Below are 115343 nucleotides of genomic sequence, written 5' to 3'. Positions count from 1 at the left end.
GCCCGGAGCACCCACTTGGCGCCGACCGCGACGACGATGCCGAACAACAGCACCCAGATCTGGTCGTTGACATACGTCAGCATGTTCATCGCGAGGCTGGTGATGTGCGCCGGGTACAGGAACGTCATCAGGCCCTTGAAGCCGCCGCCCTTGAAGCGCGGCGGGCGTCCCTCGACCTTGGCGCCGATGATCTCAAGGCCGATCTCGGTGGCGTACCCGGTGGCCAGGGCGACGAAGGGCCACAGCCACGGCTGCTCGAAGCCCAGCACGGTGTAGCCGAAGATGTTGAAGACCGAAATCGAGATCGCGAAGTTGCGCAGCGCGGTGACCACTTTGGGGTCGTGGCGCGGCGGCGCGGCGGGCTTGGACTCGGCCGCGCTGGGCTTTGACTCAGCCATGTCGATCACTTCTCCTTGGCCTGCTGGCCGAGCTCGAGCGTGTGCCAGCCCGTGGCGAGCTGGAGGTCCTGGGCGTGTACCTGTCCGGTGCGGTCGCGCCACTTGACGTTCACCGTCAGCGGCCCGGTGACGTTCTGGCCGAGGCCGATGTGCACGTCGGTGGAGCGCCGGCCGGAGTGGCCGCTGCTGCCGTCGACGCGGGCGACGTAAGTGCGCCCGTCGGCGGTCTTGACGCAGACCTGCGCGCCGGTGACCGGCGAGCCGGCCGCGGGGAGCGCGCCCGGGGAGGCGGGGGTGTCGCGGAACAGCTTCAGGCCCAGGTAGGCGCCGGTGTCGGGGCTCTGGTTGGAGTAGAACACCGGCTCGTCCCACTGGCGGGCCACGGCGAAGTCCAGGCGGCCGTCGCCGTCGGCGTCACCGGTGGCGATGCCGCGGGTCGGCGTGGGGATCGCCAGGCCGAGTTCCTTGGCCATGTCGACGTAGCGGCCCGAGGGGCCCTTGACGAAGAAGTGCAGCGTCTGGTGCCCGCCGATGTCGTCGCCGGCGCGGGCGTTGGGCCACCAGAAGGGGTTCTGCAGCAGCTGGTCGTTGGCGGTGGCCAGCTCCTGGAGCTGCGGCCAGCGGTCGGTCTGTCCCTTGACGAACCCGGTGGCCTGCGCGATCTGCAGGTCGCCGCTGTTGTTGAAGTCCGCCATCTTGATGTCCCAGCCCCAGCCGGACCACGCGGTGCCCGACGGCGCGCTCACGTCCTTGAAGGGCGCCACGCCCTCGCTCAGCTTCGCGGTCAGGTCCGCCGGGTTCTTGGCGGTGTTCATGTACTGGAAGTTGCTCTCCTCGATGCCCCACGAGGTGGTGATGTTGCTGACGAACATGTCGTACAGGCCGTCGTGGTTGAGGTCGCCGAAGTCGACGCCCATGCCCTTGAAGGAGTCGTTGCCGACCGTCTTGGACTTGGGGATGATCGGCGAGCGGACGCCGGTGACCGGCGAGAGCTTGATGTGCCCGGGCGTGGACCGGTTGTAGAACATCCGGTCGGGGCCGAAGTCGTTGGCCAGGTACAGCTCGGGGAGCTGGTCGCCGTTCAGGTCGGTGGCCGCGGCGCCGAGCTCCCAGCCCTTGGATGCCTCCTTCGACAGCACGTTGTCGACGCACTCGTAGGTGACCGAGGGGGTGGCGCCGGTGCTGGAACCGGTCCAGCGGAAGAAGTAGTCCTCGCCGCCGTTGTGGCCGTCGGACATCGAGTGGTTCATGTGCACGCCGCCGTTGGCGTTCGGGTCCAGGACGGGGCTGTCGGCGAAGTAGTTGCCGATGAAGATGTCGTCGTGGCCGTCGCCGTCGAAGTCGGCGACGGTGGCGGCGTTGGTGTTCCACTGCGGGCCGGTGTACTTGCCGTTGGTGGAGTTGGCGCCGGGCACCAGCTCGACGGCCTGGTAGGCGGAGGCGTCCAGCTTGGTCGCGCCCGGCTTGGCCAGGTACACGATCGGCGTGCGGCCCCACATGTAGACCAGCAGGTCGATGCGGCCGTCCTCGTTGTAGTCACCGGGGACGCAGCCCATCGGCGCCATGGTGTCGTTCATCGGCAGGCCGGCCGGGTTCAGGGCGAACGGCGCGTACCGGTTGCCGCGCGCGCCGGGCGTGGGCGTCACCACGGCCTGGTCGATGCGCGTGTCCACCAGGCACAGGTCGTTGGACAGCCCGTCGCCGTCGAGGTCGTTCATGGCGATGGCCGCGCCGACCGAGGAGATCCAGGCGTCGATGTGCGTGTAGTCCTTGTTCACCTTGCGGATCGTCTGCTGCGTGTAACCGCTGGGCAGCGCGATGGACAACGGCTTGAACGAGAACTTGCTCGCGATGGTCGCGGTCTCGGCCGCGGAGTAGGACGGCAGGCGGGCAATCGAGAAAACGCTCACGATCAGCACGAGAGCGACGATTCCCGGTAGCTGCCTGCGCAGCCAGCCAAGGGTCGCGGTCACCGGCTAACACCTCCAAGAGAGACAAATTGGTCGGCGATGCGCTGCCGCCACACCTCATAGGCCGGCACATCACCCTGAATCGGCTGGTCGGGACGTGACTCGTTGCTGATGCGCGCCGCCTGCTCGGGCGGGACGCCGCAGAACACGCGGGTGGCGATCTCGGTGGCGGGGACCACCAGGCCGGGCCGCACCCGCGCCTCGGCGGCGAACGCCGAGCCCTGCGCGAGCTGGGGACGGTACGGGCCGGCCAGCTCGGCGAACCTGCGCAGCTCGTCCTCCTCGGCGCCGCAGGCGTAGGTCGCGGCCAGGCCGGCGCCGGCGTACAGGTCGCCGCGCCGCCGCTCGGGGAACTTGGCGATCAGCGAGCTGACGACCTCGACGTCGGTTCCGCCGACGAACCACAGCGCCCGGCCGATGCCCTGGTCGATGACGCGGTTCGCGTACCCGGGCGCGCCGTCGGCCGGCCAGGGGAAGCGCGGGTCCTGGTACTGGTCGTGGACGTACTGCTGGGTGCGGAAGTAGGCCTGGTGGAAGCCGTATCCGTCCAGCGCCAGCCACCGCAGCAGCGGGTCGGGAGCGTGGATCTTGGACCACAGCATGCGGGGCAGCCGCGCCATGGCCCAGCCGACGCCGACGTAGATCAGGTAGACCTGGGCGTCGCCCCGGCCGGCCAGGCTGGCGGCGACCTTGCCGCTGGTCGCCAGCGGCGTGGCGTCGAGGATGGCGTAGGCCATGCCGGCGCCCTCGTAGGCGAAGCCGCGGAACCGCCGGGGGATCTGCTCCAGCCGCTCCTCCGCCTCGGCCGGCGTGCGGGCCTCGGCCGCGTAGGCGTAGCCCGTCAGGAACATCTCGCCGACCGTTTCGAGCAGATCGCGGGCTTCGGCGTTCTTCACATGGAAACCACGCGTCGCGAGTTTCGTCTCGGAGATGTTCGGCGTGATAATGCGTCGCCTCAATGATCTCAGAAGGCTGGCCAATTCCCTCTCCCTCCCCCGGGGGTTTCCCTGCTCCGCGGGATAATCTGTGGTTAAATGTAGCCATATCGGGCTACTTCGGGTCCACTTCAAACGTGCTCACTCGGCGTAGCGCCATTTCCGTTTCCCGGGCACGCGGAAATGACCTCCGCACCCTTATGGGGTCTGATCCCGCGCATGCGAGAATGACCTTTTCCGCCGGCCGGCGCCGGCGGAAAAGGAGACGACGGCGGCGGTCAGCCCGGGATGCGCTCGCCGGCGGTGGCGAAGTGCGCGCGCACCGCGCGCCGCCACAGCTCGTAGGCCGGCACGGCGCCGGGGCCCGCCTTCACCGAGGTGGCGTCGGCCAGCGCGACGGCGGCCTCCATCGACAGCTCGGCCAGCACCGAGGTGGCCGCCTCGGTGTGCTCGGGTACGAAGCCGGAGAAGTCACGCGCCTTGGCGGCGAAGACCACGCCCTGGGCCAGCTCGGGCCGGTACTCCCCCGCGGCGTGGCGCAGCGCGGCCAGTCCCTCGGGCGTCGAGCCGCCGGCGAAGGTCGCGGCCAGTCCGACGCCGCTCCACAGGTCGGCCCGCCGGTGGGCCGCGAAGCCCTCGACGCGGGACGCGATGCCGGGGACGTTGCCGCCGTGGATGAACCACAGGGCGCGGCCGATGCCCTGGTCGACGGCCCGCAGGAAGTACTCGGGGGCGCCCTCCCAGGCGTACGGCGCGGGCACCCGCTGCTGGTCCACCCAGCGGGGGGTCTCGAAGTAGGCGCGGTCGAAGCCGTAGCCGTCGACGGCCAGCCAGCTCATCGTGGGGTAGTACGCCGAGCCGCTGAGGTCGGGCATGACCTTCTTCCAAAGCGGCCGGGGCAGGCGGGCCATGGCGAAGCCGATGCCGATGTAGGTGAGGAAGATGTGCGGCTGCCCGGGGCCGAGCAGCAGGTCGCGGGTGCGGTGGCCGCGCCCGCCGGCCATGGCGTCCAGCACGGTGAAGGCCATCGTCGCGCCCTCGTAGGCGAACCCCCGGTGCTCCTGGTCGACCAGTTCGAGACGGCGCTCGACCTCCCACTGGTCGCGCGCGTCGATCCCCCATTCGAAACCGCAGATCACCGCCCGCGGGATGGCCTCCAGCCGTCGCGTCGCCTCCGACGGGGTGGCGGGAAAGCCGCGCACGCCGAATGTCACGTCGGCCAGCGACGGAGTCAGCACGAGCCTGCGCAATGAACCGAACAGGGTAGGCATAATGCTCCTCGTCTTCGCCGTCAGCCGATGACGGTTCCGCAGCCTCAGCTGGACCATTTAATGGTGATATGCGAAGGAGTTTCGCGACATCTCCCGTATTGCGAAGCTAAGTCATGATCTGTAATGACCTGTCTTACGGGCGCGGACGAAGATCCTCCGGCAGGCCCTCCCGGCGGCCCGGGTAAGCGGTGCAAGGCACCGGAAAAGCGGCGAGCCCCCGCGAATGCGGGGGCTCGCCAGCGAGTATGTGGAAAACGGTCAGCCGGCCCAGCCGCTGACCCGCCAGGCCGCGGCACTGGCGCTCGGGGCCGACGGCTTGCGCACCGTGCGCGATCCGTCCAGCCACGCCGAGACGGTCTCCGGCGCGTGGCCGGCGTCGGCGGCGCCGCCCTGGGCCGGGTGTGCGCCGGAGTCCCCGCCGGTCCGCGAGGCGGCGCGCGCGCTGAGCACCGTGATCAGCGCGGCCAGCTCCTCGGCCGTCGGGTTGCCGCGTACCACCTTCAGGTAGAAGCCCTGCGTCACAGTCGCCGCCCTCCCGGCTCGGATGACCCGCTCTCCCAGCCTCACTCCCACCCCCGCCCGGCGCATCTCCTGCCGTGCTGACCTGCTCGCGCCGGGGACGTCAAGGGGGGGCGGCCTGCAGGAAACGGAAGTCCCCCGGCAGCTTGCTGACCTCCGAACCTCTGTCTACGGGGACGGGGCGGCGCGCACAGTGGAACGTGCGAGCTCAGTTGGCTGCCGAAAGGATCCGCAATGTCGAACGCATTGGCCCTACCTGTCCGCTCGAACGTGTCCGTCGACCTTGAGTCCCTGCCCCAGACGGCCGGATTGTCCTGTGGGCTGGAATGGCCCGCCCGGCCTCCCCTGGTGCCGCTGGGCGCGCCGAGCCCCGAGGAGCCGCACATCGCGCTGAACTCCGACGAACCGGGGATCCGCGGCCTGTTCCGGTACCGCCCGGACGCGGCGCTCCCTTTGAACGCCCTGTCGGAGGTGCTGCTGTGCGGTGACAGCACGCTGACCCGCGGGGAACGCGAACTGATCGCGGCCTATGTCTCGGCGCTCAACCAGTGCCGGTTCTGCTTCTACACCCATGCCGCCTTCGCCGCCGTGCGCTCCCCCGACGGCATGATGCTGGTGGAGCACGTGTGCGCCGACCTGTCGACCGCCCCGGTCTCCGAGAAGCTCAGAGCGCTGCTGGCCATCGCCGCGTCGGTGCAGGAGAGCGGGAAGAAGGTCACCCGGCGGCAGGTGGCCGACGCGCGCGCGGCGGGCGCGACCGACGTCGAGATCCACGACACGGTGCTCATCGCGGCGGCCTTCTGCATGTACAACCGCTACGTCGACGGCCTGGCCACGTTCGCGCCGGACGATCCGGAGGTCTACGCGGCGCGGGCGAAGATGGCCAACGGCTATCTCGCCGTGTTCGCCGAGTCGCAGGCATCGCAGGCCGAGAACTGACGGCGGCGACGCGACCGCCCGGCCCGCGCCGGCGAGGAGCCGGGCGGACCGGGCGGTCAGAAGAAGGCGCCGGCCCGCATGGCGCCGGGCCGGTGCTCCGGGCGCCTCGGGCGCCCCGGACGCCTACGCGAAGAACTCGTCGATGACGTGGGTGTCGTAGGGGAAGCTCCACCGCTCGGTGATCTTGCCGTCCGTGACGTGGAAGACATGGACGCCGCGCTCGTCCAGCTCCTTGCCGTCGCGGTCGCCCCTGATGCGCAGCAGGGCGGCGACGTGGCCGTCGTCGGCGAGGAAGGTGTCGGGGTCGTAACGCAGTGAGTTGCCGGTGTGCGTCGCGAGTTTGGACAGGTAGCCGAGCACCTCGTCCTTGCCGCTGTAGGTGCCGGCGAGCGGGCCGCGGCCCGGCACGTGGAAGGAGACGCCGTCGGCGAGCAGACTGTCGCGGATGTAATCCAGTTCGCCCTTGGCGATGGCGTCGTAGATCTCGCGGACCGGGTTGACGTTGGGGTGTTCGGACATGGACGGCCTCCTCATGATGGTGCGGATCGTTTGGGGGCGACGTGGTGACGCTACGCCGGGCCTTTACCCGCAAACAAGAGAGTGAGGACATACTTACCGTATAGCCATACCGGTGTGGATAACGGGATTTACGGGATGCAGTGACCGGATTTAGGGGTGTCCGAAAAGAACCATTGACAGCCGGGTGGTGGAATGGCGAGCATGAACGTTTGTCGGACGGATCGCGCACGCGAGGCTGCGGGAATGGCCTCGTTCATTGACGGCGAGGGAACGGACCATGCCCCACATCACCCTTGATGACGACCAGCCCGGCATCCGCGGCCTGTTCGGGTTCCGTCCGGAAACCGCGCGCCCCCTCAACGAACTGGTGGAGGTGCTGCTGCGCGCCGACTCCACCCTCACCCGCGGCGAACGCGAGCTGATCGCCGCGTACGTCTCCTCGCTCAACCAGTGCCGCTACTGCTACAACTCGCACGCCCACTACGCCGCCGCCCAGCTCCCCGAGGGCATGGAGCTGGTCGAGGAGGTGCGCGACGACCTGTCCTCCGCTCCCGTCTCCGGCAAGCTACGGGCCCTGCTCGGCATCGCCGCCGCCGTCCAGCGCGGCGGGCGCGAGGTCACCGAGGAGCACGTGGCCGCCGCCCGCGCCGCCGGGGCGACCGATCTGGAGATCCACGACACCGTGCTGATCGCCGCGGCGTTCTGCATGTACAACCGCTACGTCGACGGCCTGGCGACGATCGCCCCCGACGACCCGGCCTCCTACGCGGCCCGGGCCGAGCGCATCGTCGCCGACGGCTACCTGGCCCTGCTCGCCGAGGCGCAGCGCCGCTCCTGACGGCCGCGCCGGCCCGCCGGCGGGCCGGCCGCCCACGCATGCCCCCGCCGCGCGGGGCACGGAGCGCGACGGCCGCGCCCGGCGGCGACCGACCCGACGACCGCGGAGGAACCATGGCCAGCCACTCCAGCGCCTTACCGCACAGGCACGACCTGCTCACCTCGCTGAACACCGACCAGCACCGGCTCGGCCTGAACGTGTTCCTGTTCATCGTGCTCGCCCACTGGGCCGAGCACGTGGCGCAGGCCGTCCAGATCTACGTCATGGGCTGGCCGGTCCCCGAGGCGCGCGGCGTGCTCGGCCTGCCGTTCCCGTGGCTGGTGACCTCCGAGTGGATGCACTACGGCTACGCGCTGCTGATGCTGGTGGGCCTGATCGTGCTGCGCAAGGGCTTCACCGGGCGGGCGCTCACCTGGTGGACCATCTCGCTGGGCATCCAGGTGTGGCACCACTTCGAGCACCTGCTCCTGCTGCTGCAGGCGCTGACCGGCGTCCACCTGCTCGGCCGGCCGGTGCCGACCAGCATCATCCAGCTGCTGGTGCCCCGCGTGGAGCTGCACCTGTTCTACAACGCCGTCGTGTTCGTGCCCATGGTGGTGGCCATGGTGCTGCACCGCCGTCCCCGTCCCGACGAGCGGGCGCGGATGAACTGCTCCTGCGCCACCGTTCCGGCCTGAGCCCATGACGGACATGGGACAGGACGGGCGAGTCCGCTATCTGATCATCGGGGCCGGACCGGCGGGGCTGCAGCTCAGCTACTACCTCAAGCGCGCCGGCGCCGACTACCTCACCCTGGAGCGCGAGCAGAACCCCGGCGGGTTCTTCCGGAGATTTCCGCGCCACCGCAGGCTCATCTCGCTGAACAAGGTGCACACCACCGAGAAGGACCCGGAGATCCTGCTGCGCTGGGACTGGAACTCCCTGCTCAGCGACTCCTCCGAGCTGACCTTCCCCCGCTACTCGCAGGAGTACCTGCCCTGCGCCGACGACCTGGTGCGCTACCTGGCCGACTTCCAGCGCGAGCACGCGCTGAACGTCCGCTACGGGACGCCGGTCGAGCGCGTCGAGAAGACCGGCGGAGTCTTCCTGGCGCACCTGACCGGCGGCGAGGTGGTCCGCGCCGAGTGCCTGATCGTCGCCACCGGCTGGGGCGGGCCGAACATCCCCGACATCCCGGGCATCGAGCTGGCCATGGGCTACGAGGACGTCCCGACGTCGGGAGAGCACTTCACCGACAAGCGCGTCCTCATCATCGGCAAGGGCAACTCGGCGTTCGAGACCGCCCATTCGATGCTCGGCGACGCCGCCATCATCCACCTCGCCAGCCCCAGCCCGGTCACCCTGGCGTGGAACACCAAGCACCCGGGCAACGTGCGCGGCCAGTACGGCGCCCTGCTCGACAGCTACTGGTTCAAGACCCTGCACGGCGTCCTGGAATGCACGGTCGACCGCATCTGGCGCGAGGGCGACGCCTACAAGGCCGCCATCACCTACACCCTCGCCGAGGGCGAGCAGGCGCTGCTGGAGTACGACGCGGTGATCCGCTGCACCGGGTTCACCATGGACACCTCCCTGTTCGGCGAGTCCTGCCGTCCCGAGCTCACGCCCAGCGGGCGCATGCCCGCCATCCGTCCCGACTTCCAGTCGGCCAACGTGGACGGCCTGTACTTCGCCGGCACGCTCATGCAGGCCCGCGACTTCAAGCGCGCCTCCTCGGCGTTCATCGACGGGTTCCGCTACAACCTGCGCACCATGGCCGCCCTGCTCGCCGAGCGGTACGAGTCGGTCCCGCTCGACCGGCGGGCGCTGCCGCCCGACCCCGGCCGGCTGACCGCCACCATGCTCGACCGGGTCAACTGGAGCTCGGCGCTGTGGACCCAGTTCGAGTACCTGTGCGACGCCTACGTCGTCGACCCGGACGCCGGGACCGTCACGCACTACCAGGACCTGCCCGAGGACTACGCCGCCGAGCGGTTCGCCGGCCACCCGCTGTGCTTCACCGTCACCCTGCGCTGGGGCCGCGACCGCCACGACGACGTGTTCGCCATCAAGCGGCACCCCACCCCCGAGCGGGCCCACGAGAGCGCCTTCCTGCATCCCGTCGTCCGCGTCTGGCGGCACGGCGAGCAGGTGGCCGAACGCCACCTGCTGGAAGACCTCCTGGCCCAGTGGCGCGACCCCGTCCGGCACGTCGCCCCTCTGAAGGAGTTCCTCACCGGCTATCTGTGACCCCGCTCACCGGCGTCCTCGGCCGGGACCAGATGGCCGATGAGGTGGTCGACGACGTCGGTGAAGCTGCCGTGGCGGGCGTGGGCGGCGCGCTGGCGCGCGGCGCCCGTCCCGGTGGCGGCCAGCCGTCCGAGCCGCCGGGTGACCAGGTCCAGGTCGCCGGTGGCCGCGAGCGCGTGGCGCAGGTGCTCCAGCAGGACGCCGGGTAGCTCCGCCGCCGGGCGCAGCCGCCCGGTGACCGGGTCGACGCCGTGTCCGTCCAGCCCGTCGCGGGCCGCCCGCCAGTACGCCACGCGCAGCCGCTCGGCGGGCAGCGGCGGCCCCGGATCGCCCCGCTCGACCCGCTCCAGCGAGACCACGACCAGGGCCCGCACGAGCGCCGCGAGCAGCGCCGACTCCTCCGCGGTCGCCGGGACGTCGGTCACCCTGACCTCCAGGGTCGGCAGCCGGGCCGACGGCCGGACGTCCCAGAAGATCGTCCCGGGGTCGACCAGCGCGCCCATCTCGGTGAGCGCGGCGATGGTCTCGTCGAACTCGCGCAGGGAGCCGAAGTACGGCGGCGGCCCGGCCACCGGCCACTTGCCCCACGACAGCGTCCGCCAGCTCGCGTACCCGGTGTCGCGGCCGGCCCAGAACGGGGAGTTGGCCATCAGCGCGATCAGCACGGGCAGCCAGGGCCGCAGGTGGTTGCCCACCAGCACGGCCCGCTCGCGGTCGGGCAGGTGCACGTGGACGTGGCCCGCGCAGATGCTCAGCTCGTCGTGCAGCGCCCGGTAGGTCGCCACGCCGACCCCGTAGCGCGGGTCGTCGTTGATCGGCGGCGGCACGACCTGGCCCAGCACCGCGGTGCCGGAGGCGACCAGCGCGAGGCCCTCGTCGCGGGCCGCCGCGGCCACCGCCGCCCGCATGCGGCGCAGCTGGCCCTCCAGCTCGGCCACGCCCGCGCAGGGAGCGGTCTTCGCCTCCACCTGGAACTTGGTGATCTCGGTGCAGACCCGGTCTCCCATCGTGACGGCGGCGCGCTCGACGATGCGCGCGCCCCACGGGCTGACCTCGCGCGTCGCCGGGTCGACGACCAGGTACTCCTCCTCCACCCCCATCAGCGGGCAGACCGCGTCGAAAGGCACGGGCGGCGGTGCGTCGAGGGTGGCCGTCATCACTACTCCAGGAAAGCTCGGCCCGTCCTGCGGGCTCGTCTGCCGACTCCCGACACGCTACCCATACAGATCTTCTTCCCGCAGACTCAATGGGGTGACCCGGCCCCCCGATCGGGGTGGGGCGACCGGCGGCGGCGCCGTCGCGGGGGGACGCGAAGCCCTCAGGGCCCGGCGGCCACCGGTCAGGACACCACGGCCGTGCCGCCGGAGGCCAGTTCGCGCACGACCTGCGCGAACCCCCGCACGAGGGGCGCGTCCGCGCCGTCCGCCCAGGCCAGGGCCACCCGCAGCGGCTCGACGTCGGTGAGCGGCACCCACGACAGGTCGGGACGGGCGTAGTAGATGGCCATGCTGGCCGGGGCGAAGCAGATGGCGGCGCCCTCGGCCACCTGCTCCAGCATCTCCTCCACGTTGTCGTTGGTCGGCCCCCAGCGCGGGGCCGACCCGTCCGGCCGGGGGTTGACCGCCCACCAGTCCACCCAGGCGCGCGGCGCCCGTTCGGTCCACATGAGCGGCTCGTCGTTCACCTCCAGGACCGACACGCCGTCCCGCCCGGCGAGCCGGTGCCCGGACGGCAGCCCGACGACCCGTCCCTCGGTGTGCACGACCTCGGCGCGCAGGCCGGCGAGGTCGGCGGGCAGCCAGACGAAGGCCACGTCCACCCGGCCCTCGCGCAGGGCGGCGGCCTCCTGGCCCCAGTCGAACCGCTTGGGCTCCACCCGGACGCCGGGATTGCGGCGGGCGAACTCGGCCCTGGCGCGGGTGGTGAGCCGCCCCGCGCCGCTGGCCTCGAAGCCGACCCGCAGCACGCCGGTCTCGCCGCGCCGGTGCCGCTCGGCGGCGGCCGTCACCCGCCCGGCCTGGGCGACCGTGCGCCGCGCCTCGGCCACGACCTCCCTCCCGGCGTCGGTCGCGGTCACCCCGCCGGAGTGCCGGTCGAACAGCCGCACGCCGAGCTCGGACTCCAGGGTGCGCAAGGAGTAGGACAGCGCGGGCTGGCTCACGTACAGCGCCTCGGCGGCCCGCCTGAGGTTCCCCGCCTCGTCGATCGCGACCAGGTAGCGCAACTGCCGTAGCTCCATCCTGCGATGATAAGCGGTGTTTATCGGGCCGCCGATCTTCTGTCTTGGACGGCCGGCCACGGCTCACGGCATAACGGAGACCTCAACGGACCCCTGAGCGTGGAGATGGACGAATGACCGTGGACAACGGAGCCCCCGCCCGCCCGGCGGCGGGCAGGGTATGGCTGATCACCGGAGCCTCCTCGGGCTTCGGGCGGGCGATCGCCGAGGCGGCGCTGGCGGCCGGCGACACCGTGGTGGCCACGGCGCGCAGGCCGGAGGCGATCGACGACCTGGTGGCCGCGCACCCCGGCCGCGCCGCGGCCCTCCGGCTGGACGTCACCGACCCCGCGCGCGTCGCGGCCGTGGTCGCCGAGGTCATCCTCTGGTACGGCCGCGTCGACGTCCTGGTGAACAACGCCGGGCGCAGCCAGATCGGCGCGGTCGAGGAGACCACCGACGAAGAGTTGCGCGACCTGATGGAACTGCACCTGTTCGGGCCGGTCGCGCTCGTGCGGGCGGTGCTGCCGCACATGCGCCGCCAGGGCTCGGGCGCCATCGTGCAGATGAGCAGCATGGGCGGCCAACTGTCCTTCGCCGGGTTCGGCGCGTACTCGGCGACCAAGTGCGCGCTGGAAGGGCTGTCGGAGGCGCTCGCCGAGGAGGTCGCGCCCTTCGGCGTCAAGGTGCTGATCGTCGAGCCGGGGGCGTTCAGGACCGGCCTGTTCGGTGACGCCCTGTACCGGTCGGATGCCATGGAGGCCTACCGGGAGACCGTCGGCCCCACCCGGTCCATGGCCTCGGGGGCGGACGGCAAACAGCCCGGCGACCCCGCCAAGGCCGCCGCGGCCATCCTCGCCGCCCTCCAGGCGGATCCGGTGCCGCTTCGGCTGCCCTTGGGCGACGACGCGGTGGACGCGCTGGTGTCCCACGCCGACCGCGTGCGCGCGGAGTTGCTGGCATGGGAGCCGGTCGCCCGCGACACCGCGTTCGGCTGACCATGGGAGCCGGTCACTCGCGACACGCGTTCGGCTGACCGCCGTCCCGGCCAGGCCGTTTCCGTGATGCGCCGATCCCGGACGCACCCTCTTGCACGTATGCCCATATAGGCATACGATGGGGCCATGGCACGAGCGGCGACGACGACGGACGCGTTCAACGCGGTGGCCGAGCCCCGGCGGCGGGAGATCCTGGACGCCCTGGTCGGCGGCGAGCGATCGGTCGGCGACCTGGTCGGGCTGCTCGGCCTTCCCCAACCCCTGGTGTCCAAGCACCTGCGGGTGCTCAGAGAGGTCGGGCTGGTCGACGTGCGCGACGAGGGACGGCAACGCCTCTACCGGCTCAACGGCCGGCCGCTCAAGTCCATTCACGACTGGGTGCGGGGCTACGAGCACACCTGGTCGCAGCGCTTCGACCTGATGGACGTCGTGCTGGAGGAACTCAAGGAAACGGAGCGACGCGATGGCGACGAAGGCGAGTAGCGGTACGGCGGTGGTCACTCTCCCGGCGGACACCCAGATCCTGATCACGCGCGAGTTCAACGCCCCCAGGCACCTGGTCTACCGGGCCTGGACCACGCCCGAGCTCATCAGGCGCTGGTGGGGCGGCGAACGGGGCGAGGTGACGCTCGCCGAGGTCGACCTGCGCGTCGGCGGCGCCTGGCGCTACGTGCTGACGGCGCACGGCGGGTTCGAGGTCGGGTTCCACGGCGAGTACCGCGAGATCGTCCCGCACGAGCGCATCGTGGCGACGGAGGTCTACGAGGGCATGCCCGACAAGGCGGCCCTGGTCACCACCGTGTTCAGCGAGAAGGACGGGCGCACGACGCTCACCTCGCTCATCGAGCACGACAGCCGCGAGTCGCGCGACGCGCACATCGGCTCGGGCATGGAGGGCGGCATGCAGGAGGCCATGGACCACCTGGAACTGGTCGCCCAGTCCCTGGCCTGACCCACCCAGGGGAGGACACCGGTCGGGGCCGCTCTCGTCACATTCGTGCCGATGAGACCGCCGGTTGGAGCAGAGTGCGCCCGGCCGGGGTCCTGGTGACTCTCCGCGTGGCCGGGTTCATTCAGGGTGGGCAGCCATGGCTAGCCACCCCGACTGCTTGCGGGGTGGGCCCTTTCCTGTCTCTCGTCCGGCCCGGAGCGGTCGACCGGGTTCGCCGCCGTAATGGGCGCCGATGCCAGGGGTTGATCGGGTTTGTCGCCGTAGTGGAGCCGATGAGGGCATCCCCCACGGCATGGGGAACCTCGCGCGGCAGGACGGGCCGGTCCCTGAGCCGGCGGCACCGGGTGGCCTAGACTGATCCCATGCATCGTCCGCAGTGCGTGAGCTGGTGGCGCTCCTCATAGGAGCGGCCACCTCTCTCGCACGCGCAGGGCCGTTCTGACGGACGGCCCTTTCTGTGTTCTCCCTGAACCACCCGGCAAGGGGGCCGCCCCGGCGGCCGGCGGGCCATCCCACCCACCTCGCCCACCAGGGAGCCACACCATGACCGGCACCACCGACCCGATCCGTTCGCCCCGGCCCTTCATCGCGCCCACGTCCGGGGCCGCGTCAGAAGGGCGTGCGCCCTCGGATGTCCTCGGCGTGCGGGCCGCCCGGCTGCGCAGCGCCGAGTTGGAGGAGCTGATCCGGCGGGACCCGCGCGGGTTCCGGATCTCGACCGGCGACCGTCCGACCGGCCGGCTGCACCTCGGCCACTACTTCGGCACCCTCCACAACCGCGTCCGCCTGCAGAACCTCGGCGTCGAGCTGTTCGTCGTCGTCGCCGACTACCAGGTGCTGACCGACCGCGACGTCGCCGACCGGCTCGCCGAGCACGTGGAGGAGCTCGTGCTGGACTACCTGGCCGTCGGCGTCGACCCGGCCCGCAGCACGATCTTCGCCCACAGCGCGGTGCCCGCGCTCAACCAGTTGCTCCTGCCGTTCCTGAGCCTGGTCTCGGTCGCGGAGCTCAGCCGCAACCCGACGGTCAAGGACGAGATCGCCCATTCACGCCGGTCGGCGGTCAGCGGGCTGATGTTCACCTACCCCGCCCACCAGGCCGCCGACATCCTGTTCTGCAAGGCCAATCTCGTGCCGGTCGGCCAGGACCAGCTTCCGCACCTCGAGCTGAGCCGGGTCGTCGCCCGGCGGCTGAACAACCGCTACGGCGGCGGCAGTGCGGTGCTTCCCGAGCCGGAGGCCCTGCTCTCGGCGGCTCCGCTGCTGCTCGGCACCGACGGCGCCAAGATGAGCAAGAGCCGTGGCAACGCCATCGCGCTGGCGGCCGGCGCCGACGAGACCGCGCGGCTGATCCGGGGCGCGAGGACCGACGCGGAGCGGCACATCACCTACGATCCCGAGACGCGGCCCGAGGTCTCCAGCCTCCTGTTGCTGACAGCGCTGTGCCTGGGCCGCGACCCGCGCCAGGTGGCCGACGACATCGGCGGCGCCGGCGCATCGGCGCTCAAGGCGGCGGCCACCGAAGCGGTCAACGAGCACTTGGCGCCGATGCGCGCCCGCCGCGCGATGTACGCCGAGGACCGCGGCCACGTCCGCCGGGTGCTGCGCGAAGGCGGCGAGCGGGCGAGCGCCATCGCCGAGACGACCTTGAGGGAGGTGCGCGCCGCCATGGGGACCCTGTACTGAACGGCCCTCCCGAGCAGCCCCGAACGAGCCGCCGGCCCCCGAACGACGGACCCGGCCTCAGCAACGACGGGCCAGCGGCCTCCGCGCGACAGGCCCGCGACGTCCAGGCGACAGGCCCGCGGCCTCTGCAACGACAGGCCCGCGGCGTCCGGGCGACGAGCGCCGGCGTGCGGGGGGACGCGCCCGCGGCGCGGGGCAGCGGACGGAGAGGGCTCGGTCGTGGGGAGTTGTCAGCCGCCTTCGCGGCGCGCTCCCCGGCCCTCGCCCACGGGGTGCAGGGATGCGAGCAGGGCGAGCGACCCGGCGTCCGGGGTGCCCGGCTCGGCGGTGCCGACCAGGAGCTGCTGGCCGGGGGCGCCGCGCACGTCGAAGGTCTGGTAGCCGAGCCGGAAGCGGCCCACGTCCGGATGGTGGAAGAGCTTGGAGGTGCCGGCGAGGCCGCTGACGGCGTGCTCGCGCCACGTCTGCGCGAAGTCCTCGCTCGCGGCGGTCAGCTCCTCCACCGTCGCGGCGAGCCGGGTGTCGTCCGGGTCGAGTCCCGCGGCCAGCCGCAGCGCCCCCACCGTGTCCCGCGCGACGGCCGGCCATTCCGCGAACAGCCGCCGCGCCGCCGGGTCGAGGAACAGCGCGCGCACCATGTCGCGCGGTTCGCCGAGGGGGGCGGTCAGGGCACGGGCCGGCGCGTTGGCGGCCAGGACCTCAAGGCGCCGGTTGACCACGTACGCGACGGCGGTGGGAAAACCGTCCATCAGGCGGAGCAGCGCCGGGTCGACCTGGTCGGCCTGCTCTGAGCGGAGGTCTCTGGGCACCAGGCCGGCCAGCCGGTAGGCGTGCCAGCGGGCGTCGGCGTGCAGGCGCAGGGCCTGGGCGAGCGCGTCCACGACCTGCGCCGAGGGGTTGCGCTCCCGGCCCTGTTCGAGGCGGGTGTAGTAGTCGGCGCTGACCCCGGCGAGGACGGCGACCTCCTCGCGCCGCAGCCCGGCGACCCGGCGCGGCCCCGCGCCCGGCATGCCCACGTCGGCGGGGTTCAGCCGTGCGCGGCGCGCCCGCAGGAACTCCCCCAGTTCGTAACCGCTCACCAGCGGACTATACGTCGTCCCAGGTCGTGACCTCCCGCCTCCTCGTCGCGCGGCCGGCCTCCCGCCGCGTCCGCGCCTGATCGGTGGCCGCAGGGCGCGCCGGATCAGTCCCGCGCGGGTGCCGGAAGGGCGGCGAGGGCCAGGTGCCAGGGATAGGCGCCGGTGTGGACGGCGCTCGGGTCGTGCGGCACGAACGCTCCGGCTCCGATGAGGACCTGGACGCCCTCGGCGCGCAGACGCCCGACGCTGTCGCGGAAGGGGGCCCGGCCGGCCAGCGCGCTGTTCACGAACGGCAGCACGACGACCGGGATGCCGAGGCCGGGCGCCTCGGCCAGCAGGCCGAGGGCGTAGGTGTCGGCGATGCCCTGGGCGAACTTGTTGATCGTGTTGTAGGTGGCGGGGGCCACGATGATCGCGTCGGCCCGTGGCGGCTTGGGCTCGTACGGCTTGCGGTATCGGCTGCGGACCGGCCGCCCGGTCCGCCTCTCCAGGGCCGGCACGTCGATGAAGTCGAGCGCGGACGGAGTGGCGACGACCTGGACGACCCAGCCGGCGGCCTGGCCCAGGGAGACCAGCTCGCCGGCGTCCGCGGCCGGACCGGCGGCGCACACGATGAGGTAGAGGACCTTGCTCACACGCCTACTCTGCCCCGGCGCGACCGGTGGCGCACCCGCCGGAGCCGCGCACCTCCTCCACGGGCGCGGGCGCCGTCGAGCGGGTGAGCGGGTGGTGAGCGGTGAGCGGGTGGTGAGCGGTGAGCGGCATTCGGTTTGATGGGCCAGGCTCCGCCGCTATCACGTTATGCCGGTAAATCGCGGCGGTCGTTTCCCCGCCGGCCTCGCGGGGCCGCGGTGACGGACGCCTCGTCCGCCATTCGCACGACGGCGGACCCCGGAATGGACCGGGACCGAAACCCCGATTCGGTGAACCGGAATCCGCAAGCGCGCCGTCGCGGCGTGCTCCACGCCGCCTTCACGAGCGGCGACGCGGATCGGCTCGCCCGCTCATCCCCGAAGGTCAACCCGGACATCCACCCCGTGATTACGGATATGTCACCTTTCTCGCAAATCGGGATACCATACATTGACGTCAAAGTGGAACCTCTGCCACATATCTCCTGATTATGGGATCTGCGGCATGCCGCTCATCGCGGATTTCCGGCTATTCATCGACGACAGATACAACAGATCGCCTATATCATCACCGATCGTGGTTGATGGTGACTTTTCCCGCCCATCGTTGGCGCACGATCTGTTCTTCGTCATGCACGACGACGTGACGGGCCGTCCGCGGCTGCATCCTCGCCTCGCGAGCCTGGCGCTCGCGGGCGCCGTGGTCGGCGAGTTGATGCTGGCCGAGCGGGTCACCCTGGACCTGGCGTCCGGCCAGGACCGCCTCTACGCGACCGCGCGGCACGCCACCAGCGATCCGCTCACGCACAAGGTGCTGCGCCACATCATCGAAGAGCCGCAGCATCCGGTGACCACCTGGCTCGTCTTCTTCGCCTCCACCATCTACACCGACGTCACCAACCGGATGATCGCCGCGAAGCTCCTCAACCCGCCGGCGCGGCACCTGCTGAAGAAGCAGCCCCCGGCGCCCGCGGACGTGAACGCCGCCGCGTGGCCGCTCGCCCGGCTCAACCTCGCCGTCCAGCGGCGCGAACCGCCCTCCGTCAGGGACCGCGTCCTCTACGGGCTCTTCTCCGCCACCGGCGGCGCCAAGCGGGCGCTGTGGGACCACGACCCCGCGTTCGTCACCGCCATGCTCGCCACGCTCTCCCCACCGCTGCAGAGGCTCATCGTCCAGACCGAGGTCGTCGTCGGCCAGGCCGTCATCAGCCGCCGTTGACCCCCTTCCCCATCTCACGGAGTCGCGAATGTCCCTCACAGAGCAACGCCCCAGCGTCGTGTCCGCCGCGCTGGCCAAGGACCGGCTCGGCGTCCCGTCGGTCGTGTTCTTCGTCATCTCCGCGGCCGCGCCGCTGATGGTGGTCGCGGGCTCGGTCCCGACGGCCTACGCGGTGACGGGCGTCCTCGGCGTGCCGTTCGCGTTCCTGCTGCTGGGCGCGGTCTTCGCGCTCTTCGCCGTCGGGTACGTGACCATGGCCAGGCACGTGGTGAACGCGGGCGCCTTCTACGCCTACGCCGCGCAGGGGCTCGGCCGCACGCAGGGGGTGGCCACCGCGTGGGTGGCGCTGCTGGCCTATAACGCGCTGCAGCTCGGCCTGTACGGCATCATCGGCTCGGCCGCCGAGCCGCTGCTGCGCGACTGGTTCGGCGCCTCGCCCGCGTGGTGGGTGATCGGACTGGTGGCGTGGGCGCTGACGGGGCTGGCCGGCCTGCTCCGCGTGGAGGTCAACGGCAAGATCCTGTCGGTCCTGCTGATCAGCGAGATCACCGTCGTCCTGGTATTCGACGTCGCCGACCTGTTGCACGCGGGGCCGGCGGGCGTCACCTTCGACGGGTTCACCCCCGGCTCGCTGTTCGTGCCCGGCGTGGGCGCCGCGCTGGCCACCGTCGTCGCCGGGTTCGCCGGCATCGAGTCCTCGGTGGTCTTCGCCGAGGAGTCCAAGGACCGCGACAGGACCGTGCCCCTCGCCACCTACCTCGGCATCGGGATCATCGCGGTGCTGTACTCGGTCTCCGCCTGGGCACAGACGGTGCCGACCGGGCCGGACGGGATCGTCAAGGCGGCGACCGAGCAGGGGCCCACGCTGATCTTCGGCCAGGCGGCCGCGCACATGGGCGGGACCGTCGCGACGATCGGCTCGGTGCTGTTCGTGACCAGCAGCCTCGCGTGCATGATCGCCTTCCACAACACCACGGCCCGCTACATCTTCGCCCTGGGCCGCGAGAACGTCATCCCCTCGGTGTTCGGGCGCACCTCGGCCCGCACCGCCGCCCCGCTGGCCGGGTCGATCCTGCAGACGGTGCTCGGGCTGATCGTGATCACCGTCTACGCGGTCAGCGGCCTGGACCCGGTCACGAAGCTGTTCTTCACCTTCGGCGCGTTCGGCGGCCTCGGGCTGCTGACCCTGCTGACCGTCACCTCGATCGCGGTGATCGTCTTCTTCGCCAAAAACCCCTCGCGGGAGACGGCGTGGCGCACGCGGATCGCCCCGGCCCTGGCCACGTTGGCACTGTGCGTGATCATCGGGATGACGCTGATCAACTTCGACACGGTGCTCGGGGTGGCGCCGGACTCGGTCATCCGCTGGATCCTGCCCGGCATCTTCGTCGTCGCCATCGTCTTCGGCCTGGTGTGGGGCCGCGTGCTGAAGGCCACCCGGCCAGGGGTGTACGCCAACATCGGCCTGGGCGCCCAGGCGGTCGGCGGGAGCGGCAAATGACGGCCGAGATCACCCGCCTGACGGACGCGGCGCGGGCCGGCGAGATCATCGCCGGCACGTTCAGCGGCGACGCGATCTCCCGCTGGCTCATCCCCTCGCCGCCCGACCGGCTGCCGATCCAGCGGCGGTTCTTCACCATGCACGCCGAGCACGCGCTCGCCCACGGCCGCATCTACGGGGTCCACGAGTCGGGCGAGCTCGCCGGGGTCGCGGTCTGGTTCACCGCGCCGTTCCCCGACATCCCCGGCCAGGACGAGGCCATCGCCTCCTTCGCCGGGGAGCACGCCGGGCGGTTCGGCGTCCTCGGCGAGCTGATGGACAAGCTCCATCCGCACGAGCCGCACCACTACCTGGCGTTCATCGCGCTGGTCCCGGGACGTACCGGCCGCGGCCTCGGCAGCCTGCTGCTGCGCGAGCACCACCGGCTGCTCGACGCCGACGGGATGCCGGCCTACCTGGAGGCCAGCAGCGAGGCGAGCCGCCGGCTCTACCTGCGCCACGGCTACGCGGACCTGCCCGAACCCCTGCGCCTTCCGGACGGCCCGCTCATGTACCCCATGTGGCGCGCCCCCTCCCCCGGCGTCCCGGACGCCCCGGCGTGACGGGCCGGCCGTAGCGGAGTGGAGGCCGGCGGCCCGGCCTCCACCCGCGTCCCTCCCCCACCCGTACCCGTCCACCACCCCGTGCCGTCACCACGCGTGACCGACCGCTCATCCCCGTGCCCGTCCTCCACCCCGCTCACCCCGTCCTTCGTCCGGTCGCGTCCGGCCGCCCCTGTGCCGGCTCAGTCCACGTCGACGTCGTCGAGATGCCGGAGCAGGCGCGACAGCACGCGGACGCAGGCGTCGACGTCGGCGCCGGTCACGTCGCCCGCGACCTGGCGCAGCACCGCCTGCTCGCGGCCGGTCACCGCGGCGATGGCGGCCCGGCCATCATCGGTCAGCCGGATGAGGGAGGACCTCCTGTGCGCCGGGTTGGGGATCGGCTCGGCGAGATCCCGCGCGGCCGCATCGTTGATCGTCCGCTGGACGAACTGGCGGCTCAGCGCAAGCGCCCGGCCCATCTGCGGAACCGTCATGGGCCCGTGCTCATGGAGCAGGGTGAGCACGGCCCGCACGCCGACCGGCAGGCCTTCGATGGACGCATCCTGCTCCACCTTGCGATAGGCCCGCCGGTACAGCGGTCCGATCAGGTCGAACACCTCGACGAGCCGCCCGGCCAGCCCGTCCGCCGACTCATCGGCCGCCGGGTCGCGACCTGTTTCGCTCACCCCACCATCATGACGCCTTGGGTGTCATCCTTCCGCACCACAATGACACCTAGGTTGTCATGGCGCGACAAAGATGACACCCTAGGTGTCATGAAAGACGTGTTCTGGCTCGACACCGGCACCGGCCGACCCCTCGTCCTGCTCCACGGCGGCTACGTGGACCACGGCATGTGGGACGACCAGATTCCGGTCCTCGCCTCCCGGTACCGCGTCATCGCTCCCGACGCACGGGGCCATGGCCGCTCCGCCAACGCCACCGAGCCGTACCGGCCCACCGACGACCTCGCCGCGCTGCTGCGCCACCTGGGCACCGGCCCGGCGGTCCTGGTGGGCGTCTCCATGGGGGCGGGGCTCGCCGTCGACACCGCGCTGGAGCACCCGGACCTGGTCGGCGCCGTGGTCGTCACCGGAGCCGGGACCAGCGAGCCGTACTTCACCGACCCCTGGACCGTCCAGGCCATGACCGCGTGGCACGCGGCGATGGCCGCCGGCGACCTGGACGCCTCGGTCGAGGGGTTCATGGCCTTCGCCGCGGGCCCGCACCGCACGCTCGCCGATCTCGATCCGCGGGTCGTGAGCCGGCTGCGCCGGATGGCCAGGAGCACCATGTCCAAGCACGCCGCCGGCGAACCCCACCTGCTCGTGCCGGTGCGCGACACCTGGCAGCGGGTCGCCGAGATCGACGTGCCGGTGCTGGCGATCAACGGCGCCGCCGACTCCCCCGACCACATCGCCATGGCCGTACGCCTGGCCGGCGCCGTCGCCGACGGCCGCGCCGTCTCCATCGACGGAGCCGCCCACTACCCCAACATGGAACGCCCCGCCACCTACCACCAGGCCCTCGAGGACTTCCTCCGCACCGTGTGACACCCCCGGCCACCCCTGCCCGGCGGAGGATCACGCGGCGCCCCCCGGGGCAACGTGGCAGGGCGGCACCCCGAACGTTTCGGGCCGCGCCCAGCGGCGGAGAGCCGTGGGCTGCGGGGACCGCGTGCCCCGTAGCGGTTACGTTCGATAGGCCGGGCATCCCCTCCTCCGTCGGGACGGGGGAGCTGAAAGTTTCAGTACGGTGCAGGTGAGGCGGTGCTTCCTCGCCCAGCCAGACGGCCATGGACCGCGCCCGGCGGCCCGAGGCCCCGGACCCGCGGCTTGACGACCCCGGACGGCGTCGTATTTGCTCCGCCGCATCACCGTAAGCACCGTCGACAGAGAAGGATCAGCGCGGCGACTGCGCTGTTAACGCTCACAAGATGGTTCTTCGAGCATCGCCGTGCGCCCGGCGGCCGCACCTTCCTCCCAGGCCGCGTGGCGTCGTCGCTCGCATGTGAACGCTAACAGCCACCCTTTCTCGTAGAACGCATCCTTGGGAGCACGCATGAAGATTCCCCGCGTACGGCTCTGGCTGGCAGCCGGGGTCGCCCTGGCGATCAGCGCCGTCGGCGCGCTGACCGCGCCCGCCGTCCAAGCCGCGGCGGGATGCCGCGTGGACTACGCGGTGACCAACCAGTGGCAGGACGGTTTCGGGGCGAACGTCACCATCACCAACCTCGGCGACCCGATCAACGGCTGGCGCCTGACCTGGTCGTTCGGGGCGGGGCAGACCATCAGCCAGCTGTGGAACGGCTCGGTCGCGCAGTCGGGCGCCCAGGTCACCGTGACCAACGCCTCCTACAACGGGTCGCTGGGCACCGGCGCGAACACGAGCTTCGGCTTCAACGGCACCTGGAGCGGCAGCAACCCGGTGCCGACGAGCTTCGCGCTCAACGGCACGACCTGCACCGGCGGCGTGACCGGCTCGCCGACGCCCACCCCGACGCCCACTCCCACGCCGACGGTGACGCCCACGCCCAACCCGACCCCGACCCCGACGCCCACTCCCACGCCCACTCCGACGCCGCAGGCTTCGGATCTGCCGTGTGACATCTACGCCGCGGGCGGTACGCCGTGTGTGGCCGCGCACAGCATGACGCGGGCGCTCTACCGGTCCTACAGCGGGAGCCTGTACCAGGTCAGGCGCTCGTCGGACAACACCACCCGCAACATCGGCGTGCTGAGCACGGGCGGCGTCGCCAACGCCGCGTCCCAGGACTCCTTCTGCGCGGGCACCTCGTGCGTCGTCACCATCATCTTCGACCAGTCCGGACGCGGGAACAACCTCGGCTACCAGGGGTCCGGCGGCGTCGGCGGCGCCGTCTCCCCCGCGAGCGCGACCAGGGAGTCGCTGACGGTCGGCAACAGCAAGGCCTACTCGCTCTTCATCCCCGGGTCGAGCAGCTACTGGCGGGACGGCCACACCACCGGCATCCCCACCGGCAGCGCGCCCGAGGGCATGTACATGGTGACCAGCGGCACGCACGTCAACAGCGGATGCTGCTTCGACTACGGCAACAGCGAGACGACCAGGAGGGCCGACGGCGCCGGCGCCATGGACGCGATCTACTTCGGCACCAGTTGCTGGTTCGGCGGCTGCTCCGGCTCGGGCCCCTGGGTGCAGGCCGACCTCGAATATGGGCTCTACCCCGGGGGAAGCAGCTCCTGGAACCCCAACCAGCGGGCCTTCACCAGCAAGTTCGTCACCGCGACGCTGAAGAACAACGGCACCTCCCGCTTCGCCATCAAGGGCGGCAACGCGCAGTCCGGCGGCCTGACCACCCTGTGGGACGGCTCGCTGCCCAGGGGATACAGCCCGATGAAGAAGCAGGGGGCGATCATCCTCGGCAGCGGCGGTGACTGCTGCATCGACAACAGGAACCAGAGCGTGGGGACGTTCTACGAGGGGGCGATGGTCGCGGGCTATCCCTCCGACGCAGCCGAGAACGCCGTGCACGCCAACATCGTCGCCGCCGGCTACCGCTGAGCGCGGCACGGCCCGCCACCACCGGACACCCGGGGGGCGGGCCGTGGCCGGCGGCCGCGCCCGACCGGGCACCCCCGGTCGGGCTTTTCCGTATATGTACGGACGTAGCTACGTATGTACGGCTCGGTGGCGGGGTTCTACCGTCGCGCACAAGGAGAACCGCCCCTCGGAGGTCAGGAGCGTCGTGCAACGTCGTAGCCGTACCGGCGGTACAACCTCACTCCGCGCCCGGGGAGTGCCGGCGCCGCGGGAGTCTCGGCCACCGACCGGCGTGTCCGGCGCAACCGGCCCATCCGGCGTGTGAGCATTCCTTTTCCCACCCCCAGTCCCACCTCCGCGCCGTTTCCGCTGTTCGTGACGGCGCGATGAGCGCTGCCCGCCTCCACGGCGCGGGCGCGGCCGTGGGACGCCGAGAAAGGAAGATCCGCATGAGGCGCACCGCTGCGCTCACGGCGACCGTCGCCATGGCCCTGATCGGCCTGCTGTCGTCCACGACCCCCGCGACCGCCCAGGCGCCACCGGGAAGCACCCGGAACGGCGCACCCGCGAGCGCCCCCGTCACCGCCCTGGCGCCTCCCGACGTCAGCCTGCAGAACATCAAGGCCCACCTGAGCCAGTTGCAGAGCATCGCCGACGCCAACGGCGGCACCCGCAGGTCGACAGGCTCGGGCTACACCGCGTCGGTCGCCTACGTCGAGCAGCGACTGCAGGCCGCCGGCTACACGACCCGGCGCGTGACCTGCACCCCGGGCTGTACCAGCGGCGCGGGGCCCGACCTGATCGCCGACTGGCCCGGCGGGGACGAGAGCCAGGTCATCATGTCCGGCGCCCACCTGGACAGCGTCTCGGCCGGTCCCGGCATCAACGACAACGGCTCGGGGTCGTCGATGCTCCTGGAGGTCGCGCTGACCCTGGCCGCGCAGCGCCCGTCGATGAGCAAGCATGTGCGGTTCGGCTGGTGGAGCGACGAGGAGCAGGGCCTGCTCGGCTCGCGCGCCTACGTCACCTCGCTGAGCTCGGCCGATCGCTCGAAGATCAAGCAGTACCTCAACTTCGACATGGTCGGCTCGCCCAACGGCGGGTACTTCATCAACAACATCACCACCGCGGCCGCCGCCGACCTGCGCGCGTTCTACACCAACCTGGGCCTCGCGCCGGAGGAGAACACCGAGGGCGCCAACCGCTCCGACGACGCCTCCTTCCGCAACGCGGGCATCGCCACCTCCGGCGTCGCGGCCGGCGCGAGCGCCACCAAGACCTCGTCGCAGGCGGCCAAGTGGGGCGGCACATCCGGACGGGCGTACGACTCCTGCTACCACCGTTCGTGCGACACCACGGCCAACATCAACGACACCATCCTGGACCGGGCCGGCGACGCCCTGGCGTACGCGATCTGGACCCAGGCCGTGGGCACCTCCACCGGCAGGGACTTCTCGATCGGCGCCGCCCCCGCCTCGGGTTCGGTGCAGGCGGGCCAGACGGCCACGACCACGATCAGCACCACGACTACGTCGGGCACCGCGCAGACGGTGAACCTGGCGGCGTCCGGGCTGCCGGGCGGCGCCACGGCCACCTTCGGCCCGGCCTCGGTGACCTCCGGCGGCTCCTCGACGCTCACGCTCGCCACCTCGTCCTCGACGCCGAGCGGCACCTACGCCATCACCGTCACCGGCACCGGTGAGACCGCGACCCGCACCACGACGTGGACGCTCACGGTCAGCGGCACGGGCGGGAGCCGGACCTTCACCAACGACGCCGACTACACCATCAACGACCTGTCGACGATCAACAGCCCGGTCACCTCGACCGCGACCGGCGGTGCCGTCTCGCCGGTCCAGGTCAGGGTGACGATCTCGCACACCTGCGCCGAGGACCTGCGGATCCGCCTGCGCGGCCCGAACGGGACGTACTACACCATCGACAGCAGCGGCGGCACGTCCTGCACCTCCTACGGCACCCGGACCTACTCGGTCCCGGTCAGCCAGACGGCCGCGGGGACCTGGACGCTGCAGGTGACCGACGACTACCGGCTCGACACCGGCTACCTCGACACGTGGAGCATCACCGTCTGAGGCGGGCCGGGACGCCGCGAACCGAGCGGAACGAGCGGCACCGGCACGGCCGGGGATCGGCATCCCGCGGCCGGCGGCTCCGCCGGAGGATCTCCGGCGGAGCCGCGCCGGCCGTGCCCCGCCGTCCGGCGGCGGGCGCCGGTGTGAACGTTTCATCACCGCGCCCCGGGCGCGCGGTGCGGCCGTGCGTCGTCCGCGCAGATGACGCGCGACGGCCGGCGGACGGCGCCGGAAACGGCCGGGACCGGGGTGTTGACGAGATCGGGCCCCGTCGTATTTGCTCGCGCAGCCGCCACCACCTCCACCGCGAGGCTCCCCACCCCCATCTCGCCCGGAGATCCGGCGGCGGAATTGTTAGCGCTAACAGCGTCGGCCGGCCCCCGGCGGAGCCTGGTACCCGAAGGAGCTACGGATGCGACTACGCAGAGCCGCACGGCCACCGTCCCGCGCCGCCATCACGAGCGTCCGGTTCCGCCCGGCCCGCCTCGGGCTGCGGCTGCTGGTCGCCGCGCATCTGGCGATCCTCACGGTGGCATCGGCCGGATGGGCGCTCGCCGACACGGCGCACACCACGGGAAGGGCGGACACCACGGACGCAGCGCAGGCGGGAGCGGCCGCCGCCGCGTCCCCGGTGACGACGCCGCCGATGGGCTGGGCGTCCTGGAACACCTTCGCGGCCCAGATCAACTACAACGTGATCAAGGCGCAGACGGACGCCATGGTGTCCTCGGGGATGAAGGACGCCGGCTACCAGTACGTCAACATCGACGAGGGCTGGTGGCAGGGCACCCGGGACGGCTCGGGCAACATCACCGTGGACACCAATGAGTGGCCCGGCGGGATGAAGGCGATCGCCGACTACATCCACAGCAAGGGTCTCAAGGCCGGCATCTACACCGACGCCGGCCGCGACGGGTGCGGCTACTACTACCCCACCGGGCGTCCGGCGGCGCCGGGCAGCGGCAGCGAGGGCCATTACGACCAGGACTTCCTGGCGTTCTCCCAGTGGGGCTTCGACTTCGTCAAGGTCGACTGGTGCGGCGGCAACGCCGAGGGCCTGGACTCCCAGCGCACCTACCAGGCCATCAGCGACGCGATCGGCAGGGCCACCGCGCAGACCGGCCGGCCGATGGTGCTGTCGGTCTGCAACTGGGGCAACCAGAGCCCGTGGAACTGGGCGCCCGCCATGTCCACGATGTGGCGCACCAGCGGCGACATCATCTACTGGGGGCAGAGCGCGTCGATGGACCGCGTGCTGGCCAACTTCGACTCCGCCCAGCACCCGAGCGCCCAGAGCCCCGGCCGCTACAACGACCCCGACATGCTCATCGTCGGCATGCCGAGCTTCACGGCCGCCCAGAACCGCACCCACATGGGGCTGTGGGCGATCTCGGGCGCGCCGCTGCTGGCCGGCAACAACCTCGCCACGATGAGCGCCGAGACCAGGGCCATCCTGACCAACCGGGAGGTGCTGGCCGTCGACCAGGACGCGCTCGGCCGGCAGGGCGTGAAGGTGGCCGAGGACCAGACCGGGCGCCAGGTGTACAGCAAGGTCCTGTCGGGCACCGGACGGCGGGCGGTGCTGCTGCTCAACCGCACCACCTCCGCCGCCTCCATCACCGCCCGCTGGTCCGATCTCGGCCTCACCGGCGCGGCCACCGTGCGCAACCTGTGGACGGCGACCGACGCGGGCACCTTCACCGGTTCCTACACCGTCACCGTCCCCGCGCGTGAGGCGGTCCTGATCACCGTCACCGGCGGCGGGAGCACGCCCTCCCCGACCCCGAGCGCGACGCCGACCGCGACGCCGACGCCGACGCCGACCACCGGCGCGGGGGCGATCAAGAGCGTGAGCTCGGGCCGGTGCCTCGACGTTTCGGGCGCGTCCCAGACCAACGGGTCCGCGGCCCAGATCTGGGACTGCAACGGGCAGGCCAACCAGCAGTGGACGCCGACCGCCTCCGGTGAGCTGCGGGTGTACGGCGGCAAGTGCCTGGATGTGTCCAACCGGGCCACGGCCAACCGCTCCCCGGTGGTCATCTGGGACTGCAACGGGCAGAACAACCAGCAGTGGCGGTTCAACTCCGACGGCACCATCACCGCCGTCGGCGCGAACAAGTGCCTGGACGTGCCCGACAACGCGTCCGCCAACGGCACGAAACTCGTGATCTGGGACTGCAACGGCGGCGCCAACCAACGCTGGACCCGCACCTGAGCCCACCCCGCGTCCCGCCTCGCCCCCGCCCCCACCGGCGCGGGGGCGGGCGCGGGCCCCGCGGCGCGAAACCATCGACCGGCCGCCGGCCGTCCTCGCGGCGACGCCGGCCATGCCACCGGTCGCTCCATGCTCCGGGCGCCGGAGGCCCCGCGCCCCTCCGGCGGCTGACGGCCGGGAGGGCGGAGGCTATAGAGTCTGGCCGGAGTCAGCGCGACGCCGGGCCGAAGGAGCGGGAATGCCTATCACGCCGCTGTCACTGCCGCAGCCGCCCGCGCGCGCGCCGGAGTACGGGCAGGACGCGCTGATCGTCTGCGAGAGCCTGGTGCGCATCTACCAGTCGGGGTCGGTCGAGGTGCAGGCGCTGCAGGGGCTCGACCTGGCCGTGGAGGAGGGCGAGATGATCGCCGTCGTCGGGGCGTCCGGGTCGGGCAAGTCGACGTTGCTGTCCATCCTCGCCGGCATCGACGCCCCCACCGCCGGCCGGGCGCGCGTCGACCGGTGGAATCTGCTGGCGATGTCCCGTGCCGACCGCGTGCGCTACCGGCGGCACACCGTGGGATTCGTCCGGCAGCAGACGGCCGCCAACCTCATCCCCTACCTGACCGCGCGGCAGATGGTCGACCTGCCGATGACCGCGGCCCGCACGCCGGCCCGGGTCCGGCGCGCCCGCGCCGCCGAACTGCTGGAAGCCCTCGGCGTCGCCGGCTGCGCCGACCGGCGTCCCGCGCAGCTGTCCGGCGGGCAGCAGATGCGGGTCGCCATCGCGGTGGCCCTCGCCAACCGGCCCCGCGTCCTGCTGGCCGACGAACCGACCGGCGAGCTGGACACCGCCACCTCCGCCGAGGTCTTCGCGACGCTGCGGGACGTCAACCGGCGGCTCGGGGTCACCGTCGTCATCGTGACCCACGATCCCGAGGTCAGCGGCCAGGTCGAGCGCACCGTGGCGATCCGCGACGGGCGCACCAGCAGCGAGGTGCTGCGCCGCACGGCCACCGGCACCGACGGCGGCACGCGGGTGATCGCCGAGGAGTACGCGGTGATGGACCGCGCCGGGCGGGTGCAGGTGCCGCGCGACTACCGCGAGGCGCTGGCGCTGACCAGACGGGTCCGGCTCGCGCTGGAGGCCGACCACGTCGCCATCCACCCCGACCTCGGCGCGGACGCGTGAGCGCCGTTCCCGGCGCCGGGCCGCTGCTGTCGGTGCGCGGCGTCCACCGGCGCTTCGGCACCGGGCCGGCCGCCGTCCACGCCCTGCGCGAGGTGTCGTTCGACCTGGCCGCCGGCACCATGGCCGCCCTCATCGGCCGCTCGGGCAGCGGCAAGACCACCCTGCTCAACGTCATCGGCGGCCTGGACCGCCCGGACGCCGGCACCGTCCTGGTCGACGGCGCCGAGGTCACCGCCCTGGACGAGGACGGCCTGTCGCTGTTACGGCGCGAGAAGGTCGCCTACGTGTTCCAGACGTTCGGCCTGATCCCGGTGCTGTCGGCCGCGGAGAACATCGGCGCCCCGTTGCGGCTGGCCCGCGTCGCCCCGGCGGAGCGCGAGCGCCGCGTCGAGCTGTTGCTGGAGCTGGTGGGCCTGGCCGGCCACGCCCAGCAGCGTCCGGACGAGCTGTCCGGCGGCCAGCGGCAACGGGTGGCGATCGCCCGCGCCCTGGCCGCCTCGCCGCGGCTGCTGATCGCCGACGAGCCGACCGGGCAGCTGGACGCCGAGACCGGCCTGTCGGTGATGGCGCTCCTGCGCGGGGTCGTGGAGTCCGAGGGCGTCACGGCGCTGGTGTCCACCCACGACCCGACGATGATCGCGCTCGCGGACAAAGTGATGCGGATCAACGACGGCCGCCTCGACGAGCGGGAGGCCTCGTGACCGCCATCGCGCGGGCCGTCGCGATGGAGCCCTCCACGGCCGGGGACGCGGCGGGGTCGCCGGCCGCCCGGCTCGGCGCGGGCGAGATCATCGGCTGTACCGGCGCGGTGGTCGTGAGCCGCCCGTGTTGAGGATGCTCCTCCCGCGGGCCCGCGCGCAGTGGCCCCTGCTGGCGGCGCTGCTGGCGGTCGTCATGATCGGCCCCACCGTGCTCGGCACGTGCGCCCTGCTGGTCACCCGCACCGCCGAACAGGCGCTGGAGGTCGCCGCCTCCCGCGCCGCCCCCGGCGACGTCCAGGTCACCGCCTTCGCCGTCACCGTCCGCGGTCCGGACGCGCGGTCGGTCGCCGACGACACCCGGGGCGTGCTCACCTCGGCGCTCGCCCCGTTCGCCGCGACGACGGCCGCGCGCGCGTCCTCGGTGATGCGCTCGCTCGCGCCGGCGGGCGGCGGGGGGAACGGCGTGCCGGCCGAGGGCTATCTGTCGGGTGTGGAGCGCCTGCCGGCCCAGGCCGAATTGGTCGACGGACGCTGGCCGCGGCCCGCGGCCGGCGCCGCGGCTCCGGCGGCGCCTCTTGAGGCCGTGGTGTTCGAGCCGACCGCGCGGCTGCTCGGCCTCGCCCTCGGCAGCCGCGTCCGCCTCGGCGCCGAGCTGTCCAGCGACTCCGCCCCGCCGGTCGAGGTGAGCGTCGTCGGCGTCGTGCGCCCGCGGCCGGGCGCCGGCTGGGACCGCGACCCGCTCGCCGCCTCCGGCTACGACCTCGCCTACAACGACGGCCGCTCCCAGCAGCCGGTCCACGCCTACGGGCCGTTCGTCGTCGACCTGGCCGACCTGCTCGCCGGCGGCTCCACGATCGACCGGCTGGAGATCGCCGCCCACCCCGACCTGTCCGCGCCCACCAGCCGCGACCTGGACACCGTCGCCGCGTCCGTGCTGGGGGCCGACCGCCGGCTGGGGCGCGTCCTCGGTGACCGGGTGCAGATCGAGCGCGTCGCCTCCCGGCTGCCGTTGACCCTGCGGGCGGCGCGGGAGCAGCAGCAGGTCACCGCGGCCACCGTGCTCGCCGTCGCCGTCCTCGCCATCGCCCTGACCGCGGCCGCCCTCGCCCTGGCCGGCCGGCTCACCGCCGGCGTGCGCGCCGGCGAGACCGCCCTGCTGTCCGCCCTGGGCGCCGGTCGCGGCCGGCTCGCCGCCGTCGCGGCCGCCGAGGCCGGCGTGCTGACCGTCCTCGCCGTCGCGCTCGCGGTCCCCGCCTCCTCCGCGCTGCACGCCGGCCTGACCCACCTGCCGCCGATGGCGGGCGCGGGGCTCGCCGCTTCCGTGGGCGTGACCGGCGCACAGGTGCTCGCCGTCGCGGGCGGCACGCTGGCGCTCGCGGTGATGCTCGTCGTCCCCGCGCTCCGGCCCGCCGCCGCGGCCGGCGAGGGCCGCCACCGGCGGGAGCTGCTGGCCCGCTCCGGCGCCGACCTGGCGCTCGTGGCGTTCGCCGCCGCGGGCTGGTGGCAGCTGCACTCCCAGCCGGCCGGCTCCGATCCCCGCGCCGACGCGGTCCGCGTGCTCGCTCCGGCGCTGCTTCTCACCGCGGGCGCCGCGCTGGCGCTGCGCCTGGCGCTGCCCGCCCTGCGGGTCGCCGACCGGCTGGCGCGGCGGGCCCGCGGGCTGGTGGTCCCGCTGGCCGCCTTCGAGGCCGCCAGGCGGCCGCAGGCGGTGGCCGCGGGCCTGCTGGTCGGCCTGGCCTGCGCGGCCGGCACCTTCGGCACGGCCTTCGAGGCCACCTGGCAGCGCTCGCAGCACGACCAGGCCGACCTGTCCGTCGGCACGGACCTCGCCGTCGCGCTCACCGCCCCGCCGGCGGCCGGGCAGGGCGCGGCCGTCGCCGCGGTCACCGCGGGAGCGGTGAGCCCGGTCACCGACCGTGGTGTGGCGGTCGGGCAGTGGCTGGGCAACGCCGGGGACGCCTTGCGGCTGGTCGCCGTGGACACCACCCGCGCCGAGGCCCTGCTGCGCGGCCGGCTCGACGACGGCCGGAGCTGGCGGGAGGTGGGCGCCGCCCTCGCGCCGCGGGAGCGGGCCGCCGGCGTCCCCGTCCCGGTCGGCGCGCGGTTCACCCTCACCGGGACGGCGAGCGGCGGAGCCCGGCTGAGCGTGACCCCCTGGGTGCTGTTGCAGGACGCCACGGGGCTGCGCACTCCCTGCACCGGCGCCCCTGTACCGCTCGACGGCCGTGCGCACCCGCTGCCCTCCTGCGCGACGGTCGCAGGGCAGCGGCTGGTCGCGGTGTCCCTTCCGTTCACGCCCGGCCAGGACGCGCCGGGCGGTATCAGCTCCTTCGGTACCACGGTCGAGCCCCCGCCCGGCGAGAGCCGCGTCGCCGTCACGCTCACGATGCCGGGGGACGCGTCATCCGCCGGCGCGGCTGCCGGGTCGTCCTGGACCGCCGTCTCCGCCGAGCCCATCCCCGGGCAGCTCGGCAACCCGGCCGCCGCCCTCACCGGCACCTCCGAGGGCGCCCGGCTGACGATGACGACGACCGTCACCTTCCGGGGGCCGCCGGAGGCGGCCCGGACCCTGGTGGCCACCGCCTTCCCGGCCCCTGGGCCGGTGCCGGTGGCCGTCTCGGGCCGCTTCGCCGGGGAGGCCGGCGCCCGGCCCGGCTCACGGCTCAGCCTCACCATCGGCACCACGGCCGTCCCGATCCGCGTCACCGAGGTGCTGCCCACCGTTCCTTCCGCCCCAGGGGCCGCCGCCATCCTGGCCGACCTGGACGCCCTCTCCCGCGCCCTGGTGGTCGGCGGCGACCTGGAATCCCCGGTGGACGCCTGGTGGGTGGGCCGCCCCACCCGCGGCGACGCCGCCGCGCGCGCCACCGCCCTGAACCTCGGCACCGTCACCACCCGCGCCGCCGAGACCGCCCGCCTGGCCGGCGGCCCGCTGCGCGCCGGAGTGCCGGCCGCGCTCCGGCTGCTGGTCCTGGCCTCGGGCCTGCTGCTGCTCGTCGGCGTCGTCCTGCACGTCACCTGCGACCTGCAGGTCCGCGCCGTGGAGGTGGCGCGGCTGCGGGGCATCGGCATGGTGCGGCGCGAGATCCGCACCATGCTGCTCGGCCAGCACGTCGGCGTCCTGCTGCCCCTGCTCGCGGCGGGCGGGGTCGTCGGCGCGCTCGCCACCCACGCCGTCGCGCCTCTGCTCATCCGCTCCGACACCGGCGCCGCGCCCGTCCCTGACGCCCTGCCGAGTTGGCCGTGGCCCGCCGAGGCGGCCCTGCTCGCCCTGCTGCCGGCCCTGTGCGCGCTCGCGGTGACCGTCGTGGTCACCGTGCAGGCCCGCCGCGCCGACGCCGCCCACCTGCGGGTGGCGTCGTGACCGGCCGCACCGCGCAGCGGCCGCCGGACGCGCCGCCCGCGCGGCGGCGCGCCGCCCGCTGGTGGCCGCCGGGCCTGCACTGGCCCAGCGTCCGCGGCCGTGCCCTCGCCGACGCCGGGCCCCTGCTGCTGGCCGCCGCCGTCGTGGTGGTCGTCACCCTGCTCGCCGGCGCCGTGCCGCCGCTGTTGCGCGCCACCGCCGACGACGCCGTCCGGGACGCGGTCGGCCGCGACGCCGACGACGACCTGGTGGTGCGGGCCCGCTGGGAGGACGACGGCGGCCAGAACGGCGGCCGCGTCCGCCTCCCCCGGCTCGCCGAGGACGTCGGCGACTTCCGCGACCGGGCCGCCGAGGCGCTGACTCCTCGCCTGCGCGCCGCGCTGCGCCCGCCCCTGGCGACCGTCACCAGCACGCCACTGAAGATCACTGATGGCAGCGTGCTGCGCACCTTCCAGCTCGCCTACCTCGCCACGGGCGACGGCGAGGACGGCAGGCCGCGCGTGACCTGGATCGCGGGCCGCGCGCCCGAGCCGTCCACCCCTTCGGGCGACTACACCGAGGTGGGCTACGACTCGCCGCCGTGGCCGGTGCAGGTCGGTCTGTCGGAGGCCGACGCCGCGGCGCTCAAGGCGCGGCCCGGCACGCGCATCCCGCTCGCGGACGAGGACGGCCGGGTCAAGGACGTGCGGGTCAGCGGCGTCTTCCGCCCGGCCGACGCCGCCGATCCCGCCTGGGCGCACTTTCCGTGGCTGCTGCGCCCCGTGGCCGGCGCGGACGGCATCGGCACGACCCGGCTCGCCGGCCTGCTGTCCCCCACCTCGCTGCCCGACGCCCGCCTTGCCCTGGACCAAGACCAGTTGCAGCGCGCCGTCCGGTTCGCCCCGGACGCGCCGAAGTTCTCCTGGGACTCCACCGAGCCGATCGCGGCCTCCGTGGTCGCCCTGAAGGCCGCCTCCGGCTCCTCAGGGGCCCGCGACGTCTCGCTGAAATGGGAGACGCGGCTCGACGCCGTGCTGCGGAAGGTCCAGACCCAGGTGAACGCCGCGTTCGCGCAGGCGTCGGTCCTGCTCACCGGCGTCCTGGCCGCCGCGGTCCTGGTCCTGCTGCTCGCCGCCGACCTGCTGGCCCGCCGCCGCGCCCCGGCGCTGGCCGCCGCGCGGACACGGGGGGCGGCCCTGCCCGTCCTCTGCGCCGAACTGCTGCTGGAGTCCGCGGTCGTGGCGCTGACGGCCGCCGCGGCCGGGCTCTCTCTGGCGCGGGCGATCGCCCACGACGCCTCCTGGGGATGGGCGGTCCCCGTCGTCCTGGCCGCTGCCGCCGCCGGCCCGGCGTTCGGCACACTCGCCGCCGCCCGGGCCACCCGCGACCGGCGCGTCCCGGCCAACCGGGCCGCGCGCCTCTGGATCCGCCGCACCGGCCTGCTGCGCCGCGCCACCTTCGAGGCCGCGGTGGCGATCGCCGCGGCCGCCGCCTTCGTCGCGCTGTACCAGCGCGGAATCGTCCCTGCCGGTGACGCGGCCGGCGCCCAGCCGGCCTCAGACGGCGGGGTCGCGCTGCCCGCGAGCGCGCCCGCCCTCGGGATCATCGCCGTCACACTTCTGCTGCTGCGGCTGCTGCCCGCCGGGACGCGCTTCGCGCTGAACCGGGCGCTGCGCTCGCGCCGCCCGCTGGCGGTGTTCGGCGCCGCGCGGGCCGCCGCGGCGTCCGCGCGCCTGCTGCCGCTGCTGGTCCTGGTGACCTCCACGGCCCTGGCGTCGTTCGCGCTCATTCTGGAGGCCACCGCCTCCCAGAGCCTGACGGACGGGGCGTGGCGCACCGTGGGCGCCGACGCCCGCCTCGACGTCTCTTCCGCCGCCGCGGTCTCCACGCCCGCGCTGGTCCGGCGCGTCGCCGCCGCGCCGGGGGTGCGGCAGGCCGTCGCCGGGCGGGTGGACGACACGACGCGCGTCTCCGCCGACTCCGAGATCGTCCTGCCGCGCCTGGTCGTCGTGGACGCCTCCGCCTTCCGGCGGCTGCTGGCCGCGACCCCGCTGCGGGACGACGCTCCGCGGCTCTCCCGGCTCACGGCGCCGGGTCACGCGGGCGTCCCCGCGCTGGTGCGCTCGAGCGACGGCGGCCTGCGTCCCGGAATGCGGCTGGACCTGCTCAGGGACGCCGCCCCGGCCGTCCGGCTCACCGCGGTCGGCACGGCGCCCCCCGCCGGCGACGCCGACGACGTGGTCATCGTGGACGCCGGGGCGCTCGCCGCCGCGGGGATGCCGTCGGTGCCGAACACGATCTGGGTGAACGGCCCCGGGGCGGCGCGTGCGGTGGCCACCGGCGCCGTCGCCGCCAAGCCCGTGGTGCGCGCGGAGGTGGAGCGCGCGCGCCGCGCGGCGCCGCTGACCTCGGGCCTGCTGTGGTCGGCGTGGGCCTCGGCCGCGACCCTGCTCGCCCTCGGGTTGCTGGCGCTGGCCCTCGGCGCCGCCGCGAGCGCGCCTGATCGGTGGCAGACCCTGACCCGGTTGCGGACGCTCGGTCTGCGGCCGCGGGACGCCCGCTGGGTCGCCGCGGGCGAACTGCTGCCGCCGGTGGTGGTCGCCGCCGTGACCGGCCCGTTGCTCGGGCTGCTGGTCGCGCGTCTCGCGGCCGGCCCGCTGGCGCTGCGGCTGGTCACCGGCCAGGCCACCGACCCGGCCCCGGCGCCGCCCTGGTGGCGGCTCGGCCTGCTGGCCCTCGCGCTGACGGCGGCGGTCGCCGCGGTGGTGCCGATCGAGTCGGCGCTGCGACGCCGCCGGCGGCTGGGCGAGGTCCTGCGCGCGGGCGAGGGATAGCCGCCGGCGTCCTCCGCGCGGGCGACGGACGGCCGCGGGCAGGCGGGCGGGGCGCGGCGTCCGGCGGGTTACTTCAGCCAGTCGGTGTAGTGGGTGGGGGCGATGCGGGCGCCGGGCCCCGTGGTGAGGACGTCGCCGTGGACGGCGGCGAACATGCCCGCGGTGTCGTCGGTGGTCACCGACCGCTCGTCGCCCTTGATGCGCAGGGTGAGGCGGCCCAGTTCGTCCAGCGAATAGGTGTCGGGCCCGCCGACGTCCAGGGTGCCGTTCAGCGGGGTTCCGGCGGCCACGTCGGCGACGGCCGCGGCGACCTCGGCCGCGGCGATCGGCTGGATGGGGGTGCGGGGAAGGCGGACGGTCTTCTCGTCGGCGGTCCAGGACAGGACGGCGTCGACGAACTCCATGAACTGTGTGGCGCGGACGATGGAGTACGGGACGGGCCCGGCCTTGAGGAGGTCCTCCTGCAGGACCTTGGCCCGGTAGTAGTCCAGGTCGGGCACCTGGTCGACGCCGACGATGGACAGGATGACGAAGTGCCCGGCGCCCGCCTTCGCGGCCGCGGCCAGGAGGTTGTCCATCGAGGTCTGGAAGAAGGCGAGGGAGGCCTCGTCGAAGGTCGGGGAGTTGGTCAGGTTGACCACCACGTCGGCGCCGGCCAGCGCCTCGTCCACGCCCTGGCCGGTGAGGATGTCGACCCCGGTGGACAGCGAGTGCGGCACCGCCTGGTGCCCGGCCGCGTTCAGGTCCTGGACGACCTGCGAGCCGATCAGCCCGGTTCCGCCGATGACTGCGAACTTCATGATATTTACTACCTTCCTAGATGGTGATCCGCTGATCCGGGGCGTGGGCGCTCAGTCGCGTCCCTCCAGCGCCTCGACGGCGCCGAGCAGCCCGCGCAGGCCGATCTCCTCACGCTCGGCCTCGGCCGGGTCGAACAGCCAGTCGGTGACCGGCAGGTCCAGGGCCTCCTCGGAGTGGCTCTCCTCGACCAGCGTCACCTCCTCCTCGATCTCGATCCGAAGCTCGTACAGGGATCGGTTCTCGCCGCTCGAAGTGCTCATCTCGGCTCCATGCGTGGGTTGCCGTCCGGTCGGCAGCTAAGACCGGCCGGCCCCGGGCCCTGTGACAGCCTCACCGGTATTTCTTCCCCGGGCCCCGCCGCGGGTGACGGTGACGGCGACCAGCAGGACGCAGGTGCCGGCGATCGCGGCGATCACCGCGGCCACGCCGATCAGGGACGTCGCGAGCGGCAGCGCCAGGATGACGATGACGCAGCCCGCGACCGCGACGGGGTTCATGACGGGTCGCGCCATGACCAGCGCGTGCACCGCCCACAGCAGCACCAGGCACACCCCGACCGGGACGGCGACGGCGTAGCCGGAGGTCAGCGGCGAGACGGCCGCCTCGTGGCCGGTGCGCTCCACCGCCACCTCCAGCCCGGCGCCGAGGGCGGCCAGGGCCGCGAAGATGCCGTAGTGGCCGTAGCCCCACAGGTAGGACCGGTGACGGCGGTCGCTGAGCCCTTCTCCCGCCTGGACGAGGAAGTACAGCCACCAGAGCGCGAACAGCAGCACCAGGCCGGAGAAGGCGATGACCACGAAAGGAGTGCCGATCGCCCCCGCCTCGAGCGCCCCTCCGACTCCCCGGCTGGCGGCCAGGACGCTCTCGCCGAGCAGGATGATGGTGAACAGTCCGTAGCGCTCGGCGATGTGGTGCGGGTGCCAGGTGGTGGCGCCGCTCCGCTCGGCCCATCGCGGCACCGCCAACTCCACCAGGGCCAGGGCGGCGAAGAACGGCAGGCCGAACGACGAGGGCAGGACGCCGGTGTCCATGAGGAGGTAGCGCAGTATCCACCCCACCTGCGCCAGGCCGATGCCCGCGGCGTAGCGCAGCCCGGTGCGGCGGCGCGCCGGGTCCTCCAGGCCCACCCGCAGCCACTGGCCGACGAGCGCCGTGCGCATGATGAGGTACCCCAGCGTGACGACACCGTAGTCGGCGTGGTCGGCCGCCGCCGGCACACCGGCGGCCAGCACCAGCACGCCGGCCATCTGCACCATGGTCAGCAGCCGGTAGGCGACGTCGTCGGTGTCGTAGGACGAGGCGAACCAGGTGAAGTTCATCCACGCCCACCAGATCGCGAAGAACACCTGGAGGAACGGGATCACCCCGGCCAGGGCATGGCCGTCCGCGACGCCGTGCGCGAACTGGGCGGTGAGGGCGGCGACCGCGACCACGAAGGTGAGGTCGAACAGCAGCTCGAGCTGGCTGGACACGCGGTGCGGCTCGTCGATCGGACGAGCGCTCATCCGGACCCGGATCCGCATGGTGGTGCCGGTCGGTGGCAAGGTCTGGCTCCCGTCGCTCCGTACGTCCCTGGCGTCTGAGACCGGACGGCCCGCCGATCTGTGACACCGTGCCGCCGCAAGCGCCGTTCCCCAGCATTGTCACAGGTCGCGGCGGTGTCCTGTCCTAGCTGGCGACCGCACCGCGGCGAAGGCCGATTCGCCGCGACGCCTCAGACGAACGGAGCCCCACGTGACCGTCCCGCCCACCGGCCGCCTTCAGGACCGCGTCGCGATCGTGACCGGAGCGGGGTCCGGGATCGGCCGCGCCACCGCGGTCGCCCTCGCCCGAGCCGGCGCGCACGTGCTCGGCGTCGGACGCCGGGCCGAGGCCCTGCGCCGGACCGCCGGCGAGCACCCCGGCATCGTCCCGCTGCCCGCCGACATCACCGCCGACGGCACGCCGAACGCGGTCGTCGAGGCGGCCATCGGACGATGGGGCCGCCTGGACGTCCTGGTCAACAACGCCGGAGCCACCGAGGTCATGCCGCTGGCCGACACCGACGCCCGGCGCGTCGCCGCACTGCTGGCCCTCAACGTCACCGCGCCCAGCCTGCTCGCCCACGCCGCCCTGCCGCACCTGCGCGCCGGACGCGGCACGATCATCAACCTCTCCAGCACCTACGGCCACCGCCCCCTGCCGGGCGCCGCCCACTACGCCGCCACCAAGGCCGCCGTGGAACAGCTGACCCGCAGTTGGGCGCTGGAACTGGCCGCCGACGGCGTCCGCGTCAACGCGCTGGCCCCCGGGCCCACCGAGAGCGAGGCGCTCACCGCCGCCGGGCTGCCCGACGCCGTCGTCGAGCGGATCAAGCGCGACGAAATCGCCCGCATCCCGCTCGGCCGCCGGGGCACGCCCGATGAGGTGGCCGCCTGGATCGTCCACCTCGCCGACCCGGCCGCCGCCTGGGTCACCGGCCAGGTCCTGGCCGTTGACGGCGGCCTGAACCTGGCCTGACCGGCCCGGACGGTGATGCGGGGCCCCATCGGGGCGGTGCGCCGGGCTCAGGACTGGGTGCGGCTCCACTGCTGGTTGGCGCCGCCGCCGCAGGTGTACTGCTGGATGTCGGCGCTGTCGGCGGTGGAGGAGTTGACCACGTCCAGGCACTTGCCGCTGTGCCGCGCCCTGAGCTGGAAGTAGCCACCGCCGGCGTCGACCCACTGCCACTGCTGGTTGGTCCCGCCGCCGCAGGTGTACTGGATGATGTTCGCCCCGTCCGCCGTGGAGGCGTTGGCGACGTCCAGGCACTTGCCGCTGCCCACCCCGACCAGCCGGTAGTAGCCGCTGCCGGCGTCCTGGAACTGCCAGCGCTGGTTGCCGCCGCCGTTCCACGTGTACTGCCTCACCTCGGCGTTGTTCGCCGTCGAGGCCCCCACCACGTCCATCACCTTGCCGCTGTGCCGGGCGGTGAGCCGGTAGGAGCCGACGGCGCCGCTGCCGGAGATCTCGCCGGTGGCGACGTCGACGGTGATCTGCGGGTAGTAGGTCAGGCTCATGCTGGTGTCGGACGGGAACGTGATCGGCAGCCAGACGTACTGAGAGTCGTTCACCGGCCCGCCCCAGGCGCCGGCCCAGCGGTCGCCCATGTAGAGGTACCCGGTCGTCGAGGAGCCCTGGATGGGCAGGACGTAGGCCGGCTGGGAGTTGTAGGTCGTGCCGTCGCCGACGTTGGTCCACCCGGTCCACGGACCGGAGATGCTCGGCGCGGTCGCGTAGCGCGCCTGGTTCGGGCTCCAGCCGGTCGCCGCCGAGGTCAGCATGAAGTAGACGTTCCCCCGTTTGAACAGGGCCGGGGCCTCGCGCTTGGCGTCGTTCCAGAAGTTGCCCACGAGCGAGCCGACGTTCAGGTAGTCCGAGGTGAGCCGGTAGATCAGCAGATCGTTGTTCTCGTCGGCCGCCGAGATCATGTACGCCGTGCCGTTGTCGTTGTACAGCGTGATGTCCCGCGACATGTACTGGCCCAGCGGGCGGAAGCTGCCGTGGTAGGTGTAGTCGCCGTCGACGGTCGCGGAGGAGGCGACGGCGGCGCGCGCCTCGTTGTAGTTGGAGCCGTTCTCCTTGTGCATCCACATGACGTATCTGCCGGTGGAGGCGTTGTAGATGACCTTCGGCCGCTCGATGTTGGAGACGTTGAGCTCGGACGCCGAGGACCTGGTGAGCACGTCGCGGCGGAACTCCCAGTGGCTGAGGTCGGTGGACCGGTAGGCCGAGACCGCGCGGAAGGTGCCGTCGGGATTGCGGTTCTCGCCGAACCAGTAGTAGTAGTCCCCCACCTTCAGCACCCCGCCCCCATGGGCGTGCAGCACGTTCCCACTGGTGTCGCGGAACTGGGTGCCGTTGGTCACGGTCACCGCGGCCGCGCCCGCCGGCGCGGCGGGGCCGACGAGGGCGGCGGCGAGCAGGACGACGGCCGCGACCACCCGCCACAGGCCCGGGCCGCGAACAGCGAGCCTGGGGGGGAAGCTCATGTTCATGCTGATCGGCATCTCTCTGTCCGGGGGCGGAACGGCTCGACTGCCGAGAGTGTTAACGCTCTCATCCAAGGCTGTCAACGTCCGGCCCCGCGGCGTGACCCGCCCACGACGGCCATGAGCAGGACATGAACGCGATGCCGCGGTCCCCGCCGAAGGAAAGATTCATGCCGCCGGGTGCCGGCACGTCTAGCATTTCGCGGGTGACCACTTACGACGATCCTGACCTGTCCGAGTACCTGGACTCCTCGGTGCTGCCGCGGCGCCGGCAGCGGATCCTGGCCGTGATCCGCGACTGGGTGGTCAGGTACGGGTATCCGCCGAGCACGCGTCAGATCGCCGACGCGGTCGGGCTGCGGTCGTCGTCATCGGTGTCGAAACACCTGAAGAGCCTGGAGGAGAACGGGTACCTCCGCCGGGGCGCCACGATGACCCGGCCGATCGACGTACGCCTGTTCCTGCGGACAGCGGCGCCGGAGCCGGCCGGCGACCTGGTGAGCGTGCCCGTGGTCGGGGAGATCGCCGCGGGCACCCCCATCCTGGCCGACCAGCACCTGGACGACATGCTGACCCTGCCCCGGGACCTCACCGGGCGTGGCGAGGTGTTCGGGCTCCGCGTGCGGGGCGATTCGATGATCGACGCCGCGATCTGCGACGGGGACATCGTCGTGGTACGGCGGCAGCCCGAGGCGCACTCGGGCCAGATCGTCGCCGCGATGATCGACGGCGAGGCCACCGTCAAGGTGTACCGCCGGCGCGACGGGCACATCCTCCTCGAACCGCGCAACCCCGCCTACGACGTGATCGACGGTGACGCCGCCGTGGTACTGGGCATCGTGGTGTCCGTCCTGCGCAGCGTCTGAGCTCCCCGCCCTGCCCGGCGCCCCGCCGCCCCGGCCCGCGCGGCCTTCTCACGTCCGCCGTTCTCGCTGGTGGCCGGTGGGGTCGCTGTTTCCCTTCTCGCCCTCAGGGCATGGGCCGGGGCATGGACCGATCGCGGGGCCGGAGGGCCGCGGCCGGGTCCTCGCCGAGATCGCTCACGGCGGCGGCGAGGGCGCACGTGCCATCCGGCGTCGCCCAGGCGGGCGACGCCGGCTTCACCTCCATGAAGGAGCCACCATGACTTCCAAGTCATGTTCCAATCGCGTTTTCACCGCCGTGTCGGACCGACGGGACGATGCCGTCGTCGTCCGGGCCGCCGGCGCTCTCGACCTGGACTCCGCTCCCGTCCTGCGGAAGGAACTGCACCGCATAGAGGGATCGCCCGAGGTCCGGGTGGTGATCGTCGATCTGGAGGCGGTCACCTTCTGCGACTCGATCGGGATGAGTGAGCTCGTCCTCGCCTTACACCGCAGTGAGGCCAAGGGCAGGAGGTTCATGCTCGCCGGTGTCCCCGCCGCCCTCACGCGACTGCTGGCCGTCACCGCCCTGGACAAGGCGTTCGACATCCACCCCACCCTCGACGACGCCCTCCGCGCGGCGACCGCCCCCTGAGGCCGGCGGCGTGGGGGACCGGGCCGGGCCGGTCGCACCCGGCGGCGGGCTGCCGCGCGGCCGGGTGCCATGATGTGGCGGTGGATGCCGAGAAAGTACATGAGGCGGTCGCCGACGGCTGGGACGAAGACCTGATGTCCAGCCTTTCCGGGCTGGTGGCGATACCCGCGCTGTCGGCCGCCTACGACGCGGGCTGGGAGCGCGACGGCCATCTGCGCGCCGCCGCCGACCACGTGCGCGACTGGATCACCTCACGTGGCCTGCCGGGCGCTCAGTGTGAGATCGTCCAGCTCGACGGCCGTGCCCCGCTGCTCGTCGCGGAGGTCCCCGCGACCGACGGCGGCGCGGCGGGCGGCACCGTGCTGCTCTACGGTCACCTCGACAAGCAGCCCCCGCTCGGCGACTGGTCCGACGGGCTCGACCCGTGGCGGCCGGTCCTGCGTGGTGACCGGCTGTACGGCCGCGGCTCGGTCGACGACGGGTACTCCGGCTACGCCGCGGTCAGCGCGCTGGCCGCCGTGCGGGCGGCGGGCGGCGACCACGCGCGGGCGATCGTGCTGCTGGAGACGGGTGAGGAGTCCGGCAGCCCGGACCTGCCCGCCTACCTGGAGCATCTGTCCGGCCGTCTCGGCGAGGTCTCCCTGGTGGTCTGCCTGGACGGCGGCGGCGGCGACTACGAACGGCTGTGGCTGACCACGAGCCTGCGCGGCGTGGTGCAGGCGACCCTGACCGTGCGCGTGCTGGAGACCGCCGCGCATTCCGGGATCGCGAGCGGCATCGTGCCGAGCTCCTTCCGCGTCATGCGGCGACTGCTGGACCGCGTCGAGGACTCGGCGACCGGTGAGGTCACCATCCCGGAGATGAACGTGCCGATCCCGCCGGACCGGCGGGCCGAGGCCGAGGCGCTGGCCGCGCTGGAGCCGGGGGTCAGCGCGCGCCGTTTCCCGCTCGTCGACGGAATGCGGCCGGTCTCGGACGACGACGTCGAACTCATCCTGAACAACACCTGGCGGCCGACCCTGTCGGTGATCGGCGCCGCCGGCCTCCCGGACCCCGCGGTGGCCGGAGCCGTGCTCCGCGCCTCGACCTCCCTGCGGCTGAGCTTCCGCACTCCCCCGACGGTCGACGCCGAGGCCGCGCGGGACGCGCTGGTGAGGATCCTCACGACCGACGTGCCCTACGGCGCGCAGGCCGAGGTGCACGACTTCATGCTGCTGGACGGCTGGCAGGCGCCGGCGTCCGCCCCCTGGCTGACCGCGGCCCTGGACGAGATCGGCGACCAGGTGTTCGACGCGCCGTGCCGCGGCTTCGGCCTCGGCGGCGGAATCCCGTTCATGGAGATGCTCAGCCGCCGCTACCCCGGCGCGCAGTTCGTCGTCACCGGCGCGCTCGGTGCCGACTCCAACATGCACGTACCGGACGAATGGCTGAACATCCCCTTCGCCAAGCAGGTGACCGAGGCCGTCGCCCACATCCTCGACGCCCACGCCCGCCACTGACCGATCAGGACGACTGCCGCAGCGACATCACCGCCCATGGCCCGAGTTCGACGTCGAGGGTCAGCACCCCGGTGTCGGGCACGGTCAGCGTGTACCTGAGGAGGGAGTCGGCGACCTCGCTCAGGTACTCGGTCTCGGCCCGCGACGGGTTGAGGGGCGATCCGAGCCGGTACCAGGCCTCGGCGACGTTCCCGTGCTCCCAGTCCAGGATCTCGACCAGGAACGTGGTGCCCGGCTTCAGTTCGCCGATCGTGTGGTGGATCCTGCGGGCCGGCCCCATCTCGGCCCGCGCGCGTGTGGCCGCGTAGGAGTTCTCCGAGCCGACGCCCTTCATGGCCATGTCGTCGGGGTAGTTGAAGAACACCGCCGAGGTGGCCGAGGTCCGGCTGTCACGGGTCACGACTCCGTCGGGCGTCGCGAGGAGCAGGCGGTCGCCGAGCCGTCCGAGCATCGCGAACGCGTGCCACGTGGGCTTGTGGATGCCGTTCTCGTTCACCAGGCCGAACCCGCCGTGGAACGGTCCGATGCCGGCGCCGCCCTCCTCGAACACGTCCGTGAAGGTCCAGTAGGCGATGGAGTCGGCGAGGGTGGCGCACTTCAGGAACGACCGGGTGATGGAGGTCGCCGCGAACAGCGTGTCGTGGATGAAGTCGCGGGCCGACGGCGAGGTCGACCACTCGGTGATGTGGATCTCCGCGTCAGGATAGGGGCCGTTCCTGACGAGCTTGCGAAGCAGGGTCAGGTCGTCGAACGTCGCGTCGGCGTACCGGGTGATCGCCACCGCCTGGTCGTCGGCGCCGTAGGCGTAGTCGGTGGGGTAGGTGTGGGTGGAGACGAAGTCGACCGGCAGTTCGCGCTCCGCGCACCAGGCGATGAAGTCCTCGATCCACACCGGGCGCCAGTCGAGCGCGTCCACGTCGGCCGCGGCGGCCGTCTCGCGCATCGCGGGGCGGTCCTCCACTTCGCCCTTGTAGCGGTCGTCGGGCACGAAGACGCTGGTCGCGGGGCCGCCTACCTTCAGCGCCGGATCGATCTTCTTGATCGCCGTCACGGTCCGCCGGTACAGCTCGAAGTACTCGGTCTTGGTCCCGGTCCAGAAGTGCGGAACCAGGTTCGGCTCGTTCCACACCTCGAACCGCCACTGCCGCACCTCCTCCAGGCCGTACCGGTCGACCCAGTGCTCGACCGACCGGGTGACCAGTTCGACCCAGCGCGCCATGTCCTTGGGGGGACTGCAGTGAGCGCCCCACCAGAACACCGTCTCGGTCGCCGTCGCCAGCTCGCGCGGCATGAAGCCCAGCTCGACGAACGGGCGGACACCGCAGTCGAGCAGGAAGTCGAACACCTTGTCCACGTAGCTGAATGTGTACACCGGCGCGTCGAGAGGCGTGTCCGGGCCGAACCCGCTGCCGTAGCTTCCCCGGTAGACGAACATGTCGTCGTGGAAGACGCCGTGGAAGCGGATGTACTCGATCCCGAACGCGGCGGCGGCCTCGGCGAACTGCCGTTGCCAGTCGGCGCGCAGCGCTTCGTTCGCGCGGCCGGCGCCGATGCATCTGGCCCAGACGTGCGGGAAGGCGCTCTCGTCGCACGGCCGGCCGTCGATGCGGTACCGGGGTTCGTACACACCGTCGCTGGTCATGGTCTCACTTCTCTAGGCGGGATGGTGCGCGGAAGAACGGCCGGCGCCGCGGGCCGCCGGCGTGTCGCTCTCAGCCCTTGATGGCGCCGAGCGACAGGCCCGACTGCCAGTACCGCTGCAGGCTGAGGAACGCGACGATCAGGGGGATGATCGTCAGCAGCGATGAGGTGATCACGAGGTTCTGGATGAGGGCGCCGTTCCCGGCCGTCGAGCCCAGCTTGTTCCACTGGTTGATCCCGACGGTCAGCGGATACCAGGCGGGATCCTTCAGCATGATCAGCGGCAGGAAGTAGTTGTTCCAGATCGACACGAAGGAGAAGAGCAGGACCGTCACGCTCGCCGGGGCGAGCAGCGGGAGCGCGATCTGGACGAAGGTCCTGAACTCCCCGGCGCCGTCGATCTTCGCGGCCTCCAGCAGGCCGCTCGGCACGGCCTCGGCCGCGAACACCCACATCAGGTACAACCCGAACGGGTTGATGAAGGACGGGATCAGCACCGCCCAGGGGGTGTTGGTCATCCCGAGCTGGGCGAACAGCAGGAACTGCGGGATCGCCAGGGCGATGCCGGGGACCGAGATCGACCCCAGCACGACGAACAGGAACACCCGCTTGCCCGTGAAGTCGAGCTTCGCCAGGGCGTACCCGCCGAGGGCGGCCAGGAAGGTGGACACGGTCGCACCCACGACGACGTAGACGACGGTGTTGAGCAGCCACCGCGAGAAGATGCCGTCCTGGTAGGTGAACACCCCGGCGATGTTGTCCCACAGGGCGAACCCGCGGCCGGGGGCGAGCCCGAACGTCGAGACGAAGTCGGCCTGCGACTTGGTCGCGTTGATGACCAGCCACGCCAGCGGCAGCAGGCAGTACAGGGTGAACAGGGCGGTCATCACCGTGAGGACGGTGCTCTTCCTGGGGTTCTCGATCGTGTAGAGCCGGCGGCCACGACCGGGATGACGGATCGGCGTGCCGGAGACCTTCCCGGCCCCGGTTCGCCGGCTACTGGTCGAACGCATTCCTCAACCCTCTGATCTGGACGGCGTAGGCGACGGCGATCGTGATCGCCGCCATGACGAGCGCGAGTGCGGCCGCATAGCCTTGCTGCGACCCGGTGAACGCCAGGTTGTAGGCGTACAGGTTGGGCGTGTAGAAGGTCGTGACGCCGCTGTTGGCGACCATCGAGGGCAGGATCTGCGGTTCGTTGAACATCTGGAACGTGCCGATGATCGAGAAGATGATCGCGACGACCAGCGATCCGCGAAGCGCCGGCAGCTTGATCGCGAGGAACACCTGGAGCTCGCCGGCCCCGTCGATCGCGGCCGCCTCGTACAGCTCGCGCGGGACGGCCTTCAGGACGGCGTAGAAGATGAGCATGTTGAAGCCGGTGAACGCCCAGGTGACCATCACCCCGATGGAGGTGAGCGTGGTGCCCGGGGTGAACGGATCGAAGTCGGTGCCCAGAGCGTCGTTCAGGCTGCCGAACAGGCCGTACTTGACGCCCATCAGGAACCCCCACATGAGCGTCGCCACGATCGCCGGCACCGCGTAGGGCAGGAAGATCGTCACCCGCATGAACCTGCCGCCGTGCACGCGCAGGGAGTCCAGCGCCAGCGCCAGTGCCATGGCGACGATCAGCATGATCGGCACCTGGACGAGCGTGAACCGGACGACGCGTCCCACCCCGTCCCAGAACTGGGGATCCTGCACCAGCTTGGTATAGTTGGCCAGGCCGACGAACGCGTTGCCCCCGATGAGCTTCTGCCGGAAGAGGCTGAGGTAGGCGGCGTACAGGATGGGCACGATGAACACGAGCGCGAACAGCGCTCCGAAGGGCGCGATGAACGCCAGTCCGATCTGCGACCCGCGGCGCCGGCGAGCCGGCGCCGGACGCCGTGCCGCGGCCGGCGACGCCATGGCCGAGGCGCTGACGTCGAGCCGACGTTCCTGGTCCATGCCCGTGTTCCTTCCGATCCGTTGCGTTGCCCGGCGCTCCTTGCGCACCGGCCGGTGTGCGGCGGCGGCCGTCGCCGCACACCGGGCCCCCGTCCTTGCGGTGAGGATCCGCTAGTCCACCTGGAAGCCCTGCTCGTTGCCGTACTGGACGCAGCGCTGCTTCCACTGCTGGAGGATCTCGGCGAGCGAACCCTTGCCGGTGGTGTAGTAGGGCGAGGCGATGTCGCCGTAGATCGAGCGCGCCCACTCGAAGAACGGCGGATACTGCCAGCCGGTCCCGACGATCTCCGACGCCTCCGACAGCACGGCGCCGACCTTCTGGTCGCCGAAGTACTTGCCGGCCTTGCCCTTGAACGCGTCGCTCTCCAGCACCGAGGTGTTGGGCACGAAGGCGCCCGCGTCGACGCGGGTGGACAGACCGCCGCCGTGGGTGAAGTACTCCAGGAACTTGAAGGCCGCCTCCTTGTGCTCGGCCGCCGCCGGGATGCCGAAGGAGCTTCCGCCGTTCTCCGCTCCGACCTTGTCCCCCTGCTTCCACTGCGGCATCAGCGCGACCCTGAAGTCACCGGCGCTCTTCGGCGCGCGCTCGGGCAGCGTCGAGGTGAGCCAGCCGCCCATGGTCTGGGTGGCGAGGGTGCCCTCGTTGAGCGCCCGGTTCCAGTCGTCGGACCACCCCGTGATCTTCTTGTTGAGCAGCCCCTCGTCGAGCATCTTCTGCCAGAAGGAGACGGCCCTGGTCGTGCCCGGGTCGGTGAAGTCGATGTGCACCTTCTCGCCGTTCACCGTGAACGGGTGACCGCCGGCCTGCCAGATCAGCGAGAGCAGGAAGAACAGGTCTCCGGTGTCCTGGGCGATGTAGTAGTCGCGGCCGAGCGCGCGGATCTTCTTGGCATCCTCGTAGTACTCGTCCCACGTGGCCGGGGGCTCGTCGATGCCGGCCTTCTTGAGCGTGGCCATGTTGTAGAACATCGCCGACGGGCCGTAGTCGGACGGCAGGGCGTAGACCTTGCCGTTGACCGTCACGTCGTTCCACGCGGCCTGGACGTAGTCCTTCTGGAAGTTCGCGACGCCGAACTCGGCGAGGTCGGCCAGCTTGCCGGGGATGGCGAAGTAGGGCACCGCGAAGTACTCGAACATCGCGAGGTCGGGTACGCCGGAATTGGCCTGGATGGCGTTGTCGAGTGCCTTGTACTCGTCCGTGGACGAGCCGGCGTTGACGACCTTGACCTTGATGTTCGGGTTCGCGGCCTGGAAGCCGGGAACAGCCTGCTCGACCGTGCCGTCCCAGCTCCAGACCGTGAGGTTCACCTGTTCGCCGCCGGCGGCGCCGCCACCGTCCGCGCCGCCGGCGCCGCCCGTGCCACCCGTGCCACTCGCGCCGCCTGAGCACGCGGCCAGCGCGACCATCGGCACGAGGACCGCGGAGAGCAGCCCGACCTTCTGGGAGAGCCGCATCGGCCTCTCCTCTCGTTCTGGAGACGTTCCGAAAAGATTTCGCAACTTGTTCGGTGTTGGTAGGACAGTAGGTTCACGCCTAACGCCTGTCAACGGTCAAAGGTGAGAAAACACATGGCAGCCGCCGAGAAGTGATCCATGGTAGATTCGAAATAGTTTCGTAGACCGAAGGGAGCCGCGATGCCACGGCGAGGCCGTTCCGAGCGAGCCACCTTGGCGGATGTCGCCCGATTGGCCGGCGTCTCGCCGGGGACCGCCTCGAAGGTCCTCAACGGGCGCACCGACGTGGGGGCGAAAACGCGCGAGCTCGTCCTCGGCGTCATGGCCGAGATCGGTTACATGCCGACGGCGGCGCGGCACGAGCGGACACGGGACCGGGCCCTGGTCACCATGCTGGACATCGTGGAGTCCCGCTATGCCGGGACGGTGCTCCAGGGGATCCTCCTGGCGGCGACCTCCGCCCAGGCCGAACTCCTGCTCCGCCTGCCGGCCCACAAGCCGATCAGCACGAGCCGTGCGGCGGCCCGCACCTGGATGGCGGAGCAGAAGGCGTCCGGCGTCGCCGGCATCATCGCGCTCGCCATCGCCGTGCCCGGCTCGGTGCTCGTCGCCGCGGAGGACCTCGAGATGCCGGTCGTCGCGATCGACCCGATCGACACCACCGAATCCCGGGTCGTCAGCATCGGCTCCACCAACTGGGCGGGCGGCCGCTCGGCGACCGAGCACGTCATCAGGCTCGGCCACCGCAGGATCGCCTGGATCGGCGGCCCGCCCGGCTCCGCCCCCTCGGTGGAACGCTTCCACGGGTACCAGGCCGCGCTCGACTCGGCCGGCATCACGCCGGACCGCGCACTGATCCGCCACGAGGCGTTCTCCGTCGAGGCGGGATTCCGGCACGGCCGCGAGGTCCTCTCGCTCGGCGAGCGGCCGACCGCGGTCGTCGCGGGCAACGACGAGATCGCCGTCGGGGTCCTCGCCGCCGCCAAGGAGCTGCGCATCACCGTCCCGGGCGAGCTCTCGGTCACCGGGTTCGACGACACGCCGCAGACCCAGTGGATCACGCCCCGGCTCACCTCCGTCCGGCAGCCCCTCGTCGGCATGGGCCGGATGGCCGTCGAGACCGTCCTGGCCATGGCCGACGGCGTCCAGCCCGCCTCCCGGCACCTCCAGCTGGCGACCACTCTCAGCGTCCGCGACTCGACGGGTCCCGCCCCGTCGTCCTGATCCGCGCGCCGGCCGCCTCTGCCGGGACCGCGCCGGCCGAGGTCTTGACACCGCGAGACGGCTCGATACTGTTGCCTCACTTTACCGATCCATGGATCGATAAAGTGAGGTACGCCTCACCGCCTCTCCCATCGGCCGCGCCGAGCGGGAACCATCCCATCCGCGGCCTCCACCCGACCTCCCCCAAGCGCAAGGGTGCTCATCGATGACCGACCAGGTCGTGACCGCCATCATCAACCTCGACGTCCCTGGCCCGGTGATCAACCGGCACCTGTACGGGCACTTCGCCGAGCACCTGGGCCGCTGCATCTACGGCGGCTTCTACGTGGGCGAACAGAGCGACATACCCCACGCGGGCGGGATCCGCCTGGACGTGGTGGAGGCGCTGCGCGCCCTGAACATCCCGAACCTGCGCTGGCCGGGCGGCTGCTTCGCCGACGAATACCACTGGATGGACGGCGTCGGCCCCAAGGACCGGCGTCCGGCGATGGTGAACACCCACTGGGGCAACGTCGAGGAGAACAACCACTTCGGGACGCACGAGTTCATGGCCCTGTGCGAACTGCTGGGCGCCGAGCCGTACATCAGCGGCAACGTCGGCTCAGGCACGGTCAGGGAGATGAGCGACTGGGTGGAGTACATCACCCGCGAAGGCGACTCGCCGATGGTGCGCCTCCGCAAGGCCAACGGCCGTGAGGAGCCCTGGCGGGTGCGCTTCTGGGGGCTGGGCAACGAGGCATGGGGCTGCGGCGGGCACATGTCGGCCGAGCAGTACGCGGCCGAGGCCCGCCGGTTCGGCACCTACTGCCGCGACCACGGCGACAACAAGCTGTACCGCATCGCCGCGGGCGCGAACTCAGACGACTACACCTGGACCGAGACGCTGATGAAGCAGCTCGGCGACCTGGGCTGCGCCTACCGCCCCGCCGCGTTCATGCAGGCGCTGTCGCTGCACTACTACACGATCCCCGGCACCTGGGAGGACAAGGGCGACGCCACGGTGTTCGACGCCGACGACCACTACCGCACCATGGTCAAGGCGGCGCACGTCGAGGAGCTCATCGCCCGCCACTCCTCCATCATGGACTGCTACGACCCCGGAAAGAACGTGGGCCTGGCGCTGGACGAGTGGGGCACCTGGTGGAACGTCGAGCCGGGCACCAACCCCGGCTTCCTGTACCAGCAGAACACCCTCCGCGACGCGCTGGTCGCGAGCGTGCACTTCGACATCTTCCACCGGCACGCCGACCGCCTGGTGATGGCCAACATCGCCCAGACCGTGAACGTGCTCCAGGCCATGATCCTCACCGACCCCGACTCCGGCGCGCTCGTCCTGACGCCCACCTACCACGTGTTCGAGATGAACAAGGGCCACCAGGACGCCGCCTCGCTGCGGGTCGACCTCCCGGGCGGAGTCCCCGTCCGCGAGGTCGACTCGGCGCCGCTCGCCACCGTCTCGATGTCGGCCAGCCGCAAGGACGGCCGGGTGCTCATCTCGCTGTCCAACCTGGACATGGCCGAGACGGCCGACGTCGAACTCGACCTGCGCGGCGCCGCGCTGACCGAGGTCCGCTCCCGCATCCTGACCTCCGGCAGGCCGCAGGACCACAACACCCCCGAGGCGCCGGGCACCATCGCACCGCGCGTCCACGAGCAGGTCACCGCCACGGCCTCCGGGCTGCGCGTGCACCTGCCGGCCCATTCCTTCGTCACGGTGGAGGGACGGACGGCGTGACCTGCCGCGGGCGCGCCGCCGCCGGCCCTCCCCCGCCCTCACGGAGCTCGGAGCCGAAGGACGATCCACGATAAACTGAGGCGACGACGGCCTCGACCGAGCACGGCAGCCGGAGTCCCACCCTCACCGGCAGAACGCGGGGCACGGCATGGTGACCATGGAAGACGTCGCCCGGCTGGCCGGGGTGTCGAAGATGACCGTCTCCAACGTGGTCAACAACCGTGACGGAGTCAGCGATCCGGTCCGTGAGCGGGTGCTGGAGGCCATCCACCGGTCGGGCTACCGCGTCAACGTCTCCGCCCGCACCCTCCGGTCCGGGCGGACCGGCGTCATCGGCCTGGCCGTCCCCGAGATCGGGCTCCCCTACTTCGGCCACCTGGCCGCCCACGTGATCGGCGCGGCCAGGCGGCGGGGGTTCCACGTGTCGATCGAACAGACCGGCGCGGCGGCGGCCGGAGAGGCCGACGCGATAGCCCATTCCCGCACCCTGCACTTCGACGGCCTGATCCTCAGCGCGGTCGCGCTCGGCCGCGTGGACCGGCAACTGGCCGACGCCGGCTACCCCCTGGTCATGCTCGGCGAGCAGGACTTCGGCGGCCGCTTCGACCACGTCGCCATGCCCAACGAGGAAGGCACGAAGGCCGCGACCGCCCACCTGGCCGACCAGGGATGCCGCCGCATCGCGCTCGTCACCGGCAGCGTCCTGGACGACGTGAACGGCCAGAACGACCTGAACGGTCCGAACGGTCCGAACGGCGGTAACGGCGGGAACGGCGGCAACGCCGTGAACATGGCGACGCGCCGCTACCGCGGCTATCGCGCCGCGCTCGCCGAACGGGGCCTGGACGTCCACCCGCCCCTGATCTTCCCGTTGGACGACGCGAGCATGGAAGCCGGCCGCGACGCGGCCCATCGCCTGGCCGGCTCCGGCCGGGCGATCGACGGGGTGGTCGCGGTGACCGACACCGTCGCCCTCGGCGTCCTGCGCGGCCTGGCCGACCGCGGTCTGCGGGTCCCCGGCGACGTGCGCCTCATCGGGTTCGACGACATCCCCGAATCCCGGTTCGCCGTGCCGTCGCTGTCCACCGTGGCACCCGACCACCGGTGGATGGCCGAGCGGGCCGTCGAGCTGCTGGCTCAGCGCATCCGCTCCCCCCTCCGCCCGACCGGCCAGTACGTCGCCCCCTTCGAGCTGGTGATCCGCGAGTCGACACGCTGAACGCCCGCTTCGCCCGCCCCGGCCGTCCGCCTCGTCCGTCCGTCCCGGGCGTCCGCCGCCGGGCGGCCCCGACGGCGTGATGCGCGGCCGGGCGCGGCGGGCCGGGGCGAAGGAGCCTCGTGAAGCTTTCATCTCGACCCTCGCGGGCCGGGCGCTCTACCTCCGCGTTCCGCGTCCGCGCGGGCCGGCGGCGTTGACAGGCCACTGCGGGGTTCCGATGCTGCGACGGCAGGACCACCCCCGTCAGGAGCCGTGATGCCCACCTCGCGCGAGCGCTTCATCCGTCCGGTGACGACCCTCCTCGCCGTCGCGGCGGTCCTGTCGGCTCTGTTGGGGGGCGCGCCCACGGCGTCGGCGGCCACCGGATGCCGCGTCGCGTACGCGGTGACCGACCAGTGGTCGGGCGGCTTCGGCGCCTCGGTCACCGTCACCAACCTGGGTGACCCGATCAGCGCGTGGACGCTCACCTGGGCCTTCACCGCCGGGCAGACGGTCGCCCAGTCGTGGAACACGACGCTCACCCAGTCCGGCGCCCAGGTCAGAGCGGCCGACGCGGGATACAACGCGGCGCTGGCCACCGGGGCGAGCGTCGCGTTCGGCTTCAACGGCTCGTGGAACAACACGGCGAACCCGGTCCCGCAGTCCTTCGCCCTGAACGGCGTGACCTGCACCGGCGCCCCGGCGACCCCGACGCCGACCCCTTCCGCGACCCCGACCCCTCCGGCGAGCCCGACCCCGTCACCCAGCCCGTCGCCCACGCCCTCGGGAGTGGTCACCGGTGACGGCCAGCCGGGCGACCCCAACATCACCTACGTCGGCCGCTGGGACTCGGCCCACGTCCCCCAGTGGGCCGGCGCCTACATCCGGACGTCCTTCACCGGCACCACCGTCAAGATCAAGCAGCGGTCCGCGGTCAACATCTACGTCAGCATCGACGGCGGCGCCGACGTCTTCTACGCGGGCGTCTCCGGCACCGTCAACCTGACCCCGACGCCCCTGCGGGCCGGCACGCACACCCTGTGGGTGTCCTACCGCTCCGGCGACGTCGTCTTCCAGGGGCTCGTCCTGGACAGCGGCGCGTCGACAGTGAACACCCCGGCGCCGCCGGGCAAGCTGGTGGAGTTCGTCGGCGACTCCATCACCGCGGGCTACCTGTCCTCCAAGCTCGCCGTCAGCGCCTACGGCTGGGTCCTGGGCGAGCGCCTCGGCGTACGGCACACCCAGATCGCCCGCTCCGGTTACTGCCTGGTCGCCCAGGAGGGCTGCGTCGGGCTCGCCTCACAGTTCTTCGACCTCGGCAGCACCGGTACGACCGCCTGGGACTTCAGCCGGTACCAGGCCAGCGCCGTCGTGATCAACCTGGGCACCAACGACATCGGGCACCACGTCACCAATGCCGCCTTCCAGGCCGCGTACACGACCTTCCTGCGGAACATCCGCGCCAAGTACCCCGCCGCCGCGCTGTTCGCCATGGAGACCTTCAAAAAGCGGTACGTCACCGAGACCAAGGCCGCCGTGGCCGCGCTCAACAATTCCGGCGACGCCAACGTCTACTACATCCCCACAGAGGGCTGGCTGACGACCGGCACCGACTACGCCGACGGCGACGGCCACCCCAACGACGCCGGCCACCTCAAGGTCGCCGCCCGCCTCGCCCCCATCATCGCCCCCAAGATCGGCGTAGCCACCCCCTGACGGAAGGACCCGCTTTCACGACGGTCATGGTGCGGTTCCCCGCGGTCCTTGCTCATCCGGCCGTCACCAGCGGCTCGGCCGCGACGGTGCTCACTCTCACGCGGCGGACGGTCGTCCACTGCCGCAGGAGCACCAGGCCGAGGCCCGCGGCGAACCAGAGTGCGAGGACGGCGAGCGCGGACCCCGCGTGCGATCCGCCGAAGTAGCCGAAGTCGTTGATGGCGCGCACGGCCGCGCCGGGGGGCAGCTTCGCGGAGACCGCCTGGGCCCATCCGGGCAGCAGGTCGAACCCGATGGTCGCCCCGCTGGTCGCGTTGCCGATCGTCGTGAGGGTGAGGACGGCCAGGCCGATCCCGGCCGGGCCCAGCCATGCCCCGAGAGCCTTGGTCGCGAACGCGCTCGCGGCCGACAGCAGGATGAGAGAAGCGGCCAGGAGCGGGAACGACGGCGTCAGTGAGCCGCAGATGGGGCCTGCGATCGTGGCCGCCACGACACCGATCGCCACCGCGAAGCCGGCCATCGCGGAGAGCCTGTGACGGAGGCGAACGGTCGCGACGGCACCGGTGAGGCCCTGGGCCAGGACGAACGACGAGAGCGTCACGCCGAAGACCACGTAGAAGGCGGACAGCCCGCGCGAGTCGTAGGTGGCCAGAGGGACGATGTCGGCCTCCTGAACGGTGAGTCCGGCCCCGCGGGCGAGACCGGCGACGACCTGCCGGGCCGCCCCGCTCTCACTGAGCCCGCTCGCGCCGGCGTACTCCAACCGCAGTGTGGCCGGGGAGGTCGCGCCCACCACGGCGACCGCGTCGCCGTTTCGCACCAGGGCGGCGCCCTCGTCGATGCTGGAAACCTGCGTGACCTTCAGCGAGTCGCCCAGCTTGGCCTGTGCCGCGCTCACCAGCCGCCCGCCGACCGCGGCCACGGGAAGCCCGTGGGGCGTGGGTGATCGCTGAAGGCCGACATAGACCGCGATGAACGCGGCGCCGATGATGAGCCCGGTGACGACGAGGGGGATCCAGGTGCGGTGCTGGGTGACCACGGGCCCGGCCTTGCCCGGCCGTGGAACGGATGATGACATGACGATCTCCTCAGCTTCTACAGTTCGAGCATCGAACTGGACGAACACCATGCGCGGCATGGCTGGGGAACCAACGAAAACGCGAGGATCCGACTGCGACGACGCCGGAGTGACGCCGGCCCGCGCCGGGGGGCCAGGGGATCTCCTAGGGACGGCCGGCGCCGGATCGGCGGAGATGAACTACTGGAACATCGTGCGGTTGTTCTCGGCGAAGTCCCGGACGTCAAGGGGTGGCCTGCCGAGGATGTTGACGAAGGCCTCCAGGGCCCCGTGCTCGCGTGCGGCGGCGGCGACCGCCGTCGTCGCTTCCAGGTAGGAGCTCGACACGCTCATCCCGAAGTAGACGCGGTGGCACCCCTCAAGGGCACGGGCGACGTCCGCCGGCCGGGTGAGGTCGCCGACGACCACTTCGGCTCCTGTCGCGCGGAGGGTCTCGGCGCGTTCGTCATCCTGCCTGACCAGCGCACGGGTCGGCAGTCCGCGGCCTCGCAGGCGCGCGACGACCTTCCTCCCCACCGATCCTGCGTTTCCTGCCCCGGTCACCAGGATCGTCTTCTCCGGCATTCCATTTCCTCCTCATTAGTCGCATTGGTCGCACCGATGTGTCGCCGCCTGTCAGCCGTGGCGGGCGGCGTCCGCGATCAGGCCGGTGACGTCTCCGGGCCCGGCGACCATGGACAGGTGGGGCATCGCCGCGACGATGCGCGAGCGTGATCACGGTCCGAACGGTTTGATTTTCAGACCGTGGCGTCACGTTATCGCTCGACGGTTTGAATAGCAAACCGTGGCTTGGTACTCTGAATCATGGCCGAGTCCCCGGTGGTGCCAGGAAGACCCTGTTCGATAGCGGCCACGCTTCAGGTGGCCGGCGACCGCTGGTCGTTACTGGCCATGCGAGAGATCCTTTTCGGAAACCGGCGGTTCAGCCAGATCGCCCGCAACACCGGGGCGCCACGTGACCGGCTGGCCGTCCGGCTCAAGTCCCTGGTCGCCGACGGCATCCTCGAGAAGCGGGAATACCAGGCCACCCGGTTCGAGTACCACCTCACCGAGGCGGGCAGAGAGCTTCTCCCCGTGCTCGTCGGCCTCATGACCTGGGGCGACCGCTGGGCGGCCGATGACCCGCCCTTGGTTCTGGAGCACCACGGGCACCCCATTCGGCCGGCCATGGTGTGCCGCACCTGCGGTCAGGCGATCAGCGATGACGACCTGCACCTGGTCTCCCACGCGCCCGGCTGGACGATCAGCGGCCCCGACGCCCGGAAGGACGGCGTCCAGCCGTCCTGACGCGCCGGTACCTCCCGGGGGGGCCGTTCATGGGTCGATCGGGACGGCCTCGGCGACGCGGTCGCGGTCATCGAGTCGTTCGCAGGCCTGGCGCGATCCCGGGGATGGCGGTCACCGCGGGGTCGGCTCCGAGGTGAGGGTGGGGACGGCGGCGAGCAGGTCCTTGGTGTAGGGGTCCTTGGGCGAGCCGAACACCTCGGCCACCGGGCCGCTCTCGACGATCCGGCCGTCCTTCATGACCGCGATCCGGTCGCTGACGTGGTGGATGACCCCGAGGTCGTGCGAGATGAACAGCATGGCCACCGCCAGGTCCCGCTGCAGGGTGGCGAGCAGGTCGAGGATCTGCGCCTGGATCGACACGTCGAGCGCCGACACGGGCTCGTCGCAGACCAGGATGTCGGGGCCGGTGGCCAGCGCGCGGGCGATGGCGACCCGCTGCCGCTGTCCTCCCGACATCTGCGACGGCCGTCGCCGCAGCAGGGTGGCCGGCAGGCCGACCATGTCGAGCAGTTCGAGCACCCTCCTCGCGCGCCGGTTCCTGGGCGCGCCGGTGATCGCGACGGCCTCGCCGACGATGCGCCCGACGGAGTGCCGGGGGTCGAAGGAGCCGAGCGGGTCCTGGTAGACGGCCTGGATGCGGCGGCGTCCGGGCCTGCGCTCCTTCTCCCGCACGCCGCTCCAGGGGCGGCCGCCGAGCATCACCGTCCCCTCGTCGGGGGCGAGCAGGCCGAGGGCGATGCGGGCCACGGTCGTCTTGCCGGAGCCGGACTCGCCCACCAGGCCGAGGGTCTCCCCCGCTCGCAGTTCGAAGGAGACCTCGTCGACCGCCGTCCGGCCCCTGAACCGTTTGACGAGGCCTTCGGCCGACAGCAGGACGGGGCCCGGGTCCCGGTCGCCACCGAGGCCGACCGGGGGGAGGTCCGGGAGCCGGGTGAACGGGCGGTGGCAGCGGGCCCGGCGGGCGGGGGCGACATCGGCGTCGGGTGGGTCTTCGTCGCGGCAGCGGTCCTCGGCCAGGGCGCACCGGGCGGCGTAGGCGCAGGCGCCCGAGGGCCCCTCGTGCAGGACCGACAGCAGGGTGCCCTTGGCGTGGGCGGCGGGGACCGCCGCCATCAGAGCCCTGGTGTACGGGTGCGCGGGCTCGGCCAGCACGTCGGCGGCGGGCCCTTCCTCGACGATGCGCCCGGCGTACATGACCGCGACGCGGTCGGCGAGGCGCGAGACCACGGCCAGGTCGTGGCTGATCAGCAGGAGCGCGGAGCCGGCGTCCTTGAGACGGCCGAGCAGGTCGAGGATCTGCACCTGCACGGTAGCGTCCAGCGCGGTGGTGGGTTCGTCGGCGACCAGCAGCGAGGGCCCGGCCGCCACCACCGAGGCGATCAGGGCTCGCTGACGCAGGCCACCGGAGAGTTCGTGCGGGTGCTGCCCGGCGCGGTGCTCAGGGTCGGGGATGCCGGCCTCGGCCAGCAGGCGGAGCACGTGCTCGCGCCGCGCCCTGCCCGGCACCACGTCATGGGTGCGCAGCGTCTCGGCCACCTCGGCGCCGACCGTGCGAAGCGGGTCGAGGGAGATCAGCGCGTCCTGGAGGATCAGCCCGATGCGCCGCCCCCGCACCCCGCGCCACCCGGCCTCCGACAGCCGCGACAGGTCCTGCCCGTCGAAGGTGAAGCCGCGCGAGGAGACCTTCGCCCGGTCACCCGCCAGCCCGACCAGGGCGCGGGCGGTCACGCTCTTGCCCGAGCCGGACTCGCCCACGATCGCCAGGCACTCGCCCGGCGTGACCTGGAACGACACGTCCCGCACGACCGGCGGCCCGTCGAACGACACGGTCAGCCCGTCGACGTCGATCATGATGTCCTCCGGGTGTAGCGGCGCTGGGCCGCGCGGCCGAGCACGTTGACGCCGATCACCGTGAGGGTGATGGCGGCGCCGGGGAACAGTCCGAGCCACCAGGCGTCGGCCAGGAAGTCGCGGCCTTCGGCGAGCATCGACCCCCATTCGGGGTCGGGCGGCTTCACGCCGAACCCGAGGAAGCTCAGCCCCGACCCGGCGATCAGCGCGGTGCCGAACCCGACCGTGGCCAGCACCAGCACCGGCCCGACCGCGTTGGGCAGCACGTGCCGGGCCACCAGGACCACCGGCCGCAGGCCGAGGCCGTGCGCGGCCTCCACGTAGCCCGACCGCCGCACGACCAGCGCCTCGGTCCTGACCATCCGGGCGTACCCGGGGGTGAAGGCCAGCGCGATGGCCGCCACGACGTTGGCCAGGCCGCCGCCGAGCACGGTGATCACCAGCAGGGCGAGCAGGAGCTGCGGCAGTGACAGCAGCACGTCGAGCAGGCGCATGGTCGCCTGGTCGACGGCCCGGCCGCCGAGCGCCGCCACGACGCCGACCAGCGCCCCGGCGGCGACCGCGAGCACGGTCGCGCCGAGCCCGAGCAGCAGGGATGGACGGGTGCCGTACACCACCCGGGTGAACAGGTCACGCCCGAGCTGGTCGGTGCCGAACCAGTGGCCGGCGCCGGGCGGCAGCAGCGCGTGCACCGGGTCGATGGTGATCGGCGAGACGGAGGTCAGCAGACCGGGCACGGCGGCGGCGGCCAGCAGCGGTGCGAGCGCCAGCCCCGCGATGATCGTCGATCTTCTCATGCGGGACGCAGCCTCGGGTCGATGACCGCGTGCAGCAGGTCGAGGACGGCGGAGATGACCACGAAGACCAGGGCCGACAGCAGCACCACCCCCATCACGACCGGCATGTCCTTGTCGCCGACCGCCTGGAGGGTGAGGGCCCCGATGCCCGACCGGCCGAACACCGTCTCGACCAGGACGGCGCCGCCGAGCAGGGTGCCCACCAGCCACCCGGTGAGGGTGGCCAGCGACGCCGCGGCGTGGCGCAGGGCGTGGCGGAGCCGTACGGCGAGCGGGGAGAGCCCGCGTGCCCGTGCGGTGAGCGCGAAAGGCTGGGCCAGCGCGGCCTCCAGCCCCTCGCGCAGCACCTGGGCGAGCAGGCCCGCGATCGGCAGCGCCAGGGTCAGCGCGGGCAGCACCAGCGCGGCGAGGTCCTGGGTGCCGATCACCGGGAAGATCCGAAGCTGGAAGGAGAACGCGGTCAGCAGCAGGATTCCCAGCCAGTACGACGGCAGCGACACCGCCACCAGCTCCCACGCCCCGGCCACCGCGCGTACCCGGCGGTCCCGGCCCGCCGTCGCGACGGCGCTGATGAGAGCGATCACCACGGCCACGACCACCGCGGCGACGGCCAGTTGCGCGGTCGGCCCGAGCTGGTCGGTGATCAGACCCCAGACCGGGCGCTGGAGCTGGTAGGACGAGCCGAGGTCGCCGGTCACCAGCTTCCTCAGGTAGTCGAAGTACTGCACCAGGACGGGCCGGTCGAAGCCGTAGTCGGCGCGGATCCGGTCGCGGACCTCGGCCGAGGCCATGGTGGCCGGGCCGAGGAGGGTGGCCACCGGGTCGCCCGGCAGGAGCATGAGGGCGGCGAAGGCGAGGGTCGCGGCGCCCCAGAGCACCGCGATCCCCGCTCCCGCCCTTTTCAGGGCCGTCCTCATCGGGACGGCTTGCCGAGCCAGGCGTCGTAGAACAGCGGCCAGGCGTTGGCGTCCAGGCTGAGGCCTTGGACCTGCCTGCTGAGGCCGAGCACCTGCGACTGGGTGTAGATCGGGATGACGATGGCCAGGTCGATCGCGCGCTGCTGGGTTCGGCCGTACACGTCCTTGCGCACGGTCTCGTCCAGAGTGGCCCTGCCCTGGTCGGTCCACTTGGTCAGGTCGGGGTCGTTGAGGAAGGTGGCGTTCTGGCCGCCCTTCTGCGGCCGGCTGGCGCCGTTGAGCAGCAGCCACAGCACGTCGGGTTCGGCGCGCGACCAGCTGTAGTCGGCCATGTCGGCCTTCCCGCCGTAGACGCGCTCCAGGTAGGTGCCGATGTCGGCCTGCGGGCGGATCACCTGGACGCCGATCTTCTTCAGGTCGGCCTGGAAGGCCTGGCCGAGGATGTCCCGCTGGTCGCGGACGTACTGGGCGGGCAGCAGCGGCCAGTCGACGACCAGGCGCTCGCCGTTCTTGGTGCGGTAGCCCTCGGCGTCCTTGGCGGTCCAGCCCGCCTCGTCGAGCAGCTTGTTCGCCAGCGCCGGGTCGTACGGCCAGGAGTTCTCCAGGGAGGCGTCGTAGCCCGGCGTGGTCGGCGCGAGCGGGCTCCAGGCGCGCTTGAACTGGCCGAAGTAGAGCGCCTTGATGTCGGTGTCGATGTCGATGCCGCGCTGGATCGCCTTGCGGACCTTCTCGTCGTCGAGCGGTCGCTTGGAGGTGTTGAGGTAGATGCTGTAGTTGCCGCCCGGGTAGTCGGCGCTCAGCATCGTCAGGGCGGCGTTGCCCTTGAGCCTGGCGCTCTGGGCGGGCGGAACGGCCGCGGCGACGTCGATCTGCCCGCTCGACAGCGACCCGACGCGCACCGAGGCCTCGGGCAGGAAGCGCACGGTCAGCTTGTCGAGGTAGGCGGGTCCGGTGTGCGCGGCCGTCTCGGGCGCCCACTTGTAGGCGTCGTTGCGGGTGAAGACGGCCTGCCGGCCCTTGGCGTACTGGCTGAACACGAACGGCCCGGTGCCGGCCTCGACCGGCCCGCCGGAGGCGAGCGCCGCGGAGTTGGCCGCGATCGTCTTGGGCGAGTAGAAGCCCAGGTAGGCGGTGCTGGCGGCCTGCAGGAACGGCGCGAACGGCTGGGAGAACTCCACGGTCACCGTGTGGGAGTCGACGACCTTCGTGCCGGTGTAGGGCCCGAGCAGGCTCGCCGCGAGCTGCGACTTGGTGGCCGGGTCGTGGATCCGGTCGAAGTTGATCTTAACCGCTTCGGCGTCGAACGGGGTGCCGTCGTGGAAGACGACGTCCTTGCGCAGCTTGAAGGTGTAGCTCTTCAGGTCGGGCGCGGCCTTCCACGACTCGGCCAGCCACGGATGGAATTTGCCGGAGGCGTCCAGGGAGATGAGCGAGTCGAAGACATTGCGCATGATCGCGCCGGTGATGTCCTGGGAGCTCTGGTGGACGTCGAAGGAGACCGGTTCGGTGTCGGCCGCGAACGTCAGCGAGCCGCCCTTGACCGGCGCGGCCGGCGCCGCCGGGGCACCGGTGGAGGAGGCCGGGGAGCCGCCGCAGGCGGCCAGGAACAGCGCCAGCGCCGCGACGGCTCCGCACCATCGGGTTTTTAGGAGAATGTGCATTTTCACCGATCCGGCAAGCGTGAATAATTAGCCGATATTTCAGTCCGAAGGCTAATTCGCGGCCCACCTTCCCGGTACCCCTAATACCCCCTAAGGGCTATTCCCGGGGAAATCGCGGAATGGAAACTCGGCGGCTGATCCGCCAGCCGTCCGGAGTGCGTTCCAGCAGATCGAGGTACTCCCCGTTGTGCACGCTCCCGTCCTGAAGGATCGCCAGGTAACGGCTGCGCGCCCGTACCGCTCCCGCCTCGTCCACGAACACGTGGCTGTCGAGAGTCTGGTGGTCAGGCCCGTCAGGGCCGAGCACGAGCGAGAATTCGGCGATGGCGGGCAGGCCCTGAACGATCCGCCCGGCGCCCCGGGTCATCTCGATCGCCGCGTCCTCGGTGAACACGCGGTGGAGTTCGCCGACCTCCTGGTTGTCGAAGACGTGAGAGAACAGGGCGAGTGTGCCCCGGATGTCCGAAACGTCCTCTAATGACAATTCATCCATTTGCGCCTCAGGAAATCTGCTGGAGAATACCCAGCCGGTCGGGCAGGACGGTGTATCGCACGATCTTCCCGTCCCGGAAGGTGATGGTGCTGATGCTGTGGCCGGTGAAATGACGGCCACTCGCGGGGGCGCCGAAGAGCGGCGCCCGCTGGATGCCCTCGACGCGCCAGAACACCACCACCCGGTCGCCCTCGGCGACCAGGTCGGTGACGGTCGCCTTGACGCCCTCGACCGTCGCCCAGACCGAATCGACGTGCCGGCGGAAGTCCTCCCGGCCGCCGCCGGACCTGATGGTCTCGTCGACGGCGTCCTCGGCGATCAGCTCCTCCAGCAGTTCGGGCCGGTGCAGCGTGATCAGCTCCTCGTAGAGCCGCCGCGCCGTCTCCTTGTTCCTCTCGACGTTCCGATCGACGTTCCGATCGATGTTCCCGTCGACGTTCCCGTCGATGTTGCTGTCGACGTTCCTCTCGGTGCCGTTGCCGGAGGTGCCGTTCTCGGTGCTCATAGACGCTCCTATCGGGGTGAGTCGCCCGGGCGGGCGGGGGGCAGCAGGATGCCGTTGTTGGCGCTCAGGCCGCCGTCGACGGGAAGGGTGACGCCCGTGATGTACGAGGCGGCGGGCGAGGTCAGGAACCAGATGGCCTCGGCCTGCTCTCGGGCCTGCGACCAGCGGTGCTGCGGAATCCGCGCGAGGATGGCCGGGCCGAGCACGGGATGGGCGGCGGCGCCGGCGTTGAGCCCCACCGACACCCCGCCGGGCGCGATGGCGTTGATCCGGACGTTCTCGACCGCGTAGTCGACGGCCAGCCCGCGCACGAGGTTGACCAGCGCCGCCTTCGTCGCGTTGTACGCCCAGGTACCCGGGTCGCCGCCGAGACCGGAGATCGAGGAGGTGACCACGATCGAACCGCCCCCCGAGGCCCGCAGCGCGGGCAGCGCCGCCTTCACGCCGAGCACGACGCCGCGCACGTTGATCGCCCAGATGCGGTCGAACCGCTCGATCGCACCAGGTGACTCCAGCGGCCCGGCGCCGCCGACGCCCGCGTTCAGGACGACCGCGTCGAGCCGGCCGAACCGGCTCAGAGCCAGCTCGGCGAAAGCGTCGTTGGTCTCCTCGGCGGAGACGTCCCCGGCCAGGGTGGCGATGCCGTCACCGGCCAGTTCGTCGAGGCCGCGCTTGTCGGCGTCGACGGCGACCACGCGGGCGCCCCGCTCGGCGAACAGCCCCACGATGGCTCGGCCGATCCCACCGGCGGCACCGGTGACGGCCACGACCTGTGTGCTCATACGCTCCTCTTCTCGATGGTCTCGATCCAGTCCCGCACGGCGGCCACCGTGGTGCCGGAGTGCTCCTCCAGCACGGTGAAGTGGTCGCCGGGCACGTCGGTGGTCTCGTGCGGCAGCGGCCAGGAGGGCCGCCAGTCCAGCCGGCCCGTCGGGTCGACGATGGTGCCGCGCAGCGGCTCGGCGGCGCGGACCATGAGGGTGGGGGCCGAGATCGGCTTGGGCCGCCACCCGGCCAGCACGACGCCGTAGCCGCCCATGGTGGTGAGGCTCGCGTCGCTCCACACCATGCGGTAGCGCTCGATGCGTTCGAGCATCCCGGTGAGCATCGCCTTCAGCCACCACTCGCGCAGGCCCTCCAGGGTGGGGCTGTCGATCGGGTAGGAGTCGATCAGCACCAGCCCGGACGCCGGCAGCCCCCGGTTCTCCAGTTCCTCCGCGACCGAGTGGGCCACGCAGCCGCCCATCGACCGGCCGACGATGACGTAGGGCCTCCCGCCGACCAGCTTCGCCACCGTGTCGGCGTGCATCCGGACGTAGGTCTCCTCGGTGTCGGGGAGCAGGTCCTGCGGGTCGTAACCGGGCGACGGGAGCACGTGCACGTCCCGCAGGCCGTTCAGCGCCTGGCCGAAGCGGGCGTACTCGTGCGGGCCGGAGATGGCGCTGACGGCGGGGAAGCAGATGACGGCGACCGGCGCCGGGCCCTCGGCGAGGCGGATCGGGGGCAGCACGTGGCCGGGGGTCTGCTCGGCGGTGAAGGCGCCGCGCAGCCGGGAGGCGACGCCGATCAGTTCGGCCGCCGCCGCGTACTGGCCCTTGGCGTACAGGGCGCGGTACAGCTCCGACAGCGGGCCCTGGCGGACCGGCTCCGGGTCCGGTTCAGGCCCGGCCGTATCCAGCCTGGTCAGCAGATAACCGGTGAGGGCCTCGGCGGTGCCGTGGTCGAAGGTGACCGTGGCGGGCAGCCGCAGCCCGGCCAGGGCGTCGAGGCGGTTGCGCAGTTCCACGGCGGTCAGGGAGTCCAGGCCGAGTTCGCTGAACGGGCGGCCGGGAGCGATCGAGGCCGCGTTCGCGCCGAGCACGGCGGCGACCTCGGCGGTGACCGCCTCCAGCGCGGCCTCCTCGCGCCGCTCTCCGGGCAGCCGGGCGAGACGGTGGGCGAGCGCCGGCCCGGCCGCCGCGCGCGACGCGGCGGTGCGCCGGGCCGGGCGGACCAGGCCCCGCAGCAGGGCGGGCGGCTGCTCGTCCCGGGGCCGCAGATCGAAGCGGGCCGGGACCAGGAGCGGCTGGTCCCGTTCGAGGGCCGCGTCGAACAGCGCCAGCCCCTCCTGTGTGGTCAGCGCGCGGAGCCCGGCGCGCGCCGCCCTGGCCCGGTCGGCGCCGGTGAGGTGGGCGGTCGTCCCGGTCGGGCGCTCCCACAGGCCCCAAGCCAGCGAGAGGCCCGGCAGGCCGAGGGCACGGCGGTGCGCGGCCAGCGCGTCCAGGAAACCGTTGGCGGCGGCGTAGGAGGCCTGCCCCGGGCCGCCGAGCAGCCCGGCCACCGACGAGTACAGCACGAAGGCGGCCAGGTCGTGGCCGCGCGTGAGTTCGTGCAGCACCCACGCGCCGCCGGCCTTGGCGCGCAGCACCCGCTCCACCCGTTCACCGGTGAGCGACTCCACCAGGCCGTCGTCGACGACGGCCGCCGCGTGCACCACCGCGGTCAGCGGCCGGTCCAGGGGGATCGCGGACAGCACCGCCGCGACCGCCGTGCGGTCGGCCACATCGGCGGCGGCGACGGTCACGTGCGCGCCGAGCCCGGTGAGCTCCTCCTCCAGGCCGGGTTCCAGGCGCCCGCCACGGCCCAGCAGGACCAGGTGGCGGGTGCGCCCGGTCCGCACCAGGTGCCGGGCGAGTTCCCCCGCGAGCGCCCCCGTACCGCCGGTGATCAGCACCGTGCCGTCCTTGTCCCACTCCCGCGCCGCCGCGCCGTCGTGCGCGGACGCGCCGTCGTGCGCGGACACGCCGTCGAGCGCGGACACGCGCGCCAGCCTCGGCGCCAGGAGCCTGTCCTGCCGCACCGCCAGCTGCGGCTCTCCCGAACCGAGCACGGCGGCGACCGCCCGGCGCGCCGCCTCCGGCGCCCCGTCGTCGGCGTCCACCAGGAAGAACCGCCCGGGATGTTCCGCCTGTACGGATCTGACCAGCCCCCAGACCGGCGCGACGACCGGGTCCGGGTTCTCTTGCGGGGTTACGGCGACGGCATGCCGGGTGAGGACGACCAGCGGCTTCTCGCTCTCCTCCGAGAGCCACCGCCGCACCTGGCCGAGCACCCGGTTCACGTGCCCGTGGACGGCGTCCGGCGTGTCCAGATCGCCGAACTCCTCGCCGGTGACCTGGACGACGCGGGACTCCACGCCGGGTTCCGCGACGCCGGGCTGCTCGCCGGAGGGCCGCGGGGTCACCTCGGTCCAGGTGAGCGTGTACAGGGAGTCGTGGCCCGCCGGGCGCAGCCGGTCGGCCGAGACCAGGCGGGCCCGCAGCGAGGCGACCGACACGACCGGCGCGCCGGTGTCGTCGGCGGCGTGCAGGGACAGCTCGTCGGGACCGTGCAGGACCAGCCGGACCCGCAGCCCGGCGGCGCCGGAGGCGTGCAGCCGGACCCCTCCGTAGGCGAAGGGCAGGCGGTTCCGCCCCTGCGGCACGTCCTTGAGCCCGTGGTGCGCGGCGATGTGCAGGGCGGCGTCGAGCAGCGCCGGGTGCACGCCGAACCGGTCCGCCTCGCCCCGTTCGGCCTCCGGGAGCGCGATCTCGGCGAACAGCTCGTCGCCGTCCCGCCAGGCGGCGCGCAGCCCTTGGAAGGCGGGCCCGTAGGTGAGGCCCGCGTCGGCGAGCTCCTGGTAGAGGTGCTCGATGTCGACGGGTACGGCGCCCGGCGGGGGCCACCGGTCGATGCTCTCCGGGGCCGGGCCCGATTCGGCGAGGGTTCCCGCCGCGTTCCGGATCCAGCCCTCGCCGCTGCTGGAGTGGATGGTGACGGGACGGCGGCCCTCGTCGTCGAGCGCGCCGACGTGGACCTGGACGTCGACCGCACCGTCGGCCGGGACGACGAGCGGGGCCTCGACGACGAGCTCGTCGAGGGCGGGCAGGCCGACCTCGTCCCCGGCTCTCACGGCCAGCTCGACCAGGGCGGTGCCGGGGACGATGACGGTGCCCATGACGGTGTGCCCGGCCAGCCAGGGATGGGTGCGCAGCGACAGCCTCCCCGACAGCAGCACGCCGCCGGCGTCGGCCAGCACGGCCGTCGCGCCCAGCAGCGGATGCCCGGCCGCGGTGAGGCCGAGCGCCGCCGGGTCGCCGGAGCCCAGCGTGGGGGGTTCGAGCCAGTAGCGGTCGTGCTGGAAGGCGTAGGTCGGCAGGTCGACCCGGCGCGCCTGCGGGAGCACGGCCTCCCAGTCGACCGGCCGGCCGTGGATGTGCGCCCGGCCCAGGGCGAGCAGCGCGGTGCGCTCCTCGGACCGGTCGCGGCGCAGCACCGGGACCAGGGACCGGTCGGCGGGAAGCGATTTGCTGGCCATGCCGGACAGGACGGCGTCCGGGCCCAGTTCCAGGAACGTCGTGACCCCCGCCGCGTCGAGGGTCACGATGGCGTCGGCGAACCTGACGGGTTCGCGCACCTGACGAACCCAGTAGTCCGGTGTGCCGACCTCTCCGATCTGACCGGTCAGCGTGGACACCAGCGGAACGCGCGGCTGGTGGAAGGCCACCGATTCGAGCACCTCGCGGAACCCGTCCAGCATCGGTTCGAGCCGCGCGGAGTGGAAGGCGTGACTCACCTCCAGCCGCCGGGTGCGGCGGCCACGTGCGGCGAACCCGGCCACCACCGACTCGACCGCGTCCAGGTCACCGGTCACCACCACCGACGACGGGCCGTTGATCGCGGCGATCTCCACGGTGCCCGGGATCTCCTGCTCGGTGGCCTCGACGGCCGCCATCGCGCCACCCGGCGGCAGCGCCTGCATCAACCGCCCCCGGGCCGCGACCACCCGCGCCGCGTCCGCCAGCGACCACACCCCGGCCACATGCGCCGCCGCGAGCTCCCCGATCGAATGCCCGGCCACATGATCGGGCCGCACACCCCACGACTCCAGCAACCGGAACAATCCCACCTGCAACGCGAACAGCCCGGTCTGCGTGTAGACGGTCTGGTCGAGGAGACCGTCGGACCCGAAGACCACATCCCTGACCGAAGCCCCGTCAAGGTGCCGGTCCACCTCGGCCACGGCCGCGTCGAACGCCTCGGCGAACACCGGGAACCGGTCGTACAGCTCCCTGCCCATACCCTCCCGCTGACTCCCCTGCCCGGTGAACAGATAGGCCAGGTGCCCGCCCGCCCGGCCGGTGACCACCGAGGCCGACGGCTCGCCCGCCGCCAGCGCCCGCAGCGCCTCTGCCAGCTCGGCCGGGGTCGCCCCCACGACCACGGCCCGTTCGTCGAGCCGCGCCCGGGTGCGGGCCAGCGACCACGCCACGTCCGCCGGGTCCTGACCCGAGGCCGCGAAGTCGGCCAGCCGGGCCGCCTGGGCGCGCAGCGCGCCGGGCGTGCGGGCGGAGACCGCCCAGGGCACCCGGCCCGTCCGGGCGGGCCTGCCCGGCTCGGTGGCGGCCGTGGCCGGGGCCTCCTCGATGATCACGTGGGCGTTGGTGCCGCTCACGCCGAACGCCGACACCCCGGCCCTGCGCGGCCCCTCCGACGGCCAGTCGCGGGCCTCGGTGAGCAGCTCCACCTCGCCCGACGACCAGTTCACATACGGAGAGGGCTCATCGACGTGCAGGGTCCGCGGCAGCAGCCCGTGCCGGATCGCCTGCACCACCTTGATCACCCCGCCGAGGCCGGCCGCCGCCTGGGAGTGCCCGATGTTGGACTTCAGCGAGCCCAGCCACAGCGGACGGCCCGGCGCGCGGCCCTGGCCGTAGGTGGCCAGGATGGCCGCGGCCTCGATCGGGTCACCTAGCCTGGTGCCGGTGCCATGGGCCTCCACGAGGTCGATGTCGGCCGCCGACAGGCGGGCCCCGGCCAGGGCGGCCTGGATGACGCGCTGCTGCGACGGGCCGCTCGGCGCGGTCAGGCCATTGGAGGTGCCGTCCTGGTTCACCGCCGAACCGCGCACCACCGCCAGGATCGGGTGGCCGAGCCGCTGCGCGTCCGACAGCCGCTCGACCAGCAGGAACCCGGCCCCCTCCGCCCAGCCGGTGCCGTCGGCGGAGGCGGCGAACGCCTTGCAGCGGCCGTCGGCCGACAGGCCGCGCTGGCGGGAGAACTCGACGAAACCCTGTGGGGTCGCCATCACCGACACGCCTCCGGCCAGGGCCAGGTCCGACTCTCCCGACCGCAGCGACAGCGCCGCCAGGTGCAGCGCGACCAGCGACGACGAGCAGGCCGTGTCGACCGTCACGGCCGGGCCCTCGAAGTCGAAGGCGTAGGCGATGCGACCGGAGGCGACGCTGCGCAGCGTCCCGATGCCGATCTGCCCCTCCAGCTCCACGGGATGACCGGCCCCGACGCCGTAGTCGCCGCCGGCCAGCCCCGCGAACACGGCGGTACGACTGCCGCGCAGCGTCCCGGGGTCGATCCCGGCCTGTTCGAACGCCTCCCACGCCGTCTCCAGCAGCAGCCGGTGCTGCGGGTCGATGGCGAGGGCCTCGCGGGGGGAGATGCCGAAGAACCCGGCGTCGAACCCGGCCACGTCGTCGATGAACCCGCCGTGGCGGGTGGTGGAGGTGCCCTGGTGGTCGGGGTCGGGGTCGTACAGCGAGCCGAGGTCCCAGCCGCGGTCGGCGGGGAACTCGCTCACCGCGTCGCGCCCGGAGGCCACCAGCTCCCACAGGTCCTGCGGCGAGCTGACCCCGCCGGGGAACCGGCAGGCCATGCCCACGATCGCGACCGGTTCCCGCCGCGCCGACTCCACCTCGTGGAGTCGGGACCGCAAGGTATGGACGTCGGCGATGGCGCGCTTCAGATAGTCGCGAAGCTGTGCGTCGTCAGCCATGGGAGAACGCTCCTAAAGCGGGTCGTGGTCGAGGAGGCGGAACAGCTCCTCATCGGTGGCGGAGTCGAGGTCGACCGTCGTGCCGGGGCCGGTGTCCCATTGGTCGAGCAGCCGCCGCATCCGGCCGAGCAACTCGGGTTCGGCGCCGGCGGACAGCGCCGTCTCCAGGTAGTCCAGGGAGGCCGCCGCGTTGGGGAACCGGACGGCCGTGCCGGACAGCTCGTCGCGCAGGTAGGCCGCGATGGCCGCCGGGGTCGGGTGGTCGAAGACCAGCGTGGGCGGCAGTTCCAACCCGGTCGCCGTGCTCAGCCGGTTGCGCAGGTCGACGGCGGTCAGCGAGTCGAGCCCGACGTCGCGGTAGGGCCGTCCGAGTTCCACCGCCCCGGCGTCGTCGTGGCCGAGAACGATCGCCGACTCGGTCCGCACCACCGCCAGCACGGCGGCTTCGAGGTCGGCGCCGGTGAGCGTGGCCAGCGACGGCGCCTGCGCCGGTTCCGCGGTGACGACGTCGGCGGCGCGCGGCCCGGCGGGGGCGTGGTCGAGCCAGTAGCGGCGGCGGTGGAAGGCGTAGGTGGGCAACGGCACCCGGCGGGCGCCGGGGAAGACCGGCAGCCAGTCCACCGCGACACCGCGCACATGCACCTCGGCCAGCGAGGTGAGCAGGCGCTCGCGTCCGCCCTGGTCGCGGCGCAGGGTGCCCGCCACCACGACCGGCCGGCCCGCCAGCGTCTCCTGGACGCCCGAGGTCAGCACCGGATGCGGGCTGACCTCGATGAACACGCCGTAGTTCTGGTCGGCGAGGCCCCGCACGGCCTCCTCGAACCGGACCCGCTCCCGCAGGTTCGCATACCAGTAGCCGGCGTCCGCCGGGGTGTCGCCGAGCCAGTCACCGGTGACCGTGGAGAACAGCGGCACCCGGCCCCGCCGCGGCCTGGTCGGCGCGAGGGCGTCGCGGACGGCGGTCTCGACGCGCTCGATGTGGTGGGAGTGCGAGGCGTAGTCGACGGCGATCTCCCGGGCCCGCGCGCCCTCCGCCTTCACCGCCTCGACCAGCGCCGCCACCGCCTCGGGATCGCCGGACACGACGACCTGCGCGGGGCTGTTCACCACCGCGATCGACACCCCCGGTCCGAGCCGGGGTTCGACCTGGTCAGGCGGCAGCGCGATGGAGGCCATGGCCCCGGTGCCGGCCAGCGCGACGATCGCCCTGCTGCGCAGCGCCACGACGCGGGCGGCGTCCTCGATGGTGAGCAGGCCCGCCACGGCGGCGGCCGCGATCTCGCCCTGGCTGTGCCCGACGACCGCGTCCGGCCGGACGCCGTGGTGCTCCCAGACGGCGGCCAGCGACACCATGACGGCCCAGAGCAGGGGCTGGACGACCTCCACCCGGTCGGAGCCGTCTCGCAGGGCGCGTTCGGGGCTCCAGTCGATGTACGGCGAAAGGGCCCGCGCGCACTCGGCGAACCTGGCGGCGAAGACGGGCGAGCCTTCGAGCAGTTCGACCGCCATGCCGGCCCACTGCGACCCCTGCCCGGGGAAGACGAACACGACCTTGCCCTCGGCGTCGGCGGTGCCGCGGACGAGTCGCCTCGCGGAGGTCCCGGCGGCCAGCGCGCGGGCTCCCTCGGCGAAGCCCTCCCGGTCGCCGGCCACGATGACGGCGCGCTGCTCGAACGCGGCCCGGGTGGTGACCAGGGAGAAGCCGACGTCGACCGGATCGGCGGCGACCTCGGCGAGCCGGGCCGCCTGGCCCGCCAGCGCCTCGGACGTCCGGGCGGAGATCGGCCAGACCGTAAGCGGATCCGGCCGCCGCGCCGTTTCGGGGGCCGTTTCGGGGGCCGTTTCGGGGCCTGTTTCAGTGGCCGTTCGGGGGGCCGTCTGGGGGGCCGTTCCTGGGGCCGGCGCCTGTGCCGGTTCCGCCGCCGGGGCGTCGGACGGCTGCTCGATGATGACGTGGGCGTTGGTGCCGCTGACGCCGAAGGAGGAGATCCCCGCCCGGCGGGGCCGCTCCGCGGTCCATTCGCGGGGTTCGGTGAGCAGCCGGACCGCGCCCTGCGACCAGTCGACGTGCGGAGTCGGCTCGTCGACGTGCAGGGTCCTCGGCAGCACGCCGTGCCGCATCGCCTGGATCATCTTGATCACCCCCGCCGCGCCGGCGGCGGCCTGGGTGTGGCCGATGTTCGACTTCAGCGAGCCGAGCCAGAGCGGGTCGCCGGGCCGGTCCTGCCCGTAGACGGCCATCAGGGCCTGGGCCTCGATCGGGTCGCCGAGCGTCGTCCCGGTCCCATGACCCTCGACCACGTCCACCTCGTCCGGGGCGAGCCCGGCGGTGGCCAGGGCCTGCCGGATCACCCGCTGCTGGGACGGCCCGTTGGGGGCGGTCAGCCCGTTGGAGGCGCCGTCCTGGTTGACGGCGGTGCCGCGGACCACGGCGAGCACGGGATGGCCCAGCCGGCGGGCGTCGGACAGCCGCTCGACCAGCAACAGAGACACCCCTTCGGCCCAGCCCGTGCCGTCGGCCGCCGCCGCGTACGCCTTGCACCGGCCGTCGGCGGCCAGGCCGCGCTGCCGGGAGAACTCGACGAACACCGACGGCGTGGCCATCACCGCGACTCCGCCCGCCAGCGCCAGGTCCGACTCTCCGGTGCGCAGTGACTGCACGGCCAGGTGCAGCGCCACCAGCGACGACGAGCAGGCCGTGTCGACGGTGACCGCGGGCCCCTCGAACCCGAAGGAGTAGGCGATCCGGCCGGAGGCGACGCTGCCCGCGTTGCCGTTGGCCAGGAAGCCTTCCAGGGCGACCGGCGCGGTCCCCGCGGGGGGCGCGTAGTCGTGGTACATGACCCCGGCGAACACCCCGGTACGGCTGCCGCGTAACGTCTCCGGGTCGATCCCGGCCTGCTCGAACGCCTCCCACGCCGTCTCCAGCAGCAGGCGGTGCTGCGGGTCGGTGGCCAGCGCCTCGCGGGGCGAGATGCCGAAGAACGCCGCGTCGAACTCGGCGGCGTCGTGCAGGAACCCGCCGTGCCGGGTGTAGGAGGTGCCGGGACGGCCGGGGTCGGGGTCGTACAGCGAATCGAGGTCCCAGCCCCGGTTCTGCGGGAACCCGGAGATCGCGTCGCCGCCCGACTCGACCAGCCGCCACAGGTCGTCGGGGCCGGCCACGCCGCCGGGCAGTCGGCAGGCCATGCCGACGATGACGATCGGGTCCTCACCGGTCCGGGCGCGCCTGGTCACGGCGGCGGGAGCGGCGGGGGCCTCCGGTTCGAGCAGGGTCTCGATGAAGGCGGCGACGGCGGTGGGCGTGGGGTGGTCGAAGGTCAGCGTGGCGGGCAGCCGCAGCCCGGTGGCGGCGGTGAGCCGGTTGCGCAGCTCGACCGACATCAGCGAGTCGAGCCCGAGGTCACCGAAGGGCCGCTTGGCGCCGACCGCGCTCGTGCCCAGTACCGCTCCGGTCTCCGCGCGGACCAGGGTGAGCACGGCCTCGCCGCGGGCCTCCCCGGCCAGACCGGCGAGCGTGCGGGCCGGCAGGTCGTCCTGGGGGGCGGACACGCGTACCGGCCTCGCGACGCCGCGCATCAGCGGCACGGCGGCCGGATCGAGCGCGGCCGGGATCACGACGGGGGCCCGCACGCCGAGCGCGGCGTCGAACAGCTCCAGGCCGGTGGCGGTCGCCAGCGGCCGGACCCCGCTCCTGGCCACCCTGGTCAGGTCGGCCTCGCTGAGGTGGCCGCTGATCCCCGTGCTCTCCGCCCACAGGCCCCAGGCCAGCGACACGGCGGGCAGGCCGAGCGCGCGGCGGTGCGCGGCCAGGCCGTCGAGGTAGGCGTTGGCGGCGGCGTAGGAGGCCTGACCGGCGCTGCCGAGCGTGGCCGCGATCGACGAGTACAGCACGAACCACGCCGGCGGCCGGTCCATGGTCAGCTCGTGCAGATGGCGGGCGGCGTCGGCCTTGGGCCGCAGCACGGCCGACACCCGCTCGGGGGTGAGCGAGCCGAGCACTCCGTCGTCGACGACTCCGGCCGCGTGCACCACGGCGGTCAACGGGTGCTCCCGCGGCACGGTGGCCAGCACGCCTTCCAGGAAGTTCCGGTCGGCCACGTCACCGGCGAGGATGTCGACCCGGGCGCCGAGCGCGGCCAGTTCCTCCCGCAACTCGATCGCTCCCGGCGCGCCCGCGCCGCGGCGGCTGGTCAGGATGAGCCGCCGGGCGCCGTGGCGGGTGACCAGATGCCGGGCCAGCAGAGCCCCGAGGCCGCCGGTGCCGCCGGTGACCAGCACGGTCCCCGCGGGGTCGAGCGGCGCGCCCGCCTCTCCCGTGGTCCTGGTGAGGCGGGGCACGAGAGCTCGCCCGTCCCGCACCGCGAACTGCGGCTCGCCGGCGGGGATCGACGACGGAACGTTCCCGTCGATCAGGACGATGCGGCCCGGGTGCTCGGTCTGGGCCGACCGCACCAGCCCCCAGACGGCGGCGGCCGTGGGGTCGGCGGTCTCGCCCGGCAGGGCCGCCACCGCCCCGGACGTGCGGACCACGATCGTGCCGGGCTCGTCGAGCCGGTCGCGCAACTCGGCGAGCAGGCCGTTCACCACGTCATGGAGACCGCGCCCGTCCTGCGCCGCCTCGGTGGCGGCGGCCACCCCGCCGGTCGCGGCCAGGTCTGTCGTGGCCACGTCGATCGTGGTGGCGGTCCGCGCGGGCGGCCCGGCCGGGGCGTCGATCCATTCCACCGCGTAGAGGGCGGCCGGCCGGAGGGCGCCGGGGTCGATCGGGCGGGAGCGCAGGCCCTCGACCGACACGATCGGGGCGCCCGCGGCGTCGGCCAGCTCCACCGTCCACTCGTCGGTGCCCGCCGGGACCAGCCGGACGCGGGCGCCGGCGGCTCGCGGGCGGTGGACGCGGACTCCCCGCCAGGCGAACGGGACCAGCAGGCGGCCCGGGTCGGCGGCCAGGTGGAGGGCCGCGTCCAGCAGGGCCGGGTGCACGGTGAACCGCCCGGCGTCCTCACCGTCCTGGAGGGACACCTCGCCGTAGATCGTCTCACCGTCACGCCAGGCCGCGGTCACGCCCTGGAAAGCGGGGCCGTAGTCGAGCCCGGCCGAAGCGAGCGTCTCGTACAGGTGCTCGACGCCGAGCGGCTCGGCGTGCTCGGGCGGCCATACGCCCGTGCCGGCTTCCCGTTCGCCGTGGGCGGTCGCCAGGCGGCCGGTGGCGTTCCTGACCCAGTCGCCCTGGCCGGATCGGGAGTGGACGACGAGGTCGCCGCCGTCCAGGGCGAGCTGGAGGTCGGTGTCCCCGTCGCCCGGAATGACCACCGGGCTCTCGATGACCAGCTCGGAAAGGACGGGCAGCCCCGCCTCCGCGCCGGCGCGCAGCGCGAGGTCGACCAGGGCGGTGCCGGGCAGGACCGTGGTGCCGGCGATGGCGTGGTCGGCGAGCCACGGGTGGGTGCGCGTGGAGAGCCGGCCGGTGAGCAGCACGCCTCCGCCGGCGAGGTGGACGACGGCGTTCAGCAGCGGATGGTCGTGTGTTCCCGCCGCGGCCCCGTCCGGCACGTCGAGCCAGTAGCGGGAGCGCTGGAACGGGTAGGTGGGCAGGCCGGCGCCGCCCACGCCGGGAAGAAGGGCGTCCCAGTCGATTCGCCTGCCGTGAATGTGGGCGTGCCCGAGGGCGAGGAGCGCGGTGAGGTCCTCGGGCCGGTTCTTGCGCAGGACCGAGGTGACGACCCGGTCGGCGGGCAGCGATTCGCGGGCCATGCCGGACAGGACGGCGTCCGGGCCCAGTTCCAGATAGGTCGTGACGCCGGCCGCGTCCAGGGTGGTGACGGCGTCGGCGAACCTGACCGGTCGCCGTACCTGATCGACCCAGTGGTCCGGCGTGCCGACCTCACCGGTCCCTCCGGTGAGGGTGGAGACCAGCGGGATGCGCGGCGGGTGGTAGGTCACCGATTCCAGAACCCGCCGGTAGTCGGCCAGCATCGGGTCCAACCGGGCGGAGTGGAAGGCGTGGCCGACGGTGAGCCGCCGGGTCCGCCGGCCCCTGCCCGACAGGTCCGCGACGACGGCCTCGACCGCGTCCTGGTCACCGGTCACCACGATCGAGGACGGGCCGTTGACCGCGGCGATCTCCACGGTGCCCCGGATCTCGTCCTCGGTGGCCTCGACGGCCGCCATCGCGCCACCGGCCGGCAGCGCCTGCATCAATCGGCCGCGGGCCGCCACCACGCGCGCCGCGTCGGCCAGCGTCCACACCCCCGCGACATGCGCCGCCGCCAGTTCCCCGATCGAATGCCCGGCGACGTGGTCCGGCCGCACCCCCCACGACTCCAGCAACCGGAACAACCCGACCTGCAACGCGAACAGCCCCGTCTGGGTGTAGACGGTCCGGTCGATCAGACCGCCGGACCCGAACACCGCCTGACGTACCGAGACACCTTCGAGGTGCCGGTCGAGTTCGGCCACGGCCGCGTCGAACGCCTCGGCGAACACCGGGAACCGCTCGTGGAGCTCCCGCCCCATCCCCTCCCGCTGACTTCCCTGCCCGGTGAACAGATAGGCGAGCTCGCCCCCCTCGGCACCGGTCACGACCTGCGGCGAGGACTCCCCCGCCGCCAGGGCGCGCAGCCCGGCCACCAGTTCGGCGCCGTCCGACCCGACCACGACCGCGCGTTCGTCCAGCCGGGCCCTGCCGGTGGCGAGGGACCGGGCGACCGCCGCCACGTCGGACGGCTCCGCCAGGTGCGCGGCCAGCGAGGCGGCCTGGGCCCGGAGCGCCTCGGGCGTCCGCGCCGACACCACCCACGGCACCGGCCCCTCGCTCGTCCCCGCCGGCCGCGCCGTCTGCGCCGTCTGCGCCGGAGGGGACGCGGGGGCCTGTTCGATGATGACGTGCGCGTTGGTGCCGCTCACGCCGAACGCCGACACCCCCGCCCTCCGGATGCCTTCCGCGGGCCACCGACCGGCCTCGGTGAGCAGGCGGATCGTCCCCGCGCTCCAGTCGACGTGCGGCGTGGGCTCCCGCACGTGCAGCGTCCTCGGCAGCACGCCGCGCCGGATCGACTCGATGACCTTGATGACTCCGGCCACGCCGGCCGCCGCCTGGGTGTGCCCGATGTTCGACTTCACCGAGCCCAGCCAGAGTGGCCGCCGGGGGTCGCGGTCCTTGCCGTAGGTCGCCAGCAGCGCCCCCGCCTCGATCGGGTCACCGAGGGTCGTCCCCGTGCCGTGGGCCTCCAGCAGGTCGACCTCACCCGCGGACAGCCCGGCCGCCGAAAGGGCGCTTTGGATGACCCGCTGCTGTGACGGGCCGTTGGGCGCGGTGAGGCCGTTGGAGGCGCCGTCCTGGTTGACCGCCGAACCGGTCAGCACGGCCAGCACCTCGTGGCCGTGGCGCCGGGCGTCGGAGAGGCGTTCGAGGAGCAGGAACGCCGCGCCTTCGGCCCAGCCGGTCCCGTCGGCGGAGGCCGCGAAGGCCTTGACGCGCCCGTCGGGGGCCAGGCCACGTTGCCGGGAGAACTCCACGAACCCCACCGGAGACGTCATCACGGTCACGCCCCCGGCCAGCGCCAGCTCCGACTCCCCCGACCGCAGCGACCGGGCCGCGAGGTGCAGCGCCACCAGCGACGAGGAGCACGCGGTGTCCACGGTCACCGCCGGGCCCTCGAAGCCGAAGGTGTAGGCCACCCGCCCCGACGCGACGCTCATGGCCGTGCCGATCGACAGGTGGCCCTCCACGGCCGCCGGGACGGACGGCAGCCGCGCCGCGTAGTCCTGGCCGTTCATCCCGGCGAACACGCCCGTGCGCCCGCCGCGCCACGCGGTGACGTCGAGCCCGGCCCGTTCGAAGGCCTCCCAGGCCAGCTCCAGCAGCAGGCGGTGCTGCGGGTCGGTGGCCAGCGCCTCTCTCGGGGCGATGCCGAAGAAGCCGGCGTCGAAGTCGGCCACACCGTCCAGGAAGCCGCCGTGGCGGGTATAGGTGGTGCCGGGCCGGTCCGGGTCCTCGTCGTACAGGGCGTCGAGGTCCCAGCCCCGGTCGGAGGGGAAGGCGGTGACGGCGTCGGTGCCGTCCTCCAGCAGCCGCCACAGGTCCTCGGGTGACCGGACGCCGCCGGGGAACCTGCAGGCCATGCCGATGACGGCGATCGGCTCGGTCTGTTCTCGCTGGACCTGGTCGAGCCGTCGCCGGGTGTCGTGCAGTTCGGTGGAGACCCGCTTGAGCAGGTGCCTGATCTGGTCGTCGCTCATGTGTCGTCTGTCCAAAGGTCAGGAGATGCCGAGGGTTCGGGTGATGAAGTCGACCAGTTCGTCGTCGCCCGCCGGCGCGAGGTCGGGCCCGCCGTCCCAGGCGGCGGCCAGGGAGCGCAGCCGGGCGGCGGCGGCCTCCCGCTCGCGCGGGGTCGCCTCGGCCGTGGCCAGCTCCTCGATGCGGTCCAGCAGGCCGGTCGCGGCGGGCGCGGCGGGCGCGAGTTCGGTCAGCAGGTAGGCGGCCAGCGCCTCGGGGGTCGGGTGGTCGTACACCATGGACGGCGGCAGCCGCAGGCCCGTCGCGGCGCCGAGCCGGTTGCGCAGCTCGACCGAGGTGAGCGAGTCGAAGCCCTGGTCGCGGAAGTTCGCCCGGGGGTCGACGGCGTCGGCCGAGGAGCGCCCCTGCACGGCGGCGACCTGCGTGCGGACCAGCCGCAGCACCGTCCGGTGGCGGTCGGCGCCGCCGAGCCCGGCCAGCCGGGCGGCCAGGTCCTCCTCCACGACGGCCTGCGGGGCGCCGGCGTGGGCCTCCTGGAGTTCGCTGACCAGGGAACGGGGACGGGTGGCGAAGAGGGTGGCCCAGTCGGCGTCGGCGATGACGACGTCGACCTCGCCGCGGTCCAGCGCCCGGCCGAGAGCGGTGATCGCGGTCTGCGGATCCATGCCGCGCAGGCCGTGGCGGGCGAGCGCACGGCCGGCCTCGGAGCCGGCGATGCCCGCGCCGGCCCAGTGGCCCCAGGCGATGGAGGTGGCGGGCAGGCCCTGGGCGTGGCGGCGGGCGGCCAGCGCGTCCAGGTAGGCGTTGCCGGGCGCGTAGTTGGCCTGCCCCGGCACGCCGCACACGCCGGCCAGCGAGGAGAACAGGACGAACGCGGTCAGATCGAGGTGGCGGGTCAGTTCGTCCAGGTGGCGGGCGCCGCCCGCCTTGACCCGCAGCACGTGTTCGGCCCGGCCCGGCGTGAGGTCGGTGATCACGCCGTCGTCCAGGACGGCGGCGGCGTGGAAGACGGCGGTCAGCGGCCGGTCGTCCGGGATCGCGTCCAGCACCCGCTGGAGCGCGGCCCGGTCGCCGACGTCGGCGGCGGCGAAGGTGACCTCGGCGCCCTGCGCCGCGAGACGGTCGCGGAGCTCGGCCGCGCCGGGGGCGTCCGCGCCGCGCCTGCCGACCAGCAGCAGGTGCCGCACGCCGCGTCCGGCCAGCAGCCCCGCGAGGTGGCCGCCGAGCGCGCCGGTGCCGCCGGTCACCAGGACCGTCCCGGTCGTCGTCCACGGAGTGCCCTCCGGTGGCTCGGGTGGCGGGGTGGTCCGGGCCAGGCGGCGGGCGTACCGGCCGGAGTCGCGGATCGCGATCTCGTGCTCGGGGCCGCCGAGGGCGTCGGCGAGGCGGTCCCAGTGGGCCGGTCCCGCGTCGGCGGGCAGGTCGGCGAGGCCGCCCCAGTTCTCCGGGCTCTCGGCGGCGGCGATCGCGGCGAGGCCCCACAGCAGCGCCTGCGCCGGCTCGGGCGGCGTGTCGCCGAGGCCGGTCGACACGGCGTTCCTGGTCACGTACCAGACGGGCGCGGCCAGGCCCGCGTCGTGCGCGGCCTGCAGAAGAGCCAGATTCGTCTTGTACGCCCATGGCAGGTCTTCGCGGGCGTCCACGCCGGAGTCGGCGAGCAGGGACAGCACCCCGGTGACCGGCCCGGCCGCGGCCAGTCGCGGGGCCAGTTCCTCCCGGCCCTCGTGGGTGACGGTCAGCCTGACGGTCTCGCCTCCCCGGCGCTCCAGCGCCCGTTCGGCGGCGTCCCCGGTGGCGTCCCCGGCGCTCTCCGGGACGACCACCAGCCATCTGCCCAGTCCCGTTGCGGCGGGGAGGTCGGGCAGGTGCCGCCACACGACCTGGAGCCGCCAGGCGTCGGCGCCGTGGGGTTGTCCGGCCTGGGCGGGCCTGGTGGCGTCGAGCCAGAAGCGCTCGCGCTGGAAGGCGTACAAGGGGAGCTCGACCCGGCCGGCGCCGGGCAAGACCGCCTCCCAGTCGATCCGCCGGCCGTGGACGTGGGCGTGGCCGAGCGCCAGCAGCGCGGTCGTCTCCTCGGGCCGGTCCTTGCGCAGGACGGGGACGACGACCCGGTCGGCGGGCAGCGATTCGCGGGCCATGCCGGACAGGACCGCGTCGGGCCCGAGTTCGATGAACGTCGTGACGTTCGCGGCGTCGAGGGTGATGACCGCGTCGGCGAACCTGACGGGTTCCCGTACCTGACGGACCCAGTGGTCCGGCACGGTGACATCGCCGGCCTGGCCGGTGAGGGTGGACACCAGCGGGATCCGCGGCTCGTGGAAGGCCACCGATTCCAGAACCTGGCGGAACTCCGCGAGGATCGGGTCCAGCATCCTGGAGTGGAAGGCATGGCTGACCGTCAGCCGCCGCGCGCGCCGGCCCCGCTCGGTGAACTCCGCGACGAGGTCGCCGATCACGTCCTCGTCGCCGGTGATCACGACGGAGGACGGGCCGTTGACCGCGGCGATCTCCACGTCGTACGGGACCTCGCTCTCGGTGATCTCGACGGCGGCCATCGCACCCCCCTCCGGCAGCGACTGCATCAGCCGGCCGCGTGCCGCGACGACCCGCGCCGCGTCCGGCAGCGTCCACACCCCCGCGACATGCGCCGCCGCCAGCTCCCCGATCGAATGCCCGGCGACGTGGTCCGGCCGCACCCCCCACGACTCCAGCAACCGGAACAGAGCGACCTGCAACGCGAACAACCCGGTCTGGGTGTAGAGGGTCTGATGCAACAACCCCCCGGAACCGAACACCACGTCTTTCAACCGCACCCCGCCGAGATGACGATCCAGCTCGGCGACGGCCGCGTCGAACGCCTCGGCGAACACCGGGAACCGGTCGTACAGCTCCCTGCCCATGCCCTCCCGCTGGCTGCCCTGCCCGGTGAACAGGTACGCGAGGCCCCTGCCCGCCCGGCCGGTGACCACCGAGGCCGACGGCTCCCCCGCCGCCAGCGCCCGCAGCCCCGCCACCAGGTCGTCGCGATCTCCGACGACCACCGCGCGTTCGTCCAGCACCGCGCGGTGGCGGGCCAGGGAGTGGGCGGCGTCGGCGAGGCCGAGATCGGGCGTGAGGAACTCGGCCAGCCGGCCGGCCTGCGCCCGCAGCCCGGTGAGGGTCCGGCCCGAGACCACCCACGGGACGGCCCCGGCCGGTCGTCCCGGCGAGGTGGCGGAGCCCGGCGCAGGGGCGTGCCCGAGAACGACGGGGGCGCCGGAGCCCGGCGCGGCCGGGGCCTGCGTGGCCGTGGGCGTCGCGGCGGCCGGGGCCTGTTCGACGATCACGTGGGCGTTGGTGCCGCTCACGCCGAAGCTCGACACGGCCGCGCGGCGGACCACCTCCGCCGGCCAGGGGCGGGCCTCGGTCAGCAGTTCCACCTCGCCCGCCGACCAGTCGACGTGCGGAGACGGTTCGTCCACGTGCAGCGTGCGCGGGAGCAGTCCGTACCGGATCGCCTGCACGACCTTGATCACGCCGCCCACGCCGGCGGCGGCCTGGGAGTGGCCGATGTTGGACTTCAGCGAGCCCAGCCACAACGGGCGGCCCGGCTCGCGGCCCTGACCGTAGGTGGCCAGCAGCGCGCCCGCCTCGATCGGGTCGCCGAGGGTGGTGCCGGTGCCGTGCGCCTCCATCAGGTCGACCTCGTGCGCCGCCAGCCCCGCCGCGTCCAGCGCGCGGCGGATGACGCGCTGCTGGGCGGGGCCGTTGGGGGCGGTGAGCTGGCTGCTGCGGCCGTCCTGGTTGACGGCGCTGCCCCGCAGCAGGGCCAGCACCCGGTGGCCGTGCCGCCGGGCGTCGGAGAGGCGTTCGAGCGCCAGCAGCCCGGCGCCCTCGGCCCAGGCCGTGCCGTCGGCGGCGCGCGCGAAGGCCTTGATCCGGCCGTCGGCGGCCAGGCCGCGCTGGCGGGAGAACTCGATGAACATCCCGGGCGCCGCCAGCACGGTCGCGCCGCCGGCCAGGGCGAAGGAGCACTCCCCCAGCCGTAGCGACTGCGCGGCCAGGTGCAACGCCACCAGGGACGACGAGCACGCCGTGTCGACGGTCACCGCCGGGCCTCCGAAGCCGAAGGTGTAGGCGAGCCGTCCCGAGGCCACGCTCGTGGTGTTACCGGTCAGCACGTAACCGTCGGTGCCGCGGGCGGGCGGATGGTGCAGGCTGGGTCCGTACTCCTGGGAGATGACCCCGGCGAACACGCCGGTGTCGCCGCCGCGCAGCGCGGCCGGATCGATGCCGGCGTCCTCCAGGGCCTGCCACGCCGTCTCCAGCAGCAGCCGCTGCTGCGGATCGATCGCCAGCGCCTCCCTCGGCGGGATGCCGAAGAACTCCGCGTCGAAGTCGCCGGCGTCGTACAGGAAGCCGCCGTCCCTGACGTAGGAGGTGCCGCGATGCCCGGGGTCGGGGTGGTAGAGGCCGTCGAGGTCCCAGCCCCGGTCGGCGGGGAACGGCCCGATGGCGTCCCGCTCCTCGACCACCACCCGCCACAGGTCGCCGGGCGAGGCGATCCCGCCGGGCAACCGGCACGCCATGCCGACGATCGCGATCGGCTCCCTGGCGGCCGACTCGACGGCCTCCAGCTTCTGCCGGGTCTGGCGCAGCTGGTGGGTCACCCGGTTGAGGTAGGTGCGGAGTTTCTCTTCGTCGGACATGTGCGGGGTGCCCTTCACGAAAGACGCAGTTCGTTCTCGATGAGCTCGAAGAGCTCGTCGTTCGTCGCCCCGTCGATCTCACCGTCGAACTCGGGGCCGGTGTCTGGTCGGAATTCCTGCTCGGTGTGCGGATCCGGGTCCGCCGGCTGCTCGGGGAAGATCCGTTCCCCGAGGTACGCGGCCACGGCCAGTGGGGTCGGAAAGTCGAAGACGAGCGTCGATGGCAGCCGCAGCCCGGTCGCCCGCTCCAGCCGGACGCGCAGCTCGACGCTGCTGAGCGAGTCGAACTCGCCGTCCAGGAAGCCCCTGTCCGGCGGCACGGCCGAGATGTCGGTGTGGCCGAGCACGGCCGCTCCCGTCGTCTGGACCAGCTCGATCAGCCGGTCGAGCCGTCCGGGTTCGGAGCGGCCGAGCAGCTCGGTCACCAGCGCGTGGTGCGCCGGGTCCGGCGTCTCGGGTGCGGTCGCCGTCTCACCGGGCCCGGGGACGAGGGTCCCGCTCGCGTGCCGCACCCAGGGGCCGGCGGCGGACCGGCGGGAGTGCACGGTCACCGTACGGTGTCCCTCACCGCCGTCCGCGCCCACCAGCACCTGCACCTGTGCCGCCGCCGGCAGGGGCGTCTCCACGGTGAGCTCCCTGAGGAGCAGGAGGCCCGCCCGGCGCGCGGCGTGCGCGGCCAGGCCGGCGGCGTCTGCGTCGGGCTCTGATTCGGGCAGCCGGCCGGTGTGGACGGTGGAGCCGTCCGCCAGGTCGATCTCGGTGGTCAGCACCGGGTGGCCGGTGGCGCCCGTCCCGGCGGAGGGGGCGGGGGTCAGCCAGAAGCGGCTGCGCTGGAAGGCATAGGTGGGCAGGCCGGCGGGAGGCGCGCCCGTGTCCGCCACGCCGGCGCGCCAGTCGACGCGCACTCCGGCGGTGTGCAGCTCGGCCAGGGCGGTGCGGAAGGCGAGCGGTTCCGGCCGGCCGCCCCGGGACGCCGCCGTGACCAGGAGGTTCTCGTTGGAGCCGAGGATGTCCAGGGCGAGGGAGGTGAGCGCCCCGCCGGGACCCGCCTCCAGGTAGTCGGTGACGCCGAGCGAGCGGAGCGTCTCCACGCCGTCGCGGAACCGGACCGCCCGCCGGATGTGCCCGGCCCAGTAGCCGGGGTCGCGCACCTCGTCCCCGGCCAGGCCGCCGGACACGTTCGAGACGAGCGGCAGGCGCGGCGCGGCGAAGCTCACCCGCTCGGCGACCTTCAGGAACTCCGCGAGGACCGGGTCCATGTGGGAGGAGTGGAAGGCGTGGCTGACCTGGAGCGGAGTGGCCTGGCGGCCCCGCTCGCGCCACCGGGTCACCAGTTCGGCGACGGCGTCGCGGTCGCCGGACACCACGACCGAGTCCGGGCCGTTGACGGCGGCGAGGTCCACGGTGCCTCCGATCTCGTCCTCGGTGCCGCGCAGGGCGGCCATCGCGCCGCCGGCGCGTGCCGACTGCATGAGCCGGCCCCGGGCGGTGACCAGCGCCGCGGCGTCGGCCAGGGAGAACACCCCGGCGAGGTGGGCGGCGGTCAGCTCGCCGATCGAGTGCCCGATCAGATGGGTCGGCCGCAGCCCGAACGACTCCGCGAGCCGGAACAGCGCGACCTCGAAGGCGAACAGCGCGGGCTGGGTGTACTCGGTGGTGTCCAGCGCCCCCTGCCCGCCGGTGAACATGACCTCCCGGATCGGCAGGCCGAGGTGGGGGTCGAGGTGCCCGGCGACCTCGGCGAGCGCGTCGGCGAAGACGGGGAACGCGGCGGCCAGCTCCCGGCCCATCCCGGCTCGCTGGCTGCCCTGGCCGGTGAACATGACCGCGAGCCCGCCCCGGCGGGTGGCGGTCCCGCGCACCAGGCCCGGCAGGTCGGCCCCCTCCGCCAGCGCCGCCAGCGCGGCCGGCCCGTCCTCGTGCGGGTCGCCGAGCAGCACCGCCCGGTGCTCGAAGAGCGCACGGCCGGTGACCAGGGTCCGGGCGAGCCCGGTGGTGTCGGGGTCGCCGGCCAGCCACTCGCTCAGCCGGGCCGCCTGGGCGCGCAGCGCCCGCTCCGACTTGGCCGAGAGCACCAGCGGCCCGCCGGGGCCGGTGATGTCGCGAGGCTCCGGTTCCGGGGCCTGCTCCAGGATCAGGTGGGCGTTGGTGCCGCTGATGCCGAAGGAGGAGACGGCGGCGCGGCGCGGGCGGCCGGTCCGCGGCCAGGGGGTCGGCTCGGTGAGCAGCGCCACCTCGCCCGAGGCCCAGTCGACGTGGGGTGAGGGCCGGTCCACGTGCAGGGTCGCCGGAAGGGCGGCGTGCCTAATGGCCTGCACCATCGCCACCAGGCCGGTGACTCCGGCCGCCGCCTGGGTGTGACCGAGGTGGGATTTGGTCGAGCCGAGCAGCAGGGCCTTCTCGCGGTCCTGCCCGTAGGTCGCCAGGATCGCCCCCGCCTCGATCGGGTCGCCGAGGGTGGTTCCGGTTCCGTGGGCCTCGACCGCGTCGACGTCGCCGGGACCAAGCCCGGCCGAGGCGAGCGCGGCCCTGATCACCCGCTCCTGCGACGGGCCGCTCGGCGCGGTCAGGCCGTTGGAGGCACCGTCCTGGTTGATCGCGCTTCCCCGGACCACCGCCAGCACGGGATGACCCGCACGCCGCGCCGCCGACAGGGGCTCCAGCAGGACCAGCCCCACCGCCTCGGCCCACGCGGTGCCGTCGGCGGCGGCGGCGAACGGCTTGCACCGGCCGTCCGGGGCCAGCCCGCCCTGGCGGCTGAACTCGGTGAACATGCCCGGCGTGGACATGACCGCCGCGCCGCCGGCGACCGCCCGGTCGCACTCGCCGCGCCGCAGCGCCTGCACCGCCAGGTGGACGGCCACCAGCGACGACGAGCACGCCGTGTCGATGGTGATCGCCGGTCCCTCAAGCCCGAGGGTGTAGGAGATGCGGCCCGACGCCACGCTGGTCAGGGTGCCGGTGAGGGCATGGCCCTGGTAGTCGTCGGGGGTCTCGTGCAGACGGGGGCCGTACTCCTGCGGGGTGACGCCGACGAACACCCCGGTACGGCTGCCGCGCTGCGCCGAGGGGTCCATCCCGGCCCGCTCGTACAGCTCCCACGCCGCTTCCAGCAGCAGCCGCTGCTGCGGGTCCATGACCGCGGCCTCCCGGGGGCTGAGCCCGAAGAAGGCGGCGTCGAACCGGTCGGCGTCGTGCAGGAACCCGCCGGAGCCGGTGACCGAGCCGCCGGCGCCGCGCAGCCGGGCCAGGTCCCAGCCCCGGTTGCCGGGGAATCCCGTGATGACGGCCTGGTCGGCGGACAGGACCCGCCACAGCTCCTCGGGGGTGTGCGCGCCGCCGGGCCAGCGCCCGCTCATGGCGACGACGGCGATCGGCTCCTCGCTCGCCGTGACGACGGCCTCCTCCCGCCGTGCGGCGCCGGACAGGTGGGCGGCGACGGCCCGGACCGTCGGGTGGTCGTAGACGAGGGAGGAGGACGGCCTGCGGCCGGTGGCGTCGGCGAGACGCTGCGCGAACTCCACGGCCGCCGCCGAGTCGAACCCGAGGTCCTTGAAGGTCACGTCGGGGTCGACCTCATCGCCCGACGCGTACCCGAGGACGAGCGCCGCGCTGGCGGCCACGATCTCAAGGAGCGCTTCCGGCCCGGCCTCGGCGGCGGTGGCCGCCACGGCTTCGGCCGCGGCTTCGACGGTTTCAACGGCTGCGGCGGCTGCGGCGGAGATCTGGGCTTCGTGCCCGGCGGCGGGCGCGTGGGGCGTGATCCACAGACGGCGGCGCTGGAAGGGGTAGGTGGGCAGGTCGACGAGGCGGGCGTCCGGGCCGATCAGCCCGGCCCAGCCGACGGCGCCACCCGCGCAGTGGAGGCGCCCGGCGGACAGCAGCAACTGCCGCAGCCCGCCGTGGTCGCGGCGGAGGGTCCCGACGGCGACCACGTTCTCGGCGCTCTCCCGCACCCCGTCCACCAGCAGGGGATGCGGACTGCTCTCCACGAAGACGTCGTGCCCGTCGGCGACGGCGCTCCGCACGGCCCGATCGAACTCGACCGGCTCACGGAGGTTGCGATACCAGTACTCGGCGGTGAGCCCCGCCGTGTCGAGGGGCCCACCAGTGACGGTGGAGTAGAAGGCCACCTCAGCGGCGTGCGGGGTGATCCCGGCGAGCTCCTCCAGGAGTCGATTCCGCAGGGGTTCGACGTGCGCCGAATGCGAGGCGTAGTCGACCGGCACGGCCCGCGCCCGCACCCCCTCCGCCTGGTAGAGGGCGACCAGCTCGGCGACCGCGTCGGCGTCCCCCGACACGACGGTCGAGGCGGCCCCGTTGACGGCCGCCACCGCCAGCCTGCCCCCATGAGCGGCCAGCCGCTCGCGCACGGCGTCCACCGGCAGGAGCACCGAGGCCATACCGCCGCGGCCGGCGATCGCGGTGATGACCCGGCTGCGCAGCGCCACCACGGTGGCGGCCTGCTCCAGCGACAGGGCGCCCGCGATGTGCGCCGCCGCGATCTCTCCCTGCGAGTGCCCGATGACCGCGTCGGGGCGCACCCCGGCGGCCTCCCAGAGCCGGGCCAGCGCCACCATGACGGCGAACAGCGTCGGCTGCACCACCTCCGCCCGGTCGGCGGAAGGCGCGCCCGGACGGCCGGTCAGCAGGTCGGGCAGCCACCAGCCGGTGTGCGGGGCCAGCGCCCGCGCGCTCTCCTCGATCGACCGGGCGAAGACCGGGGACTCGCGCAGCAGCGCGACGGCCATCCCCGTCCACTGCGACCCCTGCCCGGGGAACACCAGCACGGTCCGGCCGCGCGGCCGCGCCACGTCCCGCACCAGCGCGGCCGCCTGTGCGCCCCTCGCCAGCGCACGCAGACCGTCTCTGACCTCGGCCTGGTCCCCGGCCAGCACCGCCCGGTGCCGGAACGCCGTCCGCGTCACCGCCAGGGACAGGGCGACATCCGCGTCGGCAGGAGCGCCGGGCCCGTCCAGCGTCTTCAGAACACCGGCCGCCTGGTCCCGCAGGGCCCCCTCACCGGCGCCGGACAGCACCCACGGCAGCACGCCGGATGCCGAGGCGCCGCGCTCCGCGACGGGTCCCCCGGTCCGACCCGTCTCCCCGGTCTCCCCGGTCACCCCGGTCTCACCGGTCTCCCCGGTCTTCCAGGTCTTCCAGGTCTGTCCGGCCTCCCCAGACTGCCCGGTCCGCCCTGTCTCAGCGGGAGCCTTGGGCGCTCCTGGCGCCTCGGTCACCACCACGTGGCAGTTGGTGCCGCCCATGCCGAACGAGCTCACCCCTGCCACCAGCGGGCGGTCCGGGCGGGGCCATTCCCCGCCCGACGTACGGACCCGGAGGCGGAGTTCGTCGAAGGGGATGGCGGGGTTCGGGGTCTGGTAGTTCAGGCTGGCGGGCAGGTGCCGGTGGGAGACGCTGAGGACCGCCTTGAGCAGGCCGGTGATGCCCGCCGCGCCCTCCAGATGGCCGACGTTGGTCTTGACCGAGCCGACGTGCAGCGGCTCGGCCCTACCGGCCCCCAGGGCGGCGCCGAGCGCGGCGGCCTCCACCGGGTCGCCGACCTTGGTGCCGGTGCCGTGGAGCTCGACGTACTGCACGTCGGAGGGGTCGGCGCCCGCGCGCGTGACGGCCTGCCGGACGACCTCCGCCTGCGCCTGCGGGTCGGGCACGGTCAGGCCGGAGGTGTGGCCGTCGTGGTTCACCGCCGACCCCGCGATCAGGGCGTGCACGCGGTCGCCGTCTTCCCGGGCCTGGTCGAGCGTCTTGAGGACCAGCGCGACGCCGCCCTCTCCCCGCACATATCCGTTCGCCCGGGCGTCGAAGGTGTGGCACCGCCCGTCCGGCGACAGCGCGCCGAACCTGCCGGCGGCCACGGCGCCGTCGGTGCCGATGTTGAGGTGGACGCCCGCCGCGATGGCCACCGCCGACTCGCCCGACCTCAGGCTCTCCGCGGCCAGGTGCACCGCCACCAGCGACGACGACTGCGCCGAGTCGACCGTCAGGCTCGGCCCGCGCAGCCCCAGCAGGTGCGAGACCCGGTTGGCCATAAGCCCCCGGTTGAGCCCGGTCAGGGTGTGCCGGCTCACGGCGGCCGGGCCGCCGCGGGCGACGAGGGCGGCGTAGTCGGCCGCGATGGCCCCGACGTAGACACCGGCCGAGGTCGCGGCGAGGCGGGCCGGCGGGATCCTGGCGTCTTCCAGCGCCTCCCAGGCCAGTTCCAGGACGAGCCGCTGTTGCGGATCCATCTCCGCCGCCTCACGCGGGGAGATGCCGAAGAACTCGGGGTCGAACCCGTCGAGCTCGTCGAGGAACCCGCCGAACCGGGGCGCGTCCGGCGCCTCCTCCCACCGCCCCTCAGGAGGCGCGGTGATCGCGGAGCGCGCGTCTCGCAGCAGCTCCCAGAACGCCGCCGGATCGGGCGCCTGCGGCAACCGGCAGGCGATCCCGACGACGGCGACGGCGACCGATCTGGAACGGCCCACACTCATTTTCGCTCCACATTAAGAACCGGCGGCAAGCTCTTAAAAGATTCGCCAACCGACCCCTAATGCAGTACCCCTAAAAACCCCTAAGTGAGGTCAGTCCAAAAACACCGGAAGATCGGCCCGGCGCGACACGCCGAGCTTTCGGTATATGCGGGTGAGATGCTGTTCGACGGTACTCACCGTGACGAAAAGCACCCCGGAGATCTGCCGGTTGGTCTGCCCCCGCGCGGCCAGCGTGGCCACCCGCCGTTCGGCCTCGCTCAGGTCGGCCCCCGGCGACGGCGGCGGGACGGGCCGCTCCTGTGGTGAGGCACCGCACGACCGCAGAAGCTGCCGCGACCGCCGCTCCGCCGCACGGGCCCTCGGCCCGTCCTCCAGCTGGGAGTACGCCCATCCCGCGTCGGCCAGGGCGTGTGCCAGTTCGAGCGTGTCCTGGACGAGCTGGAGCGTCTCCACCGCCTGCTCCAGCGCCTCCGGCCGTTCCCTCAGGGGCAACGTGAGGGCCCGCAGGCGCAGGGCGATCCCCCATGTACGGGTGTGTTCCGCGCCGGCCGATCGGCCCTCGGCCAGTTGCTCCTCGGCCAGTCGCCGCGCCTCACCTGTGCGGCCGAGCTGGAGCAGCGCGCGCACGGCGCCGAGCCGCCACGCGACGACGCCCGGGAGGTCGATCCCCCAGCCACGCATCAGATCGCCGCAGGCCAGGAAGTCGGCCAGGGCGTCCTCGGCCGCGCCCGCGGCCAGCCGGTAGGTGCCTCGCGCGCTCAGGTAGTGCAGCCCGACCGGCGTCTGGAACATGGCGTCCAGAACCGGCACGGCCAGGTAGCGCGCGGCGTCCTCGAGCTTGCCGAGGGCGGTCTTGGCCATCGTCATGGCCGCCAGCGGCGTCCCGAGCGCCACCCCCCACGCCTCCATCGGCAGGTGGGAGAAGGCGTTGCGGGCGCACCGCTCGGCGTCCTTGACCCTGCCCTGACGGATCGCCGTCTCGGCCCTGATGGCGGCGAAGGCCCCCTGCCAGTAAGGATCGCAGTGGCTGGTGGTCTGCTCCAGCAGTGGTTCGCACCAGCGGGCGGCCAGGTCGGCGCGGTCGGCGTACACGAGCGTGGCCAGCGCGGAGACCAGCGACTCCAGCCCGGGCTCTCCCATCGGGCACGCTCGAAGCACCTGATCGGCCCGCGCGACCGCCGCGGCCGAGTCGTGCCCGGCGAAGAAGGCCGCCAGCACGCTCAGCCCTTCCAGGCCGGTGCCGACCTCGAACGAGACGGCCGGGGGCGGCGCGGACACCAGCCCGGACAGCCCCGGATACCAGCAGCGCACCCAGTCGGCCAGTTCCGGGAACGATCCAGCGTCGCGGAACTCTCGCAGATGGCGCTCGGCCTCGTGGGTGCGCCCGCGTAACAGCATCAGCCGTACTGACGACGCGGTGACGACCTCCGGACGCGACCGGCCGAGAAATTCGTCGATGATCGTGGCGATTTTCGCCGACATCTGCTCGTCCCCGGACGCGTCCGCGAATAACTCACGGATCAATTCGAGCGGTTCCGCCCGCCGATCTATTTCGAATCGATGGTCCACAGATTTCATTTGAGGCTCCGCCGGAAGATGCAGCAGCGGTCGACCGGCCACAAAGGTCAACGCCCTTCTCCGGCCGCCGTCCCCGTCGTCCGCGAGCCGAGATCAGCGCCGGCCGTCAAGCCGCGCCAATTACCTGCATTTCCTACTAGGTAACCATAAAACTGGACCATCGTCAAGAACGGCCCACCACCGGCTGCCGCCCCGGTTCGGGATCGAGCGGCAGGCCGACGGCAGCGCCGAGAGGACGACCGTTTCCTTGTCGGCACCATCTCCACCCCCGCCCCAGGACACCCCCCACTCCGAGCGGTGCCGGCGGGTGTGGATGTGGGGCGTGGGGATTCAGGGAGCGACGGGGGCGATGCCCGTGAGGGTGGGGCGGATCCTGTTGACGGAGCCGTCGGAGGCGAAGGTCATCGCGTCGATGCACACCTCCCGGTGTGTGCCGTCGCCGCCGGGGATGCGGAAGCGGTGGTAGGCGATGTACCACTCGTCACGGCCGGGGACCTTGACCACCGAACTGTGGCCTGTGCCGAGGATGCCCGCGCCGGTGTCCTTGGACAGCACGGGGCTGCCGGCCGCCTTGGTGAAGGGACCCAGCGGGGACGCCGAGGTGGCGTAGTCGACGCGGTAGTCCTCGCTGCGGGTGTCGTTCTCCGAGTACATGAGGTAGTAGGTGCCGTTGCGCTTGAACACGTTGGACGCCTCGCGGAAGCTCGCCGGAGTGATCCGCGCGGGAGCGGTCGCGAACGCCGTCATGCTCGCGCTCAGCCGGGCCACCTCGGCGTTGCCCGAGCCGAAGTACAGGTAAGCGGTCCCGTCGTCGTCGATGAAGACGTCCGGGTCGATCTCCTGCTCACCGTACTGACCGGTGCTGACCAGCGGGCGGCCGAGCGCGTCGGTGAACGGCCCCGACGGGCTCGTGGACCTGGCCACGCCGATCTGCTGGCAGGCGCTGAAGTACAGCCAGTACGTGCCGTCGCGGTAGGCGATGGTGGGCGCCCACGCCCTGGCGTGGCACCAGCTCACATTCGCCAGGTCCAGCACCACGCCGTGGTCGGTCCAGTTCACCAGGTCGGGAGAGGAGTACGCCGCGAACTTCGTGGAGCCCCAGTCGGCGTAGCCGTCGCTCGTGGGGTAGATCCAGTACTGCCCGGCGAGGTAGCGCACCTGCGGGTCGGCGTTGTAGCCGGGCAGCGCGGGGTTGTGCGCGGAGGAAGCGTCGACGCGCACCAGGCGCCACTGCTGGTTGGCGCCGTTGTTGTCGGTGTACTGAGAGATCACCGCGCCCTCGGCGGTGGACCGGCCGTAGACGTCCAGCACCTTGCCGCTGTTGCGGTTGACGAGCTTGAGGTAGCCGGAATCGGTGTCGACCGGCTTGAACTGCTGGTTGGCGCCGTTGTTGTCGGTGTACTGCACGACCTTCGCCCCGTCGGCGGTCGAGCGGGCCGCGACGTCGACGACCTTCCCGCTGTGACGGGCCCGCAGCCGGTAGTAGCCGCCGCCGGAGTCGACGAACTGCCACTGCTGGCCGGTCGCGGTCCCTGTGGTGTACTGCACGATCTGGGCCTGGTCGGCGGTCGAGCCGTCCTGTACCGCGAGCGCCTTGCCGCTGGACCGCGACACCACCTGGTAGTACGCCGTGGTGTCGATCGTCGCGGCGTCCGCGGGCCGCGGCAGGACCACGGCCGCGCCGAGCGCCATCGCGACCGCGACGAGAAGCCGCCACCGTCCTGTCGCTCTTCTCGCGGTGTCGCGGCGCCGGCCCGAGACGACACGACCTGGGAACCCGGTCACGGGCGCTCCTCTCCGTGCTTGGGCACCAATTACGGTCCGCACGGCGAGGGTCGTCAAGACCTTAAGAACGCTTATTTCCACACGTTCACTTCGGCCACCGGCCATTGTGGGCGGCACCACTCCGCTGATCAGCGGAAATTTCCGTCCTGTCTCGCCGACGACGTTGCCGTCTCCGCGCGATGAAGGCCGAATGTTTCATACTCATGAACCGATCTCCCGGAATTCTTTCCTGAGGCCGGGAGGAGAGGTGTCCTGGCGCACACGGCGTCGTCGGCGCGGACGGTCGACGGCGAACCGATTCGACGCCGGACGGTGAAAGTTTCATGCCGACGCGCCGGCGGTGGCCGGGGTCGCTCGCCCTGGCCACGTGCGCGAGCGGCGGGTCATCCCCCCGCGAGGGCCCGTGACGCCGGAAGGGCCCGTCCTTGACAGGCGTCGTCACGGTCATATTTGCTCCGCTGCACCGTCGCCTCCGGCCACCAGAAAGAAGGGAGAAGCGATCGCGCGGCGTTGGTGAGCAGGACACCTCAGAACCTGGTGAGAGGTCTTATGCGTCGCCGGGCCGGTCGATTATCGGCCGGCAGGACACGGCGCGCGGCGTCGGTTCGGTATTCACCGAGTCGGGGACGAACTCCGATCGGCCGGCGCCCCCACCACCGGAAAGGTGGAGGAAATCACTTCCCCTGTTCCGTGTGCCACCATGACAACGGCAAAGGAATTCGCGTGATGTCGAGGAAACGGTCACTCCTCACCGCCGTCGCGGCAGCGGCACTGCTCGTCCTGACCACGTCGGCGCAGATGGCGCTGGGTGACAGCGCCTCCACACCGGCCACAGGACAGAGCGTTCTCGCCGCCACCGCGGGATGCGGAAAGACTCCGACGCTGAGAAGCGGCAACCAGTCGATCACCTCCAGCGGGAAGAACCGCAGCTTCATCCTGCGGATTCCCGACAACTACAACAACAACAATCCCTACCGGCTGGTCTTCGGGTTCCACTGGAACGGCGGAACCGCCAATGACGTCGACTCGGGCGGAACCAGCGGCTATCCCTGGTCGTACTACGGGACCAGGGCGCTGTCGAACAACACCGCCATTTTCGTCGCGCCCCAGGGCATCAACAATGGCTGGGCCAATTCCGGCGGCGAGGACACCACCTTCGTCGACGACATGATCCGGCGCATCGAGTCGGACCTGTGCGTCGACACCTCCCAGCGCTTCGCCATGGGCTTCAGCTACGGCGGCGGCATGAGCTACTCGCTCGCCTGCAACCGGGCGACGGTCTTCCGCGCGGTGGCGGTGTACTCCGGCGGGCAGCTCAGCGGGTGCAGCGGCGGCACCGAGCCCATCGCCTACATCGGGCTGCACGGCCTGCGGGACCCGGTGCTGAACATCTCCAACGGCCGGTCGCTGCGCGACAGGTTCGTCAGGAACAACGGCTGCACGGCGCAGAACCCGCCCGAGCCGGCGCAGGGCAGCCTGACGCACATCGTCACGTACTACTCGGGGTGCCGGGCCGGGTATCCGGTCGCGTGGGCGGCGTTTGACGCCGGTCACACCCCCAACCCCGTGGACGGCAAGTCCGGCGACCTCGAACCCGGAGAGAACTCCTGGACCCGGCCCGTGGTGTGGAACTTCTTCACCCAGTTCGGAAGCGGCACCAACCCCACGCCGACGCCGACGCCGACCCCCACGGTCACCCCCACGGGCAACCCGCCGGCGACGGGCGCGCTCAAGGGTGTGGCGTCGGGCCGGTGCCTGGACGTCAACGGCGCCTCCCAGGCCAACGGCGCGCAGGCGCAGATCTGGGACTGCAACGGCGGCGCCAACCAGAACTGGGCCTCCACCAGCGCCGGTGAGCTGCGGGTCTACGGCAACAAGTGCCTGGACGTCAACGGCGCCGGCACCGCAGACGGGACCAGTGTGATCATCTGGGACTGCAACGGGCAGAACAACCAGAAGTGGCGCCTCAACTCCGACGGCACCATCACCGCCGTCGGCGCCGGCAAGTGCCTGGACGTCAACGCCGCCGGCACCGCCAACGGCACCAAGGCCCAGATCAGATCCTGCAACGGCCAAAGCAGCCAGAAGTGGACCAGGGCCTGACGGCATCGGACCGACGTGCCGGTCCTCCGCCGGCGGCATCCGATTGAGGGTGCCGCCGGCGGCCGGTGACGGCTCGCGCGCGACCTCCGGCCCGGAGCGCGCCCCGAGCCGAGCTTCGCCCATCGTGAAGCGGGGACGCGCTCCGGGTCAGGTCCACCAGTTCCCGGCGACCTCGACGCCCTCGCTGTCGATGGCCTCGTGCCACACCGGGTCGCGCAGCAGCCGCGCCTCCCAGGCCCGCACGATGCCGTCCGGTCCCGTGACCGCGTCCTGCCGGGACGGATGCAGGAACAACTCGCTCGTGCCCTCGGGGAGGGCCGCGAGCCGGCGGAGGTAGTCGTCCCGGAGCCGCTCGTAGGAACCGAGCTCGTGTGCCGTGCGCGGGTTGGTCGCGATCGTCTGCGGGATGGAAACGCCCAGCGCGTCGGCCATGGCGACGGCGCGCTCGTGCTCGGCCGCGAGCGGCGGCGGGAGCGGCCCGCCGACGTACGGCTCCGGGTCGCGGGGCAGCCGGAAGGCCAGGCCGTGGCGCGCGCACCACTCCAGCGTCTCGGCCAGCCACGATCGGCCGTGCAGGCCGTAGAGGGTGCCGGCGTGGGAGTCGGCCCCTTCGGGCGGCAGCCCCCGCTCGCGCATCCACCGCAACTGCGCGTCCGCCTCCGCGATGACGTCGCCGGTCTCGCCGCGGGCCCCGAGCACGAACGGGTCGTCACTGAGCGTCCCGTCCGCGTCGGCCAGGCTCGCCGCGCCGGCGAGCGGCCGCCAGCGCGGGATGCCCCGCTCGCTGGTGAGCGTCACGTGCACCCGCGGCACGACGCCGAGCCGGCGGACCTCGCTCGCCGCCCGTTCGGCGGCGGGCGAACAGCAGATGAGCGTCGTCGCACTGACGTGCCCCTCGGCGAGCAGCGCGGCGATGACCTCCGTGGTCCCGGGCTCACGGCCGAGGTCGTCCGCCGTGATCACGACGCGGCGGGTCATCGGGTCCCCTCCGCGGCGGACCCGTCCACCGGACCGGCGGACGGCGTCCCGGCGGCGGGCGGCGGCTCGATCGGCACCGAGATGAACCGCGCCGCGACCGCGCCGGCCGCCGTCAGCGCGAACGGGTACACGCACAGGTACACCCGGAACGCCATCCCGGTGCTGGTGCCGGGATCATCGCCGGAGTTGTAGCCGAAGAACACTCCCAGCGACGTGAGCGCCAGTCCGGTCACGATCCCGTTGAGCCGGGTGAAGAAGCCGAACGCGGACAGGAACAGCCCTTCGCGATGCTGCCCGTTGCGACTCGCGTCGGCGTCCAGCACGCGCGCGACGATGAGGTCGTTGGTCGCGAGCATCCCCGACCACCCGGCCCCGACGAGCACGCCCGCGGCGATCGCCGTGACCAGGTCCGTGGCGAAGAACAGGGCCGCGAAGCCGGCGGCGAGGACGGCGAAGGCGAGCCGCCAGGTCCACAGGGCGCCGCGGCGTGCCACGACGCGCGTCCACACCGCGAGGCCCCCCGCCGAGACCAGGATGACGACGCCCTGGAGGAACAGGGCGTTGCCGACCGGGAGCCCGAGTGAGTACCGCACGTACAGCTGGACGCCCGACAGGACCAGGGCCATGGCGATCCCGTAGCAGGCGCCGGTGAGCCCGACCGTCCAGAACAGCGGTTCACGCACGATCGACCACAGGCTGCGCAGCAGCATCGGCCGCTCTCGCGTCGAGTAGCGCGGATTCTCGCGCGCGCCCAGCGCCATGAACACGATGACGGCCAGCGCCACCACGCCGTAGATGACCGCCGTGGTCTGGAACCCCCTCGGTGGACCGCTCGGTGCCGAACACCTGCGTGGTGAGCAGCGGGGTGACCGCGAGCGAGATCACCAGACCGGCACCGCGCAGCGAGGCGGGCGCGGAGAAGAACGCGATCATGCACGCCGTGAGCATCGGCGCGCCGACGAGCAGCCACGGCCGACGCCGGCCGAACCGGCTTCGCGTACGGTCCGACAGGTGACCGAGCAGCGGGTTGTCGAAGGCGTCGATGACCGCGTAGACCACCATGACCACGCCGTAGGCGCGGACGTCCAGCCCCAGGATGTCGACGTAGTAGAGGATCATCGACCCCTTGATCATGCTGATCGGGATCGAGGTGCCGAACATCCCGGCGGCGTACCGCCACGCGGGCGTCCGCCCCGGGGTGGGGTCCGTACCGGAACCGGTCACACCGATCGCCCTCCTCGCCGTTCCGGCGCCGCGTGCGCGGCGTCACCCTCGCACCCGAAGCAGAACGGTAGGTGAAGCCGGCCGCCCGCGACACCCCCTCAGCCCCGGCACAGCACCAGACACTCCCCCAGGATCGCCAGTCGCCGACTCCCTTCCCCACGGCCGCCGAGGCCCTTCCCACACGGTCACCAACGTCCATGAGGACTCATCCATAGGCGCGGGCAGCCGGCTCGGCCCGAGGTCAGAAAGACAGGAGTTGGAAGGTCTCCAGGGGGCGGAAGCCCATGCGGCGGTAGATCGGTTCGCCCGCGGCGCTCGAGACGAGGGCGGCCGTTCGTATGCCCCGCTCACGGGCCAGGTCGAGCGCGGCCCCGCTCATGGCGGTGCCGATGCCGCGCCCGCGATGCTCGGGCTGGGTGCCGACGAAGTACAAGGTGAGCAGGCCGTGGCTCAGCCAGGCGACGGCGGTGCCGGCGATCCGGCCGTCGTCGAGGCGGCCGGCCAGTCGGATCACCGAGCCGTCTGCGGAGAACGCCTTCTCCCGGTCCACGGCGGCGGCGATGCCGTCCGGGCGGATTCCCGAAACCCTGGCGTAGGCCGACACGAATTCCGGCAGGTCGTGGGTCTCTTCGATGTGCAGCCCGGCCGGTGTGGGCGCGATGGCGGCCCGGTCGATCGCCACCGTCATGATCGGCATACGGGCCACCTGAACCGCGCCGAGGGACACCAGGGCGTCACCCATGCCTTCGTCGCCGTCCGGACCGTCCCACCAGATCCGGGGGACGCCCGCGAGGCGGTCGCGGGCTTCGGCGAGGGCATCCCGCGGGGCACGCCCCCGCGCGCGCAGCACGCCGTTGAGGGGCGCGTGCGGCACCTCGCTCCGGTAGGTCAGCAGGTCAGGACTCCCCGGCATGCCGATGTCCCAGCCGAGGAGATACGCACGGTGCGCGGAGAGCACCGTGTCGAGCAGCGGTTCCACCCCCACGAGGGTAGCCGGACCGGCATCGGAGCCCGCGCCCCCCTGACCGGACCCGGTGAAGCACGAGCGCCTCCCGGCACAGGACCGGCGGATCGGGCCGGCGCGGCTGGGACTGGAACCCCATGGGCGCGATCGCTCCCGGCAAGGGCTCCCCGGCGAGCCACATCCGGCTGGCCAAGCTCTACATCTACCCAGGCGACCCGGTGGCCGGCCGCCGCGTGGACTACCTGGACGTACAGGACGACAGCTCGGTACGCGGCTGGCATTCGCCGGTTGACAGCGGTGACGTGAGATGTGAGATCGTCGACTCACCAATCTGGACGCTGGGATCTGTTTTGTGGGCGCGCGGTCTCGTGCGCGGTGCATTGCAGGCTCTAGCGACAGCACCGGTTCCGAGAGGTGATCTGTCGTGCCCTTTGTTCTCGCTGCCGTGATCACGGTTCTCCCCTGGCTTGTGCTCGGGCTCGTCGCGCTCGTGCGCGCCCGCCAGGAGGACATCCCCAGTGTCGTTCGGGCTCTGGCCCGATGGGGCCGCCGTTAGTCCCGGAGACGCGGAAGGGATGAGGCTTCGCAGCGGGTGGCGATCGCGGCGGCGCGGTCGCGCAGGGAGGTGCGGCCACCGCGGGGCCGGGGCTTCCGCGTCGGTGGTCCGGGACCTGGTTCCCCGGTCCCGGACCTTCGATCGGCTGCGCGCGTTCTGTCAGTCTTCGCCGCGGTAGGCGCGCAGCTCGCGGCGCGCCTGGCGGCGGCTGCGGCGGCGCTCCTCGCGGCGGAAGTAGGCCCATTCCCGGCTACCGTCGTAGCCGCCGTAAAGGACCCAGAAGAAGAAGGCGGCGCGCCAGTGACAGCCGCCCGTACGGGGGTCCAGGTCCACGGTGTCGGCGGTGATCTCGTCGGGCAGGGTGCACGGCCCGAACCGATGATCATGCACGGCACGGCAGGTCACCATCGGCGCGTCGGCGATGCGGACCCACCAGGGCCGGGTCTTGTCGGTCTTGCTCATACGGTCACCTTTCGGCTCCGTGACGCCCCGGGCTGGGGCTGTCACAAGACCGGATGCACCGTGATCACCTCCGACGTCGCGCCCGACATATCAGGACCGCAAGCGTCATCGCCGCTCGAAGCTCCTGATCTCCACGCTACCGCGCGCCACAGAGGCGCTCGCGTGATCGAAACCGGATCGACGAGGCGGCACGGCCGGCCGAGGCGCGGCGTCGCGGCCGCGTCACGGCCGGGCCGCGTCACGTCCGGGCCGCGTCACGGCCGGATCGTGACACCCACATAGATGGGCGGCGGCAGAGCGTCCCGATCACCCGTTTGGGGCGTCCTGCGGCGATCTGGGACAGGATGAGACGGTGACCTCAGCCCGCCGTGCCTTCTGGGAGCAGCACGCCTGCCTGCCCCTCACCCTCGACGCCGACGTCAGCGACATCCTGCGGTACCGCCGCCCGGGGGGTGCGTACGTGTGCGTCAACGTCGGCTACGCGCCGCACTCGCGCGAGGATTCGCTCTCTTATATCGACCATTTCACCCGCTCGATCGAGGCCCACCCCGCCCTGGAGATCGCGACGACCATCGAGGAGATCGACGCCGCGGTTCCCGGCGACCGCATCGTGGTGGCGTTCGACCTGGAGGACTCGGGCCCCCTCGCCGGCGACCTGGACATGGTGCGGACCTTCTACGATCTCGGCGTGAAGTCGCTGCTGCCCAGCTACAACAACGGCAACGCCGCCGGCGGCGGCTGCCTGGACAAGACCGACACCGGCCTGACGGCGTACGGCCGTGACCTGGTCAGGCGGATGAACGAGGTCGGCATGCTGGTCGACGGCTCGCACTGCGGCACCCGGACCGGGCTCGACCTCTCCGCGGTCTCCGAGCAGCCGATGATCTACTCCCATTCCGCGATGCGCGGGCTGTGGGACCACGCCCGCAACATCACCGACGAGCAGGCCCGCGAGTGCGCCGCGACCGGCGGCGTCATCGGCATCCCCGGCGTCGGCATCTTCCTGGGTCCCAACACCGCGACCCTCGACGCCTTCATCGCCCACATCGACTACGCCGTCGAACTGGTCGGGCCCGAGCACGTCGGCATCGGCAGCGACTTCTCCTTCGACGCCGACGACGTGCAGGCGGACCTGGAGGCCAACCCCGATCTCTTCCCGGAGGAGTACACCCGCTGGGGCGTGATCGAGTTCGTCGAGCCGGAGGTCACGCTGCTGATCGAGCACGAGCTCGTCAAGCGCGGCTACCCGGAGGAGACCGTGCGGGGCATCCTGGGCGGCAACTTCCGGCGGGTGGCCGCCCAGGTCTGGAAATAGCGAGGTTGTCCGATCGGACAACCTCGACGGCGAGGGGTTGTCCGATCGAACGAGTACGGCGACAGCTTTGCCCCCTAGCCTCAGCTGCATGATGTCGCCGGAGAGCGTCCAGAGTTGGCTCGACGAGCACTTCGCCCGGATCGTCGGCGAGCGCGGGGTACCAGGCGCCTCGGTCGCCGTTCTCACCCAGGGCCGGGTGCTCTCCGCCGCCGGCGGGGTCCTCAGCGTGACCACCGGTGTCGAGGCGACCACCGACTCGGTCTTCCAGATCGGGTCGATCACCAAGCTGTGGACCAGCGCCCTGGTCATGCAACTGGTGGACGACGGCCTGGTCGACCTCGACGCGCCGCTGCGCGCCTACCTGCCGGAGTTCACCGTCGGCGACGAGGCCGCGGCCGCGGCGATCACCACCCGCCAGTTGCTGTGCCACGTCGCCGGCTTCGAGGGCGACATCTTCACCGACACCGGTCGCGGCGACGACGCCATCGAGAAGTACCTCGCCTCGATCCACGACATCCCGCAGCTGTTCGAGCCGGGCGAGGTCTTCTCCTACAACAACACCGGTTTCGTGGTGCTCGGCCGCCTGGTCGAGGTGCTGCGCGGCAAGCCCTTCGACGAGGTCCTGGTCGAGCGCCTGGCCGTCCCGCTCGGTCTCACCCACGTCTGTCCGAGCCCCTACGAGGCGATCCTGCACCGGGCCGCCGTCGGCCACGTGCCGGGCGAGGACGGCGCGCCGGTGGCCGCGCCGACCTGGGCGCTCGCGAGGTCCAACGCCCCCGCCGGCTCGATGCTCGCCATGACGGCTCGCGACCTGCTCGGCTTCGTCGCCATGCACCTGGCGGACGGTACGGCGCCGGACGGCTCGGTCGTGCTCAGGCCCGAGACCGTGACCGCGATGCGGCGGCCGCAGGTGAAGCTGCCCCGGCTCAGTGGCATGGGCGGCTCGTGGGGCCTGGGCTGGGAGATGGACGAGCACGACGGCCACACCGTCATCGGCCACGACGGCGGGACCATCGGCCAGGCGGCCTTCCTGCGGTTCGTCCCTGACCATGGTGTCGCGATCGCGCTGCTGACCAACGGCGGTGACTTCTTCGGCCTCTTCAACGACGTACTCGCCCACCTGCTCGGCGAGCTCACCGGCATCACGCTGCCGGGCCCTCCGGTGCCGCCGGCCGATCCGGAGCCGATCGACCCGGCGCCCTACTTGGGCCACTACGCGGACACGATCTACGACATCACCGTCGGTCAAGACGCCGACGGCGCGATCTGGCTCGACCGGGTGCCCAAGGACGTCATCGCCGAGATCGGCGGGAAGCCCGAGCGCAGCCGGCTCGTGCACTTCGAGGGCGATTCGCTGATCTCTCTGGAGCCGAGCCACGGCATCCACCTCGTCTTCGCCTTCATCGGACGCGACGCGGCCGGTCTGGCGAAGTACATCCACTACGGCCGTGTGGTCGCCCGCGCCTGAGAACGCCTGAGAACACCTGAGAACTCCGACGGCTCCCGCTCGCCCCCCAGAAAAGGAACCGCATGACCCCCACACGCACGAGGGCCCTCGCGGCGCTCGCTCTGGCACTGACCGGCCCGGTCGGTCTGGCCGCCTGCGGCGGCGGCACCTCCGGCTCCGCCCCGCCCGCCGCCGGCGCCGGCGTCAACGGCAAGACCTTCACCCTCGACCTCGCGGGGGACCCGGGCGCGCTCGACCCGCAGGGTTCGGCGGTGAGCGCCCTGTTCGGCATGACGCAGTTCGCCTACGACAACCTGGTGGCCGTCGCCGAGGACGGCTCGATCCGCCCGCAGCTCGCCCAGTCGTGGACCGTCGACGGCACCACGCTCACCTTCACGCTCAAGGACGGCGTGACCTGCTCTGACGGCACGCCGTTCACGGCTCGGACCGTGGTCGACAACATCGCCTACGTGGAGGACCCGGCCAACAAGAGCCCGTTCCTGGGGATCTTCGTCCCCGCCGGCGCGAAGGCCTCCGCCTCGGGCTCGACGGTCACCGTCAAACTGGCCGCACCGGCCCCGTTCGCGCTGAACTCCTTCTCGAACCTGCCGATGGTCTGCGACGCCGGCATGAAGAACCGCGCCACCCTCAAGGCCGGCACGAACGGCACCGGCCCCTACGTCCTCACCGAGGCGGTCCCGTCGGACCACTACTCCTACGAGCTCCGCAAGGGCTACACGTGGGGGCCCGGCGGCGCGACCACGGCGGAGCGGGGAATGCCGGCCAAGGTGGTCGTCAAGATCGTCGCGAACGAGACCACCGCCGCCAACGAACTGATCGGGGGCACCATCAACGCCGTCATGATCGCCGGTCCCGACGCCGACCGCCTCGCCAAGGCGGGCCTGACCTCGGTGGGCACGCAGGCGATCATCGGTGAGCAGTGGTACAACCACGGGGACGGGCACCTCACCGCCGACGCGTCGGTGCGCATGGCGCTGACCCAGGCGCTCGATCTCAAGCAGCTTCAGGTCGCGCTGACCTCCGGCAAGGGCGCGCCCGCGATCCAGTTGGCCGCCCTCGAGCCGTCGGGCTGCGTCGGCGACGCCGTGACCGGCAACGTGCCGTCCTTCGACGCCGCCGCCGCGGGCGCCACCCTGGACGCCGCCGGTTGGACGAAGGGCTCGGACGGCATCCGCGTCAAGAACGGCAAAAAGCTCTCGGTCTCCCTCATCTACGACAGCTCCCTCGGAAGCGGTGGAAGCGCCGCCGCGGAGCTCACCGTGGCGGCCTGGAAGGCGGTGGGATTCGACGCCAAGGCCACCCAGCAGAACCAGACCCAGCTCTCCGGCGCGCTCTTCGGCACCGGCGACTGGGACATCGCCTGGGCGCCCGTCAACGTCAGCACCCCCGACCAGATCATGCCGTTCGTCTCCGGCGCCAAGGTCCCGAAGGGCACGAACTTCGCCGCCATCGACAACGCCGACTACCTCACCCTCGCCACCAAGGCGATGAAGGCGAACGGCGCCGACGGGTGCAAGGACTGGTTCGCGGCGGAGCAGGCGCTCTACAAGGCCGCGGACCTGGTGCCGTTCGCCAACAACGTGATCCCGACCTTCCTCAAGGGCACGAAGCTCTCCATCGTCGGCAGCATCGTCCCGACCAGCATCCGGATGCTCGGTTGACGATGCAGAGGTTGACGCCGGCGGCCGTCCCGCCCGCGACCGGCCTGCGAAGCAGGGTGGGCGGTCTGTGGTCGCACAGGTGGCTCCGCTTCGCGCTGCGGCGGACGGGACGCCTGTTGATGTCGCTCTGGGTCCTGGTGACCGCCGCGTTCCTGATGATCCACCTGGTCCCGGGTGATCCGGTGCGCGCCGCGCTCGGACCGACCGCTCCCGCGGAACTGGTGCTGGCGCGCAAGCAGGAGCTCGGGCTGCTCGACCCGCTCTGGCGGCAGTACGCCGACTTCCTCGCACACATGCTCCAGGGGAACCTGGGCATCTCGATCTCGACCCGGCTTCCCGTGGGCGAGATGATCGCCCAGCGCCTGCCCGCGACGGCCGAGCTGGCGGTGGCGGCGTTCGTGGTGTCGATGGTCGTCGCCGTGCCCGTGGGCGTCGTGATGGCGGTGGTCACCCGCCGTGGGAAGGGGCGGCGTACGGAGTTGGCGTTCACGGGAACGAACGTCGTGCTCGGCGCGATCCCCGACTTCCTGCTCGGCGTCGGGCTGGTCTATCTGCTGGCCGTGCAGAGCGGTCTGTTCCCGGTGGCGGGCCTGGCGGGCCCCGATTCCTATGTGCTGCCGGTGCTCGCGCTGGCGATCGGTCCCTCCGCGGTGCTGTCGCGCATCGTCCGCGTGGAGATGCTCGCCGTGATGGAGGCCGACTACATCCGCACGGCGCGGGCCAAGCGGCTCACGCCGTCGCGGGTCCATCTGGTGCACGCCCTGCCCAACGCCGTGACGGCGACCCTGACGCTCGGGGGCCTGCTGCTCAGCTCGCTGGTGGCCGGAACGGTGCTGGTGGAGAACGTCTTCGCCTGGCCCGGCCTCGGCGGAGCGATCGTCTCCTCGATCGTCGCCAAGGACTATCCGCTGGTCCAGGGCACCGTCCTGGTCTACGGGATCGGAGTCCTGCTGATCAACACCCTGGTCGACGTGGCGCTCGCGCTGCTCGACCCGCGTTCGACGATCGGAGACGGCTGAGATGCGCGCGGCACGCGTCCTGCTCAGGCCCGTCGGCTTCGCCGGATTCGGCCTGCTCGCCATCGTCTTGCTGGTCGCCGTGGTCGCCCCGGTCCTGTGGGAGGGCCGGGCCACGGCCATCGACACGAACAACCTGCTCGCCGGCCCCTCGGCCGAGCACTGGATCGGCACCGACAACCTCGGCCGGGACCTGTTGTTCCGGGTGCTGGTGGCCACCAGGCTCTCGATCGCGCTGGCTCTCGCGGCGACGGCGATCGGCATGGTGCTGGGCGTCGTCCTGGGCGCCGCGCCGATGCTGGCCGGACGGCGGGTGGGCCGCTTCGTCACCTCGTCCGTCAACGTGCTGGTGGCCTTCCCCGGCCTGCTGCTCGTCCTGTTCTTCGCCGTCGTCTTCGGCGTCGGCGCGCGCGGGGCGGCACTGGCGGTGGGCCTCGCCGGGGCGCCCGCGTTCGCCCGGCTGTGTCACACGCTCCTCGCGGGCGTCTCGGAGCGGGACTACATCGCCGCCGCCCGTATCGCGGGCGTGAGCAGGCTCCGCGTCCTTCTCCGCCATGCGCTGCCGAACATCGCCGAACCGCTCATCGTCAACGCGACGATGAGCGCAGGCGGGGTGCTGCTCACCTTCTCCGGGCTCTCGTTCCTGGGGCTCGGAGTGCAGGCTCCGTCCTACGACTGGGGCAAGCTCATGCAGGACGGGCTCAACGGCATCTACGTCCACCCCCTGGCCGCGCTCGGGCCGGGCATCGCCGTCATCCTCGCCGGACTCGCGTTCAACCTCACGGGTGAGGCGTTCGCGGCCGCGTTCGGCATCGACGTGGTCCCCGGCATGGCGCGCGTACGCGCCGTCCGGAAGGCCGCCGGCAAGGACCCCGAGCGCACGGTCGCGGCGCCGGACCCTGTGGCGGGCTCGATCCTGTCGGTGGACGACCTGCGGGTGACGATTCCCGGCGCCCGGCGCCCGATCCAGGCGGTGCGCGGCGTCACGTTCGCCATCCGGGACGGCGAGGCCGTCGGGGTCGTCGGCGAGTCCGGCTCGGGCAAGTCGGTGACGGCGCTGGCGGTGGCCCGGCTCCTCGAGCGGCCGACGCGCGTCGAGGCGAACCACCTGGTCTTCGCGGGAGAGGACCTCATGGCCGCCGGCGATCCCCGCTCGTTGCGCGAGCGCCTCGGCACGTCGATGGTCGTCGTCTTCCAGGACCCCATGACGTCCTTCAACCCGGCTCACCGGGTCGGGCCGCAACTGGCCGAGGTGGGCCGCTTCCACCAGGGGCTGGGGCGCAAGGCGGCCTTCGCCCGTGCGGTCGACCGCCTCCGCGCGGTCAGGCTCCGCGAGCCCGAACGGCGCGCGAGGCAGTACCCCTTCGAGTTCTCCGGGGGAATGCGCCAGCGGGCGATGATCGGCATGGGCCTGATGGGGACACCGCGGCTCATCATCGCCGACGAGCCGACCACCGCCCTCGACGTCACGGTGCAGCGGCAGGTCCTCGGACTCCTCGCCGAGGTGCGCCGCGACACCGGCGCCGCCCTCCTGCTCATCAGTCACGACGTCTCGGTCGTGACCGAGGTGTGCGACCGGGTGCTGGTGATGTACGCCGGCCTCATCGTGGAGGAACTGCCGGCCCGCGACCTGCGGACCCTCGCCCGGCACCCGTACACGCGGGCGCTCGTCGCGGCCGTGCCGGACATGGAGACCGACCTGACGCGGCCGCTCGCCGTCATCCCCGGGTCGCCGGTCGACCCTTCCGACGTTCCGGCCGGCTGTGCCTTCGCGTCCCGCTGCCCGCTCGCGGACGACCACTGCCGCGCCGTCGAACCCCCGCTCCAGGCCGACGCGGCGGGCAACCGCGTGGCGTGCCACAAGGCCGGGCGGCCGCTTCCCGCCGAGACCGCGGAGGTCACCGCATGAGTCTCCTCAGCTTTCGCGACGTCTCCGTGCGTTACGGCTCGCACACCGTGCTGAAGGGCGTCAGCCTCGACGTCGCCGACGGCGAGGTCGTGGGCCTGGTCGGCGAGTCGGGCTCGGGGAAGTCGACAATGGCGCGGGCCGCGGTCGGCCTGGCGCCGGTGACGAGCGGCCGGATCCTGCTGGACGAACGGCCGGTCCCCCATCGGGGCCGGGTGCGCCCGGTGCAGATGGTCTTCCAGGATCCGTACTCCTCGCTCGACCCGCGGATGACCGTGGGCGAGAGCATCGCGGAGGCCATGCCGGAACGCCTCGGCAAGCAGGCCCGGCAGGAGGAGATCGCGCGCCTGCTCGCGCTGGTCCACCTGGACGCCGCACGCGCCGGCGACCTTCCCGTCCGGCTCTCCGGCGGCCAGCGTCAGCGCGTCGCGCTGGCCCGCGCGCTCGCCGCCCGGCCCAAGGTGATCCTCGCCGACGAGATCACCTCCGCGCTCGACGTGTCCGTCCAGGGCGCCGTGCTCAACCTCGTGCGCGACATGCGACGCGAGCTGGGGCTGTCCATGCTGTTCATCTCCCACAACCTGGCGGTCGTCCGGTACGTCGCCGACCACGTGGCCGTGCTGTACGCCGGAGAGATCGTCGAGTACGGCCCCACCGCGCGGGTGCTCGGTGCGCCGCGGCACGACTACACCCGCCACCTCCTCGACGCTGTGCCCGGAGCCGTGCGCCGAATCTCATCGGGAAACGGGCGACACGCCCCCACCTCGCCCCTGAAGGAGCAGACGTGACCACCACCATCGACCAGGTCCACTGGCAGGACCGTCTCGACGAGCTCGCCGCGAAGCATGGCATTCCCGGCGCCCAGCTGGGCATTCTCCGGCTCGGCGCCGACGGCGCGGACGACGAACTGGTCACCGCGGCGACGGGCGTGCTGCACGCCGGCACCGGTCAGCCCGCGAGCACGGACTCGGTCTGGCAGATCGGCTCGATCTCCAAGGTGTGGACCGCGACCGTCATCATGCAGCTCGTCGACGAGGGAAGGTTCGCTCTCCGGACCCCGGTCACGGAGATCCTTCCGGAGTTCCGGCTGCGCGATCCGGAGGCCACCGCAGGTGTGGTCGTCTGGCACCTGCTGACCCACACCAGCGGCATCGACGGCGACCTGTTCACCGACACCGGCCGCGGTGACGACGCGCTGGAGAAGTACGTCGCACTGCTGGCCGATTCCGCGCAGAACCATCTGATCGGCGCCACCTGGTCCTACTGCAACGCGGGCTATTCGGTGCTCGGCCGGATCATCGAGGTCGTCACCGGCCGAACCTGGGATCAGGCGATCAAGGAGAGGCTCTTCTCTCCGCTCGGCCTGACCCACACCTCGACCCTGCCCGAGGAGGCCATGGTCTTCGCCCACGCGATGGGCCACGTCAAGGGGGGCGAGGAGCCGGTGGTCGCGCCCGTGTGGGGCCTGCCCCGCGCGGTCGGCCCGGCCGGCCTCATCACGGCGACCGTCACCGACGTGCTCGCCTTCGCCCGGATGCACCTTGCGGGCGGGCTCGCCGCCGACGGCACACGTGTGCTGTCGGAGGAGAGCACCGCGGCGATGTCGGCCTACCAGACCGAATGCCCCGAGGAGCACCTGCTCGGCGATTCGTGGGGCCTGGGCTGGTTCCGCTGCGACTGGCACGGCCACCGGGCCTACGGACATGACGGCAACACGATCGGGCAGGCGGCGTTCCTGCGCGTCCTGCCGGAGGCCGGCGTCGCGGTCGCGCTCAACACCAACGGCGGCAACACCCACGACCTCTATGTCGACCTCTATGAGGAGATCTTCACCGAGCTCACCGGCGTGCGGATGCCCGAGCCGTTCGAGCCGCCCGCCGAGCCGGTGACGGCCGACGTGGCGCCGTACGTCGGCACGTACGAGCGCGAGTCGGTGCGCATGGAGGTGTTCCAGGACGACGGCAAGCCGACCCTGCGCACCACTCTGATGGGCCCCTTGGCCGAACTCGACGACACTCCCGTCGAGACCTACGAGATGATCCCCGTCTCGCAGGGCGTGTACGGCGTCCGGCTCAGCGGCATGGAGTCGTGGGCGCCGGTGAGGTTCTACTCGCTGCCCACGGGCGAGGAGTACGTCCACTACGGCGCCCGCGCGACCCCCAAGAAGCTCGGCTGACCATGCCCGGTACCTCGCGTGGCGCCCTTGGCCTGGAGACGTTTCTCGCCGACCTCAGGGAACTCATCGAGTGCGAGTCGCCCTCCTCCGATCAGGCCGCGGTCGCCAGGTCGGCCGACCTGGTCGCCCGCATCGGCGCGCGACGACTCGGCGCCGAGCCGGAGCGGATCACCATCGACGGGTGCTCGCACCTGCGGTGGCGCTTCGGTGACGGCGAGCGCCAGGTGCTGCTGCTGGCCCACCACGACACGGTCTGGCCGCTCGGCACCCTGGCGACCCACCCGTACGGGATCACCGGCGGCGTGCTGCGCGGCCCCGGCTGCCTGGACATGCTCGCCGGCCTTGTCATGGCGATCCACGCCCTCGCCGATCTGCCCGGGCGCACCGGCGTCACCCTGCTGGTCACCGGGGACGAGGAGCTCGGGTCGCCCACCTCGCGCGCGCTGATCGAGCAGGAGGCCCGTCGCGCCACGGCGGCGCTCGTGCTGGAGGCGTCGGCCGACGGCGGCGCGCTCAAGGTGGGCCGCAAAGGCGTGTCACGGTACGAGGTCCACGTCACCGGTCGCGCCGCCCACGCCGGGCTGGAACCGGAGAAGGGCGTCAACACCACGATCGAGCTCGCCCACCTCGTGATCGCGGCGAGCGCTCTGGGTGACCCGGCGGCCGGCACGACGGTCACCCCCACCGTGATCGCCGCGGGCACCACGTCGAACACGGTGCCCGCGTCCGGCTCGTTCGCCCTGGACGTGCGCGCGTGGAGTCACGACGAGCAACTCCGGGTCGATCGGGCCCTGCGCTCCCTGGCGCCGAACCTCCCCGGCGCGGCGATCGAGATCAGGGGCGGCGTCAACCGGCCACCGCTGGAGGAGCCGGCGAGCCGCTCGCTGTTCGAGCGGGCCGTCGCCGTGGCGGAACGGCTCGGTCTGCCGCCCGTGTCCGGCGCGACCGTGGGCGGCGCCTCGGACGGCAACTTCACCGCGGGGGTCGGGACCCCGACGCTCGACGGTCTGGGAGCGGTGGGCGGCGGCGCCCACGCCGACCACGAACACGTCGTCGTCGCCAGATTGCTCGACCGCACCGTGCTGGTGCGCGAGCTGGTCGCCGAACTCCGGGAGGACGGCACGTGAGCATCGAGGCTTCTTCCCTCGACCTGGCGGCCGATGACGCGGCGAGGTGGGCCGCGAAGGCGGCGGTGGTGGTCCGGGAACTCCGCGACCTCGACGAGGCCCACGCCGTGATCGGCCTGCTCGTCGGGATCTGGGGCCGGCCGGACAACCCGCTCATCACGGTCGAGTTCCTGCGCGCCCTGACGAAGGCGGGCAACTACGTCGCCGGCGCCTACGCCGGCGACCGGCTCATCGGCGTCTGCATCGGCTTCCACGCGGAGCCGGCGGCACGCACCCTGCACAGCCACATCGCCGGGGTGACGCCGGGGCTGGCCGGTCGCGGTATCGGAAGGGCGCTCAAGCTCCACCAGCGCGCGTGGGCGCTCGCCCGCGGCATCGTCACGATCGAGTGGACCTTCGATCCGCTGGTCAGCCGCAACGCCTACTTCAACATCGTCAAGCTGGGGGCGCTCCCCGTGGAGTACCTCACCAACTTCTACGGCGCGATGCACGACGCGATCAACGGCGGCGACGACACCGACCGGCTGCTGGTGCGCTGGGAACTGCTCTCACCGCGGGCCCGCGCCGCCTGCTCCGGCATGCCGTTCGGGCGTCCGGTCGCCGGCGCGTCGAGCAGGAGGGTCGCGGCTCCGGCCGACATCGCGGCCCTGCGCGCCGGCGACGGGGCCGCCGCCGCGGCCTGGCGCCTCCGGCTCCGCGGCGAGCTGGAGCCGCTGATGGCCTCCGGCGGCCGCGTCGTCGACTTCGACCTCGACCTCGGCTATCTCGTCGAGCTCGCCCGCCCCTGACACGGCACAGGACCTGGAGAATCGTCATGAAGTTGCGCGGAATCGAGATGCGCCGTATCTCCATGCCGCTCGTGTCACCGTTCCGGACCTCGTTCGGCACGCAGACCGGGCGCGACATCCTCCTTCTCAAGGCCGTGACCGACGACGCCGAGGGCTGGGGCGAATGCGTCGCGCTCGCCGACCCGCTCTACTCCAGTGAGTACGCCGACTCGCAGGCGGACGTGCTGCGGCGCTTCCTGTTTCCGAAGCTGGCCTCGCCCGAGGGGCGGGAGGCGATCGCACGCTCGGGTGCGACCGCCGTCGCCGGCCTGCTCCACCCGTTCAAGGGGCATCGCATGGCCAAGGCCGCCGTGGAGATGGCCATCCTGGACGCGGAGCTGCGCGCGATCGGCCGCTCGTTCGGCCGTGAACTCGGCGCGGTCGCCGACCGGGTGCCGAGCGGCGTGTCGGTCGGCATCCACGACACGGTCCCGCAGTTGCTGGCGGTCGTCGGGGAATACCTGGACGCGGGGTACGCGCGGATCAAGCTGAAGATCGAACCGGGGTGGGACCTGGTCCCGGTGGCCGCCGTACGCGAGCGCTTCGGCGCGGAGGTTCCGCTCCAGGTCGACGCCAACACCGCCTACACGCTTCGCGACGCGCGCCACCTCGCCAAGCTGGACGAGTTCGACCTGCTGCTGATCGAGCAGCCGCTGGAGGAGGAGGACGTCCTCGGGCACGCCGCGCTGGCACGGCGGCTGGCGACGCCGATCTGTCTCGACGAGTCCATCGTCTCCGCGCAGACCGCCGCCGCGGCGGTCGCGCTCGGCGCCTGCCAGATCATCAACATCAAGCCCGGTCGCGTCGGCGGCTACCTCGAAGCCCGCAGGATCCACGACCTGGCCGCGGCCCACGGGGTCGCGGTGTGGTGCGGAGGGATGCTGGAGACAGGCATCGGCCGCGCGGCCAACGCCGCCCTGGCCGCCCTGCCCGGATTCACGCTGCCGGGGGACATCTCCGCCTCCGACCGCTTCTACCGCACGGACATCACCGAGCCGTTCGTCATCGAGGACGGCCACATCGCCGTACCGACCGGCCCGGGGCTGGGGGTCACGCCCATCCCGGAACTGCTGGACACGGTGACGACCTCGACTGAGTGGACCGCCTTCTGAGACCAGCCGATCCGAACCGCGCGGCGCGCACGTCCTCACGACCGTCCTCGACCCGAACCGCGCGGTGCACACACCGTCCTCGACCCGAACCGCGCGGTGCACACACCGTCCCCGACCCGAACCGCGCGGCGCGCACGTCCTTCGATCCTCGCCGGCCCGGTCGCGTGGGAGCGTGGCCGCCTATACTGCCGGGCGTGAGCCAGCGTCCACGTGCCAGCCTCGGGCGGGTGCTGGACGACCTGGGGACCACGCTGCTCGAACCGGTCGCCGGTGACGCCGGCCGGCCAGGCGAGATCAGCGGGCTGGTCATCTTCGACCCGCTCGACGAACCCGTGCTCCCGCCGCGCTCGCTCGTGCTCGGGGTCGGCGTCGACCCGGCCGGCGGCACGCTGGCCGGCCTGCTCCGCTCACTCGGTGACCATGAGGCGGTGGGGCTCGTCGTCCGGGCCCCGGTCGCGCTGACGGCCGAGGTGCGGGATGCGGTCCAGGCGAGCGGCGTGGCCCTGATCGGCCTGCGCCGCGGCGCCACGTGGGCGCAGCTCACCGCCCTCATCCGCGCCATGCTCGCCGAAGGGGACATCGGTGTCACCGAGCACGAGTCGCTCGGCGGTCTCCCGTCCGGTGACCTGTTCGCGGTGGCCAACGCCGTGGCCGCGCTCCTCGACGCCCCCATCACCATCGAGGACCGCAACTCCCGGGTGCTCGCCTTCTCCGGCCGCCAGGAAGAGGCGGACCCCTCCCGCGTGGAGACGGTCATCGGCCGGCAGGTGCCCGAGCGGTACGCCACGCGGCTGACGGAACTGGGCGTCTTCCGCGACCTCTACCGCTACCAGCGGCCCGTCGTCGTCACGCCGAAGGCTCTGGGATACGAGGGGATGACGGTCCAGCGCGTCGCCATCGCGGTTCGCGCCGGCGACGAGATCCTCGGCTCGATCTGGGCCGCCATGGACGGCGACCTCGACGCCGAGCGCACGGGGGCGCTGCTCGACGCCTCGAAACTCGTCGCGCTGCACCTGCTGCGGATCCGCGCCGGCGCCGACGTCCAGCGAAGGCTGCGCACCGACCTGATCGGGACGGTCCTCGAAGGGGGTGCCGGCGCGCGGGACGCGCTCGTGCGGCTCGGCCTGGCCGGTCGCCGCCTCGTCATCGTGAGCGCGGGCCTGCCGGCCGACGACGATCACATCCGTGCGGACCAGAGCAGAGCGGCCGATCTGGAGCGGCTCGCGGACGCGCTGTCGGTCCACCTGTCGGCGACGGTGCCGTCGTCCGCGATGGGGACCATCGGCGGCACGGTGTACGGCCTGCTGCCCGTGGTCGTCCCGGCGGGCAGCCCCGAACAGCGAGCCGTCCGGCTGGCGTCCGACTTCGTGGACCGGGTCGGCGGCGGCCTGCGCGCGATCGTGGCGGTCGCCCCCGCGGGATCGGAGATCAGCGGCATCGTCCGGGGAAAGGCCCAGGCAGACCGGGTGCTCCGGGTGATGCGGGAGGGCCACACCACCTTGCGGGTGGCCCGGCTCGACGATGTCCAGACGCTCGCGCTGATCCTTGAACTGCGCGACCTCGCGGCCGCGCGCGACGAGCGGCCGGGCGGCGCGATCGCCCGCCTGATGGAGTACGACGAGCGGAACAACGCGGGCCTCGTCGAATCCCTGGAGGCCTGGCTGGACGCCCACGGCGACGTGGCGAAGGCGGCCGGCGCCCTGTTCATCCACGCCAACACCCTGCGCTACCGGCTCAGGCGCGTCACCGAGGTCGGCGAGATCGACCTGGACGACCCGGAACAGCGGTTCGCGGCGATGCTGCACCTGCGCATCCTGGCGCCGCGCTAGCGTCCCTCGTCGGGACGACCCGGTGAACGTTCGTCGGACAGCGCGCCGGACCACCGTCCGCCGCTGGATCTTCACGGAGATCGGCCGATCGCGGCCGGCACATCGGCACCCCCAGATGCGAGGAGGTCGCAATAGCGATTCGAGTGCAGTTCTGTCAGACTGCCTCTTGGGGGGATGTCGTCTTGCACCCTCGGCGGCACGTCGCCATGAGCGCTCTCATCATGCGAAAGGCGGGCGGATGAACGGCCCACAGGTCACGGTGGAAGTGATCCTGCTCCGGTTCGGCGACCGCGGCTGGGCCTACCGGCGCTCCACGGCACCGCTCGACGGCGCCACCGTCCCCTGCGACCTGGCCAGAACCCTCGCCGGGCATCCCACCCTGCTGCACTCCACCAGCTGGCGCCACACCCCCGGGCGCGGGCTGGTCCTCACCTACGCCGCCTACCCCGATCCCGCGGCCGGCGCGTCCGCCACCCCGCTCGACGAGCTCACCATCGCCTTCGGCGACCGCCCCGACGCCCCCCGCCCCGGCGAGGTGACCACCGGCCACGTCGCCGCCCACGCCATCAGGCACCTCGCCCACCTCGCCGGCGGCGACCCCGTGGCCGGCACCGCGATCGCCGGCGACGAGCCCCTGGCCGCCATGCTCGGCCTGGTGCCCGCGGAACTCGCCGGCGAGATCTGACGGGAGGGCCGGGTGACCATCGCCGTACTGGAAGCGCTGACCTTCGGACTGAGCCGCATGGTGGCGGCGGCCGGCAAGGCCGGGGAACGTTTGTGCCTCCTGACGGGAAACCGGGACATCTACCGTCACGAACTTCAGCGCCTGCCGACGGACGCGCTGGAGATCGTCGATGTCGACACGCGTGCCCTCACCAGGTGTTCGGCGGTGCTGGCATCGCTGCCGGAACTCCGCGGCCTGATCTGCTCGACCGACACCTGGATGGTGCCCGGAGCCGAGCTGGCCGCCCGGTTCGGCCTGCCGGGTCCGAACCGCGAAACGGCGCGCGTGCTCCGCGACAAGCTCGCGGTGCGCCGCCTCCTGCACGAGCGGAACCCGTCCCTGAACGCGGCCGTCCCGGTCTCGCCCGGCGCGACGGCGACCATGGTGGAGAAGGCGGTCGGACTGCCGGCCGTCCTGAAGGACTCCGCGGGCACGGGCTCGCGCGACGTATGGCTCGCCCGTACCACCGGGCAACTGGAGCTCGCGCTCGCCGAGGCGGCCGGACGGTCCTTCATGGGCGGCCTGTTCGCCGAGCCGTACATCCCCGGACCGCTCTACAGCGCCGAGACGCTGACCTGGGAGGGCCGTACCCGGCTTCTCGGCGTCTCCGGCCGGCTGACGTCGG

83 protein-coding genes (2 of these 83 only partly in view) are annotated in these 115343 nt (G+C 72.7%); 44 read left to right on the top strand and 39 right to left on the bottom strand.

Going from position 1 to position 115343, the window contains the following annotated elements:
• The 5 genes from ACWEN6_RS01845 to ACWEN6_RS01825 all read right to left on the bottom strand — a co-directional run.
• Nucleotides 1–398: the 5' portion of an enediyne biosynthesis protein gene (locus ACWEN6_RS01845; protein ID WP_452568485.1), read on the bottom strand. It extends 610 nt beyond the left edge of the window; the window shows 398 of its 1008 coding nt (coding positions 1–398); its start codon is at nt 396–398; its stop codon lies beyond the left edge, outside the window.
• Between the two features lie 5 nt (nt 399–403).
• Nucleotides 404–2371 carry a CRTAC1 family protein gene (locus tag ACWEN6_RS01840; protein ID WP_452568484.1) on the bottom strand — a complete coding sequence of 656 codons (1968 nt, stop codon included), beginning with the start codon at nt 2369–2371 and terminating at the stop codon, nt 404–406.
• Nucleotides 2368–3327: a DUF1702 family protein gene (locus ACWEN6_RS01835; RefSeq protein ID WP_452568483.1), complete on the bottom strand. Its 960-nt coding sequence runs from the start codon at nt 3325–3327 to the stop codon at nt 2368–2370. The genes ACWEN6_RS01840 and ACWEN6_RS01835 overlap by 4 nt, the downstream gene beginning before the upstream one ends.
• A 254-nt stretch (nt 3328–3581) precedes the next feature.
• Entirely contained in the window at nt 3582–4574 is a 993-nt protein-coding gene (locus tag ACWEN6_RS01830; RefSeq protein ID WP_452568482.1) for a DUF1702 family protein, read from the bottom strand.
• Nucleotides 4575–4832: 258 nt separating this feature from the next.
• A complete protein-coding gene (locus ACWEN6_RS01825; protein WP_452568481.1) occupies nt 4833–5096 on the bottom strand; it encodes an acyl-CoA carboxylase subunit epsilon in 264 nt (87 codons plus the stop codon).
• A gap of 231 nt (nt 5097–5327) precedes the next feature.
• Here ACWEN6_RS01825 and ACWEN6_RS01820 point away from each other — a divergent pair, with 231 nt between their 5' ends.
• A complete protein-coding gene (locus ACWEN6_RS01820; protein ID WP_452568480.1) occupies nt 5328–6032 on the top strand; it encodes a carboxymuconolactone decarboxylase family protein in 705 nt (234 codons plus the stop codon).
• A gap of 123 nt (nt 6033–6155) precedes the next feature.
• Here ACWEN6_RS01820 and ACWEN6_RS01815 read toward each other — a convergent pair whose 3' ends face one another.
• The gene (locus ACWEN6_RS01815; protein ID WP_452568479.1) at nt 6156–6551 is read right to left on the bottom strand and encodes a nuclear transport factor 2 family protein; all 396 of its coding nucleotides are present in this window, start codon (nt 6549–6551) and stop codon (nt 6156–6158) included.
• 277 nt (nt 6552–6828) lie between these two features.
• Here ACWEN6_RS01815 and ACWEN6_RS01810 point away from each other — a divergent pair, with 277 nt between their 5' ends.
• From ACWEN6_RS01810 to ACWEN6_RS01800, 3 genes are all read left to right on the top strand, one after another.
• Nucleotides 6829–7389: a carboxymuconolactone decarboxylase family protein gene (locus ACWEN6_RS01810; RefSeq protein ID WP_452568478.1), complete on the top strand. Its 561-nt coding sequence runs from the start codon at nt 6829–6831 to the stop codon at nt 7387–7389.
• Between the two features lie 113 nt (nt 7390–7502).
• On the top strand, nt 7503–8066 hold the full coding sequence (locus ACWEN6_RS01805) for a hypothetical protein (protein WP_452568477.1): 564 nt from the start codon (nt 7503–7505) through the stop codon (nt 8064–8066).
• 4 nt (nt 8067–8070) lie between these two features.
• Complete coding sequence (locus ACWEN6_RS01800) at nt 8071–9618, top strand: NAD(P)-binding domain-containing protein (RefSeq protein ID WP_452568476.1); 1548 nt, start codon at nt 8071–8073, stop codon at nt 9616–9618.
• On the opposite strand, the gene ACWEN6_RS01795 is transcribed toward ACWEN6_RS01800, so the two are convergent.
• Together ACWEN6_RS01795 and ACWEN6_RS01790 are read right to left on the bottom strand one after the other, a co-directional pair.
• Nucleotides 9609–10775, bottom strand: coding sequence for a carboxylate-amine ligase (locus ACWEN6_RS01795; protein WP_452568475.1), 1167 nt, complete (start codon nt 10773–10775; stop codon nt 9609–9611). The genes ACWEN6_RS01800 and ACWEN6_RS01795 overlap by 10 nt on opposite strands.
• Nucleotides 10776–10957: 182 nt before the next feature.
• Nucleotides 10958–11857, bottom strand: a complete 900-nt coding sequence (locus ACWEN6_RS01790; RefSeq protein ID WP_452568474.1) for a LysR family transcriptional regulator — start codon at nt 11855–11857, stop codon at nt 10958–10960.
• 113 nt (nt 11858–11970) lie between these two features.
• On the opposite strand from ACWEN6_RS01790, the gene ACWEN6_RS01785 reads away from it, so the two are divergent.
• The 4 genes from ACWEN6_RS01785 to trpS all read left to right on the top strand — a co-directional run bounded on the left by ACWEN6_RS01785 (nt 11971) and on the right by trpS (nt 15472).
• Nucleotides 11971–12834: an oxidoreductase gene (locus tag ACWEN6_RS01785; protein ID WP_452568473.1), complete on the top strand. Its 864-nt coding sequence runs from the start codon at nt 11971–11973 to the stop codon at nt 12832–12834.
• A 126-nt stretch (nt 12835–12960) separates the two neighbouring features.
• On the top strand, nt 12961–13317 hold the full coding sequence (locus ACWEN6_RS01780) for an ArsR/SmtB family transcription factor (protein WP_354851800.1): 357 nt from the start codon (nt 12961–12963) through the stop codon (nt 13315–13317).
• A complete protein-coding gene (locus ACWEN6_RS01775; protein WP_452568472.1) occupies nt 13298–13786 on the top strand; it encodes an SRPBCC family protein in 489 nt (162 codons plus the stop codon). The genes ACWEN6_RS01780 and ACWEN6_RS01775 overlap by 20 nt, the downstream gene beginning before the upstream one ends.
• A 543-nt stretch (nt 13787–14329) precedes the next feature.
• Complete coding sequence (gene trpS, locus ACWEN6_RS01770; RefSeq protein WP_452568471.1) at nt 14330–15472, top strand: tryptophan--tRNA ligase; 1143 nt, start codon at nt 14330–14332, stop codon at nt 15470–15472.
• A gap of 230 nt (nt 15473–15702) precedes the next feature.
• On the opposite strand, the gene ACWEN6_RS01765 is transcribed toward trpS, so the two are convergent.
• Both ACWEN6_RS01765 and ACWEN6_RS01760 read right to left on the bottom strand, forming a co-directional pair.
• Nucleotides 15703–16551, bottom strand: a complete 849-nt coding sequence (locus tag ACWEN6_RS01765; protein ID WP_452568470.1) for a helix-turn-helix domain-containing protein — start codon at nt 16549–16551, stop codon at nt 15703–15705.
• A 104-nt stretch (nt 16552–16655) separates the two neighbouring features.
• Nucleotides 16656–17186, bottom strand: a complete 531-nt coding sequence (locus tag ACWEN6_RS01760; protein ID WP_452568469.1) for a flavoprotein — start codon at nt 17184–17186, stop codon at nt 16656–16658.
• Nucleotides 17187–17688: 502 nt separating this feature from the next.
• On the opposite strand from ACWEN6_RS01760, the gene ACWEN6_RS01755 reads away from it, so the two are divergent.
• The 3 genes from ACWEN6_RS01755 to ACWEN6_RS01745 are packed head-to-tail and all read left to right on the top strand — an operon-like array spanning nt 17689 to nt 20505.
• Entirely contained in the window at nt 17689–18402 is a 714-nt protein-coding gene (locus ACWEN6_RS01755) for a GOLPH3/VPS74 family protein (protein WP_452568468.1), read from the top strand.
• Nucleotides 18403–18430: 28 nt separating this feature from the next.
• Nucleotides 18431–19903: an APC family permease gene (locus ACWEN6_RS01750; RefSeq protein ID WP_452568467.1), complete on the top strand. Its 1473-nt coding sequence runs from the start codon at nt 18431–18433 to the stop codon at nt 19901–19903.
• On the top strand, nt 19900–20505 hold the full coding sequence (locus ACWEN6_RS01745) for a GNAT family N-acetyltransferase (RefSeq protein ID WP_452568466.1): 606 nt from the start codon (nt 19900–19902) through the stop codon (nt 20503–20505). Before ACWEN6_RS01750 ends, ACWEN6_RS01745 begins: the two co-directional genes overlap by 4 nt.
• 182 nt (nt 20506–20687) lie before the next feature.
• Here the strand turns inward: ACWEN6_RS01745 and ACWEN6_RS01740 are convergent, their stop codons facing one another.
• A complete protein-coding gene (locus tag ACWEN6_RS01740; protein ID WP_354851815.1) occupies nt 20688–21173 on the bottom strand; it encodes a MarR family winged helix-turn-helix transcriptional regulator in 486 nt (161 codons plus the stop codon).
• Nucleotides 21174–21263: 90 nt separating this feature from the next.
• Between ACWEN6_RS01740 and ACWEN6_RS01735 the strand changes: the two genes are divergently transcribed.
• The 9 genes from ACWEN6_RS01735 to ACWEN6_RS01695 all read left to right on the top strand — a co-directional run bounded on the left by ACWEN6_RS01735 (nt 21264) and on the right by ACWEN6_RS01695 (nt 36366).
• Nucleotides 21264–22040 carry an alpha/beta fold hydrolase gene (locus ACWEN6_RS01735; RefSeq protein WP_452568465.1) on the top strand — a complete coding sequence of 259 codons (777 nt, stop codon included), beginning with the start codon at nt 21264–21266 and terminating at the stop codon, nt 22038–22040.
• Between the two features lie 508 nt (nt 22041–22548).
• Entirely contained in the window at nt 22549–24030 is a 1482-nt protein-coding gene (locus ACWEN6_RS01730; RefSeq protein WP_452568464.1) for an arabinofuranosidase catalytic domain-containing protein, read from the top strand.
• A 428-nt stretch (nt 24031–24458) separates the two neighbouring features.
• Entirely contained in the window at nt 24459–26102 is a 1644-nt protein-coding gene (locus ACWEN6_RS01725; RefSeq protein WP_452568463.1) for a M28 family peptidase, read from the top strand.
• Nucleotides 26103–26514: 412 nt separating this feature from the next.
• Complete coding sequence (locus ACWEN6_RS01720; RefSeq protein ID WP_354851823.1) at nt 26515–28317, top strand: glycoside hydrolase family 27 protein; 1803 nt, start codon at nt 26515–26517, stop codon at nt 28315–28317.
• A gap of 238 nt (nt 28318–28555) precedes the next feature.
• On the top strand, nt 28556–29488 hold the full coding sequence (locus ACWEN6_RS01715) for an ABC transporter ATP-binding protein (protein ID WP_380829058.1): 933 nt from the start codon (nt 28556–28558) through the stop codon (nt 29486–29488).
• On the top strand, nt 29485–30189 hold the full coding sequence (locus tag ACWEN6_RS01710; RefSeq protein WP_452568462.1) for an ABC transporter ATP-binding protein: 705 nt from the start codon (nt 29485–29487) through the stop codon (nt 30187–30189). The genes ACWEN6_RS01715 and ACWEN6_RS01710 overlap by 4 nt, the downstream gene beginning before the upstream one ends.
• Nucleotides 30186–30320, top strand: coding sequence for a hypothetical protein (locus ACWEN6_RS01705; protein ID WP_452568461.1), 135 nt, complete (start codon nt 30186–30188; stop codon nt 30318–30320). The genes ACWEN6_RS01710 and ACWEN6_RS01705 overlap by 4 nt, the downstream gene beginning before the upstream one ends.
• A gap of 2 nt (nt 30321–30322) precedes the next feature.
• Nucleotides 30323–33553 (top strand): permease, encoded by a 3231-nt coding sequence (locus ACWEN6_RS01700; RefSeq protein WP_452568522.1) that lies wholly within the window; start codon nt 30323–30325, stop codon nt 33551–33553.
• Nucleotides 33550–36366, top strand: a complete 2817-nt coding sequence (locus ACWEN6_RS01695) for an FtsX-like permease family protein (RefSeq protein WP_452568460.1) — start codon at nt 33550–33552, stop codon at nt 36364–36366. Before ACWEN6_RS01700 ends, ACWEN6_RS01695 begins: the two co-directional genes overlap by 4 nt.
• A 68-nt stretch (nt 36367–36434) precedes the next feature.
• Here the strand turns inward: ACWEN6_RS01695 and ACWEN6_RS01690 are convergent, their stop codons facing one another.
• Genes ACWEN6_RS01690 through ACWEN6_RS01680 form a run of 3 tightly spaced genes read right to left on the bottom strand, consistent with a single transcriptional unit; the run spans nt 36435 to nt 38672 of the window.
• Nucleotides 36435–37166, bottom strand: coding sequence for an SDR family oxidoreductase (locus tag ACWEN6_RS01690; protein WP_452568459.1), 732 nt, complete (start codon nt 37164–37166; stop codon nt 36435–36437).
• A 51-nt stretch (nt 37167–37217) separates the two neighbouring features.
• Entirely contained in the window at nt 37218–37427 is a 210-nt protein-coding gene (locus ACWEN6_RS01685; protein WP_354851836.1) for a hypothetical protein, read from the bottom strand.
• A 36-nt stretch (nt 37428–37463) separates the two neighbouring features.
• Nucleotides 37464–38672 (bottom strand): low temperature requirement protein A, encoded by a 1209-nt coding sequence (locus tag ACWEN6_RS01680; protein ID WP_452568458.1) that lies wholly within the window; start codon nt 38670–38672, stop codon nt 37464–37466.
• A 229-nt stretch (nt 38673–38901) separates the two neighbouring features.
• On the opposite strand from ACWEN6_RS01680, the gene ACWEN6_RS01675 reads away from it, so the two are divergent.
• The gene (locus tag ACWEN6_RS01675; protein WP_452568457.1) at nt 38902–39666 is read left to right on the top strand and encodes an SDR family NAD(P)-dependent oxidoreductase; all 765 of its coding nucleotides are present in this window, start codon (nt 38902–38904) and stop codon (nt 39664–39666) included.
• Nucleotides 39667–39713: 47 nt separating this feature from the next.
• Here the strand turns inward: ACWEN6_RS01675 and ACWEN6_RS01670 are convergent, their stop codons facing one another.
• The gene (locus ACWEN6_RS01670; RefSeq protein WP_452568456.1) at nt 39714–41195 is read right to left on the bottom strand and encodes an RICIN domain-containing protein; all 1482 of its coding nucleotides are present in this window, start codon (nt 41193–41195) and stop codon (nt 39714–39716) included.
• 179 nt (nt 41196–41374) lie between these two features.
• On the opposite strand from ACWEN6_RS01670, the gene lexA reads away from it, so the two are divergent.
• The 3 genes from lexA (at nt 41375) to ACWEN6_RS01655 (ending at nt 44173) form a co-directional block, all read left to right on the top strand.
• Nucleotides 41375–42043, top strand: a complete 669-nt coding sequence (lexA, locus tag ACWEN6_RS01665; protein ID WP_452568521.1) for a transcriptional repressor LexA — start codon at nt 41375–41377, stop codon at nt 42041–42043.
• Between the two features lie 295 nt (nt 42044–42338).
• Complete coding sequence (locus ACWEN6_RS01660) at nt 42339–42674, top strand: STAS domain-containing protein (protein WP_452568455.1); 336 nt, start codon at nt 42339–42341, stop codon at nt 42672–42674.
• Nucleotides 42675–42754: 80 nt separating this feature from the next.
• Entirely contained in the window at nt 42755–44173 is a 1419-nt protein-coding gene (locus ACWEN6_RS01655; protein WP_452568454.1) for a M20/M25/M40 family metallo-hydrolase, read from the top strand.
• Nucleotides 44174–44177: 4 nt separating this feature from the next.
• Here ACWEN6_RS01655 and ACWEN6_RS01650 read toward each other — a convergent pair whose 3' ends face one another.
• The 4 genes from ACWEN6_RS01650 to ACWEN6_RS01635 all read right to left on the bottom strand — a co-directional run bounded on the left by ACWEN6_RS01650 (nt 44178) and on the right by ACWEN6_RS01635 (nt 49219).
• Nucleotides 44178–45815 (bottom strand): GH39 family glycosyl hydrolase, encoded by a 1638-nt coding sequence (locus tag ACWEN6_RS01650; RefSeq protein WP_452568453.1) that lies wholly within the window; start codon nt 45813–45815, stop codon nt 44178–44180.
• Between the two features lie 70 nt (nt 45816–45885).
• Nucleotides 45886–46827 (bottom strand): carbohydrate ABC transporter permease, encoded by a 942-nt coding sequence (locus tag ACWEN6_RS01645; protein WP_452568452.1) that lies wholly within the window; start codon nt 46825–46827, stop codon nt 45886–45888.
• Entirely contained in the window at nt 46811–47764 is a 954-nt protein-coding gene (locus ACWEN6_RS01640; RefSeq protein ID WP_452568451.1) for a carbohydrate ABC transporter permease, read from the bottom strand. Before ACWEN6_RS01640 ends, ACWEN6_RS01645 begins: the two co-directional genes overlap by 17 nt.
• Before the next feature lie 111 nt (nt 47765–47875).
• Nucleotides 47876–49219 (bottom strand): ABC transporter substrate-binding protein, encoded by a 1344-nt coding sequence (locus ACWEN6_RS01635; protein WP_452568450.1) that lies wholly within the window; start codon nt 49217–49219, stop codon nt 47876–47878.
• Between the two features lie 213 nt (nt 49220–49432).
• Here ACWEN6_RS01635 and ACWEN6_RS01630 point away from each other — a divergent pair, with 213 nt between their 5' ends.
• The 4 genes from ACWEN6_RS01630 to ACWEN6_RS01615 all read left to right on the top strand — a co-directional run bounded on the left by ACWEN6_RS01630 (nt 49433) and on the right by ACWEN6_RS01615 (nt 55092).
• Nucleotides 49433–50443, top strand: coding sequence for a LacI family DNA-binding transcriptional regulator (locus ACWEN6_RS01630; RefSeq protein WP_452568449.1), 1011 nt, complete (start codon nt 49433–49435; stop codon nt 50441–50443).
• A gap of 205 nt (nt 50444–50648) precedes the next feature.
• A complete protein-coding gene (locus tag ACWEN6_RS01625; protein ID WP_452568448.1) occupies nt 50649–52178 on the top strand; it encodes an alpha-N-arabinofuranosidase in 1530 nt (509 codons plus the stop codon).
• Nucleotides 52179–52326: 148 nt separating this feature from the next.
• Nucleotides 52327–53397: a LacI family DNA-binding transcriptional regulator gene (locus ACWEN6_RS01620; RefSeq protein ID WP_452568447.1), complete on the top strand. Its 1071-nt coding sequence runs from the start codon at nt 52327–52329 to the stop codon at nt 53395–53397.
• 255 nt (nt 53398–53652) lie between these two features.
• Complete coding sequence (locus tag ACWEN6_RS01615; RefSeq protein ID WP_452568446.1) at nt 53653–55092, top strand: cellulose binding domain-containing protein; 1440 nt, start codon at nt 53653–53655, stop codon at nt 55090–55092.
• A gap of 52 nt (nt 55093–55144) precedes the next feature.
• On the opposite strand, the gene ACWEN6_RS01610 is transcribed toward ACWEN6_RS01615, so the two are convergent.
• Nucleotides 55145–56170 carry a hypothetical protein gene (locus ACWEN6_RS01610; RefSeq protein WP_452568445.1) on the bottom strand — a complete coding sequence of 342 codons (1026 nt, stop codon included), beginning with the start codon at nt 56168–56170 and terminating at the stop codon, nt 55145–55147.
• A gap of 180 nt (nt 56171–56350) precedes the next feature.
• On the bottom strand, nt 56351–56734 hold the full coding sequence (locus tag ACWEN6_RS01605; protein ID WP_452568444.1) for an NAD(P)H-binding protein: 384 nt from the start codon (nt 56732–56734) through the stop codon (nt 56351–56353).
• A 240-nt stretch (nt 56735–56974) separates the two neighbouring features.
• On the opposite strand from ACWEN6_RS01605, the gene ACWEN6_RS01600 reads away from it, so the two are divergent.
• On the top strand, nt 56975–57457 hold the full coding sequence (locus tag ACWEN6_RS01600) for a winged helix-turn-helix transcriptional regulator (protein WP_452568443.1): 483 nt from the start codon (nt 56975–56977) through the stop codon (nt 57455–57457).
• Between the two features lie 111 nt (nt 57458–57568).
• On the opposite strand, the gene ACWEN6_RS01595 is transcribed toward ACWEN6_RS01600, so the two are convergent.
• The 13 genes from ACWEN6_RS01595 to ACWEN6_RS01535 all read right to left on the bottom strand — a co-directional run bounded on the left by ACWEN6_RS01595 (nt 57569) and on the right by ACWEN6_RS01535 (nt 93270).
• On the bottom strand, nt 57569–59308 hold the full coding sequence (locus ACWEN6_RS01595; RefSeq protein WP_452568442.1) for a dipeptide ABC transporter ATP-binding protein: 1740 nt from the start codon (nt 59306–59308) through the stop codon (nt 57569–57571).
• Nucleotides 59305–60105, bottom strand: a complete 801-nt coding sequence (locus ACWEN6_RS01590) for an ABC transporter permease (RefSeq protein ID WP_354852532.1) — start codon at nt 60103–60105, stop codon at nt 59305–59307. Before ACWEN6_RS01590 ends, ACWEN6_RS01595 begins: the two co-directional genes overlap by 4 nt.
• Nucleotides 60102–61022 (bottom strand): ABC transporter permease, encoded by a 921-nt coding sequence (locus tag ACWEN6_RS01585; protein WP_452568441.1) that lies wholly within the window; start codon nt 61020–61022, stop codon nt 60102–60104. The genes ACWEN6_RS01590 and ACWEN6_RS01585 overlap by 4 nt, the downstream gene beginning before the upstream one ends.
• Nucleotides 61019–62683: an ABC transporter substrate-binding protein gene (locus ACWEN6_RS01580; RefSeq protein WP_452568440.1), complete on the bottom strand. Its 1665-nt coding sequence runs from the start codon at nt 62681–62683 to the stop codon at nt 61019–61021. The genes ACWEN6_RS01585 and ACWEN6_RS01580 overlap by 4 nt, the downstream gene beginning before the upstream one ends.
• Nucleotides 62684–62780: 97 nt before the next feature.
• Nucleotides 62781–63176, bottom strand: a complete 396-nt coding sequence (locus ACWEN6_RS01575) for a nuclear transport factor 2 family protein (protein WP_452568439.1) — start codon at nt 63174–63176, stop codon at nt 62781–62783.
• A 7-nt stretch (nt 63177–63183) separates the two neighbouring features.
• Nucleotides 63184–63681, bottom strand: a complete 498-nt coding sequence (locus tag ACWEN6_RS01570) for an ester cyclase (RefSeq protein WP_452568438.1) — start codon at nt 63679–63681, stop codon at nt 63184–63186.
• A gap of 8 nt (nt 63682–63689) precedes the next feature.
• Nucleotides 63690–64463, bottom strand: a complete 774-nt coding sequence (locus tag ACWEN6_RS01565) for an SDR family NAD(P)-dependent oxidoreductase (RefSeq protein WP_452568437.1) — start codon at nt 64461–64463, stop codon at nt 63690–63692.
• Nucleotides 64460–70489, bottom strand: a complete 6030-nt coding sequence (locus ACWEN6_RS01560) for an SDR family NAD(P)-dependent oxidoreductase (RefSeq protein WP_452568436.1) — start codon at nt 70487–70489, stop codon at nt 64460–64462. Before ACWEN6_RS01560 ends, ACWEN6_RS01565 begins: the two co-directional genes overlap by 4 nt.
• A 12-nt stretch (nt 70490–70501) precedes the next feature.
• A complete protein-coding gene (locus ACWEN6_RS01555) occupies nt 70502–78730 on the bottom strand; it encodes an SDR family NAD(P)-dependent oxidoreductase (RefSeq protein WP_452568435.1) in 8229 nt (2742 codons plus the stop codon).
• 18 nt (nt 78731–78748) lie between these two features.
• A complete protein-coding gene (locus tag ACWEN6_RS01550; RefSeq protein ID WP_452568434.1) occupies nt 78749–83416 on the bottom strand; it encodes a type I polyketide synthase in 4668 nt (1555 codons plus the stop codon).
• 14 nt (nt 83417–83430) lie between these two features.
• Complete coding sequence (locus ACWEN6_RS01545) at nt 83431–89907, bottom strand: type I polyketide synthase (protein WP_452568433.1); 6477 nt, start codon at nt 89905–89907, stop codon at nt 83431–83433.
• Nucleotides 89908–89997: 90 nt separating this feature from the next.
• Nucleotides 89998–91431, bottom strand: coding sequence for a helix-turn-helix transcriptional regulator (locus tag ACWEN6_RS01540; RefSeq protein WP_452568432.1), 1434 nt, complete (start codon nt 91429–91431; stop codon nt 89998–90000).
• Nucleotides 91432–91815: 384 nt separating this feature from the next.
• On the bottom strand, nt 91816–93270 hold the full coding sequence (locus ACWEN6_RS01535) for a family 43 glycosylhydrolase (protein ID WP_452568431.1): 1455 nt from the start codon (nt 93268–93270) through the stop codon (nt 91816–91818).
• A gap of 726 nt (nt 93271–93996) precedes the next feature.
• Between ACWEN6_RS01535 and ACWEN6_RS01530 the strand changes: the two genes are divergently transcribed.
• Entirely contained in the window at nt 93997–95373 is a 1377-nt protein-coding gene (locus ACWEN6_RS01530) for a ricin-type beta-trefoil lectin domain protein (protein ID WP_452568430.1), read from the top strand.
• A gap of 147 nt (nt 95374–95520) precedes the next feature.
• Here the strand turns inward: ACWEN6_RS01530 and ACWEN6_RS01525 are convergent, their stop codons facing one another.
• From ACWEN6_RS01525 to ACWEN6_RS01510, 4 genes are all read right to left on the bottom strand, one after another.
• On the bottom strand, nt 95521–96351 hold the full coding sequence (locus ACWEN6_RS01525; protein ID WP_452568429.1) for a carbohydrate deacetylase: 831 nt from the start codon (nt 96349–96351) through the stop codon (nt 95521–95523).
• The gene (locus tag ACWEN6_RS01520; protein ID WP_452568428.1) at nt 96348–97136 is read right to left on the bottom strand and encodes an MFS transporter; all 789 of its coding nucleotides are present in this window, start codon (nt 97134–97136) and stop codon (nt 96348–96350) included. Before ACWEN6_RS01520 ends, ACWEN6_RS01525 begins: the two co-directional genes overlap by 4 nt.
• Nucleotides 97027–97512, bottom strand: coding sequence for an MFS transporter (locus tag ACWEN6_RS01515; protein WP_452568427.1), 486 nt, complete (start codon nt 97510–97512; stop codon nt 97027–97029). Before ACWEN6_RS01515 ends, ACWEN6_RS01520 begins: the two co-directional genes overlap by 110 nt.
• Nucleotides 97513–97816: 304 nt before the next feature.
• Nucleotides 97817–98554, bottom strand: coding sequence for a GNAT family N-acetyltransferase (locus tag ACWEN6_RS01510; protein ID WP_452568426.1), 738 nt, complete (start codon nt 98552–98554; stop codon nt 97817–97819).
• A gap of 122 nt (nt 98555–98676) precedes the next feature.
• On the opposite strand from ACWEN6_RS01510, the gene ACWEN6_RS01505 reads away from it, so the two are divergent.
• Nucleotides 98677–98988: a hypothetical protein gene (locus ACWEN6_RS01505; protein WP_452568425.1), complete on the top strand. Its 312-nt coding sequence runs from the start codon at nt 98677–98679 to the stop codon at nt 98986–98988.
• Nucleotides 98989–99254: 266 nt separating this feature from the next.
• On the opposite strand, the gene ACWEN6_RS01500 is transcribed toward ACWEN6_RS01505, so the two are convergent.
• Nucleotides 99255–99557 carry a hypothetical protein gene (locus ACWEN6_RS01500; RefSeq protein ID WP_452568424.1) on the bottom strand — a complete coding sequence of 101 codons (303 nt, stop codon included), beginning with the start codon at nt 99555–99557 and terminating at the stop codon, nt 99255–99257.
• A 352-nt stretch (nt 99558–99909) separates the two neighbouring features.
• On the opposite strand from ACWEN6_RS01500, the gene ACWEN6_RS01495 reads away from it, so the two are divergent.
• From ACWEN6_RS01495 to ACWEN6_RS01435, 13 genes are all read left to right on the top strand, one after another.
• Nucleotides 99910–100872: a dipeptidase gene (locus ACWEN6_RS01495; RefSeq protein ID WP_452568423.1), complete on the top strand. Its 963-nt coding sequence runs from the start codon at nt 99910–99912 to the stop codon at nt 100870–100872.
• Between the two features lie 88 nt (nt 100873–100960).
• On the top strand, nt 100961–102340 hold the full coding sequence (locus ACWEN6_RS01490) for a serine hydrolase domain-containing protein (RefSeq protein WP_452568422.1): 1380 nt from the start codon (nt 100961–100963) through the stop codon (nt 102338–102340).
• Nucleotides 102341–102402: 62 nt separating this feature from the next.
• Nucleotides 102403–104001, top strand: coding sequence for an ABC transporter substrate-binding protein (locus ACWEN6_RS01485; RefSeq protein WP_452568421.1), 1599 nt, complete (start codon nt 102403–102405; stop codon nt 103999–104001).
• A 2-nt stretch (nt 104002–104003) separates the two neighbouring features.
• A complete protein-coding gene (locus ACWEN6_RS01480) occupies nt 104004–105020 on the top strand; it encodes an ABC transporter permease (protein ID WP_452568420.1) in 1017 nt (338 codons plus the stop codon).
• A 1-nt stretch (nt 105021) separates the two neighbouring features.
• Nucleotides 105022–106926, top strand: coding sequence for a dipeptide/oligopeptide/nickel ABC transporter permease/ATP-binding protein (locus tag ACWEN6_RS01475; protein ID WP_452568419.1), 1905 nt, complete (start codon nt 105022–105024; stop codon nt 106924–106926).
• A complete protein-coding gene (locus tag ACWEN6_RS01470; protein ID WP_452568418.1) occupies nt 106923–107711 on the top strand; it encodes an ABC transporter ATP-binding protein in 789 nt (262 codons plus the stop codon). The genes ACWEN6_RS01475 and ACWEN6_RS01470 overlap by 4 nt, the downstream gene beginning before the upstream one ends.
• A complete protein-coding gene (locus tag ACWEN6_RS01465; RefSeq protein ID WP_452568417.1) occupies nt 107708–109099 on the top strand; it encodes a serine hydrolase domain-containing protein in 1392 nt (463 codons plus the stop codon). Before ACWEN6_RS01470 ends, ACWEN6_RS01465 begins: the two co-directional genes overlap by 4 nt.
• Nucleotides 109100–109101: 2 nt before the next feature.
• On the top strand, nt 109102–110226 hold the full coding sequence (locus ACWEN6_RS01460; protein WP_452568416.1) for a M20 family metallopeptidase: 1125 nt from the start codon (nt 109102–109104) through the stop codon (nt 110224–110226).
• Nucleotides 110223–111014 (top strand): GNAT family N-acetyltransferase, encoded by a 792-nt coding sequence (locus tag ACWEN6_RS01455; protein WP_452568415.1) that lies wholly within the window; start codon nt 110223–110225, stop codon nt 111012–111014. The genes ACWEN6_RS01460 and ACWEN6_RS01455 overlap by 4 nt, the downstream gene beginning before the upstream one ends.
• Before the next feature lie 26 nt (nt 111015–111040).
• Nucleotides 111041–112165 (top strand): o-succinylbenzoate synthase, encoded by a 1125-nt coding sequence (menC, locus tag ACWEN6_RS01450; protein ID WP_452568414.1) that lies wholly within the window; start codon nt 111041–111043, stop codon nt 112163–112165.
• A 194-nt stretch (nt 112166–112359) separates the two neighbouring features.
• Nucleotides 112360–113994 carry a PucR family transcriptional regulator gene (locus tag ACWEN6_RS01445; RefSeq protein WP_452568413.1) on the top strand — a complete coding sequence of 545 codons (1635 nt, stop codon included), beginning with the start codon at nt 112360–112362 and terminating at the stop codon, nt 113992–113994.
• A gap of 238 nt (nt 113995–114232) precedes the next feature.
• Nucleotides 114233–114679, top strand: a complete 447-nt coding sequence (locus tag ACWEN6_RS01440) for a hypothetical protein (RefSeq protein ID WP_452568412.1) — start codon at nt 114233–114235, stop codon at nt 114677–114679.
• A gap of 12 nt (nt 114680–114691) precedes the next feature.
• Nucleotides 114692–115343: the 5' portion of an ATP-grasp domain-containing protein gene (locus tag ACWEN6_RS01435; protein WP_452568411.1), read on the top strand. 599 nt of this gene lie beyond the right edge of the window; only the first 652 of its 1251 coding nucleotides appear in the window; its start codon is at nt 114692–114694; its stop codon lies off the right edge, out of view.

This window comes from Sphaerisporangium sp. NPDC004334, assembly GCF_053602655.1.
The sequence above is the reverse complement of the archived record's forward strand: the minus strand, read 5'-3'. Positions and strand labels throughout refer to the sequence as shown.

Excerpts from the sequence above, each read along its gene's own strand:
- ACWEN6_RS01830 (WP_452568482.1), bottom strand. The coding sequence starts at position 4,574 with ATGCCTACCCTGTTCGGTTCATTGCGCAGGCTCGTGCTGACTCCGTCG.
- ACWEN6_RS01820 (WP_452568480.1), top strand. The coding sequence starts at position 5,328 with ATGTCGAACGCATTGGCCCTACCTGTCCGCTCGAACGTGTCCGTCGAC.
- ACWEN6_RS01815 (WP_452568479.1), bottom strand. The coding sequence starts at position 6,551 with ATGTCCGAACACCCCAACGTCAACCCGGTCCGCGAGATCTACGACGCC.
- ACWEN6_RS01810 (WP_452568478.1), top strand. The coding sequence starts at position 6,829 with ATGCCCCACATCACCCTTGATGACGACCAGCCCGGCATCCGCGGCCTG.
- ACWEN6_RS01805 (WP_452568477.1), top strand. The coding sequence starts at position 7,503 with ATGGCCAGCCACTCCAGCGCCTTACCGCACAGGCACGACCTGCTCACC.
- ACWEN6_RS01800 (WP_452568476.1), top strand. The coding sequence starts at position 8,071 with ATGACGGACATGGGACAGGACGGGCGAGTCCGCTATCTGATCATCGGG.
- ACWEN6_RS01795 (WP_452568475.1), bottom strand. The coding sequence starts at position 10,775 with ATGACGGCCACCCTCGACGCACCGCCGCCCGTGCCTTTCGACGCGGTC.
- ACWEN6_RS01790 (WP_452568474.1), bottom strand. The coding sequence starts at position 11,857 with ATGGAGCTACGGCAGTTGCGCTACCTGGTCGCGATCGACGAGGCGGGG.
- ACWEN6_RS01785 (WP_452568473.1), top strand. The coding sequence starts at position 11,971 with ATGACCGTGGACAACGGAGCCCCCGCCCGCCCGGCGGCGGGCAGGGTA.
- ACWEN6_RS01780 (WP_354851800.1), top strand. The coding sequence starts at position 12,961 with ATGGCACGAGCGGCGACGACGACGGACGCGTTCAACGCGGTGGCCGAG.
- ACWEN6_RS01775 (WP_452568472.1), top strand. The coding sequence starts at position 13,298 with ATGGCGACGAAGGCGAGTAGCGGTACGGCGGTGGTCACTCTCCCGGCG.
- trpS (WP_452568471.1), top strand. The coding sequence starts at position 14,330 with ATGACCGGCACCACCGACCCGATCCGTTCGCCCCGGCCCTTCATCGCG.
- ACWEN6_RS01755 (WP_452568468.1), top strand. The coding sequence starts at position 17,689 with ATGCCGCTCATCGCGGATTTCCGGCTATTCATCGACGACAGATACAAC.
- ACWEN6_RS01750 (WP_452568467.1), top strand. The coding sequence starts at position 18,431 with ATGTCCCTCACAGAGCAACGCCCCAGCGTCGTGTCCGCCGCGCTGGCC.
- ACWEN6_RS01745 (WP_452568466.1), top strand. The coding sequence starts at position 19,900 with ATGACGGCCGAGATCACCCGCCTGACGGACGCGGCGCGGGCCGGCGAG.
- ACWEN6_RS01735 (WP_452568465.1), top strand. The coding sequence starts at position 21,264 with ATGAAAGACGTGTTCTGGCTCGACACCGGCACCGGCCGACCCCTCGTC.
- ACWEN6_RS01730 (WP_452568464.1), top strand. The coding sequence starts at position 22,549 with ATGAAGATTCCCCGCGTACGGCTCTGGCTGGCAGCCGGGGTCGCCCTG.
- ACWEN6_RS01725 (WP_452568463.1), top strand. The coding sequence starts at position 24,459 with ATGAGGCGCACCGCTGCGCTCACGGCGACCGTCGCCATGGCCCTGATC.
- ACWEN6_RS01720 (WP_354851823.1), top strand. The coding sequence starts at position 26,515 with ATGCGACTACGCAGAGCCGCACGGCCACCGTCCCGCGCCGCCATCACG.
- ACWEN6_RS01715 (WP_380829058.1), top strand. The coding sequence starts at position 28,556 with ATGCCTATCACGCCGCTGTCACTGCCGCAGCCGCCCGCGCGCGCGCCG.
- ACWEN6_RS01700 (WP_452568522.1), top strand. The coding sequence starts at position 30,323 with ATGCTCCTCCCGCGGGCCCGCGCGCAGTGGCCCCTGCTGGCGGCGCTG.
- ACWEN6_RS01690 (WP_452568459.1), bottom strand. The coding sequence starts at position 37,166 with ATGAAGTTCGCAGTCATCGGCGGAACCGGGCTGATCGGCTCGCAGGTC.
- ACWEN6_RS01685 (WP_354851836.1), bottom strand. The coding sequence starts at position 37,427 with ATGAGCACTTCGAGCGGCGAGAACCGATCCCTGTACGAGCTTCGGATC.
- ACWEN6_RS01680 (WP_452568458.1), bottom strand. The coding sequence starts at position 38,672 with ATGAGCGCTCGTCCGATCGACGAGCCGCACCGCGTGTCCAGCCAGCTC.
- ACWEN6_RS01670 (WP_452568456.1), bottom strand. The coding sequence starts at position 41,195 with ATGCCGATCAGCATGAACATGAGCTTCCCCCCCAGGCTCGCTGTTCGC.
- ACWEN6_RS01650 (WP_452568453.1), bottom strand. The coding sequence starts at position 45,815 with ATGACCAGCGACGGTGTGTACGAACCCCGGTACCGCATCGACGGCCGG.
- ACWEN6_RS01645 (WP_452568452.1), bottom strand. The coding sequence starts at position 46,827 with ATGCGTTCGACCAGTAGCCGGCGAACCGGGGCCGGGAAGGTCTCCGGC.
- ACWEN6_RS01640 (WP_452568451.1), bottom strand. The coding sequence starts at position 47,764 with ATGGACCAGGAACGTCGGCTCGACGTCAGCGCCTCGGCCATGGCGTCG.
- ACWEN6_RS01635 (WP_452568450.1), bottom strand. The coding sequence starts at position 49,219 with ATGCGGCTCTCCCAGAAGGTCGGGCTGCTCTCCGCGGTCCTCGTGCCG.
- ACWEN6_RS01625 (WP_452568448.1), top strand. The coding sequence starts at position 50,649 with ATGACCGACCAGGTCGTGACCGCCATCATCAACCTCGACGTCCCTGGC.
- ACWEN6_RS01620 (WP_452568447.1), top strand. The coding sequence starts at position 52,327 with ATGGTGACCATGGAAGACGTCGCCCGGCTGGCCGGGGTGTCGAAGATG.
- ACWEN6_RS01615 (WP_452568446.1), top strand. The coding sequence starts at position 53,653 with ATGCCCACCTCGCGCGAGCGCTTCATCCGTCCGGTGACGACCCTCCTC.
- ACWEN6_RS01610 (WP_452568445.1), bottom strand. The coding sequence starts at position 56,170 with ATGTCATCATCCGTTCCACGGCCGGGCAAGGCCGGGCCCGTGGTCACC.
- ACWEN6_RS01605 (WP_452568444.1), bottom strand. The coding sequence starts at position 56,734 with ATGCCGGAGAAGACGATCCTGGTGACCGGGGCAGGAAACGCAGGATCG.
- ACWEN6_RS01600 (WP_452568443.1), top strand. The coding sequence starts at position 56,975 with ATGGCCGAGTCCCCGGTGGTGCCAGGAAGACCCTGTTCGATAGCGGCC.
- ACWEN6_RS01595 (WP_452568442.1), bottom strand. The coding sequence starts at position 59,308 with ATGATCGACGTCGACGGGCTGACCGTGTCGTTCGACGGGCCGCCGGTC.
- ACWEN6_RS01590 (WP_354852532.1), bottom strand. The coding sequence starts at position 60,105 with ATGAGAAGATCGACGATCATCGCGGGGCTGGCGCTCGCACCGCTGCTG.
- ACWEN6_RS01585 (WP_452568441.1), bottom strand. The coding sequence starts at position 61,022 with ATGAGGACGGCCCTGAAAAGGGCGGGAGCGGGGATCGCGGTGCTCTGG.
- ACWEN6_RS01580 (WP_452568440.1), bottom strand. The coding sequence starts at position 62,683 with ATGCACATTCTCCTAAAAACCCGATGGTGCGGAGCCGTCGCGGCGCTG.
- ACWEN6_RS01575 (WP_452568439.1), bottom strand. The coding sequence starts at position 63,176 with ATGGATGAATTGTCATTAGAGGACGTTTCGGACATCCGGGGCACACTC.
- ACWEN6_RS01570 (WP_452568438.1), bottom strand. The coding sequence starts at position 63,681 with ATGAGCACCGAGAACGGCACCTCCGGCAACGGCACCGAGAGGAACGTC.
- ACWEN6_RS01565 (WP_452568437.1), bottom strand. The coding sequence starts at position 64,463 with ATGAGCACACAGGTCGTGGCCGTCACCGGTGCCGCCGGTGGGATCGGC.
- ACWEN6_RS01560 (WP_452568436.1), bottom strand. The coding sequence starts at position 70,489 with ATGGCTGACGACGCACAGCTTCGCGACTATCTGAAGCGCGCCATCGCC.
- ACWEN6_RS01555 (WP_452568435.1), bottom strand. The coding sequence starts at position 78,730 with ATGAGCGACGACCAGATCAGGCACCTGCTCAAGCGGGTCTCCACCGAA.
- ACWEN6_RS01550 (WP_452568434.1), bottom strand. The coding sequence starts at position 83,416 with ATGTCCGACGAAGAGAAACTCCGCACCTACCTCAACCGGGTGACCCAC.
- ACWEN6_RS01545 (WP_452568433.1), bottom strand. The coding sequence starts at position 89,907 with ATGAGTGTGGGCCGTTCCAGATCGGTCGCCGTCGCCGTCGTCGGGATC.
- ACWEN6_RS01530 (WP_452568430.1), top strand. The coding sequence starts at position 93,997 with ATGTCGAGGAAACGGTCACTCCTCACCGCCGTCGCGGCAGCGGCACTG.
- ACWEN6_RS01525 (WP_452568429.1), bottom strand. The coding sequence starts at position 96,351 with ATGACCCGCCGCGTCGTGATCACGGCGGACGACCTCGGCCGTGAGCCC.
- ACWEN6_RS01515 (WP_452568427.1), bottom strand. The coding sequence starts at position 97,512 with ATGTTCGGCACCTCGATCCCGATCAGCATGATCAAGGGGTCGATGATC.
- ACWEN6_RS01505 (WP_452568425.1), top strand. The coding sequence starts at position 98,677 with ATGGGCGCGATCGCTCCCGGCAAGGGCTCCCCGGCGAGCCACATCCGG.
- ACWEN6_RS01500 (WP_452568424.1), bottom strand. The coding sequence starts at position 99,557 with ATGAGCAAGACCGACAAGACCCGGCCCTGGTGGGTCCGCATCGCCGAC.
- ACWEN6_RS01490 (WP_452568422.1), top strand. The coding sequence starts at position 100,961 with ATGATGTCGCCGGAGAGCGTCCAGAGTTGGCTCGACGAGCACTTCGCC.
- ACWEN6_RS01485 (WP_452568421.1), top strand. The coding sequence starts at position 102,403 with ATGACCCCCACACGCACGAGGGCCCTCGCGGCGCTCGCTCTGGCACTG.
- ACWEN6_RS01480 (WP_452568420.1), top strand. The coding sequence starts at position 104,004 with ATGCAGAGGTTGACGCCGGCGGCCGTCCCGCCCGCGACCGGCCTGCGA.
- ACWEN6_RS01475 (WP_452568419.1), top strand. The coding sequence starts at position 105,022 with ATGCGCGCGGCACGCGTCCTGCTCAGGCCCGTCGGCTTCGCCGGATTC.
- ACWEN6_RS01470 (WP_452568418.1), top strand. The coding sequence starts at position 106,923 with ATGAGTCTCCTCAGCTTTCGCGACGTCTCCGTGCGTTACGGCTCGCAC.
- ACWEN6_RS01460 (WP_452568416.1), top strand. The coding sequence starts at position 109,102 with ATGCCCGGTACCTCGCGTGGCGCCCTTGGCCTGGAGACGTTTCTCGCC.
- menC (WP_452568414.1), top strand. The coding sequence starts at position 111,041 with ATGAAGTTGCGCGGAATCGAGATGCGCCGTATCTCCATGCCGCTCGTG.
- ACWEN6_RS01440 (WP_452568412.1), top strand. The coding sequence starts at position 114,233 with ATGAACGGCCCACAGGTCACGGTGGAAGTGATCCTGCTCCGGTTCGGC.